The sequence below is a fragment of the Pantoea sp. X-Soil-TKNS-1279 genome (genome assembly GCF_059730565.1).
The window spans coordinates 57,405-171,872 of sequence record NZ_AP035950.1; the positions used below are offsets into that span (position 1 = coordinate 57,405).

A 114,468-nucleotide genomic window follows, 5' to 3' on the forward strand; every position below is an offset into this window, starting at 1 on the left:
GCGCACAGTACAAATTTTGCCGGAAAAACAACGGAACGTCCTGTTGGGGGATCGGTGCTCGCCGGGATCACCCACACGCTGCGTTCGCCTTACCTCTCCGGTATCGCCCTGTTTATGATGCTGTATAGCCTGACCTCCACCTTTCTCTATTTTGAGCAGGCGTCGATTGCAGCAAATGCCTTTTCTGACCGTGCCTCGCGCACCGCGTTTTTCGCCACCATCGATTTGTGGGTCAATCTGTTCACCTTCATCGCACAGATCTTTTTCACCTCACGGGCGTTGAAAGGATTGGGTGTCTCCCTGACCCTCGCCATTTTACCGCTGGTAACACTCGCGGGATTTTCGTTGCTGCTGGCATTTCCTTCCCTGATGATTTTTGTCGTATTCCAGGTTGCACGCCGCATCAGTAACTTCGCTTTCGCCCGACCCGGCAGAGAAATTTTATTTACCCGTGTGGCGAAAGAAGAACGCTATAAGTCGAAAAATTTCATCGATACGGTGGTGTATCGTCTCGGCGATCAGATGGGAAGCTGGAGTTATGCCGGGCTGATGGGATTTGCCGGGAGTTCCGGCCTGCTGGCGTATATTGCGATCCCTTTGTCTCTCGTCTGGTTGGCGCTGTCGGTCTGGCTGGGCCGTCAATCACCGTTAATTTCCCTCAACTCAGGAGCTGACTAATGTCCCTCTCACGACGTCAATTGATCAAGTTAGCCGCAATTACAGGAGCAATGAGTATGACAGGTAAGGCGATAGCTATCAGTACCGGCCAATCGTTGAAAATTGGTGTGATCGGAGCCGGTTGGCTGGGGGGCACAGTGGCTAAACTGTGGGTAAAAGCCGGGCATCAGGTGATGTTCTCCACCCGGCATCTGGATGAGTTGCAACGCGAGATCGCGCCCTTAGGTGCCAATGCCAGCGTAGGGACACCGGCAGAGGCTGCGGCATTTGGCGACATTCTGTTATTCGCCGTCCCCTATGATGCCTTGCCACAACTCGGCCAGCAGCTCGCTGCGGCGATGAAAGGCAAAATCGTGCTGGATGCCTGTAATCCTTCCGGCTGGCAACAGAGCGACCTTGCCAGGGAAGCGAACCAAAATGGGGTGGCGGAAACCAGTCAACGATTGTTGCCTGGCACTCGCTATGTCCGGGCTTTCAGTGCGGTTGACGCCACTGCCATTGAGGCATCCGCCAGTGCCAGCGCGGCGAACAAGTTAGGTGTGCCGATCGCCAGTGATGATGCTGAGGCATTGAAGACAGTGGCGAAGCTGGTTGAGGATGTCGGTTCGGTTCCGGTGATCACCGGGAATCTGGCGAGTGCCAGAAGTTTCCAACGCGGTGGCCCTGGTTTTCGGGCGAATACCAACGCTCCGGCGCTACGCGCTATTCTGCATGTGGATGTGTAGCGACGCGATTTATCGCGCAGATTTATGATCGCCACTCATAAACTCATGCTGATTATCCCTAAAGTCATTGCACGCTGGAACGATTATATTTTCCCCATCGACATTGTTGGTGAAACATAACTGACCTTCGGAGTGACTATGAAAGACGTGATTGTGGTGATTGGTGCGGGTTCAATCGGGCAGGCGATTGCTCGCCGGGTCAGCCAGGGCAAAACGGTGTTGCTGGCGGATCTCCGCGCTGAAAACACCGAAGCGGCAGCGAAAGTGCTACGCGATGCCGGTTTCGTGGTATCCACCAGTCAGGTGGATGTCTCGTCGCGCGACTCCATTCAGGCGTTGGTGAAAACGGCTACGGTGCTAGGCGCGGTAAAAGGGGTGATCAACGCGGCTGGGGTGTCGCCTTCACAGGCCTCATCTAAAACGATTTTAAACGTCGACCTTTATGGTACGGCGGTGATCCTTGAAGAGTTCGGTCAGGTTATTGCTGAAGGTGGTTCGGGTATTATTATCGCCTCCCAGTCCGGTCACCGCCTGCCGCCGCTCAGCGTAGAGCAGAATGAAGCGCTGGCGACCACGCCCACGGAAGACCTGCTGGCGCTGCCGTTTTTGCAGGAAGACACCATCATCGATCCGCTGCTGGCGTACCAATATTCAAAACGCGGCAATGCGCTGCGCGTGATGGCCGAAGCGGTGAAATGGGGCAAACGCGGTGCGCGCGTCAATACCATTAGCCCTGGCATCATCTATACCCCGTTGGCAAATGATGAGCTGTCCGGACCACGCGGCGCAGGATACCGCAATATGCTGGAGCGATCCCCGGTTGGTCGCGGCGGCACGCCGGATGAAGTGGGCGCGCTGGCGGCTTTGCTGATGGGACCGGAAGGCACCTTTATCACCGGCAGTGATTTCCTGATGGATGGTGGCGTGACAGCTTCATACTGGTATGGCGATCTAAAACCAGCCTGATTATCAGTGGCTTAATCGACTGATATGCATACTCAGCCAGGTGAGTTCTTCCCTGGGGAGTGAAAGCTGATATTTCTCCTGAATATAGTCGCGAATCGTCCAGGCGACGGACATGGCTTCAGGGTGGAATTTCAGCAGCTCCTGATAGAAGTCCTCGCCGGCTCCGGTACTGATTTTGCCCGCCAGGATACGCTCCGCGAAATAGCGTAAATGCGTAATAAAACGGTTGTAGTTAATCGACGTGACATCGATCGACCGGTTTAATTTGTAACGCACAATCTCGGCGATACGATTCACCAGCTGTACCTGCTGGTGAGCCGTGTCCTGACCTGCACTGCCCGAGGCATTAATCAGATGAAAAGCGATGTGTACTGCCTCATCTTCACCCAGTTCCAGCTTAAAGCGTGCTTCCACCATCGCTCTGGCCTGTAAACCAATGGCGTACTCTTTCTGGTAATAACGCTGCACTTCCCAGCTCAGTTTATTGGTGATCACCTGACCCGCGCGGGCGCGATCGGCGGCGAACCACAGATGCTCCGCCAGGGTAAAAAACAGCACCGAGTGCAGTTTTTCGCTGTACTGCGCCTGCGCCAGGGCAATGATGTCATGGGTAATATCAAACCAGGCAACGGGTATGGTGTTGGTCAGCGAGAAATAGTGGCGCGACTTGAGATGTTCCAGCGGGATAAACACCTGCTCAATCCCTGCCGCGTTCACCTGGGTGCCGGGTCTGGCGCCAAAGCCAATCCCTTTACCAAACAGAATCATCTCCTGCTGGTCATGTTCCACCAGCAGCATGCTGTTGTTCAGCGATTTCTTCACGGTAATCACGTCAATACCCGTCCCTGTGTTGTCAATTCAGGTCGCTGCCGTTGGTGGCAATAACCTTCTGATACCACCAGAACGAGTCTTTGCGCAGGCGTGCCAGCGTGCCGTTGCCTTCATCATCCTGATCGACATAGATAAAACCATAGCGTTTGGTCATTTGTGAGGTGCCTGCGCTGATGATATCAATGGTGCCCCAACTGGTGTAACCCATCAGCTCGACACCTTCATGTACCGCCTCGCGCATTTGTTCAAAGTGAGAACGGAAATAGTCGATGCGGTAACTGTCGTGAATTTTTCCGTCTTCAACCACATCTTTGCAGCCAAGACCATTTTCCACAATAAACAGCGGCTTGCGATAGCGATCATACAGCTCCAGCAGCGAAATCTTCAGTCCAACCGGATCAATCTGCCATCCCCAGTCGGAGGCCGGTAAGTAAGGATTCTTCACCCCCAGCACAGTATTTCCGGCGGTACGCTCGGCATCAGGTTGGGTCGATTCGGTCATCGACATGTAATAACTGAAGGAGACGAAATCGACGGTGTGTTGCCGCAGGATGTCGAGGTCATCAGCGGCCATCACCAGTTCGATGCCGCGCAGTTCCAGGTCGCGTTTGATCAGCGGTGGATAGCTGCCAAACACCTGAACATCGGCATAGAACAGATTTTCGAGGTTTTTTTTCAGGCTGGCTTGCACATCATCAGGATGGCAGGTGCGCGGATAGGTGGTGAGCTTGGTCAGCATACAACCGACCTGGCTGCCGGGGATTTTGGCATGGCAATCACGCGTCACCAGCGCCGATGCGACAAACTGATGGTGCAGTGCCTGATAAATATCCTGCTTTTCCTGGCCCGGTGCGCATTTATCTTCACGGATGCCTGCGGTGGTAAACGGATGACGATGGATGCTGTCAATTTCGTTAAACGTCAGCCAGTAACGCACCAAATCTTTATAACGGTCGAAGCAGACGTTGCTGAAACGAACGAAGGCATCGACCACATTGCGGTGCACCCAGCCGTTATAACGTTCGCTGAGTTTGAGCGGCATCTCATAATGCGACAGTGTCACCAGTGGTTCGATATTTAACCGGCGCATTTCACCAAACAGGCGCTCATAAAACGCTAAACCGGCTTCGTTTGGCGCAGACTCTTCGCCATCGGGGAAGATACGGGACCAGGCAATGGAAACACGTAACACTTTAATCCCCATCTCGGCGAAGAGCGCCAGGTCCTGCGGGTAGTGATGGTAAAAATCGATGCCGCGGCGCTTCGGGTAGAAGGCATCATGAGTGCCATTGAGCGCATCCGCCACATTCTCATCGGTCACCGCCATGTGTGCGGTGAAATCCTTGAGATCCAGATTGGGTTTCCAGTTGATGGCATCCGCTACGGATGGCCCTTTACCGTCCACATTCCAGGCGCCTTCGGCCTGATTAGCCGCAATCGCGGCACCCCATAAAAATCCTCGGGGAAAGGTGGCTTGCGTTACCGTCATACAGACTCCTTGAACGTCATGATCGGGGAATGAAGGGTGAGTGGGGTGTCAGCAGCGTTAGTGGTGAAGGAAAAACGTTCGCTATTGGTAATAACCATCACAATGACGGGATCAAAACCTGCCGTGTTGATGGCATCAAGATCGAATTCCACCAGCAGTTCACCGGCCTGTATGGTTTGTCCCGCCGTGACGCGTGGATGGAAACCTTTGCCGTTAAGTTTGATGGTGTCGATACCAATATGCAGGATCACTTCTGCCCCCTGAGTCGTCAGCAGGCTTACGGCATGCCCACTGTCAAAAACGTTACTGATTACTCCATTGGCCGGTGCGAACAGTTTGCCGCTGGTTGGTATCACGGCGATGCCGTCACCCATAATACCGGCAGAAAAAACATCGTCTTGCACCTCGGTCAGCGGGATCAGTCGCCCTTCAGCCGGCGTAACAAAGTGGTTGAAATCGGTCACCTGAGCGGCTTTTTCCCGCCAGAAAAACAATGTGGCAACAAATGAGATGGCAAATGCCAGACCGGCGCCCAGCAAGGCGTACAGGATATTCCACGGGCTGGTGGGCGAGATAAACATCGAGATACTGGCAAGGCTGGGGCTGACCAGCGCGAAGGCTTCCACCGTCATCCAGCCTAAAAAGCCACCGCCGATCACGCTGGCCGCAATCACCGCGTACAGCGCGGTTTTATTCAGCAGCGTGATGCCGTACAGCGCGGGTTCGGTGATGCCGCACAAGGCAGAGATCCCGGCTGAGAGCGCGGTAGACTTCATCACCTTGTCTTTACTGCGCAACGCAATCGCCAGGCAGGCACCCGCTTCGGCAATGTTATGCGCCAGCGAGGCGGGCAGATACAACATCTCACGGGAGAACTGCCCCATAGACGCCACGACATAAGGGATCATTGGTTTATGCATTCCTGCCGCGACCATAAAGGGTAATACCCCGGCCAGCAGAGCGGTGGCGACAAATCCCAGCTTGCTGTACAGCCACAGGATCACCGTCGCCAGCCCGGAACCCAGCTCAAAACCGAGTGGCCCGAGGATCAACAGCGTCACTGGCACGGTGACCAGCAGAGATAACATTGGTGACAGGAAAATGCGTAGCGCCGAGGGGGAGTAACGATTGAAGAACCGTTCCGCGCGGGAATAAAACAGTACGCACAAGATGGCGGGGAACACCTGTGAGGCATAGGCGATATTCTTCAGGTCGAAGGAGAACAGCGTAATACCTTCCGCCAGCTGCTTTGACATCATCGGCAGTACCATCACCGACACGGCGGATACCGCGACCAGCACATTCACTTTAAGTTTGTTGGCAGTGGTAATGGCGACCAGAATGGGCAAAAAGTACAGGGGTGCCGAGCCGATATTGTCCAGTATTTTGTAGGTATCGCTGCTGCGCGGCAGCCAACCGAGTAGATCAAGCAGGATTAGCAGTGACTTCAGTACCCCGCCTCCCGCGATGGCAGGCACCAGTGGCTGAAAGACGCTAATCACAAAATCTACACAGCGCGCTGCCCAACGGGCTTCACTGTGGCTACCGGTTGCTGGCTGTCCGGCTGCCAGCGCTTTCACTGCGTCATAGATTTCCACCACATCCTTGCCAATGATTACCTGGCATTGCACATTGACGCGTACCCCCAACACGCCGGGAATGGCAGCGAGAGCGGGTTGGTCGATACGCGTATTGTCACGCAGGGTCAGACGCAGTCGGGTGGAGCAGTGTTCAATGTGATCGATATTCCCGGCACCGCCGACATGCGCAATGACGGCTTTCGCTGTGGCTTGATAATCCATATACCACCCTCTTTTTTTGCCAAAAAAAAGACCTGAAGCCGGCTTCCGATTTGGAAGCGAGCTTCAGGTCTTGCCTGGTTACCCAGTTACACGCCTGACGACAGTTCTAACGTCAGCGGCAAAGTGCTGTCAAAACAATCCCGAGCGGTTAATGATGAATTGTGATGCACACGACGTTTTACTTAACCATAGGGGCCATCACCAACGGATTGCCGATGGATCAATTCGCCACACATCAGAGACAACGCGCTAACCTCCTCGCCATCCAGCATTTTCGTGAGTTGCGCGAGGGCGCTGGCGACCATTTCTGCCATCGGCACATGCACCGATGTCAGCGCCGGGATGGTGTAGGAGGCGATGGGAATATCATCAAAGCTGAGCAGCGACACATCCTGCGGAATGCGCTTGCCCGCATTGTACAGGGCAGAGGCGGCCCCGATAGCCATATCGTCGTTACTGGCAACAATCGCCGAGAATGTCACGTTGCGTGCCAGCAATTCTTCAGCGGCTTGCTTACCGCTTTCCATGGTCCAACTGCCATCCAGCATCAACGCCGGTGCCATTGGCAAATTATTTTGGGTCATCGCGGCCTGAAACCCTTTTAATCGACTGAGACCGGTGTGAGAGCTGCCCATCCCTTTGATAAACGCGATATCGCGATGCCCACGGTGAATCAAATAATTCACCGCATCGAAAGTGTCTTTCTCATGGTCGGCACAGACGGAATATTGGGGAAATTTTTTTAGCCGGCGGTTCAGGATGATCAGGGGTTTGCTCAGGGTGGGGATCAGTTGGTCGATTTCTTCCACGCTCAGATAACGCGGGTAAATGATCACCGCATCACAACGGCTGTCGATAAGGAAATGAATGGCATCGCGCTCCTGCTGCGCGCTGTGTTTACCATCGGCCAGCACCAACTGGGAGCCGAGCTGTTCGGTCAGGGTCGCCACCTGAAACATCAGTTCGCTGAAAAACGGGCCATGATAAAGGGTATTAGGCACCATCAGGCCAATGCTATGCGAACGGTTGGTCGCCAGGTTACGTGCCACCAGATTGGGACGATACCCCATCTCCTCGACTGCCTGCATCACTTTGTCGCGCACCGTTTTGGACACATAACTGTGTCCGGCCAGTACACGGGATACGGTTGCCTTCGAAACGCCCGCACGTTGGGCAACATCAAGCATGGTAATCATTCGTGTTCCTTGTTAGCTCACCTGCCTATTGTAACCAATAATCCCGGCAACAGTAAAAGCCTGCCTTAAAATAACGCATTGTCTATGTTGTTAAAATTAAACAGCATCGGGATGGAATAATCTGAAACCGGTTGCAGATTATTTTAACTTTATCACAAAATAAGACGATACTTCGTTTGAGTTATAGATCACAAAAAAGATAAATTGAATATGTAACCGGTTGCAGAGATGGCGAGTGACGCGTAAGAATTTAGAAAAAAAGGAGGGTGTCATGGTTAAAATCTTATTGTGTTGCTCGGCAGGAATGTCCACCAGCATGGTGGTGCAGCGAATGGAAAAAGCCGCGGTGCAGCTGAGTCTGGATGCCCGTATCGAAGCGGTAGGTATGGAGGAGTTCCGGGATAAAATCGCCGATTACGACTGTTGTCTGCTCGGTCCACAAATTAAATACAAGCTGGCGGATTTCCAACAACGCGCAGCAGAATTTAATAAACCTGTCACCGTCATTAACACCATGGATTACGGCATGCTGAATGGTGAAAAAATTCTGAAGTCTGCCCTTTCCCTGATTGATTCCCATAAGGGGGCATAATGAGCACACTGGCTGATTCATTATTTGGGGTGATCGAGAATCGTATCAGTCCCATTGCCGCGCGGCTCTCCTCGCAGCGACATGTGGTGGCGATAAAAGATGGCTTTATTGCATCGATGCCATTTTTAATTGTTGGCTCTTTTATGCTGCTGTTCTCGCATCCTCCGTTCAGTGAAACCAGCCAGTGGGGATTTGCCCAGTGGTGGCTGGGTATCGTTAAGCAATACAACGATCAACTGATGATGCCCTACAACATGACGATGGGCATTATGGCGGTGTTTATTACCGGTGCGATTGCCTATAACCTGGCCCAGAGCTACAAACTTAACGGCCTGATGGCGGCGCTGCTGGCGTTGATGACGTTTCTGGTGGTGGCCGCACCTGCAAAAGATGGGGCGCTTTCCGTCGCCTCACTGGGCGGGGAAGGGATTTTTACTGCCATTCTGATCAGCCTGTACTGTACCGAGGTGATGCATCTGCTGGTGAAGTACAACATCGGTTTCAAACTGCCGGAGCAGGTGCCGCCGAAAATTCGTCAGTCCTTCGATCTGCTGATCCCGATTGTGGTGATCTTCCTGACGCTCTATCCGCTGAATCTGTTTATGCAGAGCAACTTTGGCTTACTGATTCCGCAGGCAATTATGGCGGTATTCGCACCGATCATTTCCGCGGCTGATTCCCTGCCTGCGGTGTTGATTGCGGTGCTGCTGTGCCATCTGCTGTGGTTTGCCGGTATTCATGGCGCGGCAATTGTCGGCGGTATTTTGCAGGCATTCTGGCTGAGTAATCTGGGGCTTAACCAGGAAGCGTTAACCGCCGGGGAGCCCATTCCGAAAATCTTTATCGAACCTTTCTGGCAGTTCTTTATTACCGTCGGCGGATCAGGTGCGACGATGGGGCTGGTGATTCTTTACCTGCGCAGTCGTTCCGCTCATCTGCGTTCTATCGGGCGTCTCGGCCTGGTGCCCGGCATGTTCAACATCAACGAACCGATTATCTTCGGCTCACCGGTGGTGATGAACCCGCTGCTGTTTATTCCGTTTATCACGACGCCATTGCTGAACGCCATCATCGCCTGGACGGCCACGCGTACCAATCTGATTAACCATGTGATTTCTCTGGCTCCCTGGACCACACCCGGACCAATTGGCGCGGCCTGGTCCACCGGCTGGGACTGGCGTGCAGTGGTACTGGTGCTGTTCCTGATTGGCCTGTCGACCCTGATTTATTACCCGTTCTTCAAGATGTATGAACGCCAGCTGCTGCAACAGGAAGCGGAGATGGCGCATGAAACCCTGGCAGAGGAGATGAAGTGATGAACGATATGGAAACCACGGTGATGGAACTGATTATCCATGCCGGAGAAGCGCGTTCCTCGGCGATGCAGGCCTTACAGGAGGCACGCAAACACAACTGGGGCGTGGTGGAGGCGATGCTGGAAAACGCCAGCCAGGCGGCGCGTGAAGCGCACAAAATTCAAACCTCACTGATTGGTGCGGATGAAGGCTGCGGCAAGATCCCGGTCAATCTGATCATGGTGCATGCACAGGATCATCTGATGAACGCCATGCTGTGCCGTGACCTGGTGGAAGAACTGATTTATCTGCACCGCGAGGTGCAGGAACTGAGCAAAACCCAAACGCATTAATGTCGCAAGACGTCGTTAATCTACTTAAAGGAAGGATTATGTCTGACAAATTACCGGCAGGTTTTTTATGGGGCGGTGCCGTGGCGGCCCATCAGGTAGAAGGTGGCTGGAATGAGGGCGGTAAAGGTCCAAGCATCGTTGATGTGTTAACCGGTGGCGCACACGGTGTGGATCGTGAGATCACCGACGGTGTGATAACGGGAAAACATTACCCCAACCATCTGGCGACTGATTTTTACCATCGCTACAAAGAAGATATCGCGCTGTTTGCTGAGATGGGGTTCAAATGTTTCCGCACCTCAATCGCCTGGACGCGCATCTTCCCCAAAGGGGACGAATTAACCCCGAACGAAGCAGGCTTGCAGTTCTATGACGACATGTTCGACGAACTGCTGAAGCACGGTATCGAACCAGTCATTACCCTGTCGCACTTTGAGATGCCGCTGCATCTGGTGAAGCAGTATGGCGGCTGGCTGAATCGTGAACTGATCGATCTGTTTGTGCGTTACAGCGAAGTGGTGCTGAAGCGCTATAAACACAAAGTGAAATACTGGATGACGTTCAACGAGATCAACAACCAGCGCAACTGGCGCAGGCCGTTGTACGGATACAGCAACTCCGGGGTGATTTTCACTGACCATGAGAAACCGGAAGAGGTGATGTATCAGGTGCTGCATCATCAGTTTGTCGCCAGCGCTCGGGTGGTGAAACTCGGTCATACCATCAATCCGGATTTCAAAATTGGTTGTATGCTGGCGATGGTGCCGCTCTATCCCTGGTCCTGCAACCCGGACGATGTGATGTACGCGCAAAAAGCGATGCAGGATCGCTATCTGTTCGGCGATGTGCATATGCGTGGTGCTTACCCTTCTTACATTAAGAAAGAATGGGAACGTCGCGGATTCCACATTGAAATGGCCCCCGGTGATGAGCAGACGCTGCGTGAAGGCTGCACCGATTATCTCGGCTTCAGCTATTACATGAGCAACGCCGTGGAATACGCAACGGCGACGCAAACCGCGCATACGCCGCTGGAAGCCTTTCCCGGCAGCCGCAAAAACCCGCATGTGCCGGCATCAGACTGGGGCTGGCAGATTGATCCGGTTGGGCTGCGTTACACCCTTAACGCGTTGTATGAGCGTTACCAGAAACCGCTGTTTATCGTGGAAAACGGTTTTGGTGCCATCGATAAAGTGAAAGCCAATGGCGAGATCAATGATGACTATCGCATCGACTATTTGCGCGCCCACATTGAACAGATGAAGAAAGCGGTGCTGGAGGATGGCGTTGACCTGATGGGCTTTACCCCGTGGGGCTGTCTGGATTGTGTGTCATTTGGCACCGGCCAGTACAGCAAACGCTACGGTTTTATTTATGTCGATCGTAATGATGATGAAACCGGCGATTTCTCCCGCAGCAAAAAGAAAAGTTTCGACTGGTATAAAACCGTTATCGCCAGCAATGGTGAGCAACTTTAAGGCAGTTTGTTGACGCGTAGCGGCGCGATTTATCGCGCTCCCGTAAAAACGCGCGATAAATCGCGCCGCTACGCAACCTGTCTGACGATTTTGTCAAAATTACGGTCTATGACGAAACGGGAAGCTGCCCGCAGACTTGTCCGTCTCTGACGCCGTTTGAACATCAAGTGTATATCGTGGTGGCCGAAGCTGCGTGGATCGATATTGCCAATGAGGGGATACATAAAGGCAGCACCATCCGGCGACTTCAGGAAATGTTAAATATTGATCGTCATGAAATCATGGCGTTCGGTGACGGTTATAACGATATTGAATTACGTTCTGAAGCGGAATACAGCTTCGCCATGCGCAATGCATTTGATGAAACTAAAAAAGTGGCGAATTTTATTACAGGTTCTAATGATGAAAATGCGGTGTTAAATACTATCAAACGTATTTTGTCGCTACAAAATTAATAAAACCTGCGTCCTGTTTTCAATAAATATATTCAGTCTCCAGGAAAAATATCATCCACGAGGTGAGGGCGAATGCTGGTCATTATCAGGCTGGCACGCTGTTGCCTGACCTGTAACCTGACGGAGTGCTGTCCTATGCAAAATAAGATAAAAATTGTCACTATCGGTGGAGGTTCAAGCTATACCCCTGAATTAATAGAAGGGTTAATTGTCCGACAGGCACAATTGCCGATTGCCGAATTGTGGCTGGTCGATATCGACGCGGGTGCGGAGAAAATGGAGATCGTCGGCAACATGGCAAAGCGTATGATTGCCGCCGCAAAACTGGACTGGCAGGTACATCTGACCCTCGACCGGCGTGAAGCCCTGAAAGATGCTGATTACGTCACCACCCAATTCCGCGTTGGTTTACTGGATGCCCGACTGAAAGACGAGGTGATCCCGCTGGCAAACGGGCTGCTCGGCCAGGAAACCAACGGTCCTGGCGGTATTTTTAAAGCTTTCCGCACCATTCCGGTGATCCTCGATATCATCAAAGATATGCGCGAACTCTGTCCAAATGCATGGCTGGTGGATTTTACCAATCCGGCCGGGATGGTGACCGAAGCAGCGATTAAACAAGGCAAATGGGAGAAAACCGTCGGCTTGTGTAATGTGCCATTCGGCCATATCAACCAGGCGTGTGAAGTGCTGGCGAAAGAGGAAAAGGATCTGTTCTTCAAATTTGCCGGTCTTAACCATTTTCACTGGCACCGCGTGTGGGACCAGCAGGGTAATGAACGTACCGCCGAATTGATCGAGAAAATCTATGCGCCGGAGCACCGGGCGAAAACGGATGAGGGACTGAAGAACATCCACCAGATCCCGTTTCATTATGAACAGGTGAAACACCTCGGGGTGCTGCCTTGTGGTTATCATCGTTATTACTACCTTCAGGAGCCGATGCTGGCCCATGCGGTTGAGGAGTTCGAACGCTATGAAACCCGTGCTGAAGTGGTGAAAAAGACGGAGGCGCGTCTGTTTGAACTGTATAAAGACGTTAACCTGAACTACAAGCCGGAAGAACTCAGCCAGCGCGGTGGCGCGCATTACAGTGATGCCGCCTGTGATCTCATCGCATCGATTCATAACAACAGCGGCAAATTAATGGTGGTGTCCACCCGTAATAACGGAGCAATTGCCGACCTGCCGTTTGACTGCATCGTGGAGGTGACGGCATCAATTACCTCACATGGCCCTGAACCGTTGCGCTGGGGCGCATTGCCGTCTGCCGCACGCGGCATGATTCAGCTGATGAAGGCGATGGAAGAGACGGTGATTGAAGCGGCTGTTACCGGTGATTATGGTGCGGCGTTACATGCCTTTACCATCAATCCGTTGATACCGGCGGGCGACACGGCGATTAAAGTGCTGGATGAACTGTTGTATGCGCACAAAGCCTGGTTGCCGAAGTTTGCAGATAAAATCGCCGAAATAGAGAGAAATAAGCCGGAAGTCGTGCAGTTTGTGGATCGGTTACTGGCAGATAGAAAAACGCACGCCTAAGCAAAAGACAACCAAAGCGCCACAGGCGCTCTGGTTGTCATATTCTGTATGACGGAATCATGCGGCTTTATCTTTCATCGCCACCTGGGAACCCAGCTCATCCGGGGTTTTCAGGAACGGTGTCAGTACTGCGCTCAGAATATATAGCCCGGCGTAGATACCCAGTACACCGCCAGCACCTAAAGAGGTGTAGAACAGGGCGGTGATCGCCGGAGCGATAAAGGCACCCAATCCGGCACCGAGGTTGAGTACTGACATGGCGGCACCTTTACTTTCAGGGGCCAGCATCGGGAACAAGGCGGAAAGCGGTACATAACCCGCCATCGTAACCCCGCACAGGCAGAGGACAAACGCCATCGCATAGAAGTTATGGCCCAGCAGCTGAGGCACCAGCCAGACCAGAACCAACACAATGGCATAGCCCACGCCACCGACCCAAAGAATGGTATTACGCCAGCCAAATTTGTCGCCAAAGAAGCCAAAGAAGAGATTGGCGAAAATAGCCACGACAAACACAGCCGACCACATATGCAACCACTCGGTTTTGCTGTAGCCAAAACTGATCAGATACAGCGGCAGAAAGGTTGCCAGTCCATATTGTGCGACGCCATTGATTGATTTGACCACCAGCCCCATTGCAATCACCGGGCGTTGCAGGATAGTGATGCCCTTCATCAATTCAGCGGCACTAAAAGGATGGATTTCTGATGCAGGAACCTTGTCGCGATTTACCCAAATTGCCAGGGTGGCGCCCACAATTACGAATCCCATCCCGGTCCACAGCACATGGATCTCCCCCATCACCGGAAGCGCCAGCGAGGAGAAAAAAGGCCCAATCACGCTCAAGCCCAGGGAGAAGGTAAACCAGAACCAACCCACTGCGGTTGAACGGCGTTCCAGCGGCGTACTGTAGTTAATCCACACGAGAAAGGAGTAAGCAAAAAGTGGATAGCCGATGCCGCGAATGGCATAGAACGGCAGCATCATGGCCATGTGCATCGAATGTAAGCCGATGCCGATAAAGCCAATGCTTCCCACGACAAAAGCAATCAAACCATACAGCATCACTTTGCGCGGCCCCAGTGTCTGCACAAAGACCCCAGTGACCCAGGCCGCCAGCGTTACCGCGATGCCATAGGCGGTAATCAGGAACGAGGCTTCAGCAACGGATAACCCTTTTTCAACTAACCAGATAGATATCCATGCCTGTTCAACACCGTCACCAATCATGAATATTGTCAGACCAATATAACCCCACAACAAATTTTTAGGTAAACCCAGTAGATTAAACATAGTTCCCCCCAGTGCAGGGCACTGTATGGATAAAGAGACGAGGTAAGATAAATATAATTTTTATTAATTAATCATCTTCAGAACCAGGGATTGAACTTTAATCGCATCCTGATCTCTGATCAGACGTTCCATTTCTTCCAGACCAATTTGATCAATAAAATTCGACAGCGTTTTATACATGCGAATGTTTTGCGCGCATTCTGCTACCGGATCTTCCCGGCTGGGGAACGTATCAAAATAAACCAGACCGTCAAAATTCACACGCTTCGCATAATAGATATATTCCAGCGTCTGCATCAGATGTACAGAACCCAGCATTAATCCATCATCAAAATGACCATAGCCATCATTCAGATGAAATCCAACTAACTTGTTTTTACGCGCCGACAGGAATAATGAAAAAGCCGGGTTTTCTTTTTTCATGATCATGTGACAGAAATCAAGAGTGATACCGAAGTTTGGCGAACCCACATCGTCGATCAACATTAATGTTGAAGAAACATCCCCGATAAAGGAAAACGTCCTCGGCTCATAAGGTTTGTATTCAAAGCTGAACTGCATATCCGGGTGAGCTTGAGTCACCTGTTGCAAGGCGTTAACCAGTAATTCGTAGGCTCTGAAGTAATCTTGCTGGAAGGGATAATCGTAGCCGTCATAGCCGAACCAGAGCGTGACCGTGTTGCCGCCGAGGAATTTACACATTTCTGCGGCTTCCAGCGTAATGCGGATGGCCTTATTACGCAGTGCCTCATCGGGATTGGTAAATTCGCCGTTAATAAACTCTTTGTTATAACGCAGGGCAATGCCGCCAACTTTTAAACCGTTATCGGCGATGCAGGATTTAATCACAGACTTGTCCTGACCGATAAAATGTTCAGGATAATTCAATTCAATGTGGGTAAGACCTTCAGCCTGACCCATGCGAGTAATAAGATCACAGGTGTCCATATTATTCTTTGCTGAGAATAATTCAGGGCGAGATCGAAATGAATTGATACGGGACGAGAATTTCATGGCTTTTACCTTTAATGGAACGTCGGCAGAGTTATAAGGCAACTTGCTTTTGGGGTAAATGCCATGATGCAAATGATACTGAAAGTAAAATCATAATCAGAGAATGACGGTTAAAATTTTACTCCGAGTAAAATACAAAAATAAAACATTTCACAACCTGTGACGTAGTTAACATTTTCGCGCTGAGAGCACATGCTAACCTTTTCCGCAGAAGGTTATTTGGTGGGTGAGTAGTATGCATAATCGTTTAAAAGGAAACGAAATATTTTTACTGGCGCGTACGCTGGCACCGGAGTTAGGAAGAAAAGAAAGGTCCATTGCACGATTTATTGATGATAATCCCGAAACGCTGGCTTCCATGTCTATTACCGATATTGCCGATTATCTTGATGTCAGTGTAGCCAGTATTACCAAAGTGGCAAAAAAGCTGGGATTCACTGGCTTCCACGATTTAAAAATGAATATCGGGAAAAACATCACTGTTTCGGAGGAGTTTATTGATGTTCCTCCCGTCTCGGGTGGTGAATTTTATACTGAGAAAATTGTGGAAAGCACACTGTATAATTCAATCCTTGCGCTACAGGAGGCATTAAAGGCGATAGATATTGCGGTGGTGAAATCCGTTGCCGCCCTGTTTATTCAACGCAGTGAAAACGCACGGATAGTGATTGCTGGTTGCGGTGGTTCCGGTTCAATTTGTGAAGATTTTAATCACAAGCTGCTTAAGATTGGTATTTTTTCGTCGGTATTCAGTGATAGCCACAAGCAGTTGATGACCGCATCGTTGATGCGACCTGGTGATATTTTACTGACGGTGTCTCATTCCGGCCAGACAACCGACATTATCAATATGACGAAAATGGCGAATGAAAAAGGTGCGGAGACGATTTGCCTGACCAATTATCCCAACAGTCCGTTAAGTCACATCTCGCGACATGCGATTATTTCTTCAGTAAAAAACAATCCGATTACCGGTGAGAACGCAACGACACGCATTGTTCATCTGAATATTCTGGATGCAATCTTCACCATTATCGCCAGCAAGACCAGTGAATTCAGTCAGGAAAGTTTACACAATACCAGAAACGCTGTGGCATCCAAACGCACAGTCAGTTAAGGACTTGATTATGAAAGTTGATGTGGTGGTTATCGGCAGTTTGAACTATGACATCCTGGTTCAACAGGATCGCCTGCCTGATATTGGTGAAACCTTCACGGGTAATGAATTAATGTTGATGCCAGGTGGAAAAGGTGCGAATCAAGCGGTGCAGTGCGCCAAACTTGGGCTAAACGTCAGCATGGTGGGTTGCGTCGGCAATGATATCTATGGCAAAGAGTTAATTTCATCGCTCGCTGAAAACAATGTTGTGGTCAGTCATATTGCCGCACGGGGTAATAACTCAGGCATTGGTATTGTTCAGATATTAGAATCGGGTGATTATTGCAGTACGATCATCAAAGGGGCCAACTATCTGGTCACCGAAGAGGATATTACGGACACATTGTTCGAGAATAAACCTCTGGTTATTTTCCAGTCAGAAATCCCGTCAGCTATCGTAGAATACGCCATTCAAAAGGCCCACCGGTTGGGCAGCAAAATTCTGGTCAATAACGCCCCGGCTCGCCATATTCCCGATGAAACCCTCAAGCTGGTCGATTATCTGGTGGTCAACGAGACTGAGGCAGGCTTTATGCACGCTGCGCCTGTTAACTCGGTTGAGGAAGCTTTGAGCTGCGCTGTGCAGCTGAAGAAACGCATCGCAGGTGAGGTGATCGTCACGTTAGGCGAGAAGGGGGCGGTCATCTCTGGCGACGTGAGTGCGCAACATTTTCCGGCGGTTTTCTGTCCGGATGTTGTGGATACCACCGGGGCGGGCGATTCCTTTATTGGTGGGATTGCTTACTGTCTTGTGAAGGGGATTTCATTAGCGGAAGCCGTACCGTTTGCCGCCGAGATCAGCTCCTGCTCAATTCAGAAATACGGTGGACAAAGTTCTTTCCCTATGTTGCCTGATGTGGCTCATGCGCTGCAAATTAAGCAATCCGAACTGAGTCACTGAACCCGGTTTAAGCAACAGCCCGTTCGCTGACGGGCTGTTGTTATCTGTCAGCCCGCCCAGTCACCCACCATATGGCTGAGATGGCTTTTCATCAGTTCGCCAGTTAACTCGGCGTTACCTGCCAACATCGCATCGAGGATCGGCTGGTGTTCTTCAGCGGATTTGACCAAGTCGCCACTTTCGCGCAGCGCCTTCAGGCCATACTGGCGTGACTGGTCGCGCAGGTTCTCCACAATCGCCACCAGCGGTTCATTTTCCAGTAACGATAACAGGCCAAGATGGAACTGATGATCCATCTCCAGGTAGCCTGCAATATCGCCGGTTTCCGCGAACTGCACCATATCAGCGGCAATTTTAGCGAACTCATCTTTACGCGGCTCAATACGTTCTTTCAGGCCGGCCAGTTTCATCATCGACGGAATTTCCAGCAACATGCGCAGTTCATAAACGTTCTCACGCTCTTTATCGCTGAAGGGCAGCACGCGGAAACCACGATTGCGCACCGCTTCCATCAGACCCTGGTTCACCAGCGTCAACATGGCTTCGCGCACCGGGCTGTTAGAAACACCCAGCTCTTCCGCAAGCGCGGAAGCCGAGTAAATTTTGCCCGGCGCAAGATCGCCCGATAACAGACGCAATTTCAGAATGGAAAGTGCCTGATCCCTCAGATTGGTTTGCCGTAATTGGTTTACGTTTTCCATAGATACTCCAGTAAAATCCGCAGTAAACGATAACATGCTACATGCCAGTAATTTTGACACGTTTCCTGACAAAGAGCCATCTCTGCTGGTATGACAATAATGTACTTGTGCTTCTATCTAATTAATTAAAGATAATTAATTTTTAACTCCGTATTATGGTGATTGGTCAACACTTTTACGTGGATAACCTTTCCTTTGCCAGCGTAATGATTTCTCCTGGCAATAGATTAATGACATCTCCCCATATAAAAAAACTCTCCCGGCTGGGAGAGTTTTATGGGTCAAAAGCTGTAAGTCGGCGGGGTGGAGCCTTCTTTATAGACTTCTATCGTTTTCACCGCACCGTAGGCAGTGTCATTGTTAGTGAGAATTTTCGCGTAATCACCGCTGGTGATCAGATGCTCATAAGCCCCTTTAAGCGCTTCCAGTAGCTGGGCGGAATTGTCGTTGCGCGCCACGGCCGTGGCCGTCGGACCGCCACCAATGGCACCGGAGGCATCCAGACCCTGATCCAGGCGAATCGATTCCTGTGCGCCGCCACGGTTCATCAATACCCCATCTACGCGGCCACTGTTCAGAGCCAGCACGGCATTATTAATAGAAGGAAATGCACTGATGGCGGCGGCATTGCTGCCACATTTATCGGAAGCGGTTTTCAGTGTTGCCAGCTCGGCGGAACCTGCCATAGCACCCATCTTGTGACCACAAATATCTGCCAGGGTTTTCGGGCTGAAGCCGCTGGATTTTTTCACCAGATAAGTACTGTAATCCTGCCAGTTCGAGACGAAATCCGCAGTTTTCAGCCGTTCAGCAGTGACATAAAACTCGCCATAAGAAATATCAAACTTATTCGCCTGCAAACCGGTCAGGGCGGCGGAGAAGGGGATCAGGCTGATCTCCGCTTTCAGCCCCATAGTCTGAGCGACGGCATTCGCCAGTTCGACATCCATTCCTTTTAAACTACCGCCTTCTTTATAGGCCAGCGGTTTACCGATATCTGGTACCGCGATACGTAGCACCCCGGCGTCTTTAATTGCAGGTGGAACCAGAGCAGCAACGGCATCTACTTTGGCGACGGTCATCTGTGCATAGCTTGTTGTTATAAAAAACGCACCCGTCGCCATCGTGGCTGCCAGGCACAACAGACGGAAACTGAAAACTTTCATTAACGCTCTCCTCAGGTTGATTTTGCGGCACGACGGTGTTGTGTAAAAAGCCAGTCCATTGACAATGCGATGTAACGGGTAATATATTACCCATTATACACAGCATTGCAAGTGCCCCTGGTTTTCGCTTTACTCACCCGTGGAGGCGAGGTTATGCCGCTACGGCTATCACATTGAACATGCAGGCAATTGAGGTGAAATAGAATGGAAGTAACTGATTTTGATGTCATTGTTATTGGTGGTGGTCCTTCAGGTTGTTCCGCAGCCTGGGAACTGAGAGATCGTAATATTCTCGTTCTGGAAAAAACGCATCGTCTTGGCGGTCGCCTCTATTCCATGTCGCGTGGTGATTACTGGCTTAACCTCGGGGGACATCTGTTCCCACCTGCCGGTTCACATATGCGTAATATCCTGCATTCTATTGGTCTGGACGTGATCACCATCCCCGGCAACAAATTTGCCATCTGCTGGGGCGGCAAAGTGTACAAACCCAACGCGGTATCCGCGCTGCCGCTGACCATGTCGATGACGCTGCGCGAACGTTTTGCGCTGGCCATGCGCGGGTTAAAAATTCTCAAAGCGGTGAAGGGTTGGCAGCAGGCGATGAAACCGGTGTATGGCGAAAACAATCAGCGTCGCCGCGCCCGTGTGGCAAGTTATCTGGCGGATGAGTCATTCCGTGATTTTATGGGGCCATTGCCGAAGCGCCTTGAAGCGCTGTTCCAGTCTGCCGCGCGCCGTGCGGCTGCGGAGATGGAAGATCAGCACGCTGGGGTTGGCGTTTCGTTGTTTGGTGCGGTGTGGGCAGGTAAAGGCGATTCAATGGCGCTGAACCTGAACGGTGGTTCTGGCCGTTTTGGCGAAGTCATGATGGAAATGTTGGGCGACCGCGTACGTTACCACTCGACGGTGAAATCAGTGACGAAAGTGGGCAATAAAGTCTCGGTGGTATTCGAAAGCGAAGGTCGCGAGCAGACAGTCACCGCGGCAGAGGTGATCGTGGCAGTGCCGGCGCATTTCGCCGATAAGATCGTACAGGATATCCCCGATGATGTTCGTACCACGCTGAAAAATGTCCAGTACGGACCTTTCCCGACGATGGGTATCATCACCGATGAAACCGGGCCGATGCCCTATGACGACATCTATGCCATCACGACGCCAGATGCTTCCTTCGATATGTTCTTTAACCACGCCAACCCACTGCGTACCGGACCACGTAAACCGGGCGGCAGTTTGATGGTTTATTCGGGTGGGGCACCCGCGCGTGAAATGCTGAAGTTGACGGATGAGCAGATCCGCGATCGCTATCTGGCTGACGTCTACAAAATGTTCCCGGAATTACAGGGGCATGTGAAAGAAACCATCGTGCAGCGTTGGGAACCAGGGAACACCTACCGTCCGGCGGGCTTCGATTTTCAACCGATGCTAAGTTATTGCGAACGCCGCGATGTGAATATCCATTTTGCCGGTGATTATTTTGCCGAGATTGGCAATATGGAAATCGCCACCGGTACCGGTCACGAAGCTGCCCGCCGGGCGCGTACCCATTTGATGGAGCAGGAAGCGCAGCAACTGAAAATGCGGCTGGCCGCCCTGACGCAGCGTGGCACCCTGTCAGCGGTAAAGGAGAAAGCATGACCTCTACCCGCACAATTCGCTTTGGCATTATTGGTGCGGGGGTGGCAGCGGAAACCCATGCCCGCGAGCTGGCAAAGGTTGCAGGCGCAAAACTGAACGCCGTGCTGGCACGGGACGGTGATAAGGCGGCAACCTTTGCGACCCAATATGCTATCCCCAGATCATTTAACGAGCTGACGGCGTTTCTTAATGAGGGGGAACTGGACGTGGTGATTATCACCACCCCCAACGGCTTGCATCGTGAGTATGCCGTGGAAGCGGCGCGTGCCGGGAAACATGTGGTGATTGAAAAGCCATTGGAGATCAGCGCGGATCGTGCGCAAAACATCATCGACGCCTGCCGGTTGGCAGGCGTGGGGTTGTTTGTGATTTATCAGCGTGTCTATTCCGACGCCGCCCGTCAGGTGGCAGAGGATATTGCCGCGGGGCGACTGGGTGATATCACACTGGTCAATATTGTTGATAACCAGTTTCGTCCTCATTTGTACTACACCCGCGATGCCTGGCGTGGCACGCAGGCGCTGGAGGGTGGGGGCTGCCTGATCACCCAAACTACGCATTTGATTGATCTGGCCCAGTTTTTGTTGGGGCCGGTGCGTTCGCTGTATGCCGCTACGCGTACCGCATATCACTCGATTGAAACCGAAGATGTTGCCGTGGCAGTGCTGCATTTCGCATCCGGGGTGCTGGGTACGTTGTCATCTTCGACCTGTGCCTACCCCGGACAGCGTCATCTGTTGACCATCAGCGGCACCCGGGGATCGGTGATTATCAATGGTGAGCATGATCAGATTGTGTTCCGCAGTACGTCCGAAAGTGGTCAGACCCATGCGATCCCGGCCAGTTTTAGCTTTGCCGATCCGACGGACCCGCGTGACTACCCCACGGTCGGTCAGTTGCGCCAGTTACAGGCAATTGTGGAGCGTTTGCAACAGGGGGAAGTTGCGGCCGATGGTGAGCGCGCTATGTTGTCGGTGAAGGTAGTGGAAGCGATGTATCTGGCGGCACGGGAAGGGAAGGTGATCGACGTTTAATCTAAGCCCGCTTTGGAGCGGGCTTTTTTGCAGTTAAATTTTTCATTCAATTTTTTTGAATTCTTTCAGCAAATCCCTCAGCTTTTACTCCCCCGCCGTCAGGTCTATTCTCTCTCACATCGAGGCACAACGCCTCACCGATTAAACAAACTTCTTAGGAAATGACCATGAAATCTATCAAAACTTTCGTTGCAGTTGCCGCCCTGTCACTGGTTTCTTTCGGTAGCTTTGCGCAGAGCATTACTGCTTCCGCTTCTACCCTGGATGGCGCAGAAGCCAAAATCGCTGCACAGGCCAAACAGACAGGGGCGTCATACAAAATCACCGGCGCACGCGTGGACAACGGTGCTTACCTGTCAGCTGAACTGACTAAATAAGGTAATAATTAGCACGATCACAGTTATCGCACTAATTATCAATCACGAAACGATAACTGTAGTTATTATTACTTCCATCGAAGGCACACAGCCTTCTAAACAAACAAATTAAGGATTAAGACCATGAAAACTATCAAAGCACTGTCCATCGCCGCTGTCGCCGCTCTTTCCCTGATGTCAGCAGCCAGCTTCGCGCAGAGCATCTCTGTCACCTCTTCAACGCTGGACGGTGCAGAAGCGAAAATCGCCGCGCAGGCCGCACAGCAGGGTGCACAGTACAAAATCACCGAAGCGAACACCAATAACCGTGTTCATATGACCGCTGAATTGTACAAATAATAAATGTTAAGATGTATCAAGGCCGCCTGTTAAGGCGGCCTTTTTGTTTCTGGCATCGCTCGGGGACGTACGTTAATGGGAGGTAGTTGACCATCCTGCCTCAGTCCGGGTTGTACATCAGGCTTTCGTTTCCTGAATTACGCCCGGCAACTGGCTCCAGTCGGCATACCAGGTTTTAAACAGCTTCAACTGATGCTCCACATAACCACGTTGACTGGCGCTCAGTTCGTCACTGCTGTTGAAGTGCAGCGCGTATTCCCTGTCTCCCTGCAATACCATCATGTATTTGAAGAACAGCACCAGGTCCGGGCCTGCATCGAAAGATGACAGAATCGCCAACGCCTGTTCCAGCTCCTGGGCGCGCTGGCGGGCTTCAGCGTGACCGGCTGCTGCGGTGTGTGACAGGTTGCACAGATGAATCACTTCTTTCGGTAGCACGTTGCCAATGCCGGTAATCGCACCGGTGGCACCACAATTGACAAAACCATGTACCACTGCGGTATCAACGCCCACCATCAGCGTGACATCATCGTCGCGGCTGGTGATATGTTCGGCGGCGTAGCGCAGGTCATCCGGACCACCAAATTCTTTAAACCCAACCAGATTGGGATGCTCAGCGCGCAGGGCGAAGAACAGATCGGAGCGGGTGGCAAAGCCGTAATAGGGGCTGTTATAGATCACTGCCGGTAAATCCGGTGCCGCCGCGAGGATGGATTTGAAATGTTCTTTCTGCGCGGAAATGACCGAACCACGAGAGAGGACGCGCGGAATGACCATCAATCCTTTTGCGCCCACCTGCTGGGCATGACGGGCATGGGCTACCGCAGACGCGGTATTGACGGCACCGGTGCCAACAATTACCGGCACTCCGGCCTTCGCCAGACGCTCAACCCCTTCCATGCGCTGCGCATCGGTCAGCAGCGGCCAATCGCCCATTGAGCCGCAATAAACGACGGCCGACATACCCTTAGCTAATAATTGCTGTGCTTTACGCACCAGCCCATCAAAATCCGGCTGACGTTCCGCGGTGCAGGGCGTCATTAATGCGGGAATAACACCGGAAAATATCGCTGACTTCATGTTTTCATCTCCAGTTAATTTAAATGAATCACTTACGCGACAGCGAAAACGGCGCAGGGAAGGTCATCGTCAGAATAAATCTGAACGGCCCACGCAGGGTTTTTGGTTGTCGCGCCGCCTGGTTTACTCAGGCGGCAAATAATGCAGGATTAGCGTGCAGCACCGGTCAGGAGGACCGGATCGATTTCCGCCAGCACATTTTTCAGCACCGCTTTTTGTTCATTGGTGTATTGCGGAATCGGTGCGCGTACTGGCCCGACTGACAGCCCCAGCAATTCACATGCGGCTTTCACGCCGCTGTTGTAGCGGCCTGATCCCAGCAGGCAAATCAGAGGATAAATCTGTCGCCAGACAGTCACCACCGTCTGATCATCGCCGCTCTGGCTGGCCTGATGCAGCTTCGCCAGCGCCGGTGCCATAAAGTTGGCAATCCCCATCACCATGCCCGGTGCTTTCAACATTAATGCCGGCAGCATTAAAACGTCTTCGCCATTCAGGAAATGGATTTCATCGGCATGCTCATTAATTAACGTACTCATCTGCATAATATTGGCAGATGAGTCCTTCACATATTTCACCTGTGGAATTTCACGCGTCAGTTTTAATAAAAAATCGACGTCAAGATGTAATCCGGTAGCCGGTGGGAAGTTATAAGCGCAAATCGGCAGATCGGTGGCGTCTGCTACGCCTGCGTAATAGGCGAAGGCTTCGTTAAAGCCAATTGGCTCATAATAGGGGGTGGCGAGCATAATCGCGCTGGCTCCCACGTCCTGTGCGTGTTTGGAAAACGCGACGGCTTCACGCGTGGAGGTGGCACCGGTATGCGCCAGCACCGAAGCACGGCCAGCGGTCTGGTCCACAACAATTTCTACCAGACGCAGACGTTCATCGTGGGATAGCACCGAGAATTCTCCGGTACCGCCTGCGGGAACGAAACCGTCGACGCCATCCGCAATACCCTGCTCAACCAGCTTACGCAGTGCAACTTCATCGATTTTTTCACCGTCAGCGGTGAAAGGCGTAACGATGGCAGAAAGTACACCCTTAAGGATCATGTGCTGAATCTCCGTTAATAAATGATTAAAGCGGGGGAAAACCATCTGCGAGTGCGTCTTCCGCATCGGCAGCAAGGATAAGAAAACCGTTGATATAGGCCCGACTGGTGATTGCCGGTTTGATATACAAACGATCGGTGGTTTCGCGCACCTGTTGCGCGCTGACGCTAAAGGTCGATCCGATAATGCTGTGGGTCGTGACGGTGGAGTCGGGTGCGACTTTGCCTTCACTCACCAATTTGGCGAACAGCGCGCTGGTGCCGGTGCCGCACGGTGAACGATCTATCACCCCGGGTGGGGCTACCACCACAATACTGGCATCCTGCGGCAGAGCGGGCTCGTAGTGATAAAACAACACCTGATAGACATCCAGTTCCTCACCGGACAAAGGATCACATACCCCGCCAGCGGTATATTCTGCGCGCAGCAGACGTGCCAGTCGGACGATTTCCGTGGCATTATCCCGCGCCAGCGATAACCCGATCTGGCTGGCATCTACCGAGATGTAGTAGTCGCCGCCATACAGCAATTCAACGGGCATGGTGCGGCCATCAACCTGATACGGTTGGGGGGTTTTCACCACAAAGGATTCAACATTCACCATGGTCACGGTGGTGAAGCGCTCACCTTCACGGCGTGCGGTGATGCCAATCGGGCCAGCCGGGGTGCGGATGTGGAAAGCAGTTTGCTGCGGATGGTCCTGCCACAATCCTGGCAGCAGGTTCATCTCGACAATCACCGAGGCAAAACCAATCATGCAGTGGCCGCACATGGGGGGGTAAGAACCTGGCTCCATGATCACTGCGCCAATATCACAGTCGTCTTCCTGCGTGGCAATCGGCAGTACCGCACAGGTCAGGCCGCCTCCGCGCGGTTCATGTACCAGACGTCGCCGCCAGTGGTCGGCATGGTTGCGTAGCCACAGGCGCGCCGCATCCACACCTTGTACATTCTCCGGCAGGGTGATGCCAGACAGCACGATGCGCGTCGGGTTGCCACAGGTATGGGAATCCACCGCCAGAATCTCCTGGCGATCAGCGCGGTCGAGCCATGCCAGCGCGCTGGCGGGTAAGCTGCGGCTGTTATTCATGGCAATCCACCCGGAACAGCGGCTGACCGAGTTGGTCGCGATCAACCTTGATACCCAAACCAGGGGCTTGTGGTGCGGTACCGCGACCCTGTTCTGAACGGGGTTGATAACCGGCGACATGTTCTTTGGTCCAGTCGTTAAAGAACGAGGCGTGCAGCAGTGCATCCGGGCGGGTGCTGGCTGCTACATGCGCCACCGCTGCCGAAGTGACATCGCCGCCCCAGACATCTTCAATCACGATGGTCATGCCAAGATCCTGCGCCAGGTCGCGCATGCGCACCGCACCGGTGATCCCGCCAACGCGTGCCAGTTTGATATTGACTGATACCGCTCCGGCATCATATTTGGCGCGATACAATTCGGCGGCGTTGACCACCGATTCATCCATCGATAATGGCAGGCTGCTCATGCGTTGGACCAGTGCACAATCCGCAGTGTCGCGGCAGGGTTGCTCAACAATGATGTCCAGCCCGGCCATTTCACGTAACGCCACCGCCGCCGCCTGTAGGTTCCAGCCGCCATTGGCATCGGCGACAATCATCGCATCTTTATCACACGCCTCGACGACGCGACGGGTGCGCTCCGCATCTTCATAAGGATCGTTACCCACTTTCAACTGGAAGCGGTTGATGCCTTCACGTTGACGCAGGCGCACAAACTCCGCCATCGCCGCGGGTGAGGAGAGTGGCACCGCCTCATACAGCGGAAAATCCGGCTGGGCGATACCACCAATCAGTCGGGCAATCGGCAGACCGGCGGTTTTTCCCAACAGGTCCCAGCAGGCGATATCGATCGCGCTTTTGGCGCTCTCCTGGCCGAGCAGCACCGCGTTCATTTGCTGGTGGATTAACGCCAGATTGGTGGGGTCAAGACCGATAAGTGCCGGTGCCATTGCCCGCACGCTCTCCCGTGTGCCACCGGCAAACGCGGGCAGGTAAGTTCCCCCGAGAGTGCAGCTCTCTCCCCAGCCTTCCTCACCACTGTCCGTCACCAGACGGACCAGGGTAGACGCCTGGCTTTGCGCCGCGCGCCCACCTGACATCACGTATTCACCGTGGGCGTAAGTCAGTTCATAGCCATACACTTCGATTGCAGCGATTTTCATCTGTCGGTGCCACCTTGCGTTGTTGGTAATGGGTAATATATTACATTCGACACTTGGGCTGTCAATCTGCTTTTTTCTTGCTCAATCCGCCGTTGTAGCGCGCCGAATCTGAATCGGTGATCAACTAAAGAGGGGCGCCAGGTGCGGATTGAGGAACAGGTTATGTGGGTCCATCTCACGACGCAGTTGCACGAAGCGGTTGAAATCCGGATACAGCTGAGCCACGCGCTGACGACTGAGAAAGTGCAATTTGCCCCAGTGGGGGCGCGCCTGAAATTCAGCGAGAGTGCTGTCCACTGCGCGCAGGAATGGCAGGTAGTTTTTACCAATTTCGCCGGAGACGGAGAGTGAGGTCGTGTCGCGGCCTGATTGCGCCGAAAGAAAACCCTGATCGGCTTTTTGCCAGCGCACCTGCAACGGTGACTGCGCATCAGGGAATTGTGTCAGCATCAGTTGTTGTAATGCCTGTACCGCCGCGCGGGCATCCCCGGCATCGACCATGTACTCCAGCTCATGGAATTTTGATTCGGTAGTGCCATCGGGATAAATCCGCCAGGCCTGATCGGTACGGCGGTTAATCTCACCCACGGGAGTGCCGGGTGCGGCGTGGGGAACTTCGCGTAGTAACTTCACGAAGCAGTGCCCGGCAGGTACTGCGCCCAATTGATAGAGGTCGGCAGAATGCGCTCCCGGCATCCACCAGAAGGAAAAATGACGGTACTCACGCAGCAGAAATTCCCACTGATTCCACACTTCCTCCATCGGCAGGATGATGTTTTCTTCGTGCAGGCTGTAGGCGGGAATCAATTGTAAGCCTACCCGCAGCACCGGACCAAACATCCCCAGCGACACCTGCGCCGCACTTAACAGCTCCGGCGTACTGGCATCGATGTCCATCACCTCACCACGCCCGTTGACCACCCGCAGACAGGTCACCTGAGATGAAATCGAACCGTAATGAATGCCCGATCCTTTGGTACCAGTCGCAATCGCCCCGGCAATCGACTGCGCGTCCACATCCCCCTGGTTGGCGATTGACATGCCCGCCTGCCACAGCGGTGCGCCGAGCGAGGCCAGCGCCGAACCGCCCCGCACTTGTGCCTGTAATTTTTCGCTGTCGCAGGCAATCACGCCACTTAGCGCCGAGAGATCCAGCAGCAGGTTTTTCGTTTCGACCACCGGGGTAAACGAATGACCGCTGCCTGCCACGCGCACGCTGTTTTTTTCCGCCACGGCCTGCTGGATCAGGGCGATGGCAGCGGTTTCGTCGTCAGGCCGGGCGAGGCTGTCGCAGTCGAATGCCTGATTACCGCCCCAGTTCTGCCAGTGATGTTTGGTCATGTGTTGCTCTCCGCAATTTGTGATTAAGAGGTATTGACGCATAAAAAATAAACCAACATTATGTTAGCGGCTACCGGTTATCGATTACCAGGTGATTTTATCGCCTTACCAGGTTTAAACATGTTCAGGGGAACGCAAGTGACACAGACACAACTGTTAAATCGGCAGGTAATGAAAGATATGAGAGAGCTTGAACATATGCCCGTCGTCCCGTTGAGGCACCGTGGTCGCTGGTTTGCTGCGGGGGTTTTGCTGGTGATCGCCATCGGTTTGATTATCTCTGCCATCACCAACCCGCGCTTTCACTGGGACGCCGTAGGGCAATACCTTTTTGATGATTCGATCATCAGTGGACTCTACACCACCGCCTGGCTGACACTGGCCTCTATGGCAATTGGCATCGTGCTGGGAACGGTGATTGCGCTGATGCGCATGTCGAAAAACCCGGTACTGTTCACCATTGCGTCGACCTATCTGTGGTTGTTTCGCGGTACACCGTTGCTGGTCCAGCTGATCTTCTGGTTCAACCTGTCAGCGCTCTATCCGCAAATCACTCTCGGTTTTCCGTTCGGCCCGAGTCTCGGGGCGTTTGATGCCAACAAGGTGATTACCGTCTATGCCGCCGCGTTGCTGGGGCTGGGCTTGAATGAAGGCGCGTATATGTCGGAGATTGTACGCTCCGGCCTTAGTGCGGTGCCGAATGGTCAACGTGAAGCGGCAGAAGCGCTGGGTATGTCGAGCTTCCGCGTGATGTTTCGCGTCATTTTGCCCCAGGCGATGCGTATCATTATTCCACCTACCGGTAATCAGCTGATTGGCATGCTCAAAACCACTTCGCTGGTGAGCGTGATCGCGATGCAGGATCTGCTTTACTCCGCGCAGCTGATTTACACCAACAACTTTCAAACCATCCCGCTGCTGATCGTGGCTTCGCTCTGGTATCTGGTGCTGACCACGGTGCTGTCGGTGCTGCAACATTACCTGGAAAAATACTTCGCCAGGAGTGAACAACGTGCCGCCGCCGCGCAGCTGGAACCACAAGATCAACCGGCAAGGAGTTCCTGATATGGCCTCAGCTTATTCTCCCATATTGCCCGGCCAGTTTGCGGTTGTGGCACGAGGTATCGAAAAGTCCTATGACCATCTCCCGGTGCTGAACGGGATCGACCTGACCGTGGAGTATGGTCGCGTGTGCTGCATCCTCGGCCCGTCTGGCTCGGGAAAAAGTACCTTTTTACGTTGCATGAACCATCTTGAACGCATCGATCGTGGCCTGTTGCAAGTCGGCGGTGAAATGGTGGGCTACCGTGAACATCACGGCAAATTGTACGAAATGAAGAAGTCTGAAGTGGCACGCCAGCGTGCCGACATCGGCATGGTGTTTCAGGGTTTCAATTTATTCCCGCATATGACGGTGCTGGAAAACATCATCGAAGCGCCGATCCACGTACGACGTATGCGTAAGGCGGAAGCCATCGACCAGGCGATGACCTTGCTGGCTAAAGTGGGGCTGAGCGCCAAAGCCAATGCCTATCCGCGCACCCTCTCCGGAGGGCAGCAGCAACGCGTGGCGATTGCACGCGCCCTGGCGATGAAACCGAAACTGATGCTGTTTGATGAGCCAACCAGCGCCCTCGACCCGGAACTGGTGGGTGAGGTGTTGAGCGTGATGCGCGAGTTGGCCGCTGAAGGCATGACCATGATTGTGGTGACACACGAACTCGGCTTTGCCCGCGAGGTGTGTGACCAGGTGGTGTTTATGGACAAAGGCGTGGTGATGGAACAAGGCTCGCCGTATGAATTCTTCCAGAACACACAGAATGCGCGTGCCAAATCCTTTCTTGGCAAAGTTCTCTAACTCTAATCCGCTGGAGCGTTTATGACTTCCTTACCTGAGACTGTTCGTACCCAGGCATTGATCAATGGGCAGTTTGTTGCAGCCGAAAATGGCGCCGTGTTTGATAACTTCAACCCGGCCACCGGCCAGATACTGAACCAGATCGCCGCCTGTTCTGCCGGTGATGTGGATAAAGCGGTACAGGCCGCGCGTGAGGCCTTTCAGGCCGGGGTCTGGAGCCGTCTCGATCCGCGTGAGCGCAAACGTATTCTGCTGAAGTTCGCCAGCCTGCTGGAGCAGCACACCGCAGAACTGGCGCAACTGGACTCCATTGATGCCGGTAAGCCGATTACCGATTGTGAGAATTTCGATATCCCGGACGTGGTGAATAACGTGCGTTGGTATGCCGAGGCCATCGATAAGGTCTTTGGCAAAGTCTCACCAACGGGGGAAGGCAACCTCGGGCTGATTGTGCGTGAGCCCGTTGGGGTGGTCGGCATGGTGCTGCCGTGGAACTTCCCGGCGGCCACCCTCTCGTGGAAGATTTCCCCGGCGCTGGCAGCAGGAAACTCGATTGTGGTGAAACCGGCCGAGCTGGCGTCGCTCTCTACCCTGCGCATTGGTGAACTGGCACTGGAAGCGGGTATCCCGGCAGGTGTGTTTAACGTGGTACCGGGACTGGGCCATGTCGCGGGCAAGGCGCTCGGGTTGCATCAGGATGTGGATGCGCTGACCTTCACCGGCTCCACGGAGATTGGCCGTCAGTTCCTGCGCTACTCTGCCGACAGCAATCTGAAGAAAGTGGTGCTGGAGTGCGGTGGCAAAAGCCCGCAAATCATCATGCCGGATGTATCAGAGAATCTCGACAGCATCGCCGAAAACCTGGCAAACGCGGCCTTCTGGAATATGGGGCAGAACTGCACCTGCGGCTCACGCATTCTGGTGCATGAATCGATTAAAGATGCCTTTATGGTGGCTTTCACCAAAGCGGCGGCCATCTGGAAAAACGGTCAACCGGGCGATCGCGCCACCAAACTTGGGCCGATGATTGAACCCTCGGCGCTGAAACGCGTGCTGGGTGCCATCGAACAGGCAGTCAGCGAAGGCGGCAAGCTGGCACTGGGAGGCAAGCAGGTGCTGACCGAGTCCGGCGGCTGGTTTGTTGAGGCGACGATCATCGATCAGGTCACCGCAGGAATGACGTTGGCGCAGCAGGAGATTTTTGGCCCGGTGGTGGCTGTCATGACCTTTAGCAGCGAGGAAGAAGCGGTCGCGCTGGCGAATAACTCGGCATATGGTCTGGCGGCAACGGTATTCGCCAATGATATCAACGTCGCTATCCGTATGGCGCGCCAGATTCAGGCGGGCACCGTGGCAGTGAATGGTTACGGCGAAGGGGATATCACCACGCCCTTTGGCGGCTATAAAACCTCCGGTTTTGGCGGCTACGACAAGGGTATCGAAGCCTTTGATCAATACACCCATGTGAAAACCGTCTGGGTTTCGCTTAGCTGATAAGGTCGTGTCATGAATCTGATGGGGAAAAACTATATCGGCGGCGAACGCAGCAGCCAACATGCACCGGAGCTGTGTAGCGTTGATGCCTGGAGCGGTGAGGCGCTGCCGTACCGCTTTAGCCAGGCAAGTCACCAGGAAGCAGAGCAAGCGTGTTTCGCGGCTGAGCGTGCGTTTGCACCTTACCAGGCACTGTCACCTGAACAGCGAGCGGTGTTTCTCGATGCCATCGCCGATGAACTTGATGCGCTGCCGGATGACTTTATCCAGTTGGTGATGCGTGAAACCGCGCTGCCGGAAGGGCGTATCCGCGGGGAACGCGCACGCACCAGCGGCCAGATGCGTTTGTTTGCCAGCGTGCTGCGGCGGGGCGATTATCTCGGCGTACGTATCGACACGGCATTGCCCGATCGCCAGCCGCTGGCGCGGCCAGACCTGCGCCAGCTCAAGGTCGGGGTCGGCCCGGTGGCGGTGTTTGGTGCCAGCAACTTCCCGCTGGCCTTCTCCACTGCCGGAGGCGATACCGCTGCCGCGCTGGCCGCCGGTTGCCCGGTGGTGGTGAAAGCGCACAGCGGCCATATGGCGACGGCAGAGTGCGTGGCGGATGCCATCATCCGCGCGGCAGAGAAGACCGCGATGCCGGCAGGTGTGTTTAACATGATTTATGGCGGCAACATCGGGCAGGTGCTGGTACGTCACCCGGCAATCCAGGCGGTGGGTTTTACCGGTTCGCTGAAAGGTGGCCGGGCGTTATGCGATATCGCCGCCGCCCGTCCACAACCGATTCCGGTGTTTGCCGAGATGAGCAGCATCAACCCGATGATCCTTCTGCCCGGCGCACTGGCGGTGCGCAGCGAACGAATCGCACGCGAACTGACCGATTCTGTCGTAGCCGGATGTGGCCAGTTCTGCACCAATCCCGGGCTGATTATCGGCATTGCCTCTCCTCAGTTCTCCGCTTTCCTCGCCATGATGGCGGAGAATATTCGCACCAGTCCGGCTCAGACCATGTTGAACCGTGGGGTGTTGAGCAGCTATGAACATGGCCTGTCGCAACTGCATCAACACCACGGCATCCATCATCTGGCCGGTGCGGTGCAACAGGGTAATCAGGCCGTGCCACAACTGTTTGCAGCGGATGCGTCGCTGCTGATTGATGGTGATGAAGTGTTGCAGGAGGAGGTATTTGGTCCGGTGACCATTGCCGTCACCGTACGCGACGAAGCGGAATTAGAGGCGGCGTTGCAGGCAGTACGTGGACAGCTGACCACCACGTTACTGGCCGAACCGCAGGATTTGCAGCAATTCGCTCATCTGGTGCCGCTGTTGCAGCGTAAGGCCGGACGGTTGCTGTTCAACGGTTATCCCACCGGGGTAGAAGTAAGTGATGCGATGGTACATGGCGGGCCGTATCCGGCCACTTCTGACGCACGCGGCACCTCAGTGGGAACGCTGGCCATCGACCGCTTCCTGCGTCCGGTGTGTTATCAGAACTACCCGCCGGAACTGCTGCCGGAGGCACTGAAACCTGATAACCCGCTCAAATTGCTGCGGCTGGTGAATGGGGCTTATAGTCGCGAAGCGGGTTGATAAAGTCCGGCGCCGGGCGCTTAAAACGGCGAAAACCCTGATGCGTCATTATCCTCAGGGTTCTCGCCGGTATCAGTCGAGAGATAACTGGGTTATCGCCAGCACCGCGCGTGCCGCTTCTGCGCCTTTCTTCACAAAATGCTTTTCATAGAACTGAATAAATTCGTCGGCGGGTTGGAAATTGTGTGGCGTCAGTGAAACCGAGAACACCGGGACATTGGTGCTTAATTGCACATTCATCAGGCCATCCACGACCGCCTGAGCGACAAAATCATGACGATAAATGCCGCCATCGACCACCAGCGCGGCGCAGACAATGGCGTCATAGTGGCCGGTTTTTGCCAGGCGTTGTGCCAGTAAAGGCATTTCAAACGCACCAGGGACGTCCAGCGCCTTCACCTCGGCAGTGACATTTTGCAGCGTAAGTTCCTGCTGAAAACCTTCCAGCGCCTTCCCGACAATCTCTTTATGCCAGCTGGCTTTAATAAAGGCGATATTCAATTTCTTCATAGTGACTCCAGTTTTCCACTGCAATTTCGGTATTTATTGTTTTGACAGGCTAAGAATAGTGCGAATATTTTGTGCCGTGGTGGCGATAATATCGATGGCACCGGTGCGCAGCGCGCCGAGAATCGCCATTGCTTTGGTATTCTCCGAGGCCACGGCGATGACACAGGGGATCTTACGGAGTTCATCAATACTAAGGCCAATCACCCGATCGTTCATCACAGTATCAACTTGTTGTCCCTGCGCATTAAAAAAAGCATAACCCGCGATGTCGCCAGTCACGCCCTGATTAACGCTGGCATCAATGATTTCATGGGGCGAGAACCAGCCCAGCTTCACCATATAACTGTTTTCATTCATATCACCAATGCCTACCAGCGCAATATCGGCTTTGCGTGCGCGATCCAGCGTCTCTTTAATGGTGCCGTTCTGCATAAAGGCATCTTTCAGCGCGCGGTTTTCCACGTAAGCCGGTGCATACAGTGTTTCGCTGGTGCCACCAAACTTTTTCGCCAGACGGCGGCTGATATGGTCTGCATTGATGGCATCACCAGGCCGGTGTGTGCCACCGATCCCGCAGATGAACTGACACTGGCGCATTGGTACCTGGCCGGGATGATCGGCGACTGCCGCCACGTTGCTGCCCTGACCGACGGCAACCACGGTGTTTTCTTTCAGCGACTGCGCCAGATGGGAGGAGACCAGCGCCGCCACCTGACGGCGTTGCTCGTCCGTATCCTGAAGGTCCAGCGCGATCAGCGCGCGTTGCAGTTGTGGGAAACGTTCCAGGAGTTGTTGTTCGAGGCGGGTGCTAAATACCGGATGGTAGCGCACGTTGATTTCAACGATGCCTTCTTCGCGCGCGCGCTTCAGCAGACGGCCTACCTTAATGCGGGAGATACCAAACTTTTGCGCGATCTCTTCCTGAGTGATTTCGTCCTGATAATAGGCAACCGCAATTTCCGTCAGCAGCTCGGCATCCTGAGAGAGCGTGTTTTTATTCATGGGTTAACCTGCCTGACAGCGTGATATCTGAGTGAATCAATATGCGATAGGGGGGAGTTATATCACTGATACGACTCGCTTTACCAGACGGCGGCGCAGCGAGTCGCTATAGGCATCACGTTTAGCGGCGGATCGCGTCGATTTTCAGCATACGGGCGATCACGATATCCAGTTCTTTCTGATCGAAGATCTGTTTCCAGTCAGGTTTCACGATTTTCTCACGTCCGTACTCCATCGCGATCATACAGGCATCAGAGAACGGGTTGGTGGCACGGAACGCCACGGCCAGCGCAATCTGAATATGGCCGTACAGCATCGCTTTGGCGGCTTCTTCGGGCACGCCGCTGTGTTTCACGGTTTCATCCAGCGCTTCTTTCATAAAGGCACCGACCATACAGGCCACGGTTTCCACCAGCGTCGGCTCCAGATAAGCCAGTTGCGTCACCGTTACCCAATGGACTTGCTCTACCGGGCCATACATCACGCTGATCACTTTGCTCAGCTCGGCTTTTTGCGCGTCGCTGCCGGTTTCATAAGACGCGGCAACATGTTGAATCGCGGCCACACCACCAAAGGCGTCGGCGTGTTCTTCCTTGGTGTAACGCGCCAGGAAGACTGAAGGGTGGCAGGGATGGGCCACAGCGTATTCAATGCCGTCACGTTGCGCAATCAGGTTGGCGTACGCTGCTGCCGGATCGAGGGTCAGCAATACCGCACCTTTTTTCATCTGCGGCACAACGCCTTCAGAGACTTTGCCCAACACAATATCCGGCACCGCCAGAATCACCACGTCACTCAGGGGCACCACCGATGCTGCATCAGACAGCTCACGCCCCTGGGCAGTGACCTGTTCTTGCGCTTTGGCTGAGTTTTCACAGTAAAACACCTGATAGTCGCTTTTCTGGAAATTGGCAGAAATGCGCATGCCCATTTTGCCGCCTGCGCCAATAACGGTGATGGTTTTCAGTGTATTGCTCATGGTTATGACTCCTGATCTTGTTTACTACGTAAGAATTCCACGGTGCGGCGCGTCCATTCGGCTTCGCGCTCACAAGTAAGGGCTGCATCGTCCTGCCACGGCAGCCAGTGTTCGACGATCTGATTAATATCCCGTTCCGCCGGGCGCACGCTGGCAATCATCCGGTCGTAATCGAGCAGGCCGTCACCCATCGGGCAACCGGCAAAGGTAAAGCCGACCCAACCGTCGCGGCGGGTGAAAGCGAAGTCTTTGATATGCAGATTGCCGACGCGCGCGGCGGTATTGGCAATCACCTGTTCCGGCAACTCCAGCCCGGCTACGCAGTTCGCGGGGTCAAGGCAGACGCACAGCCAGGGGGAGAGAAATTTGTTGATGACCGACATCATTGCGCCGCTGTTGACCTGCTCATAGGTTTCCAGGCACAGCCGCACCTGCTGACGGGCAAAATCCGGCAGCACGGCGGCGATAAGCGTACTGGCCTCTTCCAGTGACGGGCGATGGTCAGCGGTGTAGAACATCGAACGCACCACGCGGGCATCGAGGATTGCGGCCATATGCAGGTAACGGCGCAGATGCGCGGTGCCGAGGCCACGGGTGCCCAGCTCCAGCGTGATGCCCAGCGCATCCGCCTGCTGGCGCAGTGCCTGCAACTGTTCATCTGACCAGCTTTCAATCGCCGGGTAATCGCAGATCTGGAAAACTGACACGTCCAGCGCCGCCGTCTGCTCCAGCATCTGGCTGAGCGTGAGTGGCTGAGGGACTTTCGCTGACATGCGCCAGAAAAACGCATAGGTACTGAGTCCGATACGGCTCATTAACGGACCTCCTTTAAAAGCACACTGGCTTCATCAACAATTTGCGCCAGCGCCTGCGGGTCATGAGCAAAACGCCCGAGAAACAGCCCATCTACGCTGCCGCCCAGACGCTGAATCAATCCCGGCCCGGCGCTGCCGCCGTAAATCACCTGTAAGGTAATGCCTTGTGGCGTGGGTAACTGGCGCAGTCCGTCACAGACCGCCCGGATATAGCTGTCCGGTGCGGGCTGCGGCGCGCCAATAGCCCACTGCGGTTCGTAAGCAAACAACAGGCTGCCTTGCAAACCCTGGTGTTCCGCTTCTGCTAATGCTTCTGCCAGTTGCTGCGCACACAGCGCAATCGCCTGCTCAGGTTGGCCTTGCTGTTCTTCACCGATGCACAGCACCGGGGCCAGACCGTGACGCAGTGACATCGCCACTTTGGCGGCGATCTGGGTTTTATCTTCATGGAAGTGACGGCGGCGTTCGGCATGACCAATTTCCGCCAGTGAACAGCGCAACTCCTGCAACATGCTGGCGCTGACTTCACCGGTCCATGCGCCATTTGCTGCCTGACATACGTCCTGTGCGCCAAAACGCACCGGGGTATCGGCAAAGATCTCAGCCACTGCCGGGATCGCCGGGAAGGCGGGCAATACAAACAACCCGATGTCGCCTTGTTGAATGGCCGGATGGCGTTGCGCCAGCGCGGCGACTTCCCGACACCATGTCAGCGTTTGCTGATAGCCAAAGTACATTTTCAGGCTGACGCCAAGCCAGACTTTCGGTTGCGCCATCGGTCAGGCTCCCTGCTCGCTGGTGGTTTGCTGTTTCAACAAATCACCCACGGTATTGACCACCATCGCCAGCGAAATGGCCCCGGCATCCGGTGTACCCAGACTCTTCTCGGCCAGCGGGCGTGCACGTCCCATCTTCGGCAGCAGTTGAGCGGTGGCCTGCGCGGCCTGTTCGGCCACCCCGGCTGCCGTCAGCCAGGCATCGGTCAACGACACGCCTTTGGCTACCGCCGCACTCAGGCTGTCGCTGAAGGGGACCAGCACATCCACCATAGTTTTGTCACCCACGCGGGCTTTGCCAAAATGCATAATGCCTTCTTTGGCGTGCCGCACACCGTTGGCGACGCGTCGCGCATCAGGTGCATACTGATCGCCAATCGCGGTGCCGAGTGCAGTCAGCGCCACGCCCCATAACGCACCGGAGGTGCCACCGGCTTTATCCGCCCAGGCATCCGCTGCGCGACACAACAGGCTGCCCGCTCCGGCACCGCGAGCAGCGACGTCACGCGCTTTCGCCACGGCACCGAGTGAACCACGTTCCATACCAATGCCGTGATCGCCATCGCCTGCGACCGCATCGATATCGCCCAACTGCTGCGCATTGCGTTGCAGCATGGCGGTCACCGCTTCCAGTAGTTGCAGCACGCGCTGCGCACTCTCCTGCGATTCGGCGGAAGCGGGCGGCAGCGGTTCTTCCGCGCTTTCCAGACATTCCGCCACGCTGAGCTGCTCGGCGGCAATCACGCTACCTTTGCGATAGGCAGGGGTATTGGCCGGGGCGCGCCAGAAGGTTTCCAGTTCATCATCCAGCCACATCAGCGTCAGGGAAGCCCCGGCCATATTGAAGCTGGTGACAAACTCGCCGACATCCGGCTCCACCACCTGCAATTGCGCCTCGGCCAGCAGTTGTGCCACCCGGCGATACACCACAAACAGTTCTTCGTATTTCACCGAGCCGAGGCCGTTCAGGATTACCGCGACCCGTTGACCGGCGGGTTTCTCGATGCCCGGTGGCAGTTCACCCAGCAGACGATCGACGAAGATCTCCGCCAGCACATCGGCGCGCGGGACATCGTCTTCTTTAATACCGGGTTCGCCGTGGATCCCCATCCCCAGCGCCATCCGTCCTTTTTCTACTTCAAACAACGGATGTTGCGCGCCCGGCAGACTACAGCCGGAAAACGCCACGCCAAATGACCGGGTGCGTTCATTGGCGTGTTGCGCCAGTTTCAATACCGCAGCGAGGTCATACCCGGCTTCTGCTGCGGCACAGGCGGCTTTGAACACCGTCAGATCCCCCGCCACGCCGCGACGTTTTTCACGTTCGTTGACGCTGGCACTGGAGATATCGTCGGTGACTGCCAGCACTTCGCAGGCAATACCTTCAGCGCGCAGACGTTCACAGGCCTGGCCGAAATGCAGCACATCACCGGCATAGTTACCGAACATCAGCAGCACGCCTGCGCCGTTATGGGCAGCGCGCGCTACGTTGTAGATTTGCTGCGCCGATGGGGAGGCGAACAGGTTGCCCATCGCCGCACCGTGTGCCAGACCTTGTCCAACCAACCCGGCGAAGGCCGGGTAGTGACCGGAACCGCCTCCCACCACCACCGCGACGGTATCAGCCTGGCTGCGGGTGCTGCGTACCACGCCACCCGGTACCTGACGCACTTTGTCAGCGTTTGCCGCGACAAATCCTTCTATCAGTTCTGCGGCAAAGGCCGAAGGTTGGTTAAACAGGTACGTCATTATTGTTGCTCCTGTGCGAAAGAAGTTGGCTGATGCAGAGGTTGTGGACGGCGGCGGTTAAGCAGCAACATCAGGACGGCTGACAGCAACATGAATCCTCCTACCACAAACATCGGCAGGGCATAGCTTTGGGTAGCGTCGTGCAGTGCACCGGTGATATAGCCGGCAGAGAAACCGGCCACGTTACCCAGGGTATTGATCAGCGCGATGGCGGCGGCGGCTGAGGCACCGGTCAGGAATTGCGTCGGTAAGGTCCAGAAATTAGGTAAGGCCGCAAAAATCGAGCTGGCGGTGATGGCGATCACCAGAATGGTGGTCAGTGGCGAATCCATGTAAAGCGCCAGCGGTACGCTGATGCCGCCCGCAATCGCCGGAATCGCGATGTGCCAGGTTTTGCAGCCACGACGGGTAGCATCTTTTGACCAGAAGAACATCACTACGGCGGCAATCAGATAGGGCACGCCAGTAATCAGCCCTTTCTGCATTACGTTAAAGGTGGTGCCAAACTGCTGCTGGAAGCCCGCGATAATGGTAGGCAGGAAGAATGCCAGCGCATACAGACCATAGATAAAGCCGAAGTAAATCAGGCACAGCATCCAGACTCGGCCATTGCCCATCACCGAACGTACGCTGTGGTGAGCTTTGTGTTGCTTCTGCTGATGCTCGGCGTCCAGTTCGCGGGTCAGCCAATCTTTCTCCTCAGCATTGAGCCATTTGGCCTGACGCGGGGAATCCACCAGCCAGAACAACGCCGCGATACCAATCAGAATCGCCGGAATCGAGACACCCATAAACATCACGCGCCAGCCTTCCAGACCGAACAAACCGTGTTGCTCAATCAGGCCAGCGGCCATCGGTGCGCCAAACACCACCGTCAGCGGCTGGGCGAGGTAGAACAGCGACAGGATCTTGCTGCGGTGGCGTGCCGGTACCCACATGCTCAGATAAAGAATTGCACCGGGGAAGAAGCCCGCTTCGGCAATACCCAGCAGCAGACGCAGGGTGTACAAGCCTTCTACGCTGCTGACCCAGGTGAACAGCAACGACACAATTCCCCAGCTGATCATGATGCGAGCCAGCCAGCGGCGTGCGCCGAAGCGATGCAGCGCCAGGTTGCTTGGCACTTCCAGCAGGATATAACCGATAAAAAACACGCCAGAGGCCAGGCCAAACTGCAACGCGGTGAGGCCCAGATCCTGGGTCATTCCATTCGGACCGGCAAAGGAGATGGCGGTGCGATCAAGGAAGTTGATAAAGAACATCAGCGCGACGAACGGCACCAGGCGCCAGGATATTTTGCGGATAGCGGATTGCTCCACCGCCGCCAGATTTGGCTGACTCATAACGCACCTCCATGACGTGCGTGGTTGAACTTGATAAGTGGTGTTGGCCAGACGCAAATGGCGCGATGGCGGCAGGTGATACAGGGCTGATTACACATATTCGAGTCCTTCAAGGGTCTTCTTGTGCTTTGGTATCTGTAGCGAACAAATGAACATTACACGGATAAATGAGCAGCTCTCAAGCGCCATTTTTGAAAATTGTGAGACGGCTCATATGTTATGAAACTGATCAATAACTCGGAGTTCGTGGCGTAAAAAAGCGCTTAGCCTTGTTTTGTGCGGCTCTTGTGGCGGATGGCTGGCAATATTTCAGCAACAAAACAAAAGAACTCATATTGAACATATGAACGATATTGTGGCAGGCTGTAGGCGAAGAAGAGTTGATCGCCTGTGTTGCACACAGGCATGAGTGCATAACCTGCTGGAGAAGATGTATGAAAACCATTGCCATTGGTGCCGATGACGCGGCTATCGATCTGAAAAACCTGATTAAACGCTATCTGGAAGAGAAGCAGTATGATGTCCAGGATTACAGCAACGACGCGCAGAATGATCGTCCGATGTATCCGGATGTCGCGTTTGCGCTGGCAACCGCCATCCAGCAGGGCGAGCATGATCGCGGCATTCTGTTGTGCGGCACCGGCATTGGGGTGGCGATTGTGGCGAACAAAGTCGCTGGCGTGCGCGCGGCGCAATGCCATGACACCTTCTCAGCGGAACGCGCGCGCAAAAGTAACAACGCGCAAATCATGACGATGGGATCCCGCGTGATTGGACCGGAGCTGGCAAAGAATATCGTTAATGCCTGGTTGGCGTCGGAGTTTGAAGGCGGCGGTTCAACCGCGAAAGTCGAAAAAATTGGCTACTACGAACAGGTGTGTCAGGCGAAGTAACTCACCGCCATCTTTATCTCTGGAGAACCTTATGTCATCACGCCGTGAACGGGCCAATGCCATCCGCGCGCTCAGTATGGATGCAGTACAGAAAGCCAAATCGGGGCACCCGGGTGCCCCAATGGGGATGGCCGATATTGCTGAAGTGTTGTGGCACGATTATCTCAACCACAACCCGACCAACCCGCAATGGGCGGCGCGCGACCGCTTTGTGCTGTCTAACGGTCACGGTTCGATGCTGATTTACAGCCTGCTGCACCTTACCGGCTACGATCTGCCGATGAGCGAGTTGCAGAACTTCCGTCAGCTGCATTCCAAAACTCCAGGTCACCCGGAATACGGCTACACCGCAGGCGTCGAAACCACCACCGGCCCGCTGGGTCAGGGCATCGCTAACGCCGTCGGCTTTGCGATTGCCGAACGCACACTGGCTGCGCAGTTCAACCGTCCGGGCCACGACATCGTGGACCACAACACTTACGTGTTTATGGGCGACGGCTGCATGATGGAAGGTATCTCACACGAGGTGTGCTCCATCGCCGGTACGCTGAAGCTGGGCAAACTGGTTGCCTTCTATGACGACAACGGCATCTCCATCGACGGTCACGTCGATGGCTGGTTCACCGACGACACCGCAAAACGCTTTGAAGCCTACGGCTGGCATGTGGTGCGCGGCGTGGACGGTCACGATGCCGACGCCATCAAAAAAGCGGTGGAAGAAGCCAAAGCCGTTACTGACAAGCCATCCCTGCTGATGTGCAAAACCATCATCGGTTTCGGTTCCCCGAACAAAGCCGGTACCCACGACTCCCACGGCGCACCGCTGGGCGACGCCGAAGTGGCGCTGACCCGCAAACAGCTGGGCTGGGACTACGCGCCGTTCGAGATCCCGGCAGACATCTACGCTCAGTGGGATGCCAAAGAAGCGGGTAAAGCGAAAGAAGCCGCATGGGACGAGAAATTCGCGGCCTACGCTGCTGCGCACCCGGAACTGGCTGCCGAATTCAAACGTCGCATGAACAACGAACTGCCGGCCAACTGGGCTGAAGAGTCGCAGAAATTTGTTGAGCAGTTGCAGGCCAATCCGGCGAAAATCGCCAGCCGTAAAGCGTCGCAGAATGCCATTGAAGCCTTCGGCAAGATCCTGCCGGAATACCTCGGCGGTTCAGCTGACCTGGCACCGAGCAACCTGACCATGTGGTCCGGTTCTAAACCGATCAACGAAGATGCGGCCGGTAACTACATCCACTACGGCGTGCGCGAATTCGGTATGACCGCGATTGCCAACGGTATCGCCCTGCACGGCGGTTTCCTGCCGTACACCGCCACCTTCCTGATGTTTGTGGAATACGCGCGTAACGCGGCACGTATGGCGGCGCTGATGAAGATCCGTCAAATCATGGTCTACACCCACGACTCCATCGGTCTGGGCGAAGACGGCCCGACGCACCAGCCGGTTGAGCAGATGGCGAGCCTGCGCACCACCCCGAACATGAGCCTGTGGCGTCCGTGTGACCAGGTGGAATCTGCGGTGGCGTGGAAATACGCCATCGAGCGTAAAGATGGCCCGAGCGCGCTGATCTTCTCCCGTCAGAACCTGGCGCAGCAGGATCGTAGCGCTGAGCAGCTGGCAAACGTGGCACGCGGTGGTTATGTGCTGAAGGACTGTGCCGGTCAGCCGGAACTGATCCTGATCGCCACCGGTTCAGAAGTGGAACTGGCGGTCGGTGCTTACGACCAGCTGACCACCGAAGGCCGTAAAGTGCGCGTGGTTTCCATGCCGTCCACGGATGCGTTCGACAAACAGGATGCGGCTTACCGTGAATCTGTACTGCCGAAAGCAGTGGCTGCGCGTGTGGCTATCGAAGCGGGTATCGCCGATTACTGGTTCAAGTACACCGGCCTGAACGGTGCAATCGTCGGTATGACCAGCTTTGGTGAATCAGCCCCGGCAGAGAAACTGTTCGAAGAGTTTGGTTTCACGGTTGCCAATGTAGTCGCAACCGCGAAATCGATTCTGTAATGATTGTGGGCGGTCAGCAGGCCGCCCGATTATGTTTGCAGCGGTCTGATTGCCAGAAGATTGGCCACGCTGGAACGGATGACCTGTACCCACCTTTAGCTTGCCTTGATAAACTACAATCTATCTGTCGATACCCTACAAAGCAGCAAAATGATAAAGACTGCTGAAAGTGAATATGTGCGTCACCTGGAAAAACTAAAGTGAGGAAATGCATGAAAACTCTGAATGATTTGAAAGCGGGTCTTTCAGCAGTAAGCCTCGCAAGAATTGATAAAAAAGTCAGTGAGATGCGCCTGGAAAGTCAGTTGTATAAGCTACGAGAGGCGTTAGGCCGTACTCAGCGCGAACAGGCAGCAGCAATGGGGATTGCTCAGCCTTCGGTAGTGGCGATTGAAAGTCGGGGGGAAGATCTTAAGATCGCCACGCTGAAAAGATATGTCGAGGCACTGGGCGGTCAGCTTACCATTGGTGTCAACATGCCCGGCGGTGAGCATGTGGATTTTACCCTTTAACTACCAGTATTAGTTCAGGAGCCGCCCTCCGTCCCTGTTTAATATTTTGGGCGGTCTCCCGAGCGAAAAGTTTAAAGATACTGCATCAGCAAACCTTCCAGACTATTCTGGTCCACCGCAAACAGGCGAATCCCTTCGGCGAGTTTTTCTACTGCCATCGCATCCTGATTGTGCGCCCAGTAAAATTCAGCTTCGGTGATGGCATCCGGTTTTGGTTGGCCGATTCCGTCCCAGGCCAGCGGGGCCGGGATGTTTGCCTCGCTCAGTTGCAGCTGTGCCAGCAGTTGCGGTGAAACGGTCAGGCGGTCGCAACCGTTCAGCGCCAGTACCTGTTGCGGCGTACGGAAGCTGGCCCCCATCACCACCGTCTGATAGTCGTGCATTTTGTAGAATTGATAGATTTTCCGCACCGACGCCACACCAGGATCATTATCGATGGTAAACAACGTGTCTGGTTGGTTCTTTTTGTGCCAGTCATAAATACGGCCCACAAAAGGCGAAATCAGGAACACACCGGCATCAGCGCAGGCTCTGGCCTGGGCGAAGGAGAACAGCAGCGTCAGATTGCACTTGATCCCCTCTTTTTCCAGCACTTCAGCCGCACGGATCCCTTGCCAGGTCGCAGCCAGTTTGATCAGGACGCGGTCTTTGGTGATGCCCCTCTCTTCATAAAGGGCAATCAGTTCCCGTGCCTTGTGAATGCTGGCATCGCAGGCAAACGAAAGCCGGGCATCAACCTCGGTTGAGATCCGTCCCGGAATGCTTTGCAAAATCAATGCGCCGATGCTGACCGCCAGATAATCGGCCACTGCGGAGGGGAGTACGGCTTTGCCAGGCTGACGTGATTTCACTGCACTCACCGCCTCTTTGATCAGCTGTTGATATTGCGGCAACTGGGCGGCTTTATAAATTAATGAGGGATTGGTGGTCGCGTCTTCGGGTTGATACGCAATGATGCTGTCAATGTCGCCACTGTCAGCAACAATAATGGTGTGCTGCTTTAATTTCTCAAGCTGGTTCATAATCTTAACCCTGATAATGATGGATGTGCATAACAGGAAGCGCCAGGCTCCCTGTTATGACGTGATGAAAAGATTATTTTGCTTGAGCGACGCGCGAGGTCAGGCCAGGCATATTGAAGCATTCCGCTTCGTTCTGGATCATGTCTTTAATTTTGTTCACGACATAACGTTCTGGCTCAACGCCAAATGCGCGCAGATTGGCAAACAGGGTTTTCATCTCTTTCACCACCGGGGGCTTTTCATAATTATAATGGCCGCTGAGTTCAAGGATTTCTTTCAGTAACTCCGGCTCGTTGAAGATCTGCTCTTCAGACTTATTTTTATGCTCGTCGGTCATCCATTTTTCCCATTTGTGGCTCAGTACACACTCGCGGGTCAGCACACTTTTCAGGTTAGACGCTGACTGGATAAGTCCTTTCGCGGCTAAATCTTTTTCGACTTCGGCCAGTTTGAGATAGGCTCGGGTTTCAATGGTGCCATAAGCCGGGGCGACGTTCATGGCGGTGATCCCCAGACCCGGATGTTTCAGCAAAATATCATCCGGCAGGTAGTCGCCATTATGTTCTTTCAAACCCACACCGTAGCGGGTACTGATTGCCGACAGTTCAGCGGATTGGGTGTCATTGAAGTGTCCGACATTTTTGGTCAGACGCGTCAGGGTGCCGGTTTGTCCAACGATAAACAGCGGTTGTGGTAACCCTTCGGCAGAGAGCCGTTTATTCAGTTCGATAATGAAACCTTCATAGGCGCTGATGTCAGTCAGGCCACCGTTAGTTTCTTCTGTTCCCACTTCATAGAAAAACTCTTTCAGGTTGTTGGCCTTACGGTAATCTTCGCAGAAGCGGATCAGTTCAACGGTACGGCTCAGCACCAGTTCGATATCGATAACTTTACCTACCACGTACGGATCTTTGGTCGGGTCGATATGCAACAGGTCAAACCCGGCATCCATATCGACCTGATAGGAACGGCGTGCCAGCTTCATCGCTTCCGCTTCCGGAATATGATCCTTACGTTCTTTGTCACGCTGCCACGGGCCGCCGTGGTCCCGGCACAGGAAGTAGTCGCCATCAAAACCCACCTTCTCTGCCATGGCTTTGAGATCGGCGGCAAAGCGGAACTGGTCCCAGTTATTGACGTAACCGGCACCGAATTCATCGGCATCGACCTGATTACGGCTGGCAATAAACATCAATGGCAGGTCTTTTTCTTTGCCCAGTTCAAAACATGCCTGAATAAGGGCAGGTGACATCGGGCCTATACCCAGCATCGTTGACTTACCACCGTTGACGATATAATCGACGTACTGCTTCATGGTATTTTTCATGACAACTCCTTAGGCTTTATTCATATCAGAAGTGATAGTTTTCTTGACGGTTTCGTTTTTAACCGCGTCGCTAATGTTGGGACGTAAAATATGCAGACAGATAGCGGTGACAATGACGCCAATGGCCATATCGATGACGTACCAGATTGCGCCTTTATTTACGCCAGCAATGGCAATTAATCCGCCATGCGGCACCATGGATTCAACGCCGTGAATCATCGCCAGACCGGCACCGACGGCGCTGCCGATAATAATGGAGGGGAGTACGGTTTTAAGGTTTTTAACTGCAAAGGGAATGGCGCCTTCGGTAATCCCGATTAACCCCATAAAGGCGGCAGAGGTGCCCATACGTTTTTCATCTTCGGCCCATTTATTGCGGGAAATAAAAGTTGAAAGCGCAATACCCAGCGGCGGAATAGCACAGGCGATACGATAGGCACCGTTCGGGCCATAAATCCCCTCTGCCATTAATGCCAGGGTAAATGCCGTGGCGGTTTTATTTACCGGTCCACCCATATCAAAGGCAGCCATTGCCCCGAGGATCAGACCCAATACCAGGCCGCTGCCCCCCTGCATATTTGACAGCATCGACACCAGCCACTTCATTGCCATCCCGATGGGGCCAATCAGCACGTACAAATAAAGCATGCCGACCAGGCAGGAGGTGACGATAGGAATGATCAGGATCGGCATCACCGGCATCAGTACTTTGCCGACTTTCCAGGTCTTCACCCATTTAGCGACGTAACCACTCAGGATACCGAGCAGCATCGCGCCAAGAAAACCGGTCACCACATGGGCTTCTCCCAGCGGTGTGGCAGCCATAAACCCGGTGACTAAACCCGGTGTCAGACCGGGTTTACCGGCAAGGGAGTAGGCAATATAGGCGGCAAGTACCGGGATCATCATGCCGAGCCCCGCACTGCCGATCGCCCCTAAATTCAATAAAAACGGATTGGTGACGACAATCCCTTTACCGGGCGTGGGCTCACCCCCCACCAGAGAGAGCGCCAGGCAGATCCCGCCCACCACCACCACTGGCATCATGTATGACACACCGGTACTGAAGGCTTTGACTAAATCATCCTTAATGGTTTTCATCTTATCCGACATGTTTATTCCTCCCGAACGCCCTGTTTTCCACAATCGGTGCGCTGACTTAGCGCGTGTTTATCCGCAGGCAGAATGGCCCGTTTGCAGAAATACGGCGTTCACAGAAATCTATGAGATGTTGTATTACACGATTATTCCGTCGTTAAAATAAACGGGGTCTATTTTATTCAGACGTTATTGTGTTAATTGTTCGGCTTTATCAATGATCGCAGCCGGATTACGAATCACCTCAGCAGGATTCAATGAAATAATACGCCCGGCGTCCTCTTTTTCTTCAAAGCGTTCGACACCTTCAATGCCAATCGCCACCGCCAGAATGACCACATCCGCGTCAGCAATTTCATCTTCACTTAATTCGTTTTCAATTCCCATGCCGCCTTGCGTCTCGACTTTGACGTCATAACCTCTTTTTTTGCACTCCTGTTCAATCGCTTCCTGCGCCATATAGGTATGTGCAATACCGGTAATACATGCTGCGACTCCGACGATTTTCATCATTAACTCCTGGCTAGGCTTATTTGGCTGTTTATTAAAATATTGATCTGACCTTGAATTTATACGTCTAATGTTCTGGTCATCAGGTTGTAGAGTAGGGTGACGTTATCGGCATTCTTTATTGCATCGCGGAACTCCTCTTTCATTAATGTTCTGGCAAGAATGGAGAAATATTTCATATGTTGTTGGGGATCGGCAGATTTGTTGACCGTCAGCATAAAGACGGTAGCCACTTCCTGGTCTCCCCAAAGAATGGGGGTCGCAAGTGTTGCCATGCTGATGGTGGAGTAGCCAATATGATCGGATTTGGTATGCGGGATGGCGAAACCATAGCCAACGGCAGTGGAGAAGGAATCTTCCCGCGCCCAGATATCGTCACATAACTGTTCCCGGTTATCGGTGCGATGGTGCAGCCAGAGGTTATCGGTCATCTTTTTAATGACTTCGTTTTTATCGCTGGCCTCAAGACCGCACAGGATAAATTCGGGTGCCAGCAGCGGTCGGGTGCTGACCGCTTTGACATCCGGCGTTTGCAAGGCGGCTTTGACTGCCGCTGAACGTTTAAGCTGCACCGTCTGCTGGGCTAACTGCTGGCATTTGGTGAAATTCAATTCGCGTAGTGCATGCTTGACGCCAGGAATGGCGGTGCTACTCATGCTGAGTTCGTCAAAGCCCATACCGGTGAATAACGGCAGGAAGTCCGGGCTGGCCCCCAGTTCGCCACAGATGCCGATCCACTTGCCTGCGCGATGTACTTCCTGCGCCGCGAATTGCATAGCCCGTATAAATGAGGGCGCATAGTTGTCATAAACCTCTGCAACCTGACGATTGCCACGGTCGGCGGCAAAAAAGTATTGCGTCAGGTCATTGCTGCCCACGCTAAAAAAGTCAGCATATTCAGCGATTTCCGGGATAGCGAAGATGACGGAAGGCACCTCCAGCATCACACCCAGTTCAATACCCGCGTTATACGCCAGCCCTGCGTGACTCATCTCCTGCATAACGCCTGCCAGTACCTCACGACACCAAATCACCTCCTCGACGTTCGAGATCATTGGAATCATTATTTTGGCGTTGCCCTGTGCCGAAGCAGTCAGAATCGCTTGCAACTGCATGGCGAATAAATCCTGATAGCGCCGATAGGTACGGACTGCGCGAAAGCCCAGGAACGGGTTTTCCTCGTCGCCGATACTGAGGTATTCCACCGGTTTATCGCCGCCGATATCGAAGGTGCGAAAGATTACCGGCTTGTTTTCTGCGCGAATGGCGACCTGGGTATAGAGTTCTGCCAGTTCGGCATAATCAGGCGGTGTTTCCCGGTCCATAAATGACATTTCGGTACGAAACAGGCCGATGCCTTCGGCACCGTTATCAAACGCCGCGTTAGCTTCTGCCAGACTGGCGATATTGGCGGCAATTTCCACCCGGTGTCCGTCAGCGCTAGTGGCGGTTTGGTTGACCGTCGCCAGCATCTGTTGCTGCATCTTTTGCTGAACGGACATCTCATGGTGGTAATAGCGCAGCACGCGCGCATCAGGCGCAGTAATTAAGATGCCGGGGGTACCGTCAATAATAATGTCCTGCTGTGCGTCAAGACGTAGTGCGTGAAAATCAATATCCGTTAAGGTTGGAATACCCAACGAACGCGCCAGTATTGCGGTGTGTGATGTTTTTCCCGTGGAGGATAACACCAGACCGGCCAGCCAACGTTTGTCGATGCTGAGAAATTTACTCGGTGTCAGGTTGTCGGCTAAAATTATTGACGGTTGTTGTAAGTCGAGGTTGTTTTTCGGCAAGACATCATCACCATACAGGGTGACTAACAATTGGCTGGTAATATCAAAGACGTCGAGGGTTCTTTCTTTGATGTATTTACTGGCTGACCGGTTGAGCACGTCACAAAAATCCATAGCAGATAAAATAATGGCCTGCCAACCATTTTTACCCCTGTCGATATAATTTATGATGGCATTTTGAAAGCTGATATCTGTCATTATCGATAAATGAGCCTGGACAATATCGTGCTCAACGCCAGATTTGCTTTCCAGCGCAGAGATTTTTTCATTTTTCAGGATTTCGATACCTTCAATGACGGCATTTTTTTCCTGTTGCAGCGGATATTTCTGCGTTGGGCTGCGCGTCAGCATCTCAGCAAAAGAAAGACTGCGAACCACCACCGGTTTGGCGATCGCTACGCCGCCACTGATGCGTGAACCCTGAATAAAATTGAGCTGTGTTTCTCGCAGTGAGCGTGGCAAATAGCCCGCTGGTGCGGCGATTTCCTCGGTCGGTGGCACCTCAAATTCAGGCAGTTTTTTCAGTAAGGCAGATAACTGATTTGCCGCAGCCAGGGCATCCTCGCCGCTAATGGTAATGGCGCAGATGTCATTCAATAAGGTATCGGTGCCGACCAATGACAAGGCACTTTTCGCATTTCCTTCAAGACCAGTACGGCTATTTTTCCAGCACACGTTGGATTGAAAAGAATTACAAAGACGCTCGATGTGCCCCGCCGGTCTGGCATGAATTCCCTCGCTGAGATCACATTGATAGCTTATTAACTCTGACATAACCACTCCCAATAAATCTTTAAGGTAGATGCTGGTAATTTTTTCTGGTCAGGCGCGCAATCCCGTACTTGATGATTTATATCCTTCCGTTTTCATAGATGGCTTTGAATAGAAAAAAAGTGTCATTTACTTAAAAAAAGCACTCTGGTTACTCATTTGTGAGCATGATCATAAATTAATTAATTGCGTGGGGAGTGTGACAAAATTGCTACTGAATGATCATTTTTACCCTTTATTTTTACCCTCCAGAGGTAGCTTAATGTCGGTACTGTGCATAGCGGCGAGATTTATCGCACTTTTTAAATGCGCGCGATAAATTGCGCCGCTACGAAATTATGCAGGATTAATCAGAAAGAAATTATTGCGTGACAGTTCTGACAATAAAAGGAAGGATGATGTACAACGTTGATCTTCATATGCATACCGTAGCCAGCACCCACGCTTACAGCACGGTGCATGATTATATTGCTGCCGCCACGCGTAAAAATCTTAAATTAATCGCCATCACGGACCACGGACCGGAAATGGTCGATGCGCCTCATGCTTTTCACTTCAGCAACATGCGTATTCTGCCGCGGGTGGTCGATGGGGTGGGGATTTTGCGCGGTATTGAGGCGAACATCAAAGCGGGCGGTGAGACGGATTGCAGCGAGAAAATGCGCGCAGCGCTGGACCTGATCATTGCCGGGTTTCACAAACAGGTGTTCGCACCGGCGGATATTGTGACCCATACCGATGCGCTGATCGCGGTGATGACCAGCGGTAAGGTGCATATCATCAGCCACCCGGGTAATCCCGAATACCCCATTGATATCCCGGCGGTGGTCGAAGCGGCGAAAGCCTGTAATGTGGCCCTCGAGGTTAATAACGCCTCGTTTGTCCATTCCCGACGTGGCAGCGAAGGTAATTGCCGCAAGATTGTTGCTGCTGTGCGCGACAGCGGGGGGCTTATCTCCCTCGGCACTGACTCTCACTCCGCCTTTACGCTGGGCGACTTCAGTGCCTGTCTGCCGCTGCTGCAACAGGCAGATTTTCCAGCCGACAGGATTCTGAATGCTTCGCCGTGGCGCGTCCTTGCGTTTCTTGAGCGGCACGGCGGGGAAAGAATCGAGGAAATTTATGCGGCGTTGAATGCGACAGGCTAGAGGTCGATGACGTTGCCTCTGGGCAGGCTCAGTGACTTGCGAATCGCGGAAATCACTTCTGCCGGCCGCAGCAGCAGGGAGTTAATGCAGATGTTCAGCACCCGACAGCCTTCGAAGCGCAATGGCTGATCGATAGTGATATCAGAGGCGATGATCACCAGGTCAGCATCGAGGATATTTTTCCCGCTAATCTGATTTTTCAACCCCAATACGCCCTGAGTCTCGATTTTGATTGAGAAATTATAGGTTTTCGCCAGCTTTTCCAGTTGTTCGGCTGCCATATAAGTATGGGCCACACCGGTGGCACAGGCGGTAACCGCCACAATATACAGGTTACGTTCGCTGGAGAAGGGGTGTACTTCGTCTTTTGCTGCTCGGCTCATCATATACTTACTCCCTTATTCTTACGCCGGTACTCAAGCGGCGTACAGTCATTGATGTCCCGGAACACCTTGCAGAAATAGTTGGTATCGGTGAAACCACACTTCTCTGAGACTTCATTAATTTTCAGGTTGGTGCTGGTCAGCAAGGTTTTCGAACGCGATATCCGGGCTAACTTGAGGTATTCATTGAATTTTACGTCTGACTCTCGGGAAAAAAGGCGCGACAAATAACCGGGGGAGATGTTGAACGTCGCTGCGACGCTCTCCCGATTAATATCCGCCTGGTAATGGCTATCAATATGACTTTTGATCTCATCCAGCAGGGAGAGCGGCCCCTGCGCATTGCTCATGCCATCGGTGATTTGGTGCAGCAGGTCATTCAGCAACGCATAGACAATATGGGCGAAGGTTTCACCCCTGTTGTTGTGCGCCCACGCCAGCGATTCCGCCAGTTCAAGCAGACGGTCGCGCACCGAGCTGCTGGAGTTCTCAAGATTAAATTTCTCCACTTCTTTGAACTGCGTACCATCCCAGTTGCTGATGCTGAAACCCACATCCTGCTTCCAGAACACAATCGACATGCAGATCACCGGGGTGCCCCATAACGGAGAATTCCAGCTATTGGCGGGGATATAGGTGACCGTGCCGACCGGCCGTTGATATTTGACGATCTTATCTTCCCCTTTCGGCAGCAGCATGCTGAGGCTGCCTTTCACCGTCAGCTCGATACGCGGCACATGCAGATGGTAGGCCATCGCCGGTGGCTGGGCGTTGCCATTTGCCACCAGCACGCTGTCGCTGGTGGAACATTGCATACTGAACTCGCTCAAAATCGACTGGATAAATGCGCTCATAGCCTGCCTTATGCCTGCGGTTTAACGACGGTTTTCAGCACCTTAACCGCCAGTGCCGTTGTGACGGTCCCGGCGGCGACGGCCACGATATAGCCCAAATGATTACCGACCACCGGCAGGACGATCAGACCGCCCCAGGGGGCAGCATTGGTGGCACCAAACCACAATGAAATCACGGCAGCCACTGCGCTGCCGAGCATAATCGCCGGGATCACCCGCAGCGGATCGGCGGCCGCAAATGGGATCGCCCCTTCGGTGATACCCATGAAACCCATAATCACCGCAGGCTTACCCGCCTCGCGTTCAACGTCGTTAAAAATCCCCTTAAACAGGAAGGTGGCCAGCGCCAGTCCGAGGGGGGGCGTACAGTCGGCGGCAGCGACCGCAGCCATCAATTGTGGATTGGTGGAGATGAGCGCGACGGCAAAGAAAAATGCGGTTTTATTCATTGGGCCGCCCATATCCACGGCGATCATGCAACCCAACACGCTGCCGAGAATGATAAACGACGCCCCTTGCATATTGCCGAGCCAGACACTGAGCCATTTCATTAGCCCGGCGACCGGGTCACCGATAATGTAATAAACCGCCATCCCGGTGAGAAAAGTACCGACCAGCGGGATGATAAAAATCGGCAGCACCATGCGCAGGAAATGCGGAATTTTCAGGCGGTCGATGATCGTCAGCAGTCCCCAGACAATCAGCCCGGCCAGCACGCCAGCCAACATACCACCTAAAAATCCGGCCCCCATTTGATACGCCATCAGCCCACCAATGGCACCGGGGGCGATACCGGGTTTATCCACCATCGAATAGGCGATAAAACCGGCGAGAATCGGAATAAACAGCGTCAGACCCGCCAGACCGATCTGTGACATCGCTTTAAGAAAGCCGTGATCGGGGATCGCCGCCTGGCCGTTGAACATCACCGCCAGCGCCAGCAGGACACCACCTGCCACCACAAACGGAATCATGTACGACACCCCGGTCATAAAATGTCTTTTGGTATTTTTTAATAGTTTTAACATACCCGCCTCATCATCGCGTTTGGCAACTAGCACGCTAAGGTACTGATTATCAGGTGGTAGAGCGCATCAGGAGTGGCTGCGCTTTTGGCTTTGGCGACAAATTCGTCGTTCATCAGCATCCGCGCCAGCGTGGAAAAATATTTCATGTGCTCGTTTTCCGCTGCGGCCTGGCTGATGGTCAACATAAACACCGTATCCACCGACACCCCGCCCCAGACAACGGGCTGGCGCAGTGTCGCGACGCTGATGGTGGAATCGAGAATGGCATCGCTGCGGGCGTGCGGAATAGCAAAGCCAGAACCGACCACGGTGGGGAAGGGAACCTCCCGTGACCAGATATCCTGGCACAGCTTATCCCGGCAGTCGGTGCGTTGGTGTAGCCACAGGTTATCGACCATTTTTTTGATCACTTCGTTTTTGTCGCACGCATCCAACCCCCACAGGATCATGTCCGGCGTCAACAGAGGCTTATCTGTGCGGGTGGGGGGCCTCTTCAGGCGCATTTGTTGTTGCACGTCTTTTTCATGACGGTAATAACGCAGGATCTTGTCATCCGCGCGGGTGATCAGCAGCCCCAGATCACCATCGAGCACCATCTCTTGCTGAGGTGAAAATGGCTGAGTGGCAAAATCAATATCAGCAAGGGTAGGGATGCCCTGAGAACGGGCGAGAATAGCCGTATGCGATGTTTTTCCGGTGGAGGACAAGATAAGACCGGCGAGATGTTGTTTGTTAAGCGCCAGGAACTGGCCGGGCGTCAGGCTATCGGCGATCACCAGGGCCGGTTTATCTAATGACAGCGCAGGTGGCAACCGAGACTGAGCACCGTATATCTCGACCAGCAGTTGCGTGGCGATGTCCAGCATATCCAGCGTGCGTTCCTGAATATAATGGCTGGATGAGCGTTCGAGGATGGCGCTGAAGCCCATCGCCGCGTTGATAATGGCAGACCAGGCATTCATCGGGGCATCAAGATAGCTGATGATGCTGTCGCGAAAGGCACTGTCGGTAATAAATAACAAATGGGCTTCGAGCAGGTCCTGCTCAATACCCCGGGCGACTGCCAGCGCCGCTTCTTTATTGATCCGCAGCGTTCGCAGCCCCTCTGTCAGACGCGCTATCTCCGTCTCCCGGTTAGCGGTAGTGCCAGGGCTACGGGTCAGTAACTCACCAAAGGTCACCCCCTTGAGCACTCGCGGTTTGGCGATGGCGATACCGCCGCTGATACGAACGCCGGTCAGATATTGCGGTTGCAGTTCGTGCAGACAGCGCGGGAGGGAACCGTTAGTGACGGCCAGCGCCGGCTCAACAAGGGTGGTAAACGCCGGAAGGTTATTCAGCAAAGCTTGCAGGGCGACAGAGGCGGAGAGCGCGTCAGCACCGTGCAGCGTAATCAGACAGCTATCGTCCAGCAGCGTATCTGTGGCGATCAGAGAGAGGGCACTTTTGGCGTTTGCTTCCAGCGCGGTTCGGCTGTTTTGCCACACCACCTCGCACTGAAAGGTGTTGCACAGACGCGCGATATGCCCGGCAGGTCTGGCGTGGATCCCCTCGCTTATCTCGCATTGATAAGTTATTTCCACCACCATTCTGACTCCAGGCATAAGGTCAATACGCGGGTTGACCGGTTTGAGTTATCGCTCCGGTGGCGGGTATCTTTAACCGTTTAAGTAAACGCTAATATAGTAAAAACGTTACCTTTTCTGGAAAATAGTGACCTGATGATGAATTTGTGACACTTGTCATATTAAAAGGCGACCGCATCCAGGTGGGTGCATTGTTTTTATTATCAATATTGATTGGGAGCGATCAGCGAGGGATTGCGGCACAGGTCACAATTTTAAAGTTTTTGCCTTTTTCAGCATCAACGAATTTTTCCCCGGTATCTGACGGCGTCAACAAAGGCGGCGAAGGCGGAGGAGGTATTACGCCGATTCGGATAATAAAGATGAAAACCTTCAAACATCGGGCTCCAGTCAGACAGCACTTCCACCAGACGTCCGGCTTCAATGTGCGGCTGAGCCATCGAATCTGGTACATAGGCCAGCCCGATACCATCCAGCGCGCCATTCATCACATGCAGGATGCTGTTCGATATTAACGGGCCGTTGACCCGAATATTCAATTTCCGTCCTTCCTTTTCAAACTCCCAGGCATAAACACTGCCCGCGGGAGAGTGGCGGATATTGATGCAGCGATGCCGGGCAAGATCCTGTGGGGTCAATGGCGCAGGATTGGCCTGAAAATATTCCGGTGTGCCGACCACCGCCAGCCGCCAGTCAGGTCCCATCCGCACCGCAATCATATCTTTGCTAATCGACTCACCCAACCGGATACCGGCGTCAAAACGTTCGGAGACGATATTGGTAAAACCATAGTCAATGCAGATCTCAATACTGATATCCGGATATTGCGCCAGAAAAGCGGGCAACATCGGACGTAATAAATCTTCAGCTGCATTATCAGAACAGGTAATACGAATATTACCTGCGGGTGTGTCGCGTAATTCAGCAATCCGTTCTATTTCATTGTTTATCTGCTCAAACAGCGGGGCGACGGAGAGTAATAATTTCTCACCGGCTTCTGTGGGAGCAACATTGCGCGTGGTACGCGCCAGCAAGCGCACGCCAATTCTTTCCTCAAGATTGCGCATGGTATGGCTCAAAGCCGAAGGGCTGACACCAAGAAGGGCCGCAGCACGGGTGAAGCTTCTCTCTCTGGCTACGGTGATAAACGCCTGGATATCATTCATTAAATCTGCGCCTTATTTGTGATTATTTTTCACAACCAGGTGCAAATTATCCCATTTGTTCGAGGTAATCCACGTCATTTACCCTTGAGGTTGTTGTTCAGCACAGAATATTAAACAGGAGTGTTGAATAAGAATGTTTCTCATTGGCAAACCGATAAACCTTGATTGGTGAATTTTATTCATAACGGCATTTCGATATTCACTATTAAACATTGCGCTACGCTTAATAATAATCAGGACTTAGGTATGCCCACGATTCCTTTCCGTGTGGAATTCGATGTCGTTGTAGAAATCATTATATTACGACTTTCCATTCTGGCTATTTTCCCGCTCTGACTTTTCTCACTTTTTAATACCGGAGACCTATGGAACTGCACATTAATAACAAAATCTGGCAGGTCGATGCAGAGGGTGATACGCCGCTGCTGTGGGTAATCCGCGACGATCTGGGGATGACCGGGACCAAGTATGGCTGCGGTCTGGCGCAATGCGGCGCCTGTTCGGTAATGATTGACGGTCAGATTACCCGCGCGTGTGTCACGCCGATTGATAAGTTGGCTGGCAAGCAGATCATCACCATTGAAGCGATTGAAGCCGATGAAATGGGTAAACGCGTGGTCGAGGCCTGGGTTAAGTATCAGGTGCCGCAGTGTGGCTATTGTCAGTCAGGGCAGGTGATGGCGGCGACAGCGTTACTCAAACAACATGCTCATCCCTCAGACGCACAGATTGCCGCCGCAATGGTGAACCTGTGTCGCTGTGGCACCTATAACGCCATCAGTGCGGCCATTCATGATGTGGCTGGTAAGGGAGAAACAGCATGAGCGACCACGACGAGGTGATGGCATCACTGAGCGAGGATCGGCCTGCGAACCTCTCCCGACGGCGTTTTCTGGTGGCAACTGGCAGTGTGGCGGGTGCGTTGGTGCTGGGTATTGGCTTACCTGTTGCGCAAAGTCGTGCACAAACCACTGGCGCTGTACCCGCTCCGGGCACGCTGGTTCCGGCTTTTCTCGAGATTCGACCGGATGGCTCGGTAAAGTTCCTCTCGCCCTTTATCGAAGGCGGGCAGGGCATTTTTACCGCAATGGCGCAGATTGTCGGTGAAGAACTGGATGCCGATCCCGCCAGCTTCGTGGTGGAAAACGCACCGGCAGGTTCCCAGTATAAAGTGATGGATAGCGGGTTGCGCATTACCGGCGGTAGCCAGTCGGTGCGCACCAGCTACACCACTATGCGCCGTCTTGGCGCGCTGGCGCGGCAGATGTTGCTTCAGGCGGCGGCCACTACGCTGTCTGTCCCCATTGAGCGTCTGCGTACCGAACCCGGCAAAGTGATCCATGACGATTCAGGCCGTTCGCTCTCTTATGGTGAGCTGGCTGCGCGGGCGCGTGATTTGCCGGTTCCGCCACCGGATTCGGTGCGCCTGAAGGACCCCGCGCAGTTTCGCTGGATTGGCAAACCGGTGCCGCGTCTGGATATGCATGAAAAATCGACCGGTCAGGCGATTTATACCATCGATTGTCGCGTAGATGACATGCTACATGCGGCGGTGCAGCATGCGCCACGTCTGGGGCTGAACGTTGGCCCGTTGCGCAATGCCGAGCAGGTGAAGGCGATGAAAGGGGTGCATTCGGTGCATGTGCTGCCGGGTGCGGTGGCGGTCGTGGCCGAGCGTTGGTGGCAGGCGAAGCGTGCTGTTGAAACCTTGCAGGTCGAGTGGCAGGAACCTGCGACGCCGGACGGTCATTACATGCCTGCTGATTTCTCCTCAGCTGACTTTGCCGATGCGCTGGCGAAAGAACCGGGTAACGGTGAAGACGCGGAAGTCACAGGTAACATCACCGAGGGAATGTCAGCGGCGAAAACCACGCTGAGCGCGACCTATCACAGCCAGTATCTTAATCACGCCCAACTGGAGCCGCCCTCCGCGCTGGCGCGCTTTAATCCCGACGGCACCCTGGAGTTGTGGCTACCTAATCAGGCTCCGGAAATGTTCCAGGCCGATGCGGCGAAACGGACCGGTCTGCCCGCAGAAAAAATCATTATCCATTCGCCACTGCTTGGGGGCTTTTTTGGCCGCCATTTTGTCTATGACACCGCTATGGTCTATCCCCAGGCCATTCAACTGGCACAGGCGGTCGGTCGCCCGGTTAAGGTGATCTGGAGCCGCGAAGAGGAGTTTTTACGCGATACCCATCGACCGATGGCAGCGGTGCGTTTTCGTGCCGGTCTGGATGATAAAGGCTATCCGCTGGCGCTGGAGGCGATCAGCATTTGTGAAGGCCCGACAGAAGGACTGGCCGGGAAACACGGTGCCAAACTGGACCCAACGGCAGTAGAAGGGCTGGCGGGGAAATCCTACTCAATCCCCCATGTACGCATCGCCCAGATCTACAAAAAAGGCCCGGTAAGGCTGGGCTACTGGCGTTCAGTAGGCAATTCGATGAACGATTTTCTCTACGAGTGTTTCCTTGATGAGATTGCTGATCAAGGCAAGATTGATCCCTTCGCTTTGCGTCTGCATTTGTTACAGGGTAACGAACGGCTGACCAAACTGCTCAATACCGTGGCGGAGATGTCCGGGGGATGGCAGGCCGGGCCTTACACCGCCGCAGATGGCAGCCGCCGCGCCCGTGGTGTCGCGATGGCTTCGCCGTTCGGCACTGAAGCGGCAGCGATTGCCGAAGTGTCGATTGAAAACGGCCAGGTCAAGGTTCATCAGGTGTGGGAAGCCGTCGACCCTGGCAGCATCGTCAATCCGGCGATCGTCGAGGCGCAGGTCAATGGCGCGATAGCGCTTGGACTTTCTCAGGTACTGCTTGAGGAGAGCGTGTATGAGAAGGGGCAACCGGTGGCGCGTAACTACGATATGTACCCGATTCTGCCGCCCTCACGCATGGCAAAGGTAGAAGTACGCATCGTGGAGAGCGGGGCGAAGATGGGGGGTATCGGTGAACCGCCATTGCCTGCGATTCCTCCGGCGGTCGCCAATGCGGTTTCCCGGTTGACCGGGCAACGTATCCGTTCAATGCCGCTTTCACACTATGATTTCACCTGAGCCTGAGGGATGGATGACATGACGATAAAAAGGCTTAGCCTGATCCTGATTGGTGTGTTGTGCGTGGTCGCAGGCGCGCTGCTGTGGTTGCTGCGCACGCCTTCTTCCACCTTTGATGGCGCAAATGCGGATCAACCTCCGGTTTCTGCCGAACTGATCCGTCGGGGCGAGTACGTTGCCCGGCTTAGCGATTGTGTGGCCTGCCACAGTACACCGGACAGCGCGCCGTTCAGCGGTGGGCTGGCGATGGCGACACCGGTGGGTAAAATCTATACCACCAACATCACTCCGGACCCGGAAACGGGAATCGGTAACTATTCACTGGCTGATTTTGATCGCGCCGTGCGACATGGTGTGGCGCGTGATGGTCACCGCCTCTACCCGGCGATGCCTTTTCCTTCCTATCAGAAGCTCACGGATGAGGATGTTGCGGCGCTTTACGCCTTTATGATGCATGACGTCAAACCGGTATTCCGCCAGAATCACACCAGTGAGATCCCCTGGCCGCTGAATATGCGCTGGCCGCTGGCGGTGTGGAGCGCGGCTTTCTCGCGTGGTGGACCGCAACAGCCGGTGGCAAATCAGGATGCGGTGTGGAATCGCGGTGCTTATCTGGTGGAAGGTCCGGGACATTGCGGCAGTTGCCATACGCCGCGTGGACTGGCGTTTAATGAGAAAGCCCTCGATGCCAGCAGCCCGGATTATCTGGCGGGGGCGCTGCTGGATGGCTGGTATGCGCCCAGTCTGCGCAACGATGCCAACACCGGCATCAGCCGCTGGAGTGAAGCGGATGTCGTTGAGTTCCTGAAGAAAGGCCGCAACCAGCATGCCGTGGTGTTTGGTTCAATGGCTGATGCATTTAACAACTCGACGCAGTTTATGCGTGACGATGACCTGCGCGCCATTGCCCACTATCTGAAGTCTCTGCCGCCGGGCAGTAACAACAGTGGCAAGGGTTGGCAGTATCAGCATGACGATGCGCCAGCCACCCCCGGTAGCCAGACCTATATGGCGCGATGCAGCAGCTGTCATGGCCCGGATGGACGAGGGCAGGCACCGTGGATCCCGCCGCTGGCCGGGGCAACGTCGATGCAGGTCGATACCGCTTCCTCAATCAACGTGCTGCTCAACGGTTCGGCACGCGTGGTGGCGGATGGCGTGCCTGATGCCTATCGTATGCCGCCGTATCGGAAACAACTTACCGATCAGGAAGCGGCGGATGTGCTGAATTTTATTCGTTCTTCATGGGGCAATCAGGGTGAAAAAACCGATGCGCAGGCGGTCGGCGAATTACGCGCCAAAACCGACCCGGCCAGCAGCAACGTCATCATCCTGCAAATGCGATAGCCACAGCCGTCAGGAGAAATGATGCAGAATCTTGATGTGCAGGTCATCAGTACCGCCCGGCAGTGGGCGGAAGCGCATGAGCTATGGCTGTGTACCGTACTGAGCACCTACGGCTCCTCACCGCGACCACCGGGGGCGATGATGGTGATCCGCAAAGACGGGCAATATTGTGGTTCGCTTTCCGGTGGCTGTGTGGAAGAGAGTTTTATCGCGCGGATTCGTGACGATGCCTTTTCGGCGTCGAGCCAGGTGGTACGTTATGGTGATGGCGGGCTGGCACCTGACCGGGCGCTACCGTGCGGTGGGGTGCTGGATATTCTGGTGGAAAGGCTGCTCCCTGGTCGTGAGGCTATTGGTTATCTGGGGCAGATGCACGATGCCCTGATCAGTGCGACGGCGCTGACCAAAAGGATCACCCTGCCTGCGCCATGTATTTCACTCGAACCGGCTGTGTACCGCAGCCGGACCGCGACCCACATCGAGGGGGATGAGGTGACGTTGACCCTCTCTGCACCGCCCAGGCTGGTTATCGGCGGCTTGTCGAGCGTAGCGGTATATTGCGCCAATTTCGCGCTGGCGCTGGGGTTTGAAACCCTCGTCTGCGAACACCGTGAGGATGTTCTGAGCAATCTGGCTGCGGATCTGGATGCTGGCGTGACGCTGATAAAGCTGTTCCCGGCGGTTTATCTTGAGCGCGAGGGGTGCCATCCGGCCACCGCGATCCTGTCGTTAACCCATGATCCGCGTATCGATGATCTGACCATGATGGAAGCCGTCAACCTGCCAGCTTTCTATATCGGCGCAATGGGTTCGCACCAGAACAGCCAACGCCGCAAAGAAAGGTTGGTGCGGTATGGCGATGTTGCACCGCATCAGTTAAGTCGCCTCCATGCCCCGGTTGGGCTGGCGATTGGCAGCAAAACCCCGGCGGAAATTGCGTTGTCGATTATGGCCGATATCGTGCGCCATAAAAATGGTCTGGCGAGTGATCAGGCATCCTTCTTTCCGGTGCGCAGTGCCTGTGGGGGGATGCCGTAGCCCCGCATAAAAACATCACGCATGTGGCGGCGATCGCGAAATCCTGAATCTCGCGCCACCACATCCAGCGACAGTCGGGTTTGTTCTATCAACAGCCGCGCGGCTTCAAGGCGTAAACGCTCGATGACGCGCGCCGGTGATTTCCCTGTCTCAGCCAAAAACAGGCGGTTCAGTTGCCTCGAACTCAGATGTACCGCATCCGCGAGCTGCTCGACGGAGAGTGATTTGGTGAGGTTGCTGCGGATATATTCAATCGCGGTTTGCAGGCGATCGCTGCGGGGTGACAGGGCCAGCAGTTCCGAATGCTGGCGCTGACCGCCCGAACGTCGTTGGTTCATCACCATACGCTGAGCAATGCTGCGGGCAACCTCGCTACCATGATCTTTTTCCACCATCGCCAGCACCATATCGAGGCCAGCTGTCATCCCGGCAGAGGTCCAGATCTGGTGATCAATGATATAAATCAGGTCGTCTTCGGTTCTGATGGTGGGATGCAATGTTTTCAGGCTTTGCGCATAAGCCCAATGGGTGGTCGCCCGGCGTTCAGAAAGTAATCCAGCCTGCGCCAGTACGAAAGCACCGGTGCAAATGCCTGCGACGCGGCGCGCCCGCAAGGCGTGATTTTTCAGGAAATGAACCACCCGCTCGCTAGCCGGAAGTGTGACCGGCGTGAGCACCCCGCCAATTAGCCAGGTATCAGCAGAAGCCTCATCGCTTAAGGCAATGGTCGTCACACTGATGCCAAAGGAAGAGGAAACCTGACCGCCGTGCTCGGAGTAAACCGCACATTGATAAAAAGGCTCGCCAAGCACTAAGTTGGCAAACTCGAAAATGGTCAGTGTCGATAACGCCAGTGACTGAAACTGGTCGGCAATCAGCAATCCAACCCGATGCATTTTGGGATCCTTGTATTGGCAACCACATCGATGGGCAAACCATCCTGAAAGAATCAGGCCCTGCAATCAATCTCTTTTGGGCAAAAAGATGTCCGAAATCGTACCCTTCTACGTCATTTTCTCCCTCCGGCTATGGCGTAACCTCAATGCATCCAACACATCATGCAAGGTGAATGAGATGAGTGATGCAACGAAAGGCACTGCGGTGGTGACAGGCGCGTCGACCGGGATGGGGGCCATTTATGCCGCCAGACTGGCAAAGATGGGATATGACCTGATCATTGTCGCCCGGAACCACAATCGTCTGAACCAGATGGCCAGCCATATCACGGCGGATAGCCAGCGTAACGTGGAAGTGGTGGCCGCAGACTTGAACGACGCCGGGCAACTGGCGGCGCTGGAGATGAAGTTACGCCATGATGCCAGCATTACGTTATTAGTGAATAACGCCGGTATCGGCACACACACGCCATTGGTGGACAGCGATGTCGACCAAATGACGACGATGATTAATCTCAACGTCACCGCGTTGACCCGGCTGACTTACGCCGTTGTGCCAGGATTTATCAGCCGGGGGCGGGGGGCTATCATCAATATTGCTTCGATTGTCGGCATCGCGCCTGAGATCCTGAACGCGGTGTATGGTGGGAGCAAGGCCTATGTGCTGGCATTCAGCCAGTCTCTTCATCATGAGTTGGCGGATAAAGGGATTCAGGTTCAGGTGGTGCTGCCCAGCGCGACAGCGACCCCCTTCTGGGATAACGGCGGTTTGCCGTTAAGTCAGCTCGACCCGGAGATTGTGATGAAAGCCGAAGACATGGTCGATGCCGCCCTGACCGGATTCCTGCATGGTGAGCTGATCACCATCCCGTCACTGCATGACGAAAGCCGTTTGCAGCAATGGGAACAGGCACGTCAGGCCGTGATTCAGGACTTTTCACACAATATCCCGGCCGCGCGTTACCTGGGATCACAGGAGAAATAAGATGAGTCGTTTGCATACGGATTCACTTGAGGAAGCCAGTGGCAAAGCCGCAGAACTGTTCAAAGGTATTAAGCAGGCGATGGGTAAAGTCCCCAATGCTTATCTGACCATTGGCAGCAATGCCCCTGATATTCTGGCGCAAACCTTACAGCTTAACGCGGCGCTGTCCAGGAGTAGTCTCAGCGCGCGTGAGCGAGAGGCGATTAACCTCGCGGTCAGTGAGGAAAGTGGCTGTGATTATTGCCTTGCTGCACATACGCCGCAAGCGATCAAAGCCGGTTACAGCGAGGCGCAGACGCTTGAATTGCGTCAGGGATTTCTGGTCGATGATGCCAGAATCGATGCGCTGGTGAAGTTTGTACAACTGTTGGTATCAACGCGCGGCACGTTATCCGCCCATCATGTCAGTGCATTTCGTGACGCCGGTTTTAATGACCAGCAAGTGGTTGAAACCATCGGTGTGGTGACCGCGATTCTGTTCACCAACATGATTAATCGGGTCAATGATACCGAAGTTGATTTTCCAACGATTCGCACACTGTAACTTTGCCGGGCATCCGCATATGTCAGGTGCCCGTGCTTTCCTTTCCACATTGCGTGATTTATTCTTAAATGAGTTTAATGATGAAAAATCATAGGGATAAATCCATGAAAAATACCGTTAACTCGGGTGTATGGATCAGCAGCAGTATGGTTATTGGCATGTCAGCCGGGGCTGCGTTGGGATACATTGTGCCAGGCCTGTTGATTGGCGCTTTACTCGGCTGGTTTGCTAGTTCATTACGATAATCACAGAGGTTACAACCTCGGCAAGCTATAGGCTATCTTCATTAGAGTAATCAACGGCCAGAATTAAACGTGTGATGATGATGTCAGGTGAAAATAATCTCCAGGTTTTGCTGCGCACGGCGACGCCCCGACGCAATGAGGGGCAATATGTATTTTGTACGTTGCAGCAACCGGCGGCTGAGTTGCTGGCACAGGCGGTGGTTGTGGTGCAGGAGCGTGAAGGGACTACGCTGGTGCTGCCGCAGGCGGTGGCGCAGGCACGGGACATCGATTATGACTACCTCGCCGGATGGATCACTCTCGAAGTCCATTCTTCACTCGCCGCCGTGGGCCTGACTGCGGCATTTTCTACGGCTCTGGCAGAAGAGGGCATCAGCTGTAACGTGGTGGCTGGTTACTACCATGATCATATTTTTGTCGCCTGGGACGATACCGAGCGCGCCATCGCCGTGATTCGTTCCCTTGCCGCACGCTGAGGTCAATATGCTGGTCGCGCAAGTTTCAGATATTCATGCTTCCCCCGACAATGACAATCTGCAACGGTTTGATAAGGCGCTTGCCTGGCTCGATCAGCTTAAGCCGGACGTGCTGGTGCTGACCGGTGATGTAATTGATAACCAGTGGCTTGACGGGTATTCGCAGATTGCAGAGCGGCTGAGCAGCAAAAAATGGTGTTCGCGGATACTTCCTGGTAATTCCGATGATCGCCGCCAGATGCGTGCTGTCTGGGGGGCTGCTGCCGCAGATGAGTTTCTGCACTTCAATTATGATGCTGGAGTTCTTCGTCTGATCGGTCTGGACTCCACGTTGGTGAACACGACCGCAGGTAGTGTAGTCAACCATATTGCCTGGCTGGAGCAACAACTCCGGGATATCCATACGTCACCAGCGCTGCTATTTCTGCATCATCATGTTTTTGCTTCGGGGATCCCCTCGCTGGACAAGACGATGTGTGCAGGGACGGCAGAGTTGGCCGCGCTGATCAGGCATATGCCCGGCAAGGTTCTGGCAATTGCCACCGGGCATGTCCACCGACCGATATCGGGTTCTTTAGCTGGGGTTCCGGCTTATATCTGTGGCTCGTTGTGCCCGGCGAATCCCGTCTGGTTTGGTACAGATACCGTTCCCCCGGTTAACGATCCCCCGGCGCTAATGATCCATCGCTATGTGGATAATGTGCTGACCAGTCACCATGTTTCCATTTAACACCGGTGCATATGACGTAGCGGCGCGATAATGACGGTAGAGGCTAAGCAAAGGAACCTCGTACGCGCAAAGTGAACGGGTACATCGCGAAATTATCCTCAGGTTAGGTCGCTATCCGCATCGCAATACGCTGTTGGGCAGAATGTCATCTGCCGATGAACAGGTCTTTCTGGAGAAACAGCGCTTATCTTTCTTCTGAATTCAGCTACATACCCAGGAACTATACATATGCTTAGCATCTGCCTATACTATGCATATGCGCGTGGTGCGCTTTGGTCAGGCCGAACGGAAAGGAGAATATGATGAGAACCGTTTCTATTTTTAAAAATGGTAATAATCGCGCTATTCGTTTACCGCGCGATCTCGATTTTGAAGGTGTTAGTGAATTAGAGATTATTCGTGAAGGTGACAGCATCATTTTACGTCCCGTTCGTCCGACCTGGAGTTCGTTCAGTCAATTTGAAAAGGCTGACGCAGATTTTATGAAAGAGCGCGGGGACATTGTCAACGACGAAGGACGCTTTGAACTGTGAATAAGACCTACATGCTGGACACGAACATATGCTCATTTATCATGCGTGAACAACCGGAGGCGGTGATCACTCGTCTTGAGCAAAGCGTGTTGCGCGGACACCGCATCGTAGTGTCCGCTATCACCTATGCTGAAATGCGCTTCGGCGCGATTGGCAAGAAGGCTTCTCCGCGTCATGTGCTGCTTGTTGACGCATTCTGCGCCCGTCTTGATGCCATTCTCCCTTGGGATAAAGCAGCTGTTGATGCGACCACTGAGATCAAGGCATTGCTGGCGAGCGCCGGAACCCCCATCGGACCTAACGACACCGCCATAGCCGGGCATGCAGTGGCTGTGGGTGCCATTCTGGTCACTAACAATACGAGGGAGTTTGAGCGGGTAACCAATCTCATGCTGGAGGACTGGAGTCACCAGTGATTTGGCCTGGAAAAGACCTCCCGGACCGCTGTCATGCTGTTTCCCGCCCGCGAAAAGGACCCGCTATGGTAAGCTTCCAAAAAGGTACGTAAGTGTGCAAGGTGGCTCATAATGTTACCTGTCCATCGTGATTGCACGATAAATCGCGTCGCTACATCATAAGCGCCGTTCAGGCGCTTTTTTCAGTGCCCTGCGTCAACGGCTGTTCGTAAGGTGATATCACCGCCGCGCCTGATTTGTGCCACCAACAGCAGCAGCCCCGGTAAGGAAAGAGTTGCTCCGGCCAGACTGACCCAGATGATCCCCTACGCCGCCATAACACCGAAAACCAACATGAACAAGCTGACGGTGCTGCCTGAAACCTGAGTCACATTTAACTTATATCTCATGGTTAGCTTCATCCATTGCTTAAAAATTTTTTAATGCCGTGGGAATAAACCTGCCGCTCATTCGTCTTATGGGCTCAATGTGAGCAGGGTGAGCTAAAAAATGATTCCAACTCCACTTTCCACTGGTCAGAAGACGCGACGCTTGTTGCTAATCGGCCTGGTTCCACTGGTTATACTCGTGTTGTTTTTATGGGCGGGAGGCTGGCTGACGCCAGAGCGACTGACTTCCGACAAACTGGTTTCGGTGTTGCAGCAAGCGGGGGGGGAGCATCCGGGGTATCGCCGTAACCATGCCAAAGGGATCTGCGTGATTGGCACCTTTGCCTCCAACGGCAACGCCAGCGCGTTATCACGCGCTGCCCTTTTCGCGCCGGGTGATACCCCGGTAACCGGGCGTTTCGCCATCGCAGGGGGGAATCCATCCGCGCCGGATTACGCGGTGCCGGTGCGCAGCATGGCGCTGGCGTTTCAGCAAAAAGATGGTGAGCAATGGCGCACCGGGATGAATGCCATGCCGCTGTTTCCGGTGGCGACGCCGGAAGGATTCTATGCGCTGCAAACCGCGACGCTGCCCGACCCGGCGACCGGCAAGCCGGATCCACAAAAGTTAGGAGCCTTCGTCGAAAAATATCCTGAATTCAAAGCATTTCTCGCCTGGGCGAAACAATACGTACCTTCATCCAGTTGGGCCAGCGATCGCTTCAATAGCCTGAATGCGTTCCGGTTCATTGATAAAACGGGCGCTGCGCATCTGGTGCGCTGGAGTATGGTGCCTCATGCCGCTTATCAGGCGATTAGCGCGGCGGATAAAAATAACAAAGATTTTCTTCAGCAGGACCTGCAACAACGCCTGAACCAGGGGCCACTGGAATGGGACCTGGTGATCACCGTTGCGCAACCGGGTGATGATGGCAGCAATGCAACAAAAGTCTGGCCTGCCGACCGCCAAACCATCAATGCCGGAACCCTGGTGTTAACCCGCGCGGTGCCGCAGCAGCAGGGGCCTTGCAACGACATCAATTACGATCCGCTGATCCTGCCTGATGGGATTGCTGCCTCCGATGATCCGTTGCTCAATGCGCGCTCAGCAGCCTATGCCAAATCCTATAACCTGCGTACACATGAACAGGCGCAACAAGCGGGGACGCACTTATGAAACATGTCGGTTATTTTCACCCTGCGCTGCGAGTGATCCATTGGTTAATGGCGGCGGCGATTGTGGCGATGCTGTTTATTGGCGTGGCGATGGTTGCCACCGTGTCGTCACTGCATAGCCTGCTGGTGACAATCCATAAACCATTAGGCCTGATGATTCTGGTGTTGGTGGTGGTGCGACTGTGGTTGCGCTTCACTACCGTCACTCCGGCACTGCCCTCAACCATACCCGCCTGGCAACGTGGCATGGCGCATCTTTCGCACTGGGCGCTGTATGCCATGATGCTGATTCAGCCGTTGATCGGCTGGGGGATGCTGTCTGCGGCGGGAGTGCCGATCGCTTTAGGGGGGAAATGGCTACTGCCGCCGATTTTGCCGGTGAATAATGATTGGTATGCCATACTGCGTCCTTTGCATACTCTGGTAGCGCTGATGTTGTTTATCACCGTGCTGCTGCACCTGGCCGCCGCGTTGTTTCATGCCCTGGTGTTGCGCGATGGGGTTTTTGCCAGCATGTCTGGCTCCCGCGGACGCTAAAGGAGAGTCATGCCACAGCTGACTGATGATGAAATTCGCCAGGTGATGCCGCATCTTGAACGTTTTGCACTGTGGTTGACCCGCAATCCGCACAGCGCGGAAGACCTGGTACAAAGCTGCCTGACGAAAGCGTTAACTCGCCAACGTCAAAGCGAGGGGGATCAAAGTCTGCGTGCCTGGCTGTTTGCCATCCTGTACCGTCAGTTTGTTGATGGGGAACGGCGGCGCAAACGCTATATGAAGCTGCTGACTTTTTTCACCGGCGAGGAGATGTTCGCGCAATCCAGCGAGTCGATGGCGATTGCCGACGATACGTTGGCGGTATTTGCTGCATTACCGGAGGACTATCGCGTCATTTTGTTGCTGGTCAGCGTTGAGGGGCTGAGCTATAAAGAGGCGGCCGAAACGCTGGATATTCCCCTGGGCACCGTGATGTCACGGCTCTCAAGGGGACGTAAGTTGCTGCATGAGCAACTGGAAGGTAAGGCGACGCCGCTGCCGCTGCCGCTAAGGAGACTGAAATGACTTTGCCCCCTGATGAACACGAACTCCATGCCTGGATGGATGGGGAAGCGGATGAAGCAACGGCAGAGCGCGTTGAACGTTATCTGAAGGACAATCCGCAGGCTGCCGCGCAAGTTGCGGGCTGGCGGGCTGACGCACAGCAATTACGTCAGGCCATCAGTCGACACTCGCTAACGCTTGACCGTCCCCATCCGCAATATCTGCGGCGTCGGGTGCGGCAGCAGCGGTTACGGCAACTGGCGACGGCTTGCATGCTGGTGCTGGCGACAAGCGCAGGCGGTTTCGCGGGTTGGCAACTGAAGGAATCGCAGGTCATCGCCAGCCCGCAGCCGATGGAAGATGCGGTGCAGGCCTATAAAATTTTTGATAACCCGACGCAAACCCCGATGGACATGGTGGCAAGCCAGCACGCTGAACTCAGTAGCTGGGTGGCACGTTATTTTATTAATGGTAATCCGCCACCCAACCTCGAGCAGTTTGGTTTCAGGCTGGTCGGCGCGCGGCTGATGGCGACAGCGCAAGGGCCAGCCGCGCTGATTATGTATCAGGATCCACAGGGAACTCGGGTGGGGTGGTATATCCGCCCACTGGACCCGGTCAAATTGCCTCATGGTGAACGCCGGGCTGATGATGTGATGGCGCAGTACTGGAGTGACCAGCATTACAACTACGCGCTGGTGACGCCGGTCAATTCATCCGGGGTGAGCGGGTTACGCAAGGCGGTGGCGTTGGCAACGAGTTAATATTATCGGGCAGTATTCAAAGGGAATAACAACGGAGGTTTACCAATGGCAAAGAATACTAATTTCACTGGAAAAGAACGCCCTGTTTGCTGTCAGATATTCTTATCGAAGATAAGCGCATTAAGCACATGGTCCTGCCTGCTACCGTTGATTTTGAGGTAGGACTTTGCAAAATCCTCCTGGCTAAATCCAAGTTTAGTCAGGGTGTTGCTGCTACGCAGATTGCCGGGAAGATGGTTCGCCATCACCCGATGCAAACCATACTCTCTCTGCACATAAGCAAGAGCTATCTCCAGCGCTCCAAAGGTTAAATACCGTGAGGGGCCGGATTTCCCATTACAATCTTTGCTTTTTAATCCATGTCAGGGCATCTGCCGCAGGTAAAGGGCGAGAAAAGTGGAACCCCTGAAACAGGTGGCAACCCATATTTTTCAGATATTCGAAGTATTCTTCATTCTCAATTCCCTCGGCCAGAACATTTAACCCCATCTCATGGGAGAGTTCGATGGTTTTTTGTACCACCAACGAGGCTGATTCATTTTTGAACACCTGCATAATAAGCGACTTATCGATCTTGATATCATCGACGGCGAAATCACTGATTGATTTTAACGATGAGTATCCGACACCAAAGTCATCAATCGCCCATTTAATACCCAACCCACTAAAATGTTGCATGACTTCAGCAATTCTGTCCTGGTCGTAAATGAAGGTGGTTTCGGTAATTTCAAACTTGATTCTTTCCGGCCGGATTTTTGCCTGAGATAACGTCAGCAACGTATCCTGAGTAAAGTCTCGGTGCATTAATTGTAACGGGCTGATATTAATAGAGAAGGCGATGTCACCAAGGTGATGAAGACGTTCCCATTCCGCAATCTGGCGCAAGGTCTGCTCCATTACCCATCGCCCGATCTCGATAATTAAACCACTCTTCTCTGCAATTGGAATGAAGACCTCAGGGGAGATAAATCCTTTCGCCGGATGTTTCCAGCGCAGCAAAGCTTCGAATCCAATCAGTGCTTTATGACTATCAAGTTGTGGTTGGTAATACAGTTGTAATTGATTCCTTTCAATAGCAAGGGAAAGCTCACGTTTAATCAAGTCGGTTTCAGAATAATTGCCGCGTGCGGTAAATACGGTTAATAAAAGCGCCACAACCGGCACAGAACAGTTCGCGATATAAAAGCCGGAGACATGTGCCATATCAGTCTGGAAACGGCCATCCTGCCAGATGGTGCCGGTCGAAACAAAAAAGAGATAGGCCAGCAGACAGATGAGAGGGAAAACCTGTTTCAAATACCAGGATTGCTGTCGTAATACCAATGCACCACCAATGGTTAAGGCCACAAGATAATTGTATTCAGAATGTTTGGCGAAATCATGATTATTATCAAAGAGACAAAGTAGAATGATGCTAATCAACAAACTATGCGTAATGATATAAATGTGACGATTGATATTGTTCCAGAAGGCAGCCGCTGAAATATATATGCCCAATATTGTGGTCATACAATAAAACAGTGAAATGAGGTGTTCTCCGATGGAAAAGTTCAAACTGGCCATGTATAAACCGGCCAAAATGCTGGAGGTGCCAGAGATGAGAATGGTCAGGCGTAGCTTTCTCTCAGCGCTATTGCCTTTGAGAATGAATGGTAAATTCTTTACTTTTGCGTATCTGGTGGCGAAATAAGCATTCATTCTGTTGTCTCTTTTTTAATGTTATAGCTGGTGGACAATCATACTATAGCGAGATTGCAGTTGTTGGGTGTCATAATTTTTTTTAATTATTTTATCGTTGGCGTCGGGATTAAAGATATATCTTGTGGGCTGCGAGTTTAATTTGGCGGGGTACAGAACGGTTTTTGTGCAAGAAAGGCGAGGAAAGAATAATTTATCCGGGCCTTTTATCAAAAGATAAAAGGCCCGCGAGACGGTAATCAGTTCAGGTTAATCAGCGCCAAATCACGCGGGCCGCTGTAGAGATCATGGCCCAATGTGGCTTTATCGTCATCCACCTGGAAGCGGGTCACCGACTGTTGCAGGTTAACCACCTGCTCTTGCAAGGAACTGGCGGCGGTCGCCACTTCTGACACCAGCGAAGCGTTCTGCTGGGTTACGCCGTCCATCTGCTGAATGGCGATATTGATCTGCGAGATGCCACGGGTCTGCTCTCCGGAAGCCAGCATCACTTCATCCATAATTTCGACCACTTTCTTCACATCAACCATCACTTCATTCATGGTGACGCCTGCCTGTTTCACCAGCCCGGAACCCTGTTCGATGCTGCTGAGCGAATCATTAATCATGGTGCCAATCTCTTTGGCTGCGGTGGCGCTACGCTGTGCCAGCACGCGAACTTCTGAAGCCACGACCGCGAACCCGCGTCCGGCTTCACCGGCTCGTGCTGCTTCAACTGCGGCGTTCAGCGCCAGCAGGTTGGTCTGGAAAGCGATGCCATCAATAACACCGACGATGTCACCAATTTTTGCCGAGCTTTTCTCAATTGAGCTCATGGTGGAAACTACTTCAGACACCACATTGGCCCCGCGTGAAGCGGAATTTGAGGCTTTCTGTGACAGCGCGTTCGCCTTACGGGTGTTGTCTTCGTTATTTTGCACCGTCGCCATAATCTGTTCCATGCTGGAGGCGGTCTCATCCAGTGAAGCGGCTTGCTGCTCGGTACGGCTGGAAAGGTCGATATTGCCGGAAGCAATCTCTTCCACACCGGTGCCAATTGCATCTGTACCACTGCGCACCATCAGCACCATATTTTCCAACCCGTCGCGCATGCGCTGCACGGCGGCAAACAACTGGGCTATCTCGTTTTTCCCGCTGATATCAATGCGATCACGCAGATCACCTTCCGCAATACGGTCAAATACATTAATCACATGATTCAACGGTTTAACGATCAGATTGGTCATTACCGACCAGGCCAGACCGGCCAACACCACAGCACAGGCGATGGCGAAGTACAGCACCCACTCCATACGTTTTACCCGGTCGCTGGAGTCGTCATAGGCGACATCAATGCTTTTCAGTTTAAAGGCAACCAGCGCTTTGGAGGCGGTATCAAATGCGCCATACAGCGCCGTCGATTTTCCGGCTCGCTGACGATATTCGTCCAGCTTACCGGCTTCCAGCGCGGCAAACGCGGGATCAATGAATTCTTTCATTAATGCGTCACGGGTGGAGGCCATTTTGGCCGCAATGGGCTGCTCTTCTGCGGATTGCGGGTATTTCAGATAGTCCTGCCATTTTGCGCTGGCGCTGTCAATTTTACCGCGGGCGCGTTCCAGCGCGACTTTGGCTTTTTCTGTGTCGCCGCTACCCATCAGTGATTCATATAAACGCAAATCCAGCCGGCCGCGTAATAAGAGTTCTGAACTTTCATTTAGCGCCACTAATCCCGGCAAAACTTCGGTGTCCACCGTGGCAAAGGATTTATTTCCCGACTGCACGGCAAATAAGCCCAGAACGCCTACGAAGAGTAATAATGCAGTCAATGAAAAAATCATTATGCTGAGTGCAGTACGGATCTTTATTCTACGAAACATAGAGTATTCCCTGCTAACGATTAAATGAAAAAAAGGAGTGTGCTGTCGAAAATAATTCCTTTATTAAAAAACAGGAAGTAACCTGAGTGACTTCCTGACCAGAGTGGCGATTAATGACTTTCCGTTGCGACAGGCGTGTGCGTTAAAAACGTTTTCAGTTTTTCATGATAAAACTTTGCCTGCATCATGGTGCCGTGGCCGCTGGTTTCTGCGCTCGCCGGAATGAGCAGCAATTCAGCCTGTTTTATTTGATTTAATTCACCTTGCAGAATGCCGGTTTCAACCGGATTGCGTTCATCATCCGCAGAATTAATAATCAGCATCGGCGCTTTGATGCGATGCAAAGCGGGCAACGCATTGTAATTTGCTGACGAACCCCAGATATAAATAAGGTCGTTAGCATCGGCAGTGACCGGCGCCGCGAGACGTTCATCAACCAGCTTATCCGCCAGCGCGCGCGTTGGCGCTTTGTGTTGGTAAGCCAGCGTGCCACCTGTTGTGGCGATACTGAACATAATATTGGCGGTTTTAAGTACCGGTGGCTGCTGGCGGTAGTTGCCTTCGGCCCAGGCCGGATCGCCTTTGATGGATTCAATCAACATTCGGCGCAGCATCCAGTTGCGTCCCGATAATTCATTGGGCTGTGAGGCCATCGGCACTAACGCATCCATCATTGACGGGTATTTTTCACCCCATAGCCAGGTCTGCATCCCCCCCATCGAATATCCCATCACCAGTCGCAGATGAGAAATCCCCAGTCCCTCTTTAATTAAACGATATTGGGCAGTAACCATATCGTCATAATCATAGTGGGGAAATGCCATACGCAAACCATCCGAAGGCTTGGATGATTTTCCGGAGCCAATACTTTCCGGGATGATAATAAAATATTTGCTGCTATCCAGTGCCTGTCCCGGACCGAATAACTCACCGGCAAAACCCTGGGCCAGTAAGGCTTTGATGGGTTGATTAGTTCCGTGCAGTAATAATACCGCAGGTTTACTGCGGTCGCCGAGCGTGTAGTAATGAATGCGGAGATCTTTTAGTTTTTCGCCATTATTAAAGTTAAATTCTTTGGCGATCCAGTCAGCTTCTTTTGGTGTGGGTAATGCATTCGCTGCCTGGGCTAAAGGTGATAAAGCTAACAGAATGGCGCCCGCCATTCCTGATATCGTGCGACTAATCATAAAAGCAACTCTTAAGTTATATGTAGTCCCCTGGAGGCCTGATATTAGTTTCAATTAAGAAAAATCCCAATGGACATCAACAACATCAGAGAAAAAACATACAATGCTCTTAATTTTTGAGTTTTAACAAGACGATTTTTAGTCGGTTTTTCTTAGGATAATACATCCGTGTATTATTTTTGCGGTCCGGTTCAGAGGATTAGTTCAGCCTGATACAAGTAAAGGCCCTGTTTTCTCCGCTACACCTGTTGCATTGCTTAAGCGTGGTGCTTGCGGCTATTTCTTCTTACCAAAAGAGGGCGTCTCGCTGGAGAAACGTGCTTCGCGCGCATCGCGCTCATAACCTTGCGGTTCGCACAACATACCGTAGAGATCAGGACGGCGGCCGTGGATCCAGCGCCGTCCGGTCGACATTGTCAGCAAACGGGTGTCCAGTTCTGCGACCACCAGCGTATCCTCAGCAGACCAGGTTTCATTGATGATTCTGCCGTAGGGATCCAGCACCATCGCGTTGCCGGTGCGGATCTCGCCGTTATCCAGACCCACGCCATTACTGAACAGAATAAACAGCCCATTATCGTGCGCTCTGGACGGTAGCCAACGCATTAACCAACCCCGGCCGCTGTCACCCCGCAAGGCAGCTTCCAGCGCTTCGGGTTGCTCGCGGCGATTTTCCCACAGACTAACGGGAATCGGTTTCATGCCAAACGGGCTGCGGGAGTGTGTACCGCCGGTTTGATGGGGGGCGATCAGAATATCTGCGCCCATCAGCGCGGTAATACGGGCGTTTTCAACCAGATTGTTATCCCAGCAAATCAGCACCCCGGCCTTTACGCCCCAGGGGGTGTCGAATACGGTGAAGCGATCGCCACGCGCAATGGCGGGATGTTCAAATGCGTACATTTTTCGATGCACATGGACGCTACCATCCGGCATACAAACCGCGTAGGCATTGTAATTGAGTCCATCTTTCCCCCGCTCGATGAAACCCGCGCCAATCGCCATCTCATGCTGTTTTGCCAATGCCTGGAGGAGGGCCAGTGAGGGGCTATCCTCGATGGATTCAGCCAGATCGCTTACCTGGTCAGCAGTGAGATCGGGAACATGCCAGTAGCCGGTAATGCACATTTCGGGAAAGGCCAGAATCTGGATGCCCTGACTGGCGGCTTGCTGAATAAAGCCTTTCATCACACCAAGGTTGTACGCTTTATCGCTGGCACGATGACAAAACTGCACGGTGGCAACCCGGATTAACTCGTCCATCATTTTTCTCCTCATTCAAAAGTGTTGAGATTTCATCAGAGGGAAAGCACCGGGTATAATCACCAATTATCCACTTTTGATAACGAACTGGAATGGATATCAAACTGCTGCGCGCATTCGTCACCTTAGCCGAGCAGGGGCGCTACCATCAGGCGGCAGAAGCCCTGTGCATCACGCAACCGGCCCTGACGAAACAGATTCAGACCCTGGAGCATTTGATCGGGATGACGCTATTTCAACGCGGGCGTCACGGGGCAAAACTCACGGTCAGCGGGCAGCAACTGTTGCCTGGCGCCCGCGACCTGTTACAACGTCACGAAATATTCCGTTCTGACGTCGCAGGTTTGCAAAACGGTCACGCGGGAGAGTTGAAACTGGGGTTTGGTATCTCTTCTTTTCAACTCGCCCCGTTGAGCGTGGCGGCTTTTCGCGCCCGTTATCCATCCGTCAAAATTTTGCTGAATGACCTGCCTTCTGTCATGCAGTTTCAATTGCTTACGGATGGCCAGTTGCAGTGTGGATTTGTCCGGTTGCCCGCACCGGAGCATCTGCAAGCGGCGGTGCTGGAGGAAGAGGCATTGGTGCTTGCCGCACCAGAGCGTTTCGCCGCGATGGGTGACTTTCGCCAGGTGATCGAAAGCAATCAGTTATTGCAGCTCAGCCCAAACCGGGGAGAAGGGCTGGTGGCGCAGGGAGCCGCTTTTTTGCGTGCGCAGCAACTGGCTGCACAAACCCTTGCTGCGGCAGATGATATTCAGACACTGCTGGCGCTGGTCGCTGCCGGAGAGGGCGTGGCATTGCTGCCTGCCAGCGTCAGGCATATCCAGCCATCTGGGGTGGTATTGCTGACGCTGAGTGGTGAACAGACCCGCTGGAAAACCGGGATTGCCTGGAATCCTCGAATCCGGGATCCACTGCGTGATAACTTTCTGAGTGTGGTGTTGACGCCAGACAAGTGATGTATGGCTAGCAAAGGAAATATATTAGCGGATGGGAAATTGCATTTAATGCTGCAAAACTCTTATTTTTGTTTTGGAAGTGTTAAAAGCCCAGGGGCACCGAATCAGGTATGCTACGATAGCCGCTTTTATTTTCACCAGACTATCCAGCTAACACTTGGTTAATTAAAAAATGCAGGAAGAAATTAAACAATACATCTCTGTCATTCTTAAAGAATGGCAGCCTTTACGTGCAGAACTTCCACAAAATGTAATAGTCATTCTGCGAAATATTGCAGAAGAACAATCAGACAATTTAGCGCATCGATTTTATGAAAGTTTGTTTAAAGATCCAGCAATTGCCAGGCATTTGTCCTATGAGTTGGTAGAAGAACAACTTAGTCGCTCTCTGTCTAAATGGGTAAAAGCGATCCTGACTCAGGACGAAAGCCAGTTTGAAACGCTGGCGCAACAGCAATATCACGTTGGGGGCGTGCATGCGCGCATTGGTATTCCGGTGGAATTTGTCCAGCGCGGTGCCAGGCAACTTAAATATGGTATTTACGACTACATCACCCAGCACAATATTGAAACCGAGCTGGGTTTACAGGTGATGCACTATGCCGCGATGGCCATTGATATCGCTATCGAAATGATGAGTCACGCCTATGCGATGTCGCATTATCGGGCAACGCGAAATGAAGAGGCGTATCGCATGCATGTATTGATGAATAACGCCTGGCAGGAACAAGGTAAACAGCAGTCAGCACTTTCCAGTTGGGAAAACTCAGTGATCTATGGACTGGTCAGTGGCGTACACCAGTCGGAAGCGTTGATAAAAATCTCCGACTCTAACTTTGGCTTATGGTTCCGCCATAAATGCGTTCGTCAATTTGGTGAAACAGAACAAATTCAGCAGATACGCCTGCTGATGACAACCATTGATCAAAAGATGACTAGCCTGGATATCACCACGGATATACCCGTAGAAAAATTGCAAGATCTGTTACGTATCATTCATGCCTGTTGTCAGAAAATTAGCACCTATATGGAGATGCTGTTTAACGACGTGTCGCATATGCAGGACGGTAAAGACGCTCTGACGAATTTGCTTAACAAACGTTATTTGCCGATTGTTCTGAAACATGAAGTCAGCCTGGCGATGGAAAACCATTTGCCATTAAGCGTGGCAATCATCGATGTGGATTTTTTCAAAAAGGTCAACGATGAATGGGGACATTCGGTTGGTGATCGCGCATTAACGCATGTTGCCAATTTACTCAGCGATAATATTCGCGCCAGCGATTATGTTTTCCGCTATGGCGGAGAAGAGTTCCTGATTGTGCTGGTGGAAGCGGGGCAGTCCGAGGCGTATATGCTACTGGAACGTATTCGCCGCATCGTCAGTGGCACACCTTTTGAAGCGGTTTCCGGTAAAAACCTCCCCATCACAGTCAGTATTGGTTATACCGTTCATGATGGACACCCTGACTATAATCAGTTACTCAATCGGGCAGATGTTGCGTTGTATGAAGCTAAACGCAACGGCAGGAATCGTATCGAGCAACATAAGTAAGGGAGACTCAGGCTGCTTAAGATACCTTTGCAGACTCTGGTCAACAGTCTGACAAAAAAGGGGGGGGTCGTGTTGCACTGGTGAAGCAGGTGTTTACCGTTCAGGTCATTGTCGCCCTGCATCTTACTTATCCTGGCTGGGCGTGTTGTTTTTCGACATCGGGGTTACGCTGTCCCAGCCTGGCACAGGAACGAAAGCGTGATGGCTGCATGTTCTGCCATTTCATAAAGGCCCGGCTGAACGTCTGCTGCGACCCAAAACCGTGGCGTAGGGCAATAGTTGTAATGCTATCCTGGCTTTCAGCCAGTTCTTGTGCCGCCCGTTCCAGACGTTTCTGCCGAACATAGCCTAAGATCGTCATTTGGTTGACTTGTTTAAACATATGCTGGATATGCCATCTGGAATAACCCGAACGCGTGGCAACATCATCAATGCTGTGCACTCTGTACAGGTTCATATCAATCCAGCGTGTCAGGTCTTCAATGATTTGCTTTTTATAAGGCACAATCTTACTTTCCCGGTTTTGTTGCAGTGAGTGGTGTTCACTACGAAATCATAACGTTTCTTAGGTTAAAAGTAATCGATTACTTTTTTTCCTTGTTTCTTTGATTATGTCGGGATGGCTAATCGGTTATATTCGTACGTTGATAATCTAAACAGCAGGTTGTGCAACAGAATAAGAAGGGAATTCAGGGTGACCGGGAAAATTGAGTATCAGATTGAAAAGTACAGTTTTACCGAAATTGCTGAGCCAACCCGACTGACCGCGCAGTGGGGGGAAGTGCTGGAGGAGTGCCGTCAGTTACCAGCTGGTGCAGAAGAACGTCTGCGCATCGCATTGCTGAATGTCGACTATGTCACCAGCTTTGAACTTCCCTTCAGACTGCTGCTGACGCGCGCACCTCAACTGATTGCCGGGTTGCGGGATGAATTTCAGCTTCAACAGAAAAACGTGCTCTTTAACGGCAAGCGTTTTGGTTGCGTTTACAGCCTGAACACCGATTTGAATAGCATACCGGACGAGTTCCAGTATCGCCTCTCTACCCGCATCCGCCGCGTCGATGCAACTGGCGGCAGTGCCGCCCCTTATCAGCAAATCGCCAAAGAGGTCAAAGCTCCGCGTGAGCGGCTTAAACTGGCGCTTGAATCGGCATTGCAGGTTACGGCGCTGGATGGGCTGTTTTGGTTTGGAATTCAGCGTATTGCCGCAGATGTGCAACGCTTAAGAAAAACGGGGATGAGAATCGCCACTGCCGAAATCGAGGTGTTCGATAATCTCACCGGCACCACCCGACGCGTTCCGTTCTACCGGCTTGAAAGTTAATCGCGTGTCCCGAACCGCTGCGGCTCGGGACGTGCACAACCTTAAGACGTTTCCAGCAGCGAACGCTTCATGGTCCCGGTGAGGTTATCCAGCAGGTTCTTCAGCAGTTGAACCGCCAGCATCACGCTCTGCAAATTGTAATAAAGTGCCACATCATTCTGGATAAGATACTCTGTAAATTCGCGATTTTTCAGCAATGACAGCGCCCGGTTAACCTGCTCACGCAGGTGGTTACAGTTATTCAGATAAACGTCCAACGACGAATACATGCCATCCATCAGTTGATGAAGAAGGGCATTAACTTGCTCAAATTCTGTCACCAGTTCGTGGTGGCGCTGGCCGTGCTTTACAAAACCATTGATACCCATTGGGATCTTCCCTTTGTCACGCCATCACCCGTCAGAAACTCTGCCAGTTTGTATCATTCCCTTTATTCAGGGAGGCGGGCAGTGGGGCTAACGCCTTTAACACCGGTTGTGGCCTGACGGTATCGGCAAGCTTCGCTATCGGCAGCGCTGCGCCGGACAGGACGAACTGGCTGACCAGCCCGGACAGCGTCTGCGCCTGCTCCTGAAGTGAGGCGGAGGCGGCGGAGGCTTCCTCTACCAACGCAGCATTCTGCTGGGTGACGTCATCCATCTGACTGATAGCCTGATGCACCTGCGTAATACCGGTATTCTGCTCTTCGGCCGCCGCGGCGATTTCACTGACCAGATCGTTAACCTGCCTGAACGCGGTCTTCAAACCGGCCATGTTTTCTTCCACGGTTTCTGCCTGAACGGCACCGGATTCCACCAGATTATAGGAGCTGTCGATAAGCTGTTTGATTTCCCTGGCCGCCTGGGTGGAACGCTGTGAAAGACTGCGCACTTCACCTGCGACAACCGCAAAGCCTTTGCCGTGTTCTCCAGCCCGTGCGGCTTCTACCGCGGCGTTAAGCGCCAGAATGTTGGTCTGAAAGGCAATGCCCTCAATCAGCGTCACGATTTCCGTAATTTTTTTCGAACTGCTTCTGATCTCCGCCATAGTACCCAGCATGCTGGCCAGCGATGCTTCACTGGCGTCCGAAAGCGCTGTCGCATTGCTGGCAAGACGGCTGGCCTGGCGGGTATTATCCGCCGTCTGTCGCACGGTTTCGCTCAGTTCGGCCATGCTGGCTGCCGTCTGTTCCAATGAGGCAGCCTGCTGTTCTGTTCTCGATGACAGATCTTCATTCCCCGCGGCAATTTGTGCCGAAGCGGAGCTGACAGAATGGGACGCCGTACTGACCGAGGAGAGTGCAGTTCCCACACGCGTCAGAAGTTGGTTGAATGAACGGGCCATAATACCGACTTCATCTTTTTTGCTGTCGTCTGCGGTGACGCTCAGGTCCAGGTTTTCACCCGCATGGTTCATAATATCGCCAATGCGTCGCAGGCTGTGACGAATACGCAGAATTGTCATGGCAGCCAGGGTGCCGAGAATAATCAGAGCCGCGGCTACCCCCAGAGTCATGCCCCACAGCGTACGCTGATAAGTGTCATGATTGATGGTTCGTAAGTTATTTCCCAGCGAGATATTCAGTGCCAGCTGCTTGCGATAATTTTCCTTAAGCGAATAGATAGCTCCGGCGATGCCATTTTGGTTGTCGTTATTAAGCAGGTTCAACGTAACATCATCCTGATGCGCTCGTGATGCGGTAAGAAATTCAGGCAGGCGCGATTCAATCACTTTCAACATGGTTAATGCGTTTTCCGCCATTTGTCTGTCTTGATCGCTGGAGACATCGTTTTTTAAGTAATAATCAGCGAGGGTTTTGATACCCGACAGGCGCTGCGAAATTTCTTGTTCAACGGCTGGCATTTTGCTGTTATCGGTCTGACTCTGGTGTCGGTATAGCGCAACTGAAAGCCGGTTGCTGCGATCTATTAACTCGCCCAGATCTTTAATCGAAGGAATCGCATTGACCTGCACATATTCAAAACGATCCTGAAAACCGGCCAATAGTCGGAGAGATGTTATGCCGATAATAACAAGTGAAGCAGAGAGTAGAACGAAAGCCAGCGTGAGCCTTTGTGTGATATTCATCATTTTCTACCTGGTAAAATGTTAATAAAAATAATCTGTCACTTCCGAACCATCGGCAGGGACGATAGAACTTTTATTTCAAATAAAATGACTTAATTTATTTACACCTTTCACTTTTTTTGACTGACAAGAATTTCCCTGACAGTGTTTTTTTCTATATCAACTGCGGTGGTCTGATGCACGAGCGGCCATCCATTGACGGTATTGCGCCGGTGACATCTCCATAATTTGATTAAAGGCTTTACGGAAAGCGGTTTCTTCCGAGTAACCACAATCTCTGGCAATCTGACGAATGCTGACACGGGTGCTAATGAGCATGGTACAGGCCGTTTCAATGCGGACCCGCGTAATAAATTCTTTCGGTGTTTCCTGCGACAGTGCTTTAAATTTGCGCTGGAGGGTTCGCTCCGTGGTGTTCAGCGCAGAGGCGAGCTGTGCCGCATTGATGGAGGGATTTTGCATGCGAATAATCTCCTCGGCGCGCACTAAAAATGGTGTCCCGGAGTGAATGGAACCTGGCGATGCGCTGAGATGCTGACGCAAAAAATGGTTATCGGTAAGTGACATCTCTGAAGTGAGATTTGCCACCTCTGTACCTGCCGCTTTTTCGATAATATTTAGGGCCAGTGAAATCCATGAAAAACACCCGCCGGTGGTAAGCACTCCACGATCCTCCTCCAGCATTTTACCTCGTGCCGGGATGGCGTCAGGATAACGTTCCTGCAACATATGACTGACCCACCATGTGGTGGCGTATGACCTCCCTTTGAGCAAACCTGCCTCCCCGAGAACAACCCCACCGGTACCTGAAGCGGCCACCAGCGCGCCATTGTCATACATTTTTCTGAACCAGGTGGCGGCCAGGTTAATGTCCGCTAAGTTCAATGGTTGCAGATCCGGGCCCAGCAGCATGCCGGGCGCAATCACGACATCGGGTTGGCCCGCCCCCTGAAAGGAGCTGTCAATATGAATAAGCCGGCCTTCGGTATCCCAGACCGGTGCACCATCGGCGCTGACAATCAGCGTCTCAAAGGTTTTTTCGGGAAACTTGATGGCATGAGCTGGGGAGGCGGCTATCGCTTTATTGGTTATCCAGAACAAGTCTGCCAGGCCTGCGATGGCCGAAAGCACGCTGCCTTCCAGGGCCAGTATGGCAATACGCATTTATCTCTTCCTGTTGTTAAATTGTCGTAAATTGCGTGAAAAATGTGACTTTTTTACCTGTTGATTTTCGTAATGCTTATCGGCCTCGCTGTGGTTCTGTGTATTTGCCTGAGTAAAGCTTTTACTGGACCTGATTATTTCATGAAATCAACAGATACGGCTGCGTTTAACAACCTTATCTGCTGGCAGGAAGTGAGGGAAAGCTACGCAGCTCTGACGTCTGGATAAGGTATGAACAGGAAAAATACCATGCCTTAAGCAAGGTTATTTGCACGAGTGAAGAGGATTAACGGTTGCTGAAGGACAACAGCATTCAGGCATCAGGTGCCTGAAGAGAAAGCGCTGCGCCCGGCAGCGATATAAAAAGGATCAGATTGATGCGGCTGGTTTTAAAAATAAATTTAATTCGTCAATAATGTATCCAGGTTCTTCCTCAAGCGGCATATTATGTAAATCTAAAATCCCTTCGTTTTTTCGTGGGTCATCAGCCAGCAAGGTGGCAAATAAAGGCGTAAGGTTATTTTGTTCTTCCCCGTGTTCTGCCACCAGTTCAAACGTTTTATTTATTGCGGCGTCACTGGTCAGGGCGCTAACCAAAACACGGGCGATTTGTGCGCGGGATATTACGCCATCTTCTGGTGTACCGGCATGGCGGCGGTCGCCCTGGAGCATGACGATGTGATGTTGATCAACATGGTTATAATCAAACCAGCCCGGTCTGACGATGGTATAAGGATGGCCACTTGCCCGGACCAACCGCTCGGCACGCCTTTTCCAGTCATGGACCTCTGTCTGCTGATTCCAGCTACCCAGCCGTTCGGTGACGCCAATGGTAGTCATTAACACGATACGCGCCTGCGTGCCGCGCAACCTTTGCAGGACATTACGCACTCCGCCATAATCAATTGCCCTGGCGCCGATACGTCCCTGCCCATCAGAACCCAGCGTAAAGATAACGGCATCAATATTCTCCGCCACGTCAGTTAATGTTTCGGGCTGAGACACATCGCCGTAGAATATGTCAGTGCCATGTGGGAGAAGTTTTACTTTGCGCTGATTCCTGATCAGTGCTCTGGGTTGGTGACCCATTTCTATTGCCATCTTCATTACATGAAGACCAATACTTCCGGTCGCCCCGGCAACAAGTATTTTCATGATAAACCTTCTGTTGCTTCAGATATATTTTCACTACAGATAGAATATCAACCATCATTGTTATCAGTAACGGGGTTAAAATGATTGTGTCTATGAACACCCCTCATAAATATGGTTTGTCGGGGCGGAGATGAATAAGGAAATAACCGATGCTTAAAGAAAACTTCAATGAATTGCAGATTTTCCTCGTGGTGGCAAGAGAGCGAAGTTTTACCAAAGCAGCCGCGAAATTGGGTGTTTCGCAGTCAGCTCTGAGCCATGCGATGAAAGCGCTGGAGGAGCGCCTGAACATCCGTCTGTTGACCCGTACCACGCGCAGCGTTGCGCCAACCGAGGTTGGCGAAAGAATAATTGCCTGCCTTGAGCCTCGTCTCGCCGATCTTGAGCAGGAACTGGCGTCGCTTATTCAACTGGGGGGCACTGCCTCAGGTAATATCCGCTTATCAGCCGGGGAGCACGCCGCACGCAGCCTGGTGTGGCCCAGGTTGAAATCCTTCCTCCGGGAATACCCGGAAATCAATGTCGAGCTGGTGGTGGATAACGGTTTTGTCGATATCGTGGAAGGGCGTTTTGATGCTGGCATCCGCCTTGGCGAAAGCGTTGATAAGGACATGATCGCCGTCAGGATTGGGCCGGATATGCGGATGGCGGTGGTTGGTTCACCGACCTATTTTGCCGCTAACCCGGCCCCCCACACGCCACATGAACTGCAAAATCATCGCTGTATCAATATGCGTTTGCCGACTGCGGGTGGGCTGTATCATTGGGAATTCGAGCGGGAAGGCAAACCGTTGCGTGTCAGAGTGGAAGGGCAACTGACGTTTAATCTGTTAGCGGAAAGAATCGATGCGGTATTGTCGGGATTCGGTATCGCCTGTGTGCCAGAGAATATGGTGCAGAACTTTATCAAATCAGGCGAACTGGTTCAGGTGTTGCAGGAGTGGTGTCCCTCTTTCGCCGGATACTACCTTTACTATCCCAGCCGCAAACAGCACCCGCCAGCCTTCGCGCTACTGATTGATGCACTTCGTTACTCGGAATAACAGGCCTGCGCTGAAAAGCAGGCCAGCTTCAGTCTTAGCGACCTACCCGGGACTGTAATGAGGCCGGATAACGTTCACCGACGATTTTCACTGTTTCGAGCGCCTGCGTGATTTTACCCAACTCATCCGACGCAAGGATAAGGTCTGCGGCCGCCAGATTCTCCTCCAGTCGGTGCAGTTTGGTCGTGCCGGGAATCGGTACAATCCACGGTTTTTGTGCCAGCAACCAGGCCAGGGCGATCTGAGCAGAACTGACGCCTTTTGCGGCGGCAAGCTCCGCCAACAATGCAACCAGCTTTTCATTGGCTGCGAGAGCTTCGGCAGCAAAACGTGGCACTTTGCTGCGGAAGTCATCCGCACCGAAAGTTGCCCCAGCCTTGATGGCACCGGTCAGGAAACCTTTACCTAACGGGCTGAATGGCACAAAACCAATGCCCAGCTCCTCCAGTAAAGGCAAGATTTCCTGTTCAGGCTCGCGCCACCACATCGAGTATTCGCTCTGCAAAGCGGCAACCGGTTGTACCGCATGCGCGCGACGAATGGTCTGCACACCGGCTTCGGACAGGCCGAAGTGTTTGACCTTACCTTCGGCAATCAGATCTTTCACCGTGCCCGCGACATCTTCAATCGGCACCTCAGGATCGACGCGATGTTGATATAGCAGATCAATCACGTCGGTGTTGAGGCGGCGTAATGATCCCTCAACGGCGGTACGAATGTGTTCGGGGCGGCTGTTTAAAATCTGCTGCTTGTTGTCATTACCGAAGGTAAAACCAAATTTGGTGGCGATGACTACACGGTCACGCAGCGGTGTTAAGGCTTCGCCCACCACTTCTTCGTTCAGATACGGGCCATACACTTCGGCGGTATCGAAAAACGTGACGCCCCGTTCTACCGCAGCACGAATAAGTTCAATCGCCTGACGGGTATCCGTAGCCGGGCCGTAGCCGTGGCTCAGTCCCATGCAACCCAGTCCAAGCGCCGATACTTCGAGTCCGGATTTACCGAGATAACGTTTTTGCATCAATCTGTTCCTCTTCAAGGCAATCATGTTTGCAAAAAATCGTAGCGGTGCGATTGTCCATCATCGGAAATGCGCGATAAATCACACCGCTACGGATGAATTTAAACGTCGAGTTTGCGGCCAGTCAGCCATTCCACCATCGCGGGGTCGCGATGTGAGAAAAATGCGCTGGTTGCGGTATCGAGCGCGGTAATTTGCTGCATGTCTTCCGCGCTGAGTTCGAAATCGAGGATATTGATATTTTCTGCCATGCGCTCTTTTCGCACTGATTTTGCCAGCGAAACGATGCCGCGCTGGAAGATCCAACGCAGGACCACCTGACCCACGCTTTTGCCATATTTGTTACCAATCGCCGTTAATACGGGATGCTGGAACAAACCGTTTCTCCCTTCGGCAAAAGGTGCCCAGGCTTCAGGCTGAATCCCACGGCTTTGCATCCACGGCGCTGCCTGTAGCTGCTGGGTAAAGGGGTTGACTTCAACCTGGTTGACAGCCGGCACAACCTTATTAAAGGCGATAAGATCAGCCAGTCGATCCGGGTGGAAGTTGCTCACACCAATCGCCCGGATTTTCCCTGCCTGTTGCAGTTCTTCCATAGCGCGCCAGGCACCGTGGACGTCACCGTAAGGCTGGTGAATCAGATACAGGTCAACATAATCCAGTTGCAGTCGATTCAGTGAGCGCTCGAACTGTGCCTTAGCACCGGCGTAATGGGTGTCCTGCAACCACAGTTTGGTGGTGACAAAGAGTTCATTGCGGGCGATGCCGCTTTGCTTCAGCGCATTCCCGACCTGGGTTTCATTCTGGTAGGAAGCCGCCGTATCAATCAGGCGATAACCGGTTTCGATAGCGTCAATCACCGCTCTTTCGCACTCGGCGGCATCCGTCATCTGGAATACACCAAAGCCCAACAGGGGCATGTCGATACCGTTGTTCAGTTTTACTGTTTGCATCAGGTTGTCCTTCAGATGTGCTTGTGTATCAAGCATAACGCAGCGAGATTTATTCGATTAGAGGGTGCAATCAGCTAGGGTTAATTAGCAGGGCTCATTAATACATGAGCCCTGCCTGTGGTGGTTCACGCTTTCGCCAGCGCTTGTTGCAGTGCGTTCCCCGCCCGCATCGCTGCGTCGGTTTCGCCGTGCTCACGCAGAAGCTGAACCAACTGGTGCAGTTGTCCTGCCGTCAGACCGACGCGCTGGCTGGCGCGCATATGGGATAACAATTGCGCCTCAACGCCGGGCGTGGCAGCTAATGCGCCCACCGTCGCCAGCTCGCGGCTTTGCCAGTCGAGGTTGTCACGGGCAAAAATGTCCCCGAACAGATGAGTTTGCAGGTACTGATTAATCACCGGCGCGAAATCAAATAACGGTCCCTGGACAGGTGCACCGGATATTTTGGTCTGATTGGCGGTACCAACGCGGCGCAGTTCATCCCCGACAGGAATGGTGCTGGCTGGCTCATTACCCGCCATATCGTGGACCCCGCGTTGTTGTCGCGTCTCAACCACCTTCATCAGGGCATTTAACGCATTTAAACTGCGCGGAAAGCCGGTGTAGGCATACAGCTGAACCAGGACTTCTTTGATTTCGTTGACCGTCAGCCCGGCGTCCAGCCCCTGATTAAGCGCGGCATCGAGTTTTTCCATCTGGCTGGTTGCCATATACGCAGCAATCAATGGGATGGCCTGCTGGCGTGCCGACAACGTGGGTGATTCTTCATCCGTGCCGGTTGTCGCTGGTGCAGCATGGACCGTGAGACTGCAACCCAGCATCAGCAGGAGCGCCGCAATCAAGACCTTAATGGGCGTGGTATTGTTCATCCGTCACTTTCTCCATCCAGTTAACGTTGGTTCCATTTACCCTCCCGGTTATCGCCAGATGTGTCATGGCACTGCCCGGGGCTGCGCCATGCCAGTGTTTGACGCCAGGCGGGCAGAAGACGACATCGCCAGGGCGAATGATCTGTATCGGCTGGCCCTCCTGCTGCGTCAGACCCACACCGGCAGTGACAATCAACCGTTGACCTGCCGGATGTGTATGCCAGGCGGAACGTGCGCCTGGTTCAAAGGTGACATACGCCCCCGAAACCTCGATGCCGTGATCAGGCTGAAATAACGGATCAACCCGGACGCGTCCGGTAAAGTTCTCCGCTGGCCCATACAGGGCGTTTTGACTTCCGGCAGGGGCGATGATTTGCGCCTCAGCCGCGAATGCAAGAGTGAAGAAGGGCAGTAACAGCCCGAGGTAACGTTTTTTTCCGGTCATGCTGCGCGTCCTTTTCATTGATGAAGGGGAGAGTCAGCCATGATATTAACGAGGGTAAAATGTCGTCAGACTGACGCTTCCCTGACAATTTTGTCAGTTGGGCATCTGGCAAGTGACTGGGGATCCGTTTGCATGGCAAAGGTCAACCCAAAGGTATTCATGCCTTCTTCACTGCGTGCAAAGACCTCCCCCCGATGCATAATCGCCACGGCGCGAACGATCGACAATCCCAGTCCGTGATGGGTATCGCTGCGGGTGCGGGAGGCGTCGGCCCGATAAAAACGTTCAAAAAGGCGAGGCAACTGATCGGGTGCGATGGGGGCACCCGGATTGGAAACTGCAACCCTGGCCTGATTATTTTTCTGGCTTAACCGGACAATCACCTGGCTGTTGGCTGGGGCATGTCTGGCGCTATTTTCCAGTAAATTGGCCAGCGAACGATGAAATAAACGCCGGTCAATCTCGACCGTGACATCACCCTGTACATCCAGAGAAAGGTGTTTTTCCGCGAATGAGGGTTCAACGTATTCGGCTGTTTTCAGCGTTTCTGCGCGCAGGGACACCTGCGTGAGCTGCGCAGCATGTTCACCGGCGTGAGCATGGGACAGAAACAGCATGTCATTAACGATCGAGGCCATGCGCTCAAGTTCTTCAAGGTTTGAGCCAAGTAACTCTTCCAGCTCATCATGTGAACGTCGGCGTGAAAGCCCCAGTTGCGTTTGACCAATCAGGTTGGTGAGCGGAGTGCGAAGTTCATGGGCGACATCCGCGTTAAAATTTTCGAGCTGCCGCCAGGCAACCTCCTGACGCGCCAACACGCCGTTGAATGAAGACGCCAGTTGCTGCAACTCTCCGGGTAAGGCGGTGGTATCCAGCCGTTGACCATGATCGCCCGGCGCGAGCCGTTGCGCCTGTCTGCTTAACGTTCCCACCGGACGCAGACCAATTCTTGAGACGCCATAACCCAGCAACGCGACGATCACTACGCCCACCACGGCGATAATCAACAACGTGCGGGTGAACGCATCCAGCGTGCCCATGTAGGGCGTAGAGTCGATGGCAACGATGTAGCGCAACGTCGGTCGTTCACCATTGGCAGGGAGGGTTTTGACCAACAGAAAAAGCGAGCAGCCCTCTTCCGAGGCGCCGGGCATCTTGTTAAAACCTTCCTGCAAAGATGACCACTGCACCCCCACCGGTGGCTCGCCACCGACATTAAAGCGCGGGTCTGCGCTGACTATCCAGTAGCGCACGCGCTCCCCTTCAGAATTGGTTAATACGGTGAATTTATTCGCCAGCCCAGACCAGTCATGCGCGGAGGTTCGCGCGGTGATCCACGGGCTCATTAAGGACTCCCGAAATAACAGCTCGTTATGCATCTGTTTTTGCAACGACTCATGCAACGAGCCGCGCAACAAAATGCCAATCACAGCGACAATCATCAGGGCGGATAACGCAAACATCAGCGCAAGATGGAGCGAAAGAGAACGTTTAAACATGCTGCTCTCCATGCCTGACTTCAAGCACATAGCCCATACCGCGCACGGTATGCAGTAACCTGAGCGCAAACGGCGTATCAACTTTGGCGCGCAAGCGTTTAATCGCCACCTCAACCACGTTAGCGTCGCTGTCAAAATTCATGTCCCATACCTGTTCGGCGATCATCATCTTCGACAAAATCTCCCCCTGATGGCGGGCCAGCAGACTCAGTAAAGCAAACTCTTTCGCCGTCAGTTCCAGCCGGATACCCGCGCGAAATACCCGTCTGGACAGCAAATCTAACTGCAAATCATGAATTTGCAGCTGGGTGATATCGGTGCCATCGGTTGAACGGCGACGAACCAGCGCCTGAATGCGGGCGACTAACTCAATAAGTGAGAAGGGCTTAGGGAGATAATCATCCGCGCCAAGCCGCAGTCCTTTCACGCGTTCATCAACCGAACCGCGGGCAGATAACATCAACACCGGCGTCTGTTTACTGGCGCGCACACCTTCCAGTACCCGGTAGCCATCCATTCCGGGCAGCATCACATCGAGGATTATCGCGTCGTAGTCAAACTCCAGCGCATAATGCAGCCCTTCAGCGCCATTGGCCGAAACGTCTACCGTGAACCCGGACTCGCCCAAAGCACGACGAAGATAGGTTGAGGTTTTTTCTTCATCTTCGACTAACAACAGGCGCATAACGCTTCTTCCTCTTGAACATAATGGGGGCCATTCTGCTGCTGACTTGCCAACATCACGCTGACGATTTTCTGACAGCGCTGTCAGCAAGCATGATTTTCCTGACAAAAATGTTATTTCCCCGTCACCCTGCTGACAGTCCTGTCTGCCTAATCTGGCCGCGCATATTTGCTATCGCGAGCCAGATAAAACGGGAGATACCATGAAATTTACGCTTTTAAATGCAATGCTGATTACCGCAATGGCCAGCGTCACCGCTGTGCATGCGGCTGATTACAAGAAGAATCCGTTCACCCTCGTCTATGACGGCGCGATCACCGAGAACGTCGAGGGAAAGGTCAATATTCATCCGGTGAAATATGATCTTCATGACATTCAGATCGCCGCGAATGTCTACACACCGACCGATTACGATCCTGCAAAAAAATATCCGGCGGTGGTGGTGGCTCACCCGAATGGCGGCGTCAAAGAGCAGGTTGCCGGGTTATATGCTCAACGTCTGGCCGAGCACGGATACATCACCATCACCGCCGATGCGGCTTATCAGGGAGCCAGTGGGGGGATGCCCCGTAGCGTTGATAAACCGGCTAACCGCATTGAGGATATTCACGGTATGGCTGACTACATCAGCCAGTACCCTGGGGTGGATAACACGCGCATTGGCTTGCTGGGCATTTGTGGTGGCGGTGGTTATTCCTTAAAAGCCGCGCAGACTGATAAGCGGTTTAAGGCGTTGGCAACCCTGAGCATGTTTGACTCTGGTCGTGTGCGCCGTAATGGGTATCAGGACTCGCAGATTGCCACCATCCAGACACGCCTGAAGCAAGCCAGCGATGCACGCGCGCAAGAAGCCGCAACGGGGGAAGTCAGTTATTCCGGCGATGCCAACCTGACCGATGAACAGATCGCGAAACTGCCGTTTGATCTCTACCGTCAGGGTTACGAGTATTACTGGAAAACCCATGCTCACCCGAACTCAACGTTTCGCTATACCACCAGCAGCCTGGTGGATTTGATGAGTTTCGATGCGCAAAGCAATATGGATCTCATCAATCAGCCGCTGTTAATGATGGCCGGTACGAAAGCGGATTCGCGTTACATGACCGAAAGTGCCTTCAAAATGGCCAGCGGAACGCAAAATAAAGAACTGTTTCTGATTGATGGTGCAACGCATATCGAAACTTACTGGGTACCACGCTACGTTGACCAGGCGATGAGCAAGTTAGATACCTTCTTCGATAAGAATATTTAAACCGCTTTCCTGATGCCCGTAGCGGCGCGATTTATCGCGCTGCTACGGACAGATTAACCTGGTGGGCACTAAAGATAATTGCGCCTGGTGAATAGAGGTTATGAGAATAATTCATCAATAACGCCAGGCGCGGCACAGTCACAGGCGTTCTTTTTGCGCCTGAACCGTCAGAATTATTAAGGCGCTGGCGAGCGTAAACACGGCGATGATCCAGCTCATGGTCCAGGGGGTGCCATCGCTAAACAATGCCAGTAACAGCGAAGAGATGATCCCGCTGCCGTACTGCAATGAACCCATCAGCGCAGATGCCGAGCCTGCCGCATTGGGTACGGCATCCAGCGCGCAGGCCGTTGACGTTGCGGCGATGATGCCATTCATCGAGAAGAACACAAACACCGTCGCGACGATGATGCCCATTCCGCCGATACCCAACCCGCTTGCGACAGCAAGGACTATGGCCGCAAGGGCCGCGACGGAGACGGCAACTTTTAACAATGCTTCCAGTGGAAAGCGGTGCACCAGGCGGCGATTCACCATGCTGACCGCCATCAATCCAACGATATTGACGGCAAACAGCCACCCGTAATGTTGTGGGTCAACACCAAAGAAAGTGATGTAAACAAATGGGGAGCCGGTGATAAAGGCATAAGCAGCGATGTAGTAGAACGTCAGACAAAGCGTAAAACGCATATATCTGGCGTTAGTCAGTAAGGCGTAGTAATTGCCAAAGGCGCGGGATACGGACGTCGCTGATCGTTTTTCTTCCGCTAAGGTTTCCGGTAGCCACAACAACGAAAACAGCATGAACGCCCCGATAAGGGCGAGCAGCCAAAAAATGGCATGCCATGATGTCACCTTAATCATTTGGCCGCCCAGCAGCGGTCCGGCGATTGGCGCTATCGCCATGATGATCATCAGGGTGGAAAGCATTTGCGCGGCACGCGTACGGCTAAACAGATCGCGGATCATCGCACGCGCCAGCATTGGACCGGTACAGGCACCTAAAGCCTGAAAAACACGCCAGAAGACGATTTGACCGATATCGGTTGATAATGCACAACCCACTGAGCCGATCACAAACAAAACCATACCGATGAACAGTGGCAGGCGTCGCCCGTAGCGATCGCTGATCGGCCCCCAAATCAACTGTGCGATGCTAAAGCCGATCAAAAATCCGGTGATAGTTAGCTCGGCATTTCCCCGCAGATCCTTTGCCATGACGGGCATCGCGGGAAGGTAGATATCGGTTGATAAAGAGGTGACAGCCATTAATGCGCTGAGAATAAGAACGAATGCCAGGCTGGCTTTATTAACCGTCGCTGACTGCGTTCGTGCCTGTAAATTAAGCATGATGACCCGTCTGGATATAAGAAGATGCGAGCATGTTAACGGGTTTATGCAGTGAGATAATGTCAGGTAACGGGATAGGGATTATGAGTTTTTTTCATTAATCTCAGTGAGACGAGCTGGCGGGTTGTAGTAGTGGTGGGATTGCTGCGCATATGTTTAAAATAATGGTTTATTTAAACATATCATCGAAAAGCCCTCCCACTCTCCACCAATCCTGCACCAGAATGCATAGTGGAGAGTTTATTCATCATCTTCCATCAACCCGATCATCGCCCCTTTGTGGGCTTCAACCATGCGTATATAACGCATGACGGTTTCCGTTCGGGTCCAGGTGCCTTCCTGCATAATCTGCGCTACCGAAAATCCTTTTCTTGCCATGTCCTGAGCAGCACCCACGCGGGCGCTGTGGCCGCTCCATCCGGCATACCGACCTTTATTGGTTCTGCTGCGAGCCACAACACCCACTGCATTCCGTGCGCGAAGAAAGATTTCCTCGAGGCAGGGGGTACTCATCGGTGCCAATCTCGGTTTCGTCACGCAATTGGCGCGGTGAACCGGACAAAAAATCATAGCATCCGGTTCACCGCTCAGTCCGGCAGCGATAAGCCATTCCGTCAGGCGCTGGCTTGACTGCCGACTCAACGCCTTCACGATGCCGCCGGACTGAACGATGGTTTTAGTCCAGGCCACGTCGAGAATAATGCGGCCATCAGCCGCGCGTGAAATATCGCGTACCCGCAGGCGGGATAATTCGCTGAGACGAAGCAGCGTGCTGTAGGCAATATGCATAAAGGCAAGGTCACGCAACTGTTGTAGCCGAGGGGAGCCCTGCCAGGCTGCATCGAGTTTTTTCAGGTCCTGTCGGCAGAAGGGCACGGCCTGCCCGGTGCGCTCACCCGCGATAACGGCCGCGCGATTGATTTTCTTAACCACACGAAACACATCGGGAGAAACGTTCGGCGGCACCAGCCCCGCGTTACGGTGTAACATTGAGATCAGCGCTGCATGGGTGGCAATGGTGGAAGACGCGCGACCAGCGGATTGCAGATGCAGTAAATAATCCCGCAAGTCTTCCGGTGTCATGGGCAAAAAAGAGCGGCGGTTTTCTTCAGCCCAGCGCCAACAGATCCGCATGACGCTGAGCAGTTGCCGCCAGGTGTTAGAGGAAAAAGCCTCACGATCGCGAACGAAAGCAGCCAGCCTGGCTGAAATATCGTCGTTGGTGCTGAAGGGTTGTAGCAACGGGTTTGCGACGGTGATTTCGGTCATTTTTGTTCAGTTTCCATCCGTTACCGGTAAGATCGCGCTACGTGAAATCTGGCAAAAGCGCAGGGGAGTTATACGTCAGATTTCACGTACGAGCGCCTGATTTTTATACGGGTTTTCTGTTACCGAGTCCCCACAACCGTACGTCAGCTGCCGGACAGAAGAGGAAACTGATAATACAGGCTTTCGTGACCTAATATAAGTGTAATTATATTAGGTTAGAGAATCGAGAGAGATTATCGGTGTCTCAGTGAGAATCTGGCAAATCAATCAGTGCAAAAACCATTCGGTCAGTAGAGGGGGTCTACTGACCGACGCTTCGGAGACTTAACCGCGAAAACGGATCTTACGTGTCACGATGAAACCTTTCCCCGAGGATCATCAATGTGCTGTTTCGCCACGTCATAACGGATGCCTTCGCGATGCAGAATACGCACGTTTTTAACCACCGTTGCCAGCGCCTGTAAAAACGTTGCTGAATGTTCATGTCGCTCATAGGCTTCAATATCGGCCCAGCCCTCGGACAGATGGAAGGCATCCGGGTTTACCAGGTCTTGCGAAAATGCATAGAAAACGCAACCGGGCAGTTGTTGTGCCGCCTGCATTTCAGGCTTCACCGCATCGATAAACGTTTGGCGGTCATCCGGGTGCACGCGATAGTAAGCGCTGACAATGATTTCGGTAGCTTGCGTTTTGTCATGGTCGCCCGCAGACGAGATACATGCATCGGGGGTATTTACACTCATTTTGCTCTCCAGAAATTCGCTGATGTTTGATGTCATTACCTTAACAACGCATTCAGGCAGGCTGATCGCCGTTAAACGCGCGCCAGGCGGCGAGCGTATCCAGTGATTCACGCAGTAACTTTATTTTTCCCTCTTCTGCCACCAGGCGTCCGGCATAGGTTTGTTTATACAAACGATCAGTGCCGGTTATTGCCGCTTCGACGCTGTATTCACCGAATGCCTGCGTCGGGGTATCGATAAAAAACTGGATATTACGGAAGCGAAAATCAGACACCTTTTTCAACAATCCGGCGATAAACGCCGCAATTTCCTGTGGCCCCTGGACCCGATGTGGTAGCCCCAGCGTCTGGAGGTAAGGTAATTCCAGCACGCCATCTGCGGCAAAAAGCGCGGCGGCAGCATGGGGATCCTGAATATTGTCGAGGTAGTTCTGAAGTAATTGCACGGCGGTTTTCATGATGAAAGCTCCTGTCATTGTCGGTGCCAGACCGTATCGTTGGCGTGCAGCAACAATAAACAAACTCAGGAACTCGCAAAATAGCAAAGAATGAAATCCATCATTTCAAAATTGCAATGATGGATAACCGATCAGGACGGCTTAACGATGCTCAGACGGGCCAGCGCCATGCGGGTTCGCTGAGGTGCCGGGCAAAAAAGTCAGACAGTACCCTGACCTTTAACGGGCGACTGCGCGCGGTGGGTGTCACAAAGTACAGTCCTCCCTGTGTCATCGACCACTGATCAAGCAGATGAACCAGACGACCCTCTCTCAGATATTCGGCCGCGATAAACTCCGGCAATTCAGCAATACCCAAACCGGCCAACAGGGGAGGAAGCAGAGCATCTGAATTTGTCACCCGCAACGGGCCATTCGGCACAATATCTTCCTGGGTGCCAGATGTATGGGTAAAGCGCCAGACCTGGCTGCGCGCCCGCCAGGCATAGCTGAAACAGGCTCGGCCAGACAGTTCGCGGGGATGTTGTGGCGCACCGTGCTCAGCAAGATAGGCCGGAGAGGCCACCAGATACTGCGTTACCGCACAAAATTTGCGAGCCACCAGGGAGGAATCCGGCAGCGCCGCAATGCGCAATGCAGCGTCAAAGCCTTCGGCAATCAGATCGACTGACGCATCGGACAGATGAAGGTCCACGCTGAGTTCGGGAAATTGACGAATCAGTTCAGGCAGTAGCGGTGCAACCCAACGTAATCCGAATGACATCGGCACTGCCAGTCTCACCTGACCGCGAGGTTGCACCGACAGTTCATGGGCCTCACTTTCGACTTCTTCAGCCTGGCGATACATTTCCGACGCCCTGGCGGCCATGCTTTGTCCAAATTCGGTCAGGGCCAACTGCCGCGAGGTGCGGTTGAATAGTCTGCCCCCCAGACGTTCTTCAAGTCGCGCCACGGCGCGCGACACCGTGGGCACCGACACCCCCATCAAACGGGCGGCGGCGGCGAAGGAACCTTCCTCGGCCACCTTTGCAAACATCGCGAGTCCTTCAAAATCAGGAAATCTGGTCATTTCAATTCTGCAATGATGAGTTTCAAATCATTCTATTTTGAAAATCATCTCAGGTCGATAAGCTTCTTCCATCGCGGCAACCCACACTGCCGCTCACGACAACTATCTGATAACAGGGAAATTCAAATGAAAACTCACCGCATCGCTTCCACGTTGTTCGCTTCCACATTATTACTGGGGGCCGTCAGTCTGTCTGCCTCAGCAGCGCCGACAGTGAGCATTTCCGGCGTTGACCATGCGGGCATCAACGTGCCGGATCTGGCTAAGGCGATAACGTTTTTCCAGACCACCTTTGGTGCGAAGGTGGAATCCGACATCACTCCCGGTGCGATTCCGGATGCGTGGAAAATGGCGTTTAACTGGCGTAAATCCAGCGAGCTGAAGCGCTTTGTCATGATGCGCCTGCCAGATGGCACAGGGGTGGAGCTCTTCCAGTACAGCGGTAAGCAAATCGATCACCACCACCCACATCAGGATGATGACGCAGCAACCCATATCGCGTTACGCACCCAGGATGTCCAGTCCAGTTATGACGCGATCAAAAAAGCGGGCCTGACAACCCTGAATGAACCGGTTACCAATGCCGACGGCACCCAATGGTTCTACTTTTTGACGCCGTGGGGATCGCAAATTGAGCTGGTGGGCAAAGTGAAAAAGGCCGTCTGACAGGGGAAAACATGAAAACGTCAATCACCAAAGGTCTGTTGCTGGCTGCACTGCTGGCAACCACAACGGCCTCATTCGCGGAGAACAGCACCATGAACATGAACACCACTCAGGCTGCACCTGCGGGCCTGCAACAGCTTATCGATCGCCATTTCGCGATATGGAACAATCCCGATGCCGTTGAGCGAGCCAAAGGATTCGCCGACGTCTACACAGCGGATTTTTTTGTCGCCGATTACGATGGTTTGTCTGCGGGCGTGGAACGCGTCAATGCCGCCATTAATAAGGTGCAGTCGCAACATCCCGGCTTTATCTTTACCCCGGCACCGGTGGAGTGGAACCACGGCATAGCCCGGGTTACCTGGGGCTATGGCCCCAAAGACAACCCGTATCTGGTACGCGGCGAAGATGTCTTTACCGTCAGTCACGGCAGGCTGGCGAGTGCGCGGGTTTTTCTTAGTAAATAATCCGCATTGTTAAAACGGTAATTGGCGTAGCGGCGCGATTTATCGCGCATCATCCAGCGATGGTGACGTAAAACCCGCGCGATAAATCGCGCCGCTACGGGTGGGGTGTAGGTTTGAGGTCAATCGGATATCACATTTAACATAAGATACATTTCGCGATCCGAGATATGGAGGCAAAACTGACCTGGCCGTATCTCCCCTGATATCAACGCGTTACTTGCTACTTGCTACTTGCTACTTGCAGGTCAGTCAACTGCGATGACTCTGCACAAGTTGTATGGGTTCTTCGTATTTGCCAGCCATTTTTTCGCGATGAGGTATCGCTTCCACCACATTTCTCTTCTCGGTGATCTGCGAGGCGAGAGCATCAAAAGAGACTGAACTCACAATGGGATCTTTCATGTGATTGATGTAGATGTAGGTTTTGTCGCCATCGCCTTTAACATACATTACTGATTCTTTTTTTATCAGGTACTTACACCCGCCAACCGCATTTATATAAAGCATAAATTCAACTTCGAAGGGAAACGAACAGTGAGATTATTCCTAATGCCGTCAAATGGATATGATCCTGCATAATCTTTTCGTTTTCTTTAAAAATGAACTCAGCAAAGAAAAATCGCCTGCGACACAAGTTGTCATATCGGGGAGGACAATTGGCGTTTTAAAGGAGAGAACCATGCTAAACGCCAAAATGATTGAACAGCAACCGACCCCGGAAAACCAACACACTCTCGAACTGTGGATCTATCGTCTGTTATTCCGCCTGGGTACCCATAAGCAATTTATCACCCAGCATGGCTTCAGCCATCCGGCATTAGCGGAATTTTTCCATCTCACCCACTATCAGGATCACGAATTTACGCCGCAGTTACAGCAATCGATTTTGCGGGAACTCCGTCTGCGTCATGCTGAACGGGAACAACAATTCGACTCATCCCCCTTTTCGGTCTTTCAACAGGCGGTAGCCACCTTAGCCAGCCGCATTGAACTGAATGCGGCTGAAAGCGCCATTCTGGCATTCACATTACAACTCCATCAGGAACGCTTGCTGGATGAAACTGCGGACTGGCTAGGGTTGGTGACCCCGGTCAATGTGTACCGAATCCTGGCGACTTTGCTCGATTTCCCGGAAAGCGAGATGCGTGCTGCGCTTGGTGCCGACAGTTTATTGATGCAAACCGGCTTGATCAGCCTGGAAACCAGCGGCTCGCACTCGCTGCGTAGTAAGCTCGAACCCTTTTCACCCACGCTGTGTGAACGCTTGTATGCCGGTGAGACCGAGCCTGCCAGATTATTGCAGGGCATCATTACACGCTGTGAGCCTGCACAGCTCAGCTTCAATGATTACGCCCATCTGCCTGCGGTTAACGTGGTGCGCCAGTGGCTGGATGTTGCGCTGCAATCAGGTCGGGTGGGGGTCAATATTCTGATCCACGGTCAACCCGGCACCGGGAAAAGCCAGCTTTGTCGCCTGCTGGCAGATGAACTGGACAGTACGATTTATGAAGTGGCCAGCGAAAATGCGGCCCTGCGCCCGATTCAGGGTAGCCGCCGCTTGCACGCCTGTCGGGGAGCGCAACGTTTCTTTCGTGGCGAGAAAGCCCTTGTCTTGCTCGATGAGGCGGAAGATGTGTTTATGGAAAGCGCGGGAACTTTCAGTGGGCTGTCACAACCGGTACCAAAGGCGTGGATTAATCGTTTGCTGGAAGAGAACGCCGTCCCGACGTTATGGGTGTCCAACGATATCAGCGTCATGGACCCGGCGTTTATTCGCCGCTTTGATATCGTGGTTGAGTTGACCTCTCCCCCCCTGCAACAACGGGAAACCCTGCTTCAGGAAACCTGCGGCACCCTACTCACCCCTGGCGAAATTTCTCAGTTGGCCAGCACGCCGTGGCTGACACCTGCGGTAGTGGAGCGCGCCGGAACAGTCATGACCACCCTTAGCGCCACATTGCCGGACGAAAAGGCCAATGAATCTTTAATCTATTTAATCAATAACACCCTAAAGGCTCAGGGTCATGCGCCGATAAGACCAACAAGTAAAGCCAGCAAACCTGCCGTTTATGATATCGCGTTTATTAACAGTGATATCTCACTTGGCGCGGTAACGACCAACCTTTCGCCGCATGATTCGGCGCGCTTTTGTCTGTATGGCCCGCCGGGAACCGGTAAAACAGCCTGGGCGCAGTGGTTAGCCACTCAGTTGGCATTGCCGTTGATGGCGAAAACACCGTCGGATTTTTTGGGCCGCTATGTGGGTGAGATCGAACAGAATATTGCGGCGATTTTTGAACAGGCCAGACGCGATAAGGCTGTGCTGCTGATTGATGAGATCGACAGTTTTCTCGCGACTAGGGATGGCTGTCAGCATCGTTGGGAGGTGAGTTGCGTGAACGAAATGCTCAGTCAGATCGCGCACTTTGACGGGATTTTAATCACTACCACCAACCGTTTTGAGGTGCTGGACGCCGCAGCCTTGCGCCGTTTTGATCTCAAGGTCCGGTTTAATTATCTCTGCGATTACCAGTCCGTGGCTCTGTTGAATCTTTACTGCGACAAGTTACAGCTGGGGGAAGCGTCTTCTGCGGCGGTCACTGCTTTAACCAAATTATACGAATTGACCCCGGGAGACTTTTGCGCGGTGGCGCGCCAACACAGCATCACCCCCTTTAGCTCCGCGAGTGATTTTGTTACCGCGCTGAAAACGGAATGCTGGCTCAAAAAACGCGATAAGCCGGCGATTGGTTTTTTGCATTAAACCGCGCCGGATAAATAACACAGGGAATCAAACGTGGCTAAAAGACCCGAGACAATAGAAACCACATTGCTGGCCATCGAGTTATTGCGACGCATTCCGCGCGGCCGAAAAATTACCGCCCGCGAACTGCATGAACAGTTAAGTCATGCAGGCATTGAGCGCGATCTGCGCACCATCCAGCGCCATCTGGAGATGCTGTGTAACCATTTTGATATTGAATGCGACTTACGCAATCGCCCCTATGGTTATCGCTGGTTAGAGAATTCTCGCGGCGTGTCGCTGCCGGTGTTAAACCCGCAGGAATCGCTGCTGTTGGCGATGGCGGAAGCGCACCTCAAACCCATTCTGCCGACCCGGTTGATCAAATCCATGACCGGCTTTTTTACCCAGGCGCAACGCAATCTGCATGCCAGTGGACAAAGCCGTCTCGAAGCGGAGTGGCCAGATAAGGTCCGCGTCGTGGCAACCAGTCAGCCACTGTTGCCGCCCCCCATCGCGGAGGGGGTGTTTGAAGCCGTGAGCGAGGCGCTGTATCTCAATCGCTGGCTAAAACTGACCTACCGTAACGCAGCAGGTCGCGAGAGTAAAAACAAGGTCATGCCGCTGGGTCTGGCGCAGCAAGGGCCGCGTTTGTATCTGGTGTGCCGTTTTGACGGTTACGACAATGAACGCAGCCTGGCACTAAACCGCATTCTGGCGGCCAGCGTCAGCACCTTCAGCTTTGAGCGGCCTGCGGGGTTCAACCTGAAAAAATATGATGATGATGGCCGTTTTGGTTTTGGTGAGGGCCATCAGATCTACCTGACTTTTGAAATTGACCGGGCGGCCGGGCTGCATCTGCTTGAGTCCCCGCTGTCGATCGACCAGACCCATCGCGAAATCCCGCCCGACCGGCTGGAGATTTCCGCCACCGTGGTTGATAGCGCCATGTTGCAATGGTTTCTGGCGGCATTTGGTGATGCGGTAAGTCATGTACAACGCCAACCCGTGACAGAAGGCGATGCCATACGATGAACAGCATGACCTGGGGCTTGTGTGCGCCTGCCACTGTCCCCTCCATCCGCAGAACCCGCACGCTGCAACTGAACGAGATAGCCGCACGTTTCAATCAGCTTGCCGTACCGGGCCTCGGCGGGGTGTGGTTTGCCCGGCAAATCGTTATGGCCTTACAGGGCGTGTGGATTGCGCGCCAGTTAAATAACGGCACCAGCAATATTGAAGCGGCGAACGCGATTGAGGCGCTAAGCTGCTGGAAGGGATATGTTGAGGGAAAACAGAGAGATGCGCGTCTGCGCGGTTTTAACAAGATTCGCAAACTGCATGCCAAAGACCTGACGTTTAACGCTGCCCGGAAACGGACATTTTATGTCACCATTCCAATGCGGATGGGGACGGTTGAGGCGTTACCCGCGCTGGGTTTTGTCACTCCACAACGCAGCTTTAACGCGTTTGACTGCACCGCCACAGGCGAACAACTGCTCAGGCTGGATAAAGGGCAACAGGCGTTGTTCACCCGCTGGATCGCCGCCCCAGACTCGATAGCCACCAGGGCGGTGCAGCCCTCGTACGAAGCGCTGTCATCGGATGCCTGTCAGCTGATTCGAAGCCAACTGCAACACGCGGGGAGCGAAACGGATAGCCAGCGGCGCAGTGCTGCTCTGGCCTGGATGGATCGGCTGCGCCAGTCACGCCCCGCGCGCATCCGTTGGGAAAAGCGTCCGGCAGAGATTACCGTTGAACACTGGCATGATTTGCAAGCCGGCGCGTATTTTTTTGCCACCCGCGCTGCCGCGCTGGAACTGCTGGAACGTCTCGAAGTCGAGATGGCGCAACACCGTTCCGGTGTATGTCACGATTTACGCTCCCCTCTTTCGCCGCCTCTGCTGGATGCGATACAGCATTTGCGCCAGCGCGCACAGGCATTTTTGCTGTTGCAGCATCCTGATGCGGCGGCCAGGCAGTTCTGCCATGAGTGTGACCAGCCACCCGCAGCCGTGTTGCGCGCACTGGTGAAGCGCGATGGCCATATCCTGAAACTCAACGCTGAACAGATTGAACCCGGTAACGCCTTTCGGGGAAATAGCGCTGCTGACACGAACCAGGACGAGGACGTGGTGGAACCGCCATCTGCGCAGGACTTCTGGCCCGAACATCTCTCCAGGCGGATGCACAATCTTTTTTTACTCAATCTGGACCTGCATGGTGAGCTGTCGGCCTGGCTCGATAAGGGGAAAGTCGCATGACCGGTTATGCAAAACTGCCCCCGTCACTGGTCGACTACTTTGATGCGCCTCGCGGCTACACTGGGCATTTCGGCTGGTTGTGCGGCTATTCAGCCAGCGAGGATTTTCTGGAGTCGGCGCTGGATCGCTTCACCGGTCTGAATAAGGCAGCGCGTGCGCATCACGGACATATCAAGCTGGCGCTGTTTCTGGATGCGGGCAATCGGTTTATTTCGCCGCTGACGGTGCCCGGCGTGATGCATTGTCAGATGTCTGCCGCACCGCCACTTAATCTTCTCCATGCCAAAGTCGCGATCCTCGGGTTCAAACCCCATGACGAGCAGCATGGCTGGCGCTTGCGGCTGTTGGTCAGCACCGGCAACTGGACCCGGCAATCCCTGGAGGAGAGTCTCGATCTGGTCTGGTGCCTCGACCTTTCCGCGGAAGCCTTGCATCAGCCGGGAGAGGCATGGCGGCAAAGCTGTGCCGATTTCCGGGCTGCACAGACGCTCTTTGATGAGATTGCCGGTTGGTGTGATACCTCACTGCTTTCTCTGACCATCAATGATCAACCTACCCTCAGCAGCCTTGCACGGCGGGAAGTGGAGTCCTGGCTCAGCCAATGCCGCAAATACGCCAGGGGCACCCCACGGTTGGTGGATAACCGCAGGACATCGCTGTTTAGCCAACTCAAGCGCTGGCTTTCCGATGCGGAACGACAGGGAAAGCGTAATTATCTGGCGATGGGGTCTGGCTTCTATGAAGGCGGTAACGGCTCGGCGCCGCTGGTGCCAGAAAAAATTGTGCAACTGTTGCAGGAAACGGCGGCATTAACCCATAGCGCGCAGATTGATCTGTACGTTAATCCGTACGCCTGCCAGGCCGTCGCCCAGCGTATCGAAGCCTTGCAAGCACAGGGCATGACCATCAGGCCGCCCGCCCAACTCCGCCAGGTTGAGCGCACGCTGCATGCCAAATTCATTTTCAGTGCCAATCATCGCAGCGTGAGCGACATGCTGACACGCGGTTGGTTATATCTGGGATCCGGCAACCTCACCGGACCGGGGTTTATGCAACGCATGAAACCCGCCGTGGGTAATCTGGAGGCGGGGGTGTTCTTTTGCCCTGACCGCCTGGCGAAGACCTCCGCCGGGAAACAGCCAGCAGAGAACACCTTGAGCTGGTTGCTGCCCATTCAATCCGACAGCGACTGTGACGATCTGTCAATTCCCTTGCAGGCTGGTGAGGAGATGACTGAACGCCCTCCTCACTATGCACCGCCCATCAGTGGGTTGCTGTGGCAACCTGGCGCGGGGAATCAGGGGCTGCTTTCCCCACCCTCTGCTTCGCAGATAACGATCACCGTGCTGGATATGGCGGGCGTGCCCTGCCCTGAAGTGACGCAGGGGTTTGTCTGGCAGGGTGAAATGCCACGCAGCGTGAGCATCCGTTGGCAGTCAGAGGGGGTTAGCTTCGGGGCGGATATCCCGGTTATGGATGAACTGGGTCGTATTGCCGCCACGCCGCTGCGCCAACTGAACCTCGATGAGGTGCTTTGGCAGTTAACCCATTTCCCCCAACCACCTGACCTTGATGTTGTTGACCCGGAGGGTGAGCAAGCTGGCCTGCTCCCCGACATGCCGCAAAGTCATCCCGAGGACATGTCACTGACTTCACAACCGATCCGCCAGGTGATGTCCCTGATCGAAGGGATTGCCGAGTGTCAGACCCGTCTGAGTGAAGATCAATGGCTTTACTGGTGCCGTAGCCTTGAGCAAACGTTGCTTCAGGCCAGCGGCAACGCCGATCTGGTCCGTTTCACCGATTTGGGCATTAACCCGTTGAGTGCGTTAAAAGCCGCGCCTTTCCGTCCGGCGTTTGCCGAAAATGACGACAGCTTACCGGGTCAGGATTATTTGCAGATGCTGCGACGTATCGAAACGGCCTGGGGTGTCAGTGATCTGTACGCCTTTACGGAGACAGCCAATGAATAACAGTTTCGCCGGTTGGCCGGTGGTGGCGCAATCACTGCGCGCGGTGGTGAAGAGCGACGTCGCGTTAAATGCCGGGCAGAAAGCGACGTTGTTGGCGATAGCCGCAAGAATTGAGCAGCACGGCGTGATTCTGGCCGATGAAGTGGGTATGGGCAAAACTCGCATTGCCACCACGCTGGCCCAATGCGTTATGGCTGCAGGAGGCCGGGTGGCGATACTGATCCCCGGTGGGTTGGCGGCCAACTGGCGTGCAGAGTTGCAGGTCTCAGGCATTACGCCGGGTGCGCCTTTGTTAAGCCTGCGGCAATACAAAGCGGCCTGGCAGGCGGAGGCGACTTCACGCCCCTGGTTTGAAGAACCCTGCCTGATGATCTCTCATGCGATGGCCAACTGGCGTCTGGGCAGGAACAGCCTTGAATGGCGTTGGGGATGGCTTCCGGCGGTGGTTCACCGCTGGCGTGACAAAACCGATTGTCCCCAATTATCCACCCCTGAACTCAGCCAGGCGGCGCGACTGATTTGCCAGGCGATCCGCCGCCTGCCCGCAGCACATCCAGCCCGCAAGCGAATCAATCAGCTGGTCAAAGAGGTGGGTAATCAGCCCCGATATTCCGAGCAAAACTATGCGGTCGGTTCGCCACAACGTCGCCAGCTTGCGACCAGTGTCGGATTGGGGCTGGGGACCTTTGAGTTAATCATTGTCGATGAAGCTCACAAAAGTCGGGGATCAGACAGCAGCCTCAACCGTTTGTTGGAAGAGGTGATTCAACCGGCTCACGACGCCCGCCGTCTGGCGATCAGTGCCACGCCGATTGAGCTGGACAGCCATCAATGGCAGCAGATGCTGAGCCGCATTGAGGTTAACGCGACACCCCTGCTGCCGGTGATTGGTGAGTATCAATCCGCGGTGGCAGAGATTCGCCATGACTATGCCGACAGTCGGGTACAGCAACGCTATCGTCAGGCCGCTGCCGCTTTCGAGCAGGTGCTTGCCCCTTATCTGCTGCGGCGTGACAAACGTGAAGACGAGTTGGTGCAAAAATTCCATCAACATGCCGGACAGGCTTACCGGCGTGAACAGGAAATCGTGGTGGATACCTTCACCCTGCCGATGAACTGGAAACAGGCTGTCTGTGCCGCAGAAGCGCTCTCCTTTGTCAGTCGATTACATGAAAACAGCAGCGCCAAACGGGTACGGCTGACCTTCGGCAACGGTCATGGCATCTCCTCACTGCTTAATCATCCTCAGGAAGACGAAGATGAGAAGGAACCCGCCGTTGTGCTGGACGACAAACGCCAGCAACGCGCGGCGTGGTGGCAGCAGCGGCTGAGTGCCGCCATGCAGGCGGATGCAGGCGGTTCATTGTTTAACCACCCTGCGATTCTGGCGACCGTAAAAGCCGTCGAAGCGGTCTGGGACAGTGGGGAAAAGGTGCTGGTGTTTGGTCGTTTTACCCAGCCGATGTCTGCCTTAACGAAGTTACTGAATGCGCGTGCCATGTTACGCACGCTGGCGGCGGGTAAAGAATACTGGCCACAGGAAAAAGTGCATGCCGATGAATGGCTTGCCATCCAACATGCCTGGCGTCAGTTGTATCACGGCGAAGCAAACAAGCGTGAAATCGACGACCAACTGGGTAAACAGTACAAAAAACTCGAACAGCAGCGACGTTCGTTGCGCAGTCATCTCCTTTCCCTGTTGAAACAAGGCATTGCTGCTGGCAACGACCTGAGCCTGCAAGCGGTATTCACGGTATTTGAGCAATCGGTGGCGCTTGAGCGGCAAACCAATGATTTGACCAACGTTGCTAATGCGCTCTACGCACTCACCGGTTCCGCAGAGGAGCGGCGTTCACCTTCACATCTTGCTGAAGCCTTTGGCGAGTTGGTGAACGCGGCACGCAACCGTGACCATATCGAGCCGGTTGACGAGGATGAAGATGAGAGCCAACTGGCGGAACAACGCTGGCAACGGGTGCTGGAGATTCTTCAGGAGGAGTTCAGCCGACGCGAAAGTGGCTTTGCCCGACTGATGGACGGCAAAACCTCAACGGCGACCCGTAATCTCCTCAACCTGGCCTTTAACCGCCAGCACAGTCGACCTGGTGTGCTGGTGGCTCAGTCGCGGGTCGCCAGGGAGGGACTGAACCTCCATTTGGCCTGCCGCACGGTGATTATGCTGCATCTGGAGTGGAATCCCGGTGTGGCAGAACAACAAATCGGCCGGGTCGATCGTTTAAATAGCCTGTGGCACAAACTGTTGGACGAGGCACTGGCCGCAGGTAAACGCGGGGCAGCGTTGCCGACGATTAATTTCTCCCCGGTTATTTTCAAAGGCACCTACGACGAACACCACTGGCAGGTTTTACGCCAGCGTTGGGACAATTTACGCGCCCAACTGCATGGCAATCCTTTTCCCGTCAGTGCACTACAAGGGGATGCCACTGGCCGGGAGGTCATGCAGTCAATGCTCGATGCCGCACCGAATTTTTCCCCGCTGCGCAAAGTTAACGTTTACAAGGGTTAGATATGCACGAAACCACCATCGCTCTGCTTTGTGATGAAGCCAGTCGCTTGTTGCAACTGAATATTGATCTGTTGCACAAGATGACCGATGAACCTCAGATGCTGCCAGAGACAAAACCGGGTGACCAGGAACAGTTATTTGATCGCCAGCAAGCGGCGAAGAAGAGAGAAGAACTGGTCGGGGAACAACAAAAAATCGCCCAAAGAGAGATGGTGTTGGCGATTGTCGGCACCATGAAAGCCGGTAAATCCACCACCATTAACGCGATTGTTGGCAAAGAAATTCTGCCTAACCGTAATACGCCAATGACGTCGGTACCGACCCTCATCCGTCATGTGCCAGGTAAGATTACCCCGGATTTAACCGTGCGTAACACTGAGGTGCTGCGGTCGCTGCTGGCTGAGTTAAAGGGAAAAACCGCCGGTGATAAAGCGAGAAAAGGCCTCTTCGGCCTGATGAAAGATGACGAGAAGAGCAGGCTGCTTAATGTTATCCGCGATCAGCACTGGCTACAGGACAATTATCAAGGGGAAGAGGCCATCTTTTCCTTCCTGAACCATCTGAATGATCTGGTGCGTTTATCCGGTAAGCTGAACGTGACTTTTCCTTTTGACGCGTTTAATGAATTCCACGAATTACCGCTGATTGAGGTGGAATTTAGCCATTTAACCGGTATGGATGACAGCCAGGGCACCCTCACCCTGCTGGATACCCCAGGCCCTAATGAGGCGGGTCAACCGCATATCCAGGCGATGATGCGCGAGCAGTTGCAAAAGGCCTCAGCGGTGCTGGCGGTGCTGGATTACACACAATTAAATTCGCTGGCCGACCAGGAAGTACGCAACGAGTTGAATGCGTTCACCGCCGTCGCGGCAGGACGTCTTTTTGTGTTGGTGAATAAGTTTGATCAGAAAGATCGCCACAGCGACGATGCGGAAACGGTGAAACACCAGGTTCCGTTGATGTTTAAGGAACATATGTTGAGCGCCGAACAGGTTTATCCGGGATCGTCGCGGCAGGCTTATCTGGCAAACCGCGCACGGAGTACGCTCAATCATGGCGGCCAACTCTCTTCCGATGAACATTGGGTGGCTGATTTTGCTCAACTTGCCTGGGGGCAATGGTGGGATGAAAGTCAACTTACGGATAAGGCACAAACGTTAAGTATTGCTGAGCGGATCTGGCAGAAATCTTTGTTTGATCAATTGATTGCCGAAGTGGTTCAGGCTGCACATAACAAAGCTGCCGCGCTGGCCGTCGATTCTGCGGTGGCCAGGCTGGTGCAAAATGCGCAAGAGGTCAGCGCTTATCTCGCGGTTCGTCATCAGGGACTCAACGCTGACGTGGACGCTTTGCAGCAGCAAATTGATGCGTTGCTCACCGACAGCGCGGCAATCACTTCGATCCAGCATGCTATTGCTGAGGATGTGACCTCCGCCAAACATCGTATTGAACAACAGACGATTGAGTTGCTCGATAACGTGCAGCAGCAACTGGCGGATGAGATTGACTACTATTTTCGTGAAGGTAAGTTACGGGACGAACGCGATCCCCGACAGCAACGTACTGCCTCGCCAACCGAATCGTTTATGCACTTTTTTGCGCAGGGCCATGCCGATGGCAGAGACTTTGATCCCCGCCAGCCGATAGTTAAATTCAGCAGCCGCAAACAAGCTGAAGATTTTATTACCAACGTCGAAAACGCGATGAAGACGTTACTCACCCCGATTGAAGAACAGGTAAAAACCCGGCTGAACGCCATTGTTTCCGGCATTGAGCAGAGTTTCCAGGGTAACGCCATGTCTGCCGTGGCAGGCATCGCGCAGCAAATCAATACGCGCCTTGGCGAGGAGGGTTTCTCGATGACGATCGCGTTCCCCGAGGTTGCCCATTTACAAGCCAATCTGGCGGTGCAAACACGCATCGCTCATCTGCTGGAAGCCAAAAAAATCCGTGAATCCCGTCGTCGTCGTGCTGATGGGGTATGGGGTACCGTGTGTGGCTGGTTTGATTCCAGTGACTGGGGCTGGGAGGACTTCAGCGTTGATGTGGTGCATGCCGAGGCGGATGTCAGAAAAATAAGGGAAGAGATCACCACGCATACCGATCAATATTTTGCGGAGTTGGAAAGCCACATCGAGGCACAAATCATTAATCCGATTATCAACGAAATCAACCAGTTCCTTGAGCAATTCAGAAGCAAAGTGGAGCAATTGCGCAATACGCTGATCCAAAGCACCGAGGATCAACGTGCTGATCAGCAACAACGGCTGCAACTGACCCGCTGCTTGCAGGAGCTGCAACAACTGACGCCGGAATTAATGCGTGACGCCAAAGCGTTAAAAGACGAACTGGGGATGGTTTTCTGATGTCGCTATTTAAACAATGTTTTCCCGAGATGCAGGCATGCCAGGTACTGGAGAGTATTCCCGAAAAGTTTATCGTGGATTTCGCCAACGGTCTTGATGTGGTTGATGATCATCTGCGCCATCAGCAAAACCGTCCCTTTTTCCAGCGGCTTAAAGAGGGGATAAGTGGTCAGTCTGCGGCACGCCAGCAGGCGATCAATGCCGCTGTGCATGACGGATTGCAGGCTTCGCTCACCTGGTTGACAGAATTGACGCTTTCTCAGGCTAAAACCAATTTCGCCGTGTCGCAGGTGAACGATCGGGTTAATGCCCTGATGCAGGACACGGCCAACATCGCCCATTATTCTGCGGATACGCGCGAGTTACTGCTCGAACTGTCCGACAAAGTCCATCTGTGGATGGCAAACAACGATGAACAGTTGAAGCGTATCGACAGCGTTCAGCGCGGTCAGTTGCATCTTGATCGCGTCCTTTCTCAGTGGAGCGCAGGCCGTTATGCCGCCATTCCCATCGCCAGTCGTTGCTACGTCGCGCTGGAGGAGTTGCGTTGGGGGGCATTCGGCGAGGTGATTCGCGACGGTGAGGTGCAACAAAGTCAGCAATTGATCGAAACGCTAAAAAATCGTGTGCTGACGCAGATGGCGCAGGATTATGGCCGGAATGGCCACGCACGCCATGACATCCGTAACTGGTTGAGCTGGCAACAGGATACGCTGCAAACCCCTGACTGGCCGGAAACCCTCAGTTGGCTGGCTGACTGGACTACCGATGTGCGTCAGCCGATGTGCCGGGCAGTGACGCAACCCGGAGCCGCATTGCCGCTGCGCATTCCACGCATTTGTTCAGCAGAACGTATTGCCGATACCCTGGTCGATGAAGTCTTTAGCAAGGAGCACACATGAATCAGACACTTAAGGTAGGACTTGCCCTCTCTGGCGGTGGTGCCATTGGTGCGTATCAGGTCGGCGTAGTCAAAGCCCTTGCTGAATCCGGTACCCAGGTGGATGTGATTGCCGGTGCCAGTATTGGTGCGCTGAATGGCGCGATTCTCGCCTCGTCTCCTTCGCTGGATGCAGGTGCCGCGCGCCTGCAGGAGATATGGCAACACTTAGGCAGCAACAACGTTCTGCAACTGAATAAATCGATCTATCTGCGCTTTATCACCCAGTTTGGTCTGTCTATGGGGCTAACCCCGGTGTTAGGCAAAATGGGTTGGTTGGTCAGCAATTTGATGGCACAACTGGGCGTCTCCAGGCTGAGCACTCTCCAGCAGGATGAATCCTTATTGTCGGATCAGCCGCTGATGGAGTTGATGAACCGGTTTCTGGCACCCGACGAGTTAGCGAGCGGCATTCCGTTGCATGTTTCTCTGTATCCAACGGACGGGGGTATTGCCGATATCCTGCGCTGTTTACTGGCTGAAGTTGGGGTGCGTGAAACCAATGCCTCAGAATTTCAACTCGTGCAGGCGCTGCCAACAGCGCTGCAAAAGGAGGCGCTGTTGGCTTCGGCTGCTCTGCCGTTGTTGTTCAAACCACGCGAGATTAACGGCAAGCGTTACAGTGATGGCGGGATGGGCGGGTGGAGCACCGTACAGGGCAACACCCCGGTCACGCCGCTGGTTGCAGCCGGTTGTAACTGCATAATCGTTACCCATCTGAGTGACAGTTCATTATGGGATCGCCACTCATTTCCTGACACCACGATCCTCGAAATCAGGCCGCGAACCACGTTACGCCGTAATCAAGGGGCGCTGGGTGGCGCGAAAGACCTGCTGGGCTTTAGCGCAGAGAATGTTCAGTCGTGGAGTGAGCAGGGTTATCGGGACACGATCGCTGCACTGGAGCGCATTAAGGCTCCCATGCAGGTGCGTCAGCAGTTACAGGCATCACATACGCGTTGGGATGAAAGCACCTCACACGATAGCGAAAGCCAGGAACGGTTACAGGATGCACTGGCACGGATAAAACCATCGGGACGGTGATGACGGCTGGTTTGTCATTTTTTTGTCATCTTCTTGTCAGCACGTTGTTGGTCCCAGGCGGATAGATTGGCGCATGAACACCTTTGTTGAATTTGAGGATAAATCATGAAATTACGTCATCTCTCCGCCATCGCATCGCTGGTCATGGCGGCGTGTAGCGCCACTGCTCACGCGGATAGCACCACGGCACCACAGGAAGTGAAGAACATCGTTCTGGTCCACGGCCTGTTTGCCGATGGTTCCAGTTGGGGCAAAGTGATTCCCCTATTGCAGGCGAAAGGTTTGCACGTTACGGCGGTGCAAAATCCGACAACCTCGCTGGATAATGATGTTGCCGCCGTCAAACGCGCGCTGGCACAGCAGAACGGCCCGGTTATTCTGGTGGCGCATTCTTACGGCGGTATGGTGATCAGCCAGGCGGGTGATGAGCCAGAAGTCAAAGGCCTGGTTTATATTGCCGCCCGCGCCCCTGAAGCCGGTGAAGATTACCCGGCGCTGACCAAAAAATACCCGGCGGCACCGGCCTCGGCGGGCCTGAAGTGGAATAATGACGGTTATGGTATGTTAACCGAATCAGCTTTCATTCATGATTTTGCCGGGGACCTGCCGACAAAAGAAGCCCTGTCATACTACGCAGTACAGCAGCCGATCGGTAAAGCCATCACCCAGGCAAAAACCACGGTGGCGGCCTGGCATGACAAACCAACCTGGTATGCGGTATCAACCGAAGACCGCACCATCAACCCGGATTTAGAACGCTTTATGGCGAAGCGTATGCATGCACAAACTATCGAACTCAAGTCCAGCCATGTATCGTTGATTTCACAGCCCGTCGCGGTGGCCAACCTGATTATGAAAGCCGCTCACGTCCCAGGCTACTAAGTTATAATGACGCGAATGGGGTGCGCCTCGTACCCTCTTCTCTCCTTGTTACGGGATTGCCATCGTTTGAAAATCCTCATTATCGAAGACGAAGCAAAAACGGCAGCTTACCTGGTGAATGGCCTCAATGAAGCGGGTTACACCGCTGACTGGGCGGCGAACGGTATTGATGGTCTTCACCTGGCGCGGGAAGAAGTTTATGACCTGATTCTGCTGGATGTCATGCTGCCGGAGATGTCCGGCTGGACGGTAATGGAGCGTCTGCGCGCCCACAATCAAACGCCGGTGCTGTTTCTCAGCGCACGCGGTACGCTGGAAGATCGTCTGCGTGGGTTAGGACTGGGGGCCGACGAATATCTGGTTAAGCCATTCTCTTTTGCTGAACTGCTGGCGAGGATCCGCATCATTTTACGGCGAGGTCAACCGATAGCGGAAGCGGAAGAAGTCCTGTCGCTGGGGGATTTGATGTTGGATGTGGCGAAATTTCGCTGTGAGCGTGCAGGTAAGCGTATCACGCTGACCAATAAAGAGTTCAAGCTGCTGCTGTGTTTATTGCAACACCCCGGTCAGGTGCTCTCGCGCACATTCCTCGCTTCCCGCGTCTGGGATATGAACTTTGACAGCGATACCAATGTGGTGGATGTCGCCATCCGCAGATTACGACAAAAAGTTGACGATCCTTTCCCGGTACGGTTGATCCATACCGTGCATGGTGTTGGCTACCGTTGCGAGGTCGAGGCATGAAGCGCGCCTCGCTCACGTTTCGCCTGTCGCTATTGTTAGCCGCTTTTTCTTTCGTGGCATCGGCGGTAATGGGCAGTGCGCTTTACTATGCACTCCGACATCAGCTCTCCCTGCGCGATGACGCGGCGCTGGTGTCCCGCATTGACCAAATCAGCACCTTGTTGAAAAATCTCGACGCGCGCCAGTTGATCCGCGAAAAACCGCATCTGTTTGCCAATATGCTGGGCAACACCGAGTCGCTACTGGTAATCCGCTATGTTGACGGTGCAACGTTGTTGGAAGTGAATCCAATGCAGCGCGCAATTCCTGTCGCTACCCCTGTTGCCGCCGGTCAAAAACTCTCACTGGAGGCGGTGCATCATGCAGACAGTGCAGATGGGACACCGATGATTTACATGGCCGCCAT

General features: G+C 53.5%; 108 protein-coding genes and 2 pseudogenes (2 of these 110 running past the window's edge). 58 read left to right on the forward strand and 52 right to left on the reverse strand.

Annotated elements, in window-relative coordinates:
• The 3 genes from AC6I8N_RS23585 to AC6I8N_RS23595 form a co-directional block, all read left to right on the forward strand.
• Positions 1 to 678: the 3' portion of an NTP/NDP exchange transporter gene (locus AC6I8N_RS23585; RefSeq protein ID WP_497831295.1), read on the forward strand. Its footprint begins 594 nt before the window's first position; only the last 678 of its 1,272 coding nucleotides appear in the window; its start codon lies beyond the left edge, outside the window; the stop codon is at positions 676 to 678.
• Positions 679 to 728: 50 nt separating this feature from the next.
• Positions 729 to 1,403 carry an NADPH-dependent F420 reductase gene (locus AC6I8N_RS23590; protein ID WP_415174086.1) on the forward strand — a complete coding sequence of 225 codons (675 nt, stop codon included), beginning with the start codon at positions 729 to 731 and terminating at the stop codon, positions 1,401 to 1,403.
• A gap of 138 nt (positions 1,404 to 1,541) precedes the next feature.
• A complete protein-coding gene (locus AC6I8N_RS23595; RefSeq protein WP_497831296.1) occupies positions 1,542 to 2,369 on the forward strand; it encodes an SDR family oxidoreductase in 828 nt (275 codons plus the stop codon).
• 3 nt (positions 2,370 to 2,372) lie between these two features.
• Here the strand turns inward: AC6I8N_RS23595 and AC6I8N_RS23600 are convergent, their stop codons facing one another.
• The 4 genes from AC6I8N_RS23600 to AC6I8N_RS23615 form a co-directional block, all read right to left on the reverse strand.
• Positions 2,373 to 3,200: a PRD domain-containing protein gene (locus AC6I8N_RS23600; protein ID WP_497831297.1), complete on the reverse strand. Its 828-nt coding sequence runs from the start codon at positions 3,198 to 3,200 to the stop codon at positions 2,373 to 2,375.
• A gap of 22 nt (positions 3,201 to 3,222) precedes the next feature.
• A complete protein-coding gene (locus AC6I8N_RS23605) occupies positions 3,223 to 4,689 on the reverse strand; it encodes a glycoside hydrolase family 1 protein (protein ID WP_497831298.1) in 1,467 nt (488 codons plus the stop codon).
• Positions 4,686 to 6,491 (reverse strand): beta-glucoside-specific PTS transporter subunit IIABC, encoded by a 1,806-nt coding sequence (locus AC6I8N_RS23610; protein WP_497831299.1) that lies wholly within the window; start codon positions 6,489 to 6,491, stop codon positions 4,686 to 4,688. Before AC6I8N_RS23610 ends, AC6I8N_RS23605 begins: the two co-directional genes overlap by 4 nt.
• Positions 6,492 to 6,673: 182 nt before the next feature.
• Positions 6,674 to 7,687: a LacI family DNA-binding transcriptional regulator gene (locus AC6I8N_RS23615; protein ID WP_497831300.1), complete on the reverse strand. Its 1,014-nt coding sequence runs from the start codon at positions 7,685 to 7,687 to the stop codon at positions 6,674 to 6,676.
• A 271-nt stretch (positions 7,688 to 7,958) separates the two neighbouring features.
• On the opposite strand from AC6I8N_RS23615, the gene AC6I8N_RS23620 reads away from it, so the two are divergent.
• The 6 genes and pseudogenes from AC6I8N_RS23620 (at position 7,959) to AC6I8N_RS23645 (ending at position 13,405) form a co-directional block, all read left to right on the forward strand.
• Positions 7,959 to 8,279, forward strand: coding sequence for a PTS sugar transporter subunit IIB (locus tag AC6I8N_RS23620; RefSeq protein ID WP_013512635.1), 321 nt, complete (start codon positions 7,959 to 7,961; stop codon positions 8,277 to 8,279).
• Positions 8,279 to 9,595: a PTS sugar transporter subunit IIC gene (locus AC6I8N_RS23625; RefSeq protein ID WP_497831301.1), complete on the forward strand. Its 1,317-nt coding sequence runs from the start codon at positions 8,279 to 8,281 to the stop codon at positions 9,593 to 9,595. The genes AC6I8N_RS23620 and AC6I8N_RS23625 overlap by 1 nt, the downstream gene beginning before the upstream one ends.
• Positions 9,595 to 9,927, forward strand: a complete 333-nt coding sequence (locus AC6I8N_RS23630; RefSeq protein WP_208727245.1) for a PTS lactose/cellobiose transporter subunit IIA — start codon at positions 9,595 to 9,597, stop codon at positions 9,925 to 9,927. Before AC6I8N_RS23625 ends, AC6I8N_RS23630 begins: the two co-directional genes overlap by 1 nt.
• A gap of 38 nt (positions 9,928 to 9,965) precedes the next feature.
• Entirely contained in the window at positions 9,966 to 11,405 is a 1,440-nt protein-coding gene (locus AC6I8N_RS23635; RefSeq protein ID WP_497831302.1) for a 6-phospho-beta-glucosidase, read from the forward strand.
• 77 nt (positions 11,406 to 11,482) lie between these two features.
• Positions 11,483 to 11,860, forward strand: a pseudogene (locus AC6I8N_RS23640) (HAD family hydrolase); the annotation flags it as partial.
• A 135-nt stretch (positions 11,861 to 11,995) separates the two neighbouring features.
• Positions 11,996 to 13,405, forward strand: a complete 1,410-nt coding sequence (locus tag AC6I8N_RS23645) for a 6-phospho-beta-glucosidase (protein WP_497831303.1) — start codon at positions 11,996 to 11,998, stop codon at positions 13,403 to 13,405.
• Positions 13,406 to 13,462: 57 nt separating this feature from the next.
• On the opposite strand, the gene AC6I8N_RS23650 is transcribed toward AC6I8N_RS23645, so the two are convergent.
• Together AC6I8N_RS23650 and AC6I8N_RS23655 are read right to left on the reverse strand one after the other, a co-directional pair.
• Positions 13,463 to 14,698: an MFS transporter gene (locus AC6I8N_RS23650; RefSeq protein ID WP_497831304.1), complete on the reverse strand. Its 1,236-nt coding sequence runs from the start codon at positions 14,696 to 14,698 to the stop codon at positions 13,463 to 13,465.
• A 63-nt stretch (positions 14,699 to 14,761) separates the two neighbouring features.
• Positions 14,762 to 15,712 carry a sugar phosphate isomerase/epimerase family protein gene (locus AC6I8N_RS23655; protein ID WP_208727250.1) on the reverse strand — a complete coding sequence of 317 codons (951 nt, stop codon included), beginning with the start codon at positions 15,710 to 15,712 and terminating at the stop codon, positions 14,762 to 14,764.
• A 235-nt stretch (positions 15,713 to 15,947) separates the two neighbouring features.
• On the opposite strand from AC6I8N_RS23655, the gene AC6I8N_RS23660 reads away from it, so the two are divergent.
• Both AC6I8N_RS23660 and AC6I8N_RS23665 read left to right on the forward strand, forming a co-directional pair.
• Complete coding sequence (locus tag AC6I8N_RS23660) at positions 15,948 to 16,829, forward strand: MurR/RpiR family transcriptional regulator (RefSeq protein ID WP_497831305.1); 882 nt, start codon at positions 15,948 to 15,950, stop codon at positions 16,827 to 16,829.
• Positions 16,830 to 16,839: 10 nt separating this feature from the next.
• Positions 16,840 to 17,772 (forward strand): ribokinase, encoded by a 933-nt coding sequence (locus tag AC6I8N_RS23665; RefSeq protein WP_497831306.1) that lies wholly within the window; start codon positions 16,840 to 16,842, stop codon positions 17,770 to 17,772.
• Between the two features lie 47 nt (positions 17,773 to 17,819).
• Here AC6I8N_RS23665 and AC6I8N_RS23670 read toward each other — a convergent pair whose 3' ends face one another.
• Together AC6I8N_RS23670 and AC6I8N_RS23675 are read right to left on the reverse strand one after the other, a co-directional pair.
• Positions 17,820 to 18,473, reverse strand: a complete 654-nt coding sequence (locus tag AC6I8N_RS23670) for a GntR family transcriptional regulator (protein WP_497831307.1) — start codon at positions 18,471 to 18,473, stop codon at positions 17,820 to 17,822.
• A 281-nt stretch (positions 18,474 to 18,754) separates the two neighbouring features.
• Positions 18,755 to 19,639: a transporter substrate-binding domain-containing protein gene (locus AC6I8N_RS23675; protein WP_497831308.1), complete on the reverse strand. Its 885-nt coding sequence runs from the start codon at positions 19,637 to 19,639 to the stop codon at positions 18,755 to 18,757.
• A 204-nt stretch (positions 19,640 to 19,843) separates the two neighbouring features.
• Between AC6I8N_RS23675 and AC6I8N_RS23680 the strand changes: the two genes are divergently transcribed.
• The 4 genes from AC6I8N_RS23680 (at position 19,844) to AC6I8N_RS23695 (ending at position 23,030) form a co-directional block, all read left to right on the forward strand.
• A complete protein-coding gene (locus AC6I8N_RS23680; RefSeq protein ID WP_415174101.1) occupies positions 19,844 to 21,280 on the forward strand; it encodes a protoporphyrinogen/coproporphyrinogen oxidase in 1,437 nt (478 codons plus the stop codon).
• Positions 21,277 to 22,314: a Gfo/Idh/MocA family protein gene (locus AC6I8N_RS23685; protein ID WP_497831309.1), complete on the forward strand. Its 1,038-nt coding sequence runs from the start codon at positions 21,277 to 21,279 to the stop codon at positions 22,312 to 22,314. The genes AC6I8N_RS23680 and AC6I8N_RS23685 overlap by 4 nt, the downstream gene beginning before the upstream one ends.
• Before the next feature lie 167 nt (positions 22,315 to 22,481).
• Positions 22,482 to 22,691 carry a DUF1471 domain-containing protein gene (locus AC6I8N_RS23690; RefSeq protein WP_497831310.1) on the forward strand — a complete coding sequence of 70 codons (210 nt, stop codon included), beginning with the start codon at positions 22,482 to 22,484 and terminating at the stop codon, positions 22,689 to 22,691.
• A 123-nt stretch (positions 22,692 to 22,814) separates the two neighbouring features.
• Entirely contained in the window at positions 22,815 to 23,030 is a 216-nt protein-coding gene (locus AC6I8N_RS23695) for a YdgH/BhsA/McbA-like domain containing protein (protein WP_013508022.1), read from the forward strand.
• A 117-nt stretch (positions 23,031 to 23,147) separates the two neighbouring features.
• On the opposite strand, the gene AC6I8N_RS23700 is transcribed toward AC6I8N_RS23695, so the two are convergent.
• From AC6I8N_RS23700 to AC6I8N_RS23720, 5 genes are all read right to left on the reverse strand, one after another.
• Entirely contained in the window at positions 23,148 to 24,110 is a 963-nt protein-coding gene (locus AC6I8N_RS23700) for a dihydrodipicolinate synthase family protein (protein ID WP_497831311.1), read from the reverse strand.
• A gap of 149 nt (positions 24,111 to 24,259) precedes the next feature.
• Positions 24,260 to 25,165 (reverse strand): dihydrodipicolinate synthase family protein, encoded by a 906-nt coding sequence (locus AC6I8N_RS23705; RefSeq protein WP_497831312.1) that lies wholly within the window; start codon positions 25,163 to 25,165, stop codon positions 24,260 to 24,262.
• 25 nt (positions 25,166 to 25,190) lie between these two features.
• Positions 25,191 to 26,255 (reverse strand): proline racemase family protein, encoded by a 1,065-nt coding sequence (locus AC6I8N_RS23710; RefSeq protein ID WP_497831313.1) that lies wholly within the window; start codon positions 26,253 to 26,255, stop codon positions 25,191 to 25,193.
• Positions 26,248 to 27,360 (reverse strand): mandelate racemase/muconate lactonizing enzyme family protein, encoded by a 1,113-nt coding sequence (locus AC6I8N_RS23715; RefSeq protein ID WP_497831314.1) that lies wholly within the window; start codon positions 27,358 to 27,360, stop codon positions 26,248 to 26,250. Before AC6I8N_RS23715 ends, AC6I8N_RS23710 begins: the two co-directional genes overlap by 8 nt.
• Positions 27,361 to 27,480: 120 nt before the next feature.
• Positions 27,481 to 28,701: a D-arabinono-1,4-lactone oxidase gene (locus AC6I8N_RS23720; RefSeq protein ID WP_497831315.1), complete on the reverse strand. Its 1,221-nt coding sequence runs from the start codon at positions 28,699 to 28,701 to the stop codon at positions 27,481 to 27,483.
• Between the two features lie 180 nt (positions 28,702 to 28,881).
• Between AC6I8N_RS23720 and AC6I8N_RS23725 the strand changes: the two genes are divergently transcribed.
• Genes AC6I8N_RS23725 through AC6I8N_RS23740 form a run of 4 tightly spaced genes read left to right on the forward strand, consistent with a single transcriptional unit; the run spans position 28,882 to position 33,643 of the window.
• Positions 28,882 to 29,766, forward strand: a complete 885-nt coding sequence (locus AC6I8N_RS23725) for an amino acid ABC transporter permease (protein ID WP_497831316.1) — start codon at positions 28,882 to 28,884, stop codon at positions 29,764 to 29,766.
• 1 nt (position 29,767) lies between these two features.
• Positions 29,768 to 30,559, forward strand: a complete 792-nt coding sequence (locus tag AC6I8N_RS23730) for an amino acid ABC transporter ATP-binding protein (protein ID WP_497831317.1) — start codon at positions 29,768 to 29,770, stop codon at positions 30,557 to 30,559.
• A gap of 21 nt (positions 30,560 to 30,580) precedes the next feature.
• Complete coding sequence (locus AC6I8N_RS23735) at positions 30,581 to 32,053, forward strand: aldehyde dehydrogenase (protein WP_497831318.1); 1,473 nt, start codon at positions 30,581 to 30,583, stop codon at positions 32,051 to 32,053.
• Positions 32,054 to 32,065: 12 nt separating this feature from the next.
• Positions 32,066 to 33,643 carry an aldehyde dehydrogenase (NADP(+)) gene (locus tag AC6I8N_RS23740; protein WP_497831319.1) on the forward strand — a complete coding sequence of 526 codons (1,578 nt, stop codon included), beginning with the start codon at positions 32,066 to 32,068 and terminating at the stop codon, positions 33,641 to 33,643.
• 72 nt (positions 33,644 to 33,715) lie between these two features.
• Here the strand turns inward: AC6I8N_RS23740 and AC6I8N_RS23745 are convergent, their stop codons facing one another.
• The 7 genes from AC6I8N_RS23745 to AC6I8N_RS23775 form a co-directional block, all read right to left on the reverse strand.
• Entirely contained in the window at positions 33,716 to 34,153 is a 438-nt protein-coding gene (locus AC6I8N_RS23745) for a 6,7-dimethyl-8-ribityllumazine synthase (protein ID WP_497831320.1), read from the reverse strand.
• Between the two features lie 33 nt (positions 34,154 to 34,186).
• Complete coding sequence (locus tag AC6I8N_RS23750; protein WP_021186470.1) at positions 34,187 to 35,155, reverse strand: sugar-binding transcriptional regulator; 969 nt, start codon at positions 35,153 to 35,155, stop codon at positions 34,187 to 34,189.
• A gap of 121 nt (positions 35,156 to 35,276) precedes the next feature.
• A complete protein-coding gene (locus tag AC6I8N_RS23755; RefSeq protein WP_208727254.1) occupies positions 35,277 to 36,134 on the reverse strand; it encodes a phosphogluconate dehydrogenase C-terminal domain-containing protein in 858 nt (285 codons plus the stop codon).
• A gap of 2 nt (positions 36,135 to 36,136) precedes the next feature.
• On the reverse strand, positions 36,137 to 36,949 hold the full coding sequence (locus AC6I8N_RS23760) for a sugar phosphate isomerase/epimerase family protein (RefSeq protein WP_208727255.1): 813 nt from the start codon (positions 36,947 to 36,949) through the stop codon (positions 36,137 to 36,139).
• Positions 36,949 to 37,725, reverse strand: a complete 777-nt coding sequence (locus tag AC6I8N_RS23765; RefSeq protein WP_497831321.1) for a triose-phosphate isomerase family protein — start codon at positions 37,723 to 37,725, stop codon at positions 36,949 to 36,951. The genes AC6I8N_RS23760 and AC6I8N_RS23765 overlap by 1 nt, the downstream gene beginning before the upstream one ends.
• A 3-nt stretch (positions 37,726 to 37,728) precedes the next feature.
• The gene (locus AC6I8N_RS23770) at positions 37,729 to 39,474 is read right to left on the reverse strand and encodes a dihydroxyacetone kinase family protein (protein WP_497831322.1); all 1,746 of its coding nucleotides are present in this window, start codon (positions 39,472 to 39,474) and stop codon (positions 37,729 to 37,731) included.
• Positions 39,474 to 40,817 carry an MFS transporter gene (locus AC6I8N_RS23775; RefSeq protein WP_497831323.1) on the reverse strand — a complete coding sequence of 448 codons (1,344 nt, stop codon included), beginning with the start codon at positions 40,815 to 40,817 and terminating at the stop codon, positions 39,474 to 39,476. Before AC6I8N_RS23775 ends, AC6I8N_RS23770 begins: the two co-directional genes overlap by 1 nt.
• A 434-nt stretch (positions 40,818 to 41,251) precedes the next feature.
• Between AC6I8N_RS23775 and rpiB the strand changes: the two genes are divergently transcribed.
• The 3 genes from rpiB to AC6I8N_RS23790 all read left to right on the forward strand — a co-directional run bounded on the left by rpiB (position 41,252) and on the right by AC6I8N_RS23790 (position 44,245).
• Complete coding sequence (rpiB, locus tag AC6I8N_RS23780) at positions 41,252 to 41,710, forward strand: ribose 5-phosphate isomerase B (RefSeq protein ID WP_021186464.1); 459 nt, start codon at positions 41,252 to 41,254, stop codon at positions 41,708 to 41,710.
• 31 nt (positions 41,711 to 41,741) lie between these two features.
• Positions 41,742 to 43,733, forward strand: a complete 1,992-nt coding sequence (gene tkt, locus AC6I8N_RS23785; RefSeq protein ID WP_497831324.1) for a transketolase — start codon at positions 41,742 to 41,744, stop codon at positions 43,731 to 43,733.
• 212 nt (positions 43,734 to 43,945) lie between these two features.
• Entirely contained in the window at positions 43,946 to 44,245 is a 300-nt protein-coding gene (locus AC6I8N_RS23790) for a helix-turn-helix domain-containing protein (protein ID WP_497831325.1), read from the forward strand.
• 71 nt (positions 44,246 to 44,316) lie between these two features.
• Here the strand turns inward: AC6I8N_RS23790 and tal are convergent, their stop codons facing one another.
• From tal to ptsP, 5 genes are all read right to left on the reverse strand, one after another.
• Positions 44,317 to 45,267 carry a transaldolase gene (tal, locus tag AC6I8N_RS23795; RefSeq protein ID WP_497831326.1) on the reverse strand — a complete coding sequence of 317 codons (951 nt, stop codon included), beginning with the start codon at positions 45,265 to 45,267 and terminating at the stop codon, positions 44,317 to 44,319.
• Positions 45,268 to 45,340: 73 nt separating this feature from the next.
• Complete coding sequence (locus AC6I8N_RS23800) at positions 45,341 to 46,594, reverse strand: class II D-tagatose-bisphosphate aldolase non-catalytic subunit (protein ID WP_021185451.1); 1,254 nt, start codon at positions 46,592 to 46,594, stop codon at positions 45,341 to 45,343.
• A gap of 9 nt (positions 46,595 to 46,603) precedes the next feature.
• The gene (locus AC6I8N_RS23805) at positions 46,604 to 47,707 is read right to left on the reverse strand and encodes a PTS fructose transporter subunit IIC (RefSeq protein ID WP_021185452.1); all 1,104 of its coding nucleotides are present in this window, start codon (positions 47,705 to 47,707) and stop codon (positions 46,604 to 46,606) included.
• 174 nt (positions 47,708 to 47,881) lie between these two features.
• Complete coding sequence (locus AC6I8N_RS23810) at positions 47,882 to 48,202, reverse strand: PTS fructose transporter subunit IIB (protein ID WP_497831350.1); 321 nt, start codon at positions 48,200 to 48,202, stop codon at positions 47,882 to 47,884.
• A gap of 59 nt (positions 48,203 to 48,261) precedes the next feature.
• Positions 48,262 to 50,772 (reverse strand): phosphoenolpyruvate--protein phosphotransferase, encoded by a 2,511-nt coding sequence (ptsP, locus tag AC6I8N_RS23815; RefSeq protein ID WP_497831327.1) that lies wholly within the window; start codon positions 50,770 to 50,772, stop codon positions 48,262 to 48,264.
• A gap of 395 nt (positions 50,773 to 51,167) precedes the next feature.
• On the opposite strand from ptsP, the gene AC6I8N_RS23820 reads away from it, so the two are divergent.
• Entirely contained in the window at positions 51,168 to 51,917 is a 750-nt protein-coding gene (locus AC6I8N_RS23820) for a phosphatase (RefSeq protein WP_497831351.1), read from the forward strand.
• On the opposite strand, the gene AC6I8N_RS23825 is transcribed toward AC6I8N_RS23820, so the two are convergent.
• From AC6I8N_RS23825 to AC6I8N_RS23845, 5 genes are all read right to left on the reverse strand, one after another.
• Positions 51,914 to 52,303 carry a PTS fructose transporter subunit IIB gene (locus tag AC6I8N_RS23825; protein WP_497831328.1) on the reverse strand — a complete coding sequence of 130 codons (390 nt, stop codon included), beginning with the start codon at positions 52,301 to 52,303 and terminating at the stop codon, positions 51,914 to 51,916. The two genes, AC6I8N_RS23820 and AC6I8N_RS23825, sit on opposite strands and share 4 nt — an antisense overlap.
• Positions 52,300 to 53,154, reverse strand: a complete 855-nt coding sequence (locus AC6I8N_RS23830) for a helix-turn-helix transcriptional regulator (protein WP_021185457.1) — start codon at positions 53,152 to 53,154, stop codon at positions 52,300 to 52,302. Before AC6I8N_RS23830 ends, AC6I8N_RS23825 begins: the two co-directional genes overlap by 4 nt.
• 8 nt (positions 53,155 to 53,162) lie before the next feature.
• Positions 53,163 to 54,182, reverse strand: coding sequence for a PTS fructose transporter subunit IIC (locus AC6I8N_RS23835; RefSeq protein ID WP_208727188.1), 1,020 nt, complete (start codon positions 54,180 to 54,182; stop codon positions 53,163 to 53,165).
• Between the two features lie 26 nt (positions 54,183 to 54,208).
• Positions 54,209 to 55,771 (reverse strand): PTS sugar transporter subunit IIA, encoded by a 1,563-nt coding sequence (locus AC6I8N_RS23840; protein WP_497831329.1) that lies wholly within the window; start codon positions 55,769 to 55,771, stop codon positions 54,209 to 54,211.
• A gap of 275 nt (positions 55,772 to 56,046) precedes the next feature.
• On the reverse strand, positions 56,047 to 56,934 hold the full coding sequence (locus tag AC6I8N_RS23845; protein ID WP_497831330.1) for a LysR family transcriptional regulator: 888 nt from the start codon (positions 56,932 to 56,934) through the stop codon (positions 56,047 to 56,049).
• 365 nt (positions 56,935 to 57,299) lie between these two features.
• Here AC6I8N_RS23845 and AC6I8N_RS23850 point away from each other — a divergent pair, with 365 nt between their 5' ends.
• The 4 genes from AC6I8N_RS23850 to AC6I8N_RS23865 are packed head-to-tail and all read left to right on the forward strand — an operon-like array spanning position 57,300 to position 62,380.
• Positions 57,300 to 57,758, forward strand: a complete 459-nt coding sequence (locus AC6I8N_RS23850; protein ID WP_497831331.1) for a (2Fe-2S)-binding protein — start codon at positions 57,300 to 57,302, stop codon at positions 57,756 to 57,758.
• Positions 57,755 to 59,995 (forward strand): xanthine dehydrogenase family protein molybdopterin-binding subunit, encoded by a 2,241-nt coding sequence (locus AC6I8N_RS23855; protein ID WP_497831332.1) that lies wholly within the window; start codon positions 57,755 to 57,757, stop codon positions 59,993 to 59,995. Before AC6I8N_RS23850 ends, AC6I8N_RS23855 begins: the two co-directional genes overlap by 4 nt.
• Positions 59,996 to 60,013: 18 nt before the next feature.
• Positions 60,014 to 61,342, forward strand: coding sequence for a c-type cytochrome (locus tag AC6I8N_RS23860; RefSeq protein ID WP_497831333.1), 1,329 nt, complete (start codon positions 60,014 to 60,016; stop codon positions 61,340 to 61,342).
• 18 nt (positions 61,343 to 61,360) lie between these two features.
• Positions 61,361 to 62,380, forward strand: a complete 1,020-nt coding sequence (locus AC6I8N_RS23865) for an XdhC family protein (protein ID WP_497831334.1) — start codon at positions 61,361 to 61,363, stop codon at positions 62,378 to 62,380.
• Here AC6I8N_RS23865 and AC6I8N_RS23870 read toward each other — a convergent pair.
• Positions 62,332 to 63,276 (reverse strand): GlxA family transcriptional regulator, encoded by a 945-nt coding sequence (locus tag AC6I8N_RS23870; RefSeq protein ID WP_021185465.1) that lies wholly within the window; start codon positions 63,274 to 63,276, stop codon positions 62,332 to 62,334. The two genes, AC6I8N_RS23865 and AC6I8N_RS23870, sit on opposite strands and share 49 nt — an antisense overlap.
• Before the next feature lie 178 nt (positions 63,277 to 63,454).
• Here AC6I8N_RS23870 and AC6I8N_RS23875 point away from each other — a divergent pair, with 178 nt between their 5' ends.
• The 13 genes and pseudogenes from AC6I8N_RS23875 (at position 63,455) to AC6I8N_RS23935 (ending at position 70,554) form a co-directional block, all read left to right on the forward strand.
• Positions 63,455 to 64,261 (forward strand): SDR family NAD(P)-dependent oxidoreductase, encoded by an 807-nt coding sequence (locus AC6I8N_RS23875; RefSeq protein ID WP_497831335.1) that lies wholly within the window; start codon positions 63,455 to 63,457, stop codon positions 64,259 to 64,261.
• A gap of 1 nt (position 64,262) precedes the next feature.
• Complete coding sequence (locus AC6I8N_RS23880; RefSeq protein ID WP_497831336.1) at positions 64,263 to 64,805, forward strand: carboxymuconolactone decarboxylase family protein; 543 nt, start codon at positions 64,263 to 64,265, stop codon at positions 64,803 to 64,805.
• Between the two features lie 104 nt (positions 64,806 to 64,909).
• Positions 64,910 to 65,050 carry a hypothetical protein gene (locus AC6I8N_RS23885; protein ID WP_497831337.1) on the forward strand — a complete coding sequence of 47 codons (141 nt, stop codon included), beginning with the start codon at positions 64,910 to 64,912 and terminating at the stop codon, positions 65,048 to 65,050.
• A gap of 80 nt (positions 65,051 to 65,130) precedes the next feature.
• The gene (locus AC6I8N_RS23890) at positions 65,131 to 65,526 is read left to right on the forward strand and encodes an ACT domain-containing protein (RefSeq protein WP_497831352.1); all 396 of its coding nucleotides are present in this window, start codon (positions 65,131 to 65,133) and stop codon (positions 65,524 to 65,526) included.
• 7 nt (positions 65,527 to 65,533) lie between these two features.
• Positions 65,534 to 66,256: a metallophosphoesterase gene (locus AC6I8N_RS23895; protein WP_497831338.1), complete on the forward strand. Its 723-nt coding sequence runs from the start codon at positions 65,534 to 65,536 to the stop codon at positions 66,254 to 66,256.
• Between the two features lie 67 nt (positions 66,257 to 66,323).
• A pseudogene (locus AC6I8N_RS23900) lies at positions 66,324 to 66,455 on the forward strand (DUF924 family protein); the annotation flags it as partial.
• Between the two features lie 103 nt (positions 66,456 to 66,558).
• Positions 66,559 to 66,789 carry a type II toxin-antitoxin system VapB family antitoxin gene (vapB, locus tag AC6I8N_RS23905; RefSeq protein ID WP_415175562.1) on the forward strand — a complete coding sequence of 77 codons (231 nt, stop codon included), beginning with the start codon at positions 66,559 to 66,561 and terminating at the stop codon, positions 66,787 to 66,789.
• Complete coding sequence (locus tag AC6I8N_RS23910) at positions 66,786 to 67,205, forward strand: type II toxin-antitoxin system VapC family toxin (protein WP_497831339.1); 420 nt, start codon at positions 66,786 to 66,788, stop codon at positions 67,203 to 67,205. Before vapB ends, AC6I8N_RS23910 begins: the two co-directional genes overlap by 4 nt.
• Positions 67,206 to 67,418: 213 nt before the next feature.
• Complete coding sequence (locus AC6I8N_RS23915) at positions 67,419 to 67,571, forward strand: hypothetical protein (RefSeq protein WP_497831340.1); 153 nt, start codon at positions 67,419 to 67,421, stop codon at positions 67,569 to 67,571.
• Between the two features lie 123 nt (positions 67,572 to 67,694).
• Positions 67,695 to 68,750, forward strand: coding sequence for a catalase family peroxidase (locus AC6I8N_RS23920; protein ID WP_497831341.1), 1,056 nt, complete (start codon positions 67,695 to 67,697; stop codon positions 68,748 to 68,750).
• A complete protein-coding gene (locus tag AC6I8N_RS23925) occupies positions 68,747 to 69,286 on the forward strand; it encodes a cytochrome b (protein WP_497831342.1) in 540 nt (179 codons plus the stop codon). The genes AC6I8N_RS23920 and AC6I8N_RS23925 overlap by 4 nt, the downstream gene beginning before the upstream one ends.
• 9 nt (positions 69,287 to 69,295) lie before the next feature.
• Positions 69,296 to 69,811: an RNA polymerase sigma factor gene (locus AC6I8N_RS23930; protein WP_497831343.1), complete on the forward strand. Its 516-nt coding sequence runs from the start codon at positions 69,296 to 69,298 to the stop codon at positions 69,809 to 69,811.
• Entirely contained in the window at positions 69,808 to 70,554 is a 747-nt protein-coding gene (locus AC6I8N_RS23935; RefSeq protein WP_497831344.1) for an anti-sigma factor family protein, read from the forward strand. The genes AC6I8N_RS23930 and AC6I8N_RS23935 overlap by 4 nt, the downstream gene beginning before the upstream one ends.
• Before the next feature lie 336 nt (positions 70,555 to 70,890).
• On the opposite strand, the gene AC6I8N_RS23940 is transcribed toward AC6I8N_RS23935, so the two are convergent.
• The 4 genes from AC6I8N_RS23940 to AC6I8N_RS23955 form a co-directional block, all read right to left on the reverse strand.
• The gene (locus AC6I8N_RS23940; protein WP_497831345.1) at positions 70,891 to 72,252 is read right to left on the reverse strand and encodes a putative bifunctional diguanylate cyclase/phosphodiesterase; all 1,362 of its coding nucleotides are present in this window, start codon (positions 72,250 to 72,252) and stop codon (positions 70,891 to 70,893) included.
• A 239-nt stretch (positions 72,253 to 72,491) separates the two neighbouring features.
• A complete protein-coding gene (locus AC6I8N_RS23945; protein ID WP_021185481.1) occupies positions 72,492 to 74,111 on the reverse strand; it encodes a methyl-accepting chemotaxis protein in 1,620 nt (539 codons plus the stop codon).
• Positions 74,112 to 74,221: 110 nt separating this feature from the next.
• Complete coding sequence (locus AC6I8N_RS23950) at positions 74,222 to 75,298, reverse strand: alpha/beta fold hydrolase (RefSeq protein ID WP_497831346.1); 1,077 nt, start codon at positions 75,296 to 75,298, stop codon at positions 74,222 to 74,224.
• A gap of 276 nt (positions 75,299 to 75,574) precedes the next feature.
• Entirely contained in the window at positions 75,575 to 76,561 is a 987-nt protein-coding gene (locus AC6I8N_RS23955) for a nitrilase family protein (protein WP_497831353.1), read from the reverse strand.
• 92 nt (positions 76,562 to 76,653) lie between these two features.
• Between AC6I8N_RS23955 and AC6I8N_RS23960 the strand changes: the two genes are divergently transcribed.
• Positions 76,654 to 77,520, forward strand: a complete 867-nt coding sequence (locus AC6I8N_RS23960) for a LysR family transcriptional regulator (RefSeq protein WP_208727159.1) — start codon at positions 76,654 to 76,656, stop codon at positions 77,518 to 77,520.
• Between the two features lie 172 nt (positions 77,521 to 77,692).
• Entirely contained in the window at positions 77,693 to 79,075 is a 1,383-nt protein-coding gene (locus AC6I8N_RS23965; RefSeq protein ID WP_497831172.1) for a diguanylate cyclase, read from the forward strand.
• Positions 79,076 to 79,202: 127 nt separating this feature from the next.
• Here the strand turns inward: AC6I8N_RS23965 and AC6I8N_RS23970 are convergent, their stop codons facing one another.
• The gene (locus AC6I8N_RS23970; RefSeq protein ID WP_497831173.1) at positions 79,203 to 79,580 is read right to left on the reverse strand and encodes a helix-turn-helix domain-containing protein; all 378 of its coding nucleotides are present in this window, start codon (positions 79,578 to 79,580) and stop codon (positions 79,203 to 79,205) included.
• A 189-nt stretch (positions 79,581 to 79,769) separates the two neighbouring features.
• On the opposite strand from AC6I8N_RS23970, the gene AC6I8N_RS23975 reads away from it, so the two are divergent.
• Complete coding sequence (locus AC6I8N_RS23975; RefSeq protein WP_021185487.1) at positions 79,770 to 80,399, forward strand: ECs1377 family protein; 630 nt, start codon at positions 79,770 to 79,772, stop codon at positions 80,397 to 80,399.
• Between the two features lie 41 nt (positions 80,400 to 80,440).
• On the opposite strand, the gene AC6I8N_RS23980 is transcribed toward AC6I8N_RS23975, so the two are convergent.
• From AC6I8N_RS23980 to AC6I8N_RS23995, 4 genes are all read right to left on the reverse strand, one after another.
• Complete coding sequence (locus AC6I8N_RS23980; RefSeq protein WP_021185488.1) at positions 80,441 to 80,767, reverse strand: hypothetical protein; 327 nt, start codon at positions 80,765 to 80,767, stop codon at positions 80,441 to 80,443.
• Between the two features lie 31 nt (positions 80,768 to 80,798).
• A complete protein-coding gene (locus AC6I8N_RS23985) occupies positions 80,799 to 82,466 on the reverse strand; it encodes a methyl-accepting chemotaxis protein (protein ID WP_497831354.1) in 1,668 nt (555 codons plus the stop codon).
• A gap of 159 nt (positions 82,467 to 82,625) precedes the next feature.
• Complete coding sequence (locus AC6I8N_RS23990; protein ID WP_208727155.1) at positions 82,626 to 83,630, reverse strand: GlxA family transcriptional regulator; 1,005 nt, start codon at positions 83,628 to 83,630, stop codon at positions 82,626 to 82,628.
• Positions 83,631 to 83,999: 369 nt separating this feature from the next.
• Entirely contained in the window at positions 84,000 to 84,785 is a 786-nt protein-coding gene (locus tag AC6I8N_RS23995) for an SDR family oxidoreductase (protein ID WP_497831174.1), read from the reverse strand.
• A gap of 149 nt (positions 84,786 to 84,934) precedes the next feature.
• On the opposite strand from AC6I8N_RS23995, the gene AC6I8N_RS24000 reads away from it, so the two are divergent.
• The gene (locus AC6I8N_RS24000; RefSeq protein WP_497831175.1) at positions 84,935 to 85,828 is read left to right on the forward strand and encodes a LysR family transcriptional regulator; all 894 of its coding nucleotides are present in this window, start codon (positions 84,935 to 84,937) and stop codon (positions 85,826 to 85,828) included.
• Between the two features lie 34 nt (positions 85,829 to 85,862).
• Here AC6I8N_RS24000 and AC6I8N_RS24005 read toward each other — a convergent pair whose 3' ends face one another.
• The 6 genes from AC6I8N_RS24005 to AC6I8N_RS24030 all read right to left on the reverse strand — a co-directional run bounded on the left by AC6I8N_RS24005 (position 85,863) and on the right by AC6I8N_RS24030 (position 91,303).
• Complete coding sequence (locus AC6I8N_RS24005; RefSeq protein WP_497831176.1) at positions 85,863 to 86,852, reverse strand: aldo/keto reductase; 990 nt, start codon at positions 86,850 to 86,852, stop codon at positions 85,863 to 85,865.
• 101 nt (positions 86,853 to 86,953) lie between these two features.
• The gene (locus AC6I8N_RS24010) at positions 86,954 to 87,805 is read right to left on the reverse strand and encodes an aldo/keto reductase (protein ID WP_021185494.1); all 852 of its coding nucleotides are present in this window, start codon (positions 87,803 to 87,805) and stop codon (positions 86,954 to 86,956) included.
• Between the two features lie 125 nt (positions 87,806 to 87,930).
• Positions 87,931 to 88,674 (reverse strand): carboxymuconolactone decarboxylase family protein, encoded by a 744-nt coding sequence (locus tag AC6I8N_RS24015; RefSeq protein ID WP_497831177.1) that lies wholly within the window; start codon positions 88,672 to 88,674, stop codon positions 87,931 to 87,933.
• Positions 88,652 to 89,119, reverse strand: coding sequence for a (R)-mandelonitrile lyase (locus AC6I8N_RS24020; RefSeq protein WP_208727144.1), 468 nt, complete (start codon positions 89,117 to 89,119; stop codon positions 88,652 to 88,654). Before AC6I8N_RS24020 ends, AC6I8N_RS24015 begins: the two co-directional genes overlap by 23 nt.
• Positions 89,120 to 89,184: 65 nt before the next feature.
• A complete protein-coding gene (locus tag AC6I8N_RS24025) occupies positions 89,185 to 90,618 on the reverse strand; it encodes a heavy metal sensor histidine kinase (RefSeq protein ID WP_497831178.1) in 1,434 nt (477 codons plus the stop codon).
• On the reverse strand, positions 90,611 to 91,303 hold the full coding sequence (locus AC6I8N_RS24030) for a heavy metal response regulator transcription factor (protein ID WP_021185498.1): 693 nt from the start codon (positions 91,301 to 91,303) through the stop codon (positions 90,611 to 90,613). The genes AC6I8N_RS24025 and AC6I8N_RS24030 overlap by 8 nt, the downstream gene beginning before the upstream one ends.
• Positions 91,304 to 91,505: 202 nt before the next feature.
• Here AC6I8N_RS24030 and AC6I8N_RS24035 point away from each other — a divergent pair, with 202 nt between their 5' ends.
• On the forward strand, positions 91,506 to 92,555 hold the full coding sequence (locus AC6I8N_RS24035; RefSeq protein ID WP_497831179.1) for an alpha/beta hydrolase: 1,050 nt from the start codon (positions 91,506 to 91,508) through the stop codon (positions 92,553 to 92,555).
• A 138-nt stretch (positions 92,556 to 92,693) separates the two neighbouring features.
• Here AC6I8N_RS24035 and AC6I8N_RS24040 read toward each other — a convergent pair whose 3' ends face one another.
• The 5 genes from AC6I8N_RS24040 to AC6I8N_RS24060 all read right to left on the reverse strand — a co-directional run bounded on the left by AC6I8N_RS24040 (position 92,694) and on the right by AC6I8N_RS24060 (position 97,443).
• Positions 92,694 to 93,905: a multidrug effflux MFS transporter gene (locus AC6I8N_RS24040; RefSeq protein ID WP_497831180.1), complete on the reverse strand. Its 1,212-nt coding sequence runs from the start codon at positions 93,903 to 93,905 to the stop codon at positions 92,694 to 92,696.
• Between the two features lie 240 nt (positions 93,906 to 94,145).
• Positions 94,146 to 95,174 carry a tyrosine-type recombinase/integrase gene (locus AC6I8N_RS24045; protein ID WP_208727143.1) on the reverse strand — a complete coding sequence of 343 codons (1,029 nt, stop codon included), beginning with the start codon at positions 95,172 to 95,174 and terminating at the stop codon, positions 94,146 to 94,148.
• Positions 95,175 to 95,524: 350 nt separating this feature from the next.
• Positions 95,525 to 95,917, reverse strand: coding sequence for a putative quinol monooxygenase (locus AC6I8N_RS24050; RefSeq protein WP_208727142.1), 393 nt, complete (start codon positions 95,915 to 95,917; stop codon positions 95,525 to 95,527).
• 52 nt (positions 95,918 to 95,969) lie between these two features.
• Positions 95,970 to 96,374, reverse strand: coding sequence for a nuclear transport factor 2 family protein (locus tag AC6I8N_RS24055; protein ID WP_497831181.1), 405 nt, complete (start codon positions 96,372 to 96,374; stop codon positions 95,970 to 95,972).
• Positions 96,375 to 96,525: 151 nt separating this feature from the next.
• Positions 96,526 to 97,443 (reverse strand): LysR family transcriptional regulator, encoded by a 918-nt coding sequence (locus tag AC6I8N_RS24060; protein ID WP_497831182.1) that lies wholly within the window; start codon positions 97,441 to 97,443, stop codon positions 96,526 to 96,528.
• Positions 97,444 to 97,569: 126 nt separating this feature from the next.
• Between AC6I8N_RS24060 and AC6I8N_RS24065 the strand changes: the two genes are divergently transcribed.
• Positions 97,570 to 98,109 (forward strand): VOC family protein, encoded by a 540-nt coding sequence (locus AC6I8N_RS24065; RefSeq protein WP_497831183.1) that lies wholly within the window; start codon positions 97,570 to 97,572, stop codon positions 98,107 to 98,109.
• 11 nt (positions 98,110 to 98,120) lie between these two features.
• Positions 98,121 to 98,576 carry a nuclear transport factor 2 family protein gene (locus AC6I8N_RS24070; protein WP_497831184.1) on the forward strand — a complete coding sequence of 152 codons (456 nt, stop codon included), beginning with the start codon at positions 98,121 to 98,123 and terminating at the stop codon, positions 98,574 to 98,576.
• A gap of 249 nt (positions 98,577 to 98,825) precedes the next feature.
• Here the strand turns inward: AC6I8N_RS24070 and AC6I8N_RS24075 are convergent, their stop codons facing one another.
• Positions 98,826 to 99,026: a hypothetical protein gene (locus AC6I8N_RS24075; RefSeq protein WP_497831185.1), complete on the reverse strand. Its 201-nt coding sequence runs from the start codon at positions 99,024 to 99,026 to the stop codon at positions 98,826 to 98,828.
• 229 nt (positions 99,027 to 99,255) lie between these two features.
• On the opposite strand from AC6I8N_RS24075, the gene AC6I8N_RS24080 reads away from it, so the two are divergent.
• The 11 genes from AC6I8N_RS24080 to AC6I8N_RS24130 form a co-directional block, all read left to right on the forward strand.
• A complete protein-coding gene (locus tag AC6I8N_RS24080) occupies positions 99,256 to 101,340 on the forward strand; it encodes an AAA family ATPase (RefSeq protein WP_497831186.1) in 2,085 nt (694 codons plus the stop codon).
• 33 nt (positions 101,341 to 101,373) lie between these two features.
• A complete protein-coding gene (locus tag AC6I8N_RS24085) occupies positions 101,374 to 102,354 on the forward strand; it encodes a helix-turn-helix transcriptional regulator (RefSeq protein ID WP_497831187.1) in 981 nt (326 codons plus the stop codon).
• Positions 102,351 to 103,583 carry a hypothetical protein gene (locus AC6I8N_RS24090; protein WP_497831188.1) on the forward strand — a complete coding sequence of 411 codons (1,233 nt, stop codon included), beginning with the start codon at positions 102,351 to 102,353 and terminating at the stop codon, positions 103,581 to 103,583. The genes AC6I8N_RS24085 and AC6I8N_RS24090 overlap by 4 nt, the downstream gene beginning before the upstream one ends.
• Positions 103,580 to 105,556 carry a hypothetical protein gene (locus tag AC6I8N_RS24095; RefSeq protein ID WP_497831189.1) on the forward strand — a complete coding sequence of 659 codons (1,977 nt, stop codon included), beginning with the start codon at positions 103,580 to 103,582 and terminating at the stop codon, positions 105,554 to 105,556. The genes AC6I8N_RS24090 and AC6I8N_RS24095 overlap by 4 nt, the downstream gene beginning before the upstream one ends.
• Entirely contained in the window at positions 105,549 to 108,083 is a 2,535-nt protein-coding gene (locus AC6I8N_RS24100; RefSeq protein WP_497831190.1) for a helicase-related protein, read from the forward strand. The genes AC6I8N_RS24095 and AC6I8N_RS24100 overlap by 8 nt, the downstream gene beginning before the upstream one ends.
• A 2-nt stretch (positions 108,084 to 108,085) precedes the next feature.
• Positions 108,086 to 110,452 carry a dynamin family protein gene (locus AC6I8N_RS24105; protein ID WP_497831191.1) on the forward strand — a complete coding sequence of 789 codons (2,367 nt, stop codon included), beginning with the start codon at positions 108,086 to 108,088 and terminating at the stop codon, positions 110,450 to 110,452.
• The gene (locus AC6I8N_RS24110) at positions 110,449 to 111,354 is read left to right on the forward strand and encodes a diguanylate cyclase regulator RdcB family protein (protein ID WP_497831355.1); all 906 of its coding nucleotides are present in this window, start codon (positions 110,449 to 110,451) and stop codon (positions 111,352 to 111,354) included. Before AC6I8N_RS24105 ends, AC6I8N_RS24110 begins: the two co-directional genes overlap by 4 nt.
• Positions 111,351 to 112,436 carry a patatin-like phospholipase family protein gene (locus tag AC6I8N_RS24115; RefSeq protein ID WP_497831192.1) on the forward strand — a complete coding sequence of 362 codons (1,086 nt, stop codon included), beginning with the start codon at positions 111,351 to 111,353 and terminating at the stop codon, positions 112,434 to 112,436. Before AC6I8N_RS24110 ends, AC6I8N_RS24115 begins: the two co-directional genes overlap by 4 nt.
• Before the next feature lie 105 nt (positions 112,437 to 112,541).
• Positions 112,542 to 113,318, forward strand: coding sequence for an alpha/beta fold hydrolase (locus AC6I8N_RS24120; RefSeq protein ID WP_497831193.1), 777 nt, complete (start codon positions 112,542 to 112,544; stop codon positions 113,316 to 113,318).
• Between the two features lie 66 nt (positions 113,319 to 113,384).
• A complete protein-coding gene (locus AC6I8N_RS24125; protein ID WP_208727112.1) occupies positions 113,385 to 114,062 on the forward strand; it encodes a heavy metal response regulator transcription factor in 678 nt (225 codons plus the stop codon).
• Positions 114,059 to 114,468, forward strand: partial view of a heavy metal sensor histidine kinase gene (locus tag AC6I8N_RS24130; protein WP_208727349.1) — the start only. 997 nt of this gene lie beyond the right edge of the window; 410 of the gene's 1,407 nt are visible here — the first part of the coding sequence; it begins with the start codon at positions 114,059 to 114,061; its stop codon lies beyond the right edge, outside the window. The genes AC6I8N_RS24125 and AC6I8N_RS24130 overlap by 4 nt, the downstream gene beginning before the upstream one ends.

Bases quoted from the DNA above. Each gene is read 5' to 3' on its own strand.
- AC6I8N_RS23745 (WP_497831320.1), bottom strand. From the start codon at position 34,153: ATGAAGAAATTGAATATCGCCTTTATTAAAGCCAGCTGGCATAAAGAG.
- AC6I8N_RS23755 (WP_208727254.1), bottom strand. From the start codon at position 36,134: ATGAGCAATACACTGAAAACCATCACCGTTATTGGCGCAGGCGGCAAA.
- AC6I8N_RS23980 (WP_021185488.1), bottom strand. From the start codon at position 80,767: ATGGGTATCAATGGTTTTGTAAAGCACGGCCAGCGCCACCACGAACTG.
- AC6I8N_RS23720 (WP_497831315.1), bottom strand. From the start codon at position 28,701: ATGACCAAACATCACTGGCAGAACTGGGGCGGTAATCAGGCATTCGAC.
- AC6I8N_RS23960 (WP_208727159.1), top strand. From the start codon at position 76,654: ATGGATATCAAACTGCTGCGCGCATTCGTCACCTTAGCCGAGCAGGGG.
- AC6I8N_RS23650 (WP_497831304.1), bottom strand. From the start codon at position 14,698: ATGTTTAATCTACTGGGTTTACCTAAAAATTTGTTGTGGGGTTATATT.
- AC6I8N_RS23605 (WP_497831298.1), bottom strand. From the start codon at position 4,689: ATGACGGTAACGCAAGCCACCTTTCCCCGAGGATTTTTATGGGGTGCC.
- AC6I8N_RS23735 (WP_497831318.1), top strand. From the start codon at position 30,581: ATGACTTCCTTACCTGAGACTGTTCGTACCCAGGCATTGATCAATGGG.
- AC6I8N_RS24090 (WP_497831188.1), top strand. From the start codon at position 102,351: ATGAACAGCATGACCTGGGGCTTGTGTGCGCCTGCCACTGTCCCCTCC.
- AC6I8N_RS23930 (WP_497831343.1), top strand. From the start codon at position 69,296: ATGCCACAGCTGACTGATGATGAAATTCGCCAGGTGATGCCGCATCTT.
- AC6I8N_RS23695 (WP_013508022.1), top strand. From the start codon at position 22,815: ATGAAAACTATCAAAGCACTGTCCATCGCCGCTGTCGCCGCTCTTTCC.
- AC6I8N_RS23625 (WP_497831301.1), top strand. From the start codon at position 8,279: ATGAGCACACTGGCTGATTCATTATTTGGGGTGATCGAGAATCGTATC.
- AC6I8N_RS24120 (WP_497831193.1), top strand. From the start codon at position 112,542: ATGAAATTACGTCATCTCTCCGCCATCGCATCGCTGGTCATGGCGGCG.
- AC6I8N_RS23860 (WP_497831333.1), top strand. From the start codon at position 60,014: ATGACGATAAAAAGGCTTAGCCTGATCCTGATTGGTGTGTTGTGCGTG.
- AC6I8N_RS23805 (WP_021185452.1), bottom strand. From the start codon at position 47,707: ATGTCGGATAAGATGAAAACCATTAAGGATGATTTAGTCAAAGCCTTC.
- vapB (WP_415175562.1), top strand. From the start codon at position 66,559: ATGAGAACCGTTTCTATTTTTAAAAATGGTAATAATCGCGCTATTCGT.
- AC6I8N_RS23955 (WP_497831353.1), bottom strand. From the start codon at position 76,561: ATGGACGAGTTAATCCGGGTTGCCACCGTGCAGTTTTGTCATCGTGCC.
- AC6I8N_RS24035 (WP_497831179.1), top strand. From the start codon at position 91,506: ATGAAATTTACGCTTTTAAATGCAATGCTGATTACCGCAATGGCCAGC.
- AC6I8N_RS24060 (WP_497831182.1), bottom strand. From the start codon at position 97,443: ATGACCAGATTTCCTGATTTTGAAGGACTCGCGATGTTTGCAAAGGTG.
- AC6I8N_RS23995 (WP_497831174.1), bottom strand. From the start codon at position 84,785: ATGAAAATACTTGTTGCCGGGGCGACCGGAAGTATTGGTCTTCATGTA.
- AC6I8N_RS23855 (WP_497831332.1), top strand. From the start codon at position 57,755: ATGAGCGACCACGACGAGGTGATGGCATCACTGAGCGAGGATCGGCCT.
- AC6I8N_RS23920 (WP_497831341.1), top strand. From the start codon at position 67,695: ATGATTCCAACTCCACTTTCCACTGGTCAGAAGACGCGACGCTTGTTG.
- AC6I8N_RS23990 (WP_208727155.1), bottom strand. From the start codon at position 83,630: ATGCGTATTGCCATACTGGCCCTGGAAGGCAGCGTGCTTTCGGCCATC.
- AC6I8N_RS23835 (WP_208727188.1), bottom strand. From the start codon at position 54,182: ATGTTAAAACTATTAAAAAATACCAAAAGACATTTTATGACCGGGGTG.
- AC6I8N_RS23730 (WP_497831317.1), top strand. From the start codon at position 29,768: ATGGCCTCAGCTTATTCTCCCATATTGCCCGGCCAGTTTGCGGTTGTG.
- AC6I8N_RS23830 (WP_021185457.1), bottom strand. From the start codon at position 53,154: ATGAGCGCATTTATCCAGTCGATTTTGAGCGAGTTCAGTATGCAATGT.
- AC6I8N_RS23620 (WP_013512635.1), top strand. From the start codon at position 7,959: ATGGTTAAAATCTTATTGTGTTGCTCGGCAGGAATGTCCACCAGCATG.
- AC6I8N_RS23810 (WP_497831350.1), bottom strand. From the start codon at position 48,202: ATGAAAATCGTCGGAGTCGCAGCATGTATTACCGGTATTGCACATACC.
- AC6I8N_RS23820 (WP_497831351.1), top strand. From the start codon at position 51,168: ATGTACAACGTTGATCTTCATATGCATACCGTAGCCAGCACCCACGCT.
- AC6I8N_RS23665 (WP_497831306.1), top strand. From the start codon at position 16,840: ATGAAAGTTGATGTGGTGGTTATCGGCAGTTTGAACTATGACATCCTG.
- AC6I8N_RS24030 (WP_021185498.1), bottom strand. From the start codon at position 91,303: ATGCGCCTGTTGTTAGTCGAAGATGAAGAAAAAACCTCAACCTATCTT.
- AC6I8N_RS24065 (WP_497831183.1), top strand. From the start codon at position 97,570: ATGAAAACTCACCGCATCGCTTCCACGTTGTTCGCTTCCACATTATTA.
- AC6I8N_RS23925 (WP_497831342.1), top strand. From the start codon at position 68,747: ATGAAACATGTCGGTTATTTTCACCCTGCGCTGCGAGTGATCCATTGG.
- AC6I8N_RS23690 (WP_497831310.1), top strand. From the start codon at position 22,482: ATGAAATCTATCAAAACTTTCGTTGCAGTTGCCGCCCTGTCACTGGTT.
- AC6I8N_RS24105 (WP_497831191.1), top strand. From the start codon at position 108,086: ATGCACGAAACCACCATCGCTCTGCTTTGTGATGAAGCCAGTCGCTTG.
- AC6I8N_RS23800 (WP_021185451.1), bottom strand. From the start codon at position 46,594: ATGAAAAATACCATGAAGCAGTACGTCGATTATATCGTCAACGGTGGT.
- AC6I8N_RS23590 (WP_415174086.1), top strand. From the start codon at position 729: ATGAGTATGACAGGTAAGGCGATAGCTATCAGTACCGGCCAATCGTTG.
- AC6I8N_RS24010 (WP_021185494.1), bottom strand. From the start codon at position 87,805: ATGCAAACAGTAAAACTGAACAACGGTATCGACATGCCCCTGTTGGGC.
- AC6I8N_RS23940 (WP_497831345.1), bottom strand. From the start codon at position 72,252: ATGAATGCTTATTTCGCCACCAGATACGCAAAAGTAAAGAATTTACCA.
- AC6I8N_RS23945 (WP_021185481.1), bottom strand. From the start codon at position 74,111: ATGTTTCGTAGAATAAAGATCCGTACTGCACTCAGCATAATGATTTTT.
- AC6I8N_RS24025 (WP_497831178.1), bottom strand. From the start codon at position 90,618: ATGTTTAAACGTTCTCTTTCGCTCCATCTTGCGCTGATGTTTGCGTTA.
- AC6I8N_RS23635 (WP_497831302.1), top strand. From the start codon at position 9,966: ATGTCTGACAAATTACCGGCAGGTTTTTTATGGGGCGGTGCCGTGGCG.
- rpiB (WP_021186464.1), top strand. From the start codon at position 41,252: ATGAAAACCATTGCCATTGGTGCCGATGACGCGGCTATCGATCTGAAA.
- AC6I8N_RS23850 (WP_497831331.1), top strand. From the start codon at position 57,300: ATGGAACTGCACATTAATAACAAAATCTGGCAGGTCGATGCAGAGGGT.
- AC6I8N_RS23750 (WP_021186470.1), bottom strand. From the start codon at position 35,155: ATGAATAAAAACACGCTCTCTCAGGATGCCGAGCTGCTGACGGAAATT.
- AC6I8N_RS23880 (WP_497831336.1), top strand. From the start codon at position 64,263: ATGAGTCGTTTGCATACGGATTCACTTGAGGAAGCCAGTGGCAAAGCC.
- AC6I8N_RS23865 (WP_497831334.1), top strand. From the start codon at position 61,361: ATGATGCAGAATCTTGATGTGCAGGTCATCAGTACCGCCCGGCAGTGG.
- AC6I8N_RS24075 (WP_497831185.1), bottom strand. From the start codon at position 99,026: ATGTATGTTAAAGGCGATGGCGACAAAACCTACATCTACATCAATCAC.
- AC6I8N_RS24020 (WP_208727144.1), bottom strand. From the start codon at position 89,119: ATGACCGGAAAAAAACGTTACCTCGGGCTGTTACTGCCCTTCTTCACT.
- AC6I8N_RS23685 (WP_497831309.1), top strand. From the start codon at position 21,277: ATGACCTCTACCCGCACAATTCGCTTTGGCATTATTGGTGCGGGGGTG.
- AC6I8N_RS24055 (WP_497831181.1), bottom strand. From the start codon at position 96,374: ATGAAAACCGCCGTGCAATTACTTCAGAACTACCTCGACAATATTCAG.
- AC6I8N_RS23765 (WP_497831321.1), bottom strand. From the start codon at position 37,725: ATGGCGCAACCGAAAGTCTGGCTTGGCGTCAGCCTGAAAATGTACTTT.
- AC6I8N_RS23655 (WP_208727250.1), bottom strand. From the start codon at position 15,712: ATGAAATTCTCGTCCCGTATCAATTCATTTCGATCTCGCCCTGAATTA.
- AC6I8N_RS24080 (WP_497831186.1), top strand. From the start codon at position 99,256: ATGCTAAACGCCAAAATGATTGAACAGCAACCGACCCCGGAAAACCAA.
- AC6I8N_RS23670 (WP_497831307.1), bottom strand. From the start codon at position 18,473: ATGGAAAACGTAAACCAATTACGGCAAACCAATCTGAGGGATCAGGCA.
- AC6I8N_RS23660 (WP_497831305.1), top strand. From the start codon at position 15,948: ATGCATAATCGTTTAAAAGGAAACGAAATATTTTTACTGGCGCGTACG.
- AC6I8N_RS23885 (WP_497831337.1), top strand. From the start codon at position 64,910: ATGAAAAATACCGTTAACTCGGGTGTATGGATCAGCAGCAGTATGGTT.
- AC6I8N_RS23935 (WP_497831344.1), top strand. From the start codon at position 69,808: ATGACTTTGCCCCCTGATGAACACGAACTCCATGCCTGGATGGATGGG.
- AC6I8N_RS23675 (WP_497831308.1), bottom strand. From the start codon at position 19,639: ATGAAAGTTTTCAGTTTCCGTCTGTTGTGCCTGGCAGCCACGATGGCG.
- AC6I8N_RS23890 (WP_497831352.1), top strand. From the start codon at position 65,131: ATGTCAGGTGAAAATAATCTCCAGGTTTTGCTGCGCACGGCGACGCCC.
- ptsP (WP_497831327.1), bottom strand. From the start codon at position 50,772: ATGTCAGAGTTAATAAGCTATCAATGTGATCTCAGCGAGGGAATTCAT.
- tal (WP_497831326.1), bottom strand. From the start codon at position 45,267: ATGAACCAGCTTGAGAAATTAAAGCAGCACACCATTATTGTTGCTGAC.
- AC6I8N_RS24000 (WP_497831175.1), top strand. From the start codon at position 84,935: ATGCTTAAAGAAAACTTCAATGAATTGCAGATTTTCCTCGTGGTGGCA.
- AC6I8N_RS23645 (WP_497831303.1), top strand. From the start codon at position 11,996: ATGCAAAATAAGATAAAAATTGTCACTATCGGTGGAGGTTCAAGCTAT.
- AC6I8N_RS24100 (WP_497831190.1), top strand. From the start codon at position 105,549: ATGAATAACAGTTTCGCCGGTTGGCCGGTGGTGGCGCAATCACTGCGC.
- tkt (WP_497831324.1), top strand. From the start codon at position 41,742: ATGTCATCACGCCGTGAACGGGCCAATGCCATCCGCGCGCTCAGTATG.
- AC6I8N_RS23790 (WP_497831325.1), top strand. From the start codon at position 43,946: ATGAAAACTCTGAATGATTTGAAAGCGGGTCTTTCAGCAGTAAGCCTC.
- AC6I8N_RS23725 (WP_497831316.1), top strand. From the start codon at position 28,882: ATGAGAGAGCTTGAACATATGCCCGTCGTCCCGTTGAGGCACCGTGGT.
- AC6I8N_RS23760 (WP_208727255.1), bottom strand. From the start codon at position 36,949: ATGAGCCGTATCGGACTCAGTACCTATGCGTTTTTCTGGCGCATGTCA.
- AC6I8N_RS24070 (WP_497831184.1), top strand. From the start codon at position 98,121: ATGAAAACGTCAATCACCAAAGGTCTGTTGCTGGCTGCACTGCTGGCA.
- AC6I8N_RS23740 (WP_497831319.1), top strand. From the start codon at position 32,066: ATGAATCTGATGGGGAAAAACTATATCGGCGGCGAACGCAGCAGCCAA.
- AC6I8N_RS23985 (WP_497831354.1), bottom strand. From the start codon at position 82,466: ATGAATATCACACAAAGGCTCACGCTGGCTTTCGTTCTACTCTCTGCT.
- AC6I8N_RS23710 (WP_497831313.1), bottom strand. From the start codon at position 26,255: ATGAATAACAGCCGCAGCTTACCCGCCAGCGCGCTGGCATGGCTCGAC.
- AC6I8N_RS24115 (WP_497831192.1), top strand. From the start codon at position 111,351: ATGAATCAGACACTTAAGGTAGGACTTGCCCTCTCTGGCGGTGGTGCC.
- AC6I8N_RS23595 (WP_497831296.1), top strand. From the start codon at position 1,542: ATGAAAGACGTGATTGTGGTGATTGGTGCGGGTTCAATCGGGCAGGCG.
- AC6I8N_RS24005 (WP_497831176.1), bottom strand. From the start codon at position 86,852: ATGCAAAAACGTTATCTCGGTAAATCCGGACTCGAAGTATCGGCGCTT.
- AC6I8N_RS23950 (WP_497831346.1), bottom strand. From the start codon at position 75,298: ATGATTAGTCGCACGATATCAGGAATGGCGGGCGCCATTCTGTTAGCT.
- AC6I8N_RS24045 (WP_208727143.1), bottom strand. From the start codon at position 95,174: ATGACCGAAATCACCGTCGCAAACCCGTTGCTACAACCCTTCAGCACC.
- AC6I8N_RS23610 (WP_497831299.1), bottom strand. From the start codon at position 6,491: ATGGATTATCAAGCCACAGCGAAAGCCGTCATTGCGCATGTCGGCGGT.
- AC6I8N_RS23875 (WP_497831335.1), top strand. From the start codon at position 63,455: ATGAGTGATGCAACGAAAGGCACTGCGGTGGTGACAGGCGCGTCGACC.
- AC6I8N_RS23705 (WP_497831312.1), bottom strand. From the start codon at position 25,165: ATGATCCTTAAGGGTGTACTTTCTGCCATCGTTACGCCTTTCACCGCT.
- AC6I8N_RS23965 (WP_497831172.1), top strand. From the start codon at position 77,693: ATGCAGGAAGAAATTAAACAATACATCTCTGTCATTCTTAAAGAATGG.
- AC6I8N_RS23840 (WP_497831329.1), bottom strand. From the start codon at position 55,771: ATGGTGGTGGAAATAACTTATCAATGCGAGATAAGCGAGGGGATCCAC.
- AC6I8N_RS23630 (WP_208727245.1), top strand. From the start codon at position 9,595: ATGAACGATATGGAAACCACGGTGATGGAACTGATTATCCATGCCGGA.
- AC6I8N_RS24050 (WP_208727142.1), bottom strand. From the start codon at position 95,917: ATGAGTGTAAATACCCCCGATGCATGTATCTCGTCTGCGGGCGACCAT.
- AC6I8N_RS23775 (WP_497831323.1), bottom strand. From the start codon at position 40,817: ATGAGTCAGCCAAATCTGGCGGCGGTGGAGCAATCCGCTATCCGCAAA.
- AC6I8N_RS23895 (WP_497831338.1), top strand. From the start codon at position 65,534: ATGCTGGTCGCGCAAGTTTCAGATATTCATGCTTCCCCCGACAATGAC.
- AC6I8N_RS23770 (WP_497831322.1), bottom strand. From the start codon at position 39,474: ATGACGTACCTGTTTAACCAACCTTCGGCCTTTGCCGCAGAACTGATA.
- AC6I8N_RS23845 (WP_497831330.1), bottom strand. From the start codon at position 56,934: ATGAATGATATCCAGGCGTTTATCACCGTAGCCAGAGAGAGAAGCTTC.
- AC6I8N_RS24095 (WP_497831189.1), top strand. From the start codon at position 103,580: ATGACCGGTTATGCAAAACTGCCCCCGTCACTGGTCGACTACTTTGAT.
- AC6I8N_RS24040 (WP_497831180.1), bottom strand. From the start codon at position 93,905: ATGCTTAATTTACAGGCACGAACGCAGTCAGCGACGGTTAATAAAGCC.
- AC6I8N_RS23615 (WP_497831300.1), bottom strand. From the start codon at position 7,687: ATGATTACCATGCTTGATGTTGCCCAACGTGCGGGCGTTTCGAAGGCA.
- AC6I8N_RS23870 (WP_021185465.1), bottom strand. From the start codon at position 63,276: ATGCATCGGGTTGGATTGCTGATTGCCGACCAGTTTCAGTCACTGGCG.
- AC6I8N_RS23825 (WP_497831328.1), bottom strand. From the start codon at position 52,303: ATGATGAGCCGAGCAGCAAAAGACGAAGTACACCCCTTCTCCAGCGAA.
- AC6I8N_RS23700 (WP_497831311.1), bottom strand. From the start codon at position 24,110: ATGAAGTCAGCGATATTTTCCGGTGTTATTCCCGCATTAATGACGCCC.
- AC6I8N_RS23680 (WP_415174101.1), top strand. From the start codon at position 19,844: ATGGAAGTAACTGATTTTGATGTCATTGTTATTGGTGGTGGTCCTTCA.
- AC6I8N_RS23715 (WP_497831314.1), bottom strand. From the start codon at position 27,360: ATGAAAATCGCTGCAATCGAAGTGTATGGCTATGAACTGACTTACGCC.
- AC6I8N_RS24015 (WP_497831177.1), bottom strand. From the start codon at position 88,674: ATGAACAATACCACGCCCATTAAGGTCTTGATTGCGGCGCTCCTGCTG.